This is a genomic window from Novosphingobium sp. fls2-241-R2A-195, from assembly GCF_030209485.1.
GTDB classification, from domain to species: Bacteria; Pseudomonadota; Alphaproteobacteria; order Sphingomonadales; family Sphingomonadaceae; genus Novosphingobium; species Novosphingobium resinovorum.
Map to the genome: position 1 here is coordinate 288,358 of NZ_JARVRY010000004.1, position 109,612 is coordinate 397,969.

General features: G+C 65.6%; 88 protein-coding genes, 5 pseudogenes and 2 riboswitches (1 of these 95 cut by a window edge). Of the genes and pseudogenes, 34 read left to right on the forward strand and 59 right to left on the reverse strand.

The window, feature by feature from the left end:
- The 3 genes in view from QRN25_RS04300 to speD are tightly spaced (at most 1 nt apart) and all read left to right on the forward strand, a layout consistent with a single transcriptional unit that may run on beyond the window.
- A protein-coding gene (locus QRN25_RS04300) for a polyamine aminopropyltransferase (RefSeq protein WP_285017638.1) crosses the window boundary here: on the forward strand, window positions 1-806 show its 3' portion. It extends 745 nt beyond the left edge of the window; 806 of the gene's 1,551 nt are visible here — the last part of the coding sequence; its start codon lies off the left edge, out of view; it ends in the stop codon at window positions 804-806.
- On the forward strand, window positions 796-2,412 hold the full coding sequence (locus tag QRN25_RS04305) for an NAD(P)-binding protein (RefSeq protein ID WP_271182773.1): 1,617 nt from the start codon (window positions 796-798) through the stop codon (window positions 2,410-2,412). Before QRN25_RS04300 ends, QRN25_RS04305 begins: the two co-directional genes overlap by 11 nt.
- 1 nt (window position 2,413) lies before the next feature.
- Window positions 2,414-2,788 carry an adenosylmethionine decarboxylase gene (gene speD / locus QRN25_RS04310; RefSeq protein WP_502910417.1) on the forward strand — a complete coding sequence of 125 codons (375 nt, stop codon included), beginning with the start codon at window positions 2,414-2,416 and terminating at the stop codon, window positions 2,786-2,788.
- Here the strand turns inward: speD and QRN25_RS04315 are convergent.
- Window positions 2,775-4,091: an NAD(P)/FAD-dependent oxidoreductase gene (locus QRN25_RS04315; RefSeq protein WP_285017641.1), complete on the reverse strand. Its 1,317-nt coding sequence runs from the start codon at window positions 4,089-4,091 to the stop codon at window positions 2,775-2,777. The two genes, speD and QRN25_RS04315, sit on opposite strands and share 14 nt — an antisense overlap.
- Window positions 4,092-4,265: 174 nt before the next feature.
- Here QRN25_RS04315 and QRN25_RS04320 point away from each other — a divergent pair, with 174 nt between their 5' ends.
- The 3 genes from QRN25_RS04320 (at window position 4,266) to QRN25_RS04330 (ending at window position 8,876) form a co-directional block, all read left to right on the forward strand.
- On the forward strand, window positions 4,266-6,695 hold the full coding sequence (locus QRN25_RS04320; protein WP_285017643.1) for a glucose/quinate/shikimate family membrane-bound PQQ-dependent dehydrogenase: 2,430 nt from the start codon (window positions 4,266-4,268) through the stop codon (window positions 6,693-6,695).
- Between the two features lie 105 nt (window positions 6,696-6,800).
- On the forward strand, window positions 6,801-8,198 hold the full coding sequence (locus QRN25_RS04325; protein WP_285017645.1) for a carbohydrate porin: 1,398 nt from the start codon (window positions 6,801-6,803) through the stop codon (window positions 8,196-8,198).
- A gap of 60 nt (window positions 8,199-8,258) precedes the next feature.
- Entirely contained in the window at window positions 8,259-8,876 is a 618-nt protein-coding gene (locus QRN25_RS04330; RefSeq protein WP_036525054.1) for a TetR/AcrR family transcriptional regulator, read from the forward strand.
- 61 nt (window positions 8,877-8,937) lie between these two features.
- Here QRN25_RS04330 and QRN25_RS04335 read toward each other — a convergent pair whose 3' ends face one another.
- The 15 genes from QRN25_RS04335 to QRN25_RS04405 form a co-directional block, all read right to left on the reverse strand.
- Entirely contained in the window at window positions 8,938-9,957 is a 1,020-nt protein-coding gene (locus QRN25_RS04335; protein WP_036525317.1) for a class 1 fructose-bisphosphatase, read from the reverse strand.
- A 330-nt stretch (window positions 9,958-10,287) separates the two neighbouring features.
- Window positions 10,288-10,626 carry a UrcA family protein gene (locus QRN25_RS04340; protein ID WP_285017648.1) on the reverse strand — a complete coding sequence of 113 codons (339 nt, stop codon included), beginning with the start codon at window positions 10,624-10,626 and terminating at the stop codon, window positions 10,288-10,290.
- 99 nt (window positions 10,627-10,725) lie between these two features.
- On the reverse strand, window positions 10,726-11,127 hold the full coding sequence (locus QRN25_RS04345; protein WP_285017649.1) for a hypothetical protein: 402 nt from the start codon (window positions 11,125-11,127) through the stop codon (window positions 10,726-10,728).
- On the reverse strand, window positions 11,127-11,279 hold the full coding sequence (locus QRN25_RS04350) for a hypothetical protein (protein WP_285017650.1): 153 nt from the start codon (window positions 11,277-11,279) through the stop codon (window positions 11,127-11,129). Before QRN25_RS04350 ends, QRN25_RS04345 begins: the two co-directional genes overlap by 1 nt.
- A 94-nt stretch (window positions 11,280-11,373) precedes the next feature.
- The gene (locus QRN25_RS04355; protein ID WP_285017651.1) at window positions 11,374-12,312 is read right to left on the reverse strand and encodes a LysR family transcriptional regulator; all 939 of its coding nucleotides are present in this window, start codon (window positions 12,310-12,312) and stop codon (window positions 11,374-11,376) included.
- A 109-nt stretch (window positions 12,313-12,421) separates the two neighbouring features.
- A complete protein-coding gene (locus tag QRN25_RS04360) occupies window positions 12,422-13,354 on the reverse strand; it encodes a Vgb family protein (protein WP_285017652.1) in 933 nt (310 codons plus the stop codon).
- 197 nt (window positions 13,355-13,551) lie between these two features.
- Window positions 13,552-15,312: an allophanate hydrolase gene (atzF, locus tag QRN25_RS04365; protein WP_285017654.1), complete on the reverse strand. Its 1,761-nt coding sequence runs from the start codon at window positions 15,310-15,312 to the stop codon at window positions 13,552-13,554.
- Window positions 15,309-18,917 carry an urea carboxylase gene (gene uca, locus QRN25_RS04370; protein ID WP_285017655.1) on the reverse strand — a complete coding sequence of 1,203 codons (3,609 nt, stop codon included), beginning with the start codon at window positions 18,915-18,917 and terminating at the stop codon, window positions 15,309-15,311. The genes atzF and uca overlap by 4 nt, the downstream gene beginning before the upstream one ends.
- Window positions 18,914-19,549 carry an urea amidolyase associated protein UAAP2 gene (locus QRN25_RS04375; RefSeq protein ID WP_285017656.1) on the reverse strand — a complete coding sequence of 212 codons (636 nt, stop codon included), beginning with the start codon at window positions 19,547-19,549 and terminating at the stop codon, window positions 18,914-18,916. The genes uca and QRN25_RS04375 overlap by 4 nt, the downstream gene beginning before the upstream one ends.
- Window positions 19,550-19,566: 17 nt before the next feature.
- Entirely contained in the window at window positions 19,567-20,391 is an 825-nt protein-coding gene (locus QRN25_RS04380; RefSeq protein WP_285017657.1) for an urea amidolyase associated protein UAAP1, read from the reverse strand.
- Entirely contained in the window at window positions 20,388-20,867 is a 480-nt protein-coding gene (locus QRN25_RS04385; protein WP_197524482.1) for a CopG family ribbon-helix-helix protein, read from the reverse strand. The genes QRN25_RS04380 and QRN25_RS04385 overlap by 4 nt, the downstream gene beginning before the upstream one ends.
- 177 nt (window positions 20,868-21,044) lie before the next feature.
- A complete protein-coding gene (locus QRN25_RS04390; RefSeq protein WP_008831944.1) occupies window positions 21,045-21,800 on the reverse strand; it encodes an ATP-binding cassette domain-containing protein in 756 nt (251 codons plus the stop codon).
- Window positions 21,797-22,612 (reverse strand): ABC transporter permease, encoded by an 816-nt coding sequence (locus QRN25_RS04395; RefSeq protein WP_285017658.1) that lies wholly within the window; start codon window positions 22,610-22,612, stop codon window positions 21,797-21,799. The genes QRN25_RS04390 and QRN25_RS04395 overlap by 4 nt, the downstream gene beginning before the upstream one ends.
- Before the next feature lie 117 nt (window positions 22,613-22,729).
- Window positions 22,730-23,818 (reverse strand): putative urea ABC transporter substrate-binding protein, encoded by a 1,089-nt coding sequence (locus QRN25_RS04400; RefSeq protein ID WP_285017659.1) that lies wholly within the window; start codon window positions 23,816-23,818, stop codon window positions 22,730-22,732.
- Window positions 23,819-24,052: 234 nt separating this feature from the next.
- Window positions 24,053-24,526, reverse strand: a complete 474-nt coding sequence (locus QRN25_RS04405) for a CopG family ribbon-helix-helix protein (protein ID WP_375154541.1) — start codon at window positions 24,524-24,526, stop codon at window positions 24,053-24,055.
- Window positions 24,527-24,763: 237 nt separating this feature from the next.
- Between QRN25_RS04405 and QRN25_RS04410 the strand changes: the two genes are divergently transcribed.
- The 4 genes from QRN25_RS04410 to QRN25_RS04425 all read left to right on the forward strand — a co-directional run bounded on the left by QRN25_RS04410 (window position 24,764) and on the right by QRN25_RS04425 (window position 30,908).
- Window positions 24,764-25,849 carry an MBL fold metallo-hydrolase gene (locus tag QRN25_RS04410; RefSeq protein WP_285017660.1) on the forward strand — a complete coding sequence of 362 codons (1,086 nt, stop codon included), beginning with the start codon at window positions 24,764-24,766 and terminating at the stop codon, window positions 25,847-25,849.
- A 29-nt stretch (window positions 25,850-25,878) separates the two neighbouring features.
- The gene (locus QRN25_RS04415) at window positions 25,879-26,889 is read left to right on the forward strand and encodes an MBL fold metallo-hydrolase (protein ID WP_285017661.1); all 1,011 of its coding nucleotides are present in this window, start codon (window positions 25,879-25,881) and stop codon (window positions 26,887-26,889) included.
- Between the two features lie 385 nt (window positions 26,890-27,274).
- Window positions 27,275-28,240: a sterol desaturase family protein gene (locus tag QRN25_RS04420; protein WP_285017663.1), complete on the forward strand. Its 966-nt coding sequence runs from the start codon at window positions 27,275-27,277 to the stop codon at window positions 28,238-28,240.
- 256 nt (window positions 28,241-28,496) lie between these two features.
- Window positions 28,497-30,908: a TonB-dependent receptor gene (locus tag QRN25_RS04425; RefSeq protein ID WP_285017664.1), complete on the forward strand. Its 2,412-nt coding sequence runs from the start codon at window positions 28,497-28,499 to the stop codon at window positions 30,906-30,908.
- Window positions 30,909-30,995: 87 nt separating this feature from the next.
- Here QRN25_RS04425 and QRN25_RS04430 read toward each other — a convergent pair whose 3' ends face one another.
- The 3 genes from QRN25_RS04430 to QRN25_RS04440 form a co-directional block, all read right to left on the reverse strand.
- Window positions 30,996-32,555: a tetratricopeptide repeat-containing sulfotransferase family protein gene (locus QRN25_RS04430; RefSeq protein ID WP_285017666.1), complete on the reverse strand. Its 1,560-nt coding sequence runs from the start codon at window positions 32,553-32,555 to the stop codon at window positions 30,996-30,998.
- 101 nt (window positions 32,556-32,656) lie between these two features.
- Complete coding sequence (locus tag QRN25_RS04435) at window positions 32,657-34,048, reverse strand: ATP-binding protein (RefSeq protein ID WP_285017667.1); 1,392 nt, start codon at window positions 34,046-34,048, stop codon at window positions 32,657-32,659.
- Window positions 34,045-34,773, reverse strand: a complete 729-nt coding sequence (locus QRN25_RS04440) for a response regulator transcription factor (RefSeq protein WP_271182750.1) — start codon at window positions 34,771-34,773, stop codon at window positions 34,045-34,047. Before QRN25_RS04440 ends, QRN25_RS04435 begins: the two co-directional genes overlap by 4 nt.
- 163 nt (window positions 34,774-34,936) lie before the next feature.
- Between QRN25_RS04440 and QRN25_RS04445 the strand changes: the two genes are divergently transcribed.
- Genes QRN25_RS04445 through QRN25_RS04455 form a run of 3 tightly spaced genes read left to right on the forward strand, consistent with a single transcriptional unit; the run spans window position 34,937 to window position 40,687 of the window.
- On the forward strand, window positions 34,937-36,070 hold the full coding sequence (locus QRN25_RS04445) for an efflux RND transporter periplasmic adaptor subunit (RefSeq protein ID WP_285017669.1): 1,134 nt from the start codon (window positions 34,937-34,939) through the stop codon (window positions 36,068-36,070).
- A gap of 4 nt (window positions 36,071-36,074) precedes the next feature.
- Entirely contained in the window at window positions 36,075-39,290 is a 3,216-nt protein-coding gene (locus tag QRN25_RS04450) for an efflux RND transporter permease subunit (protein WP_285017670.1), read from the forward strand.
- Entirely contained in the window at window positions 39,290-40,687 is a 1,398-nt protein-coding gene (locus QRN25_RS04455) for an efflux transporter outer membrane subunit (RefSeq protein ID WP_285017732.1), read from the forward strand. Before QRN25_RS04450 ends, QRN25_RS04455 begins: the two co-directional genes overlap by 1 nt.
- A gap of 42 nt (window positions 40,688-40,729) precedes the next feature.
- Here QRN25_RS04455 and QRN25_RS04460 read toward each other — a convergent pair whose 3' ends face one another.
- From QRN25_RS04460 to QRN25_RS04500, 9 genes are read right to left on the reverse strand one after another with little or no spacing between them, the layout of a single operon-like run.
- Window positions 40,730-41,956, reverse strand: a complete 1,227-nt coding sequence (locus QRN25_RS04460) for an NAD(P)/FAD-dependent oxidoreductase (protein ID WP_285017672.1) — start codon at window positions 41,954-41,956, stop codon at window positions 40,730-40,732.
- Window positions 41,957-41,960: 4 nt separating this feature from the next.
- A complete protein-coding gene (locus QRN25_RS04465; protein ID WP_285017674.1) occupies window positions 41,961-42,731 on the reverse strand; it encodes an alpha/beta fold hydrolase in 771 nt (256 codons plus the stop codon).
- Window positions 42,732-42,734: 3 nt separating this feature from the next.
- Window positions 42,735-42,878, reverse strand: coding sequence for a hypothetical protein (locus tag QRN25_RS04470; protein WP_271182160.1), 144 nt, complete (start codon window positions 42,876-42,878; stop codon window positions 42,735-42,737).
- Window positions 42,879-42,903: 25 nt separating this feature from the next.
- Complete coding sequence (gene benD / locus QRN25_RS04475; protein WP_271182161.1) at window positions 42,904-43,689, reverse strand: benzoate diol dehydrogenase BenD; 786 nt, start codon at window positions 43,687-43,689, stop codon at window positions 42,904-42,906.
- A gap of 10 nt (window positions 43,690-43,699) precedes the next feature.
- The gene (gene benB, locus QRN25_RS04480) at window positions 43,700-44,215 is read right to left on the reverse strand and encodes a benzoate 1,2-dioxygenase small subunit (RefSeq protein ID WP_271182162.1); all 516 of its coding nucleotides are present in this window, start codon (window positions 44,213-44,215) and stop codon (window positions 43,700-43,702) included.
- Window positions 44,212-45,561, reverse strand: a complete 1,350-nt coding sequence (locus QRN25_RS04485) for an SRPBCC family protein (protein WP_285017677.1) — start codon at window positions 45,559-45,561, stop codon at window positions 44,212-44,214. The genes benB and QRN25_RS04485 overlap by 4 nt, the downstream gene beginning before the upstream one ends.
- Window positions 45,562-45,586: 25 nt before the next feature.
- Entirely contained in the window at window positions 45,587-46,507 is a 921-nt protein-coding gene (locus QRN25_RS04490) for a dioxygenase family protein (RefSeq protein ID WP_285017679.1), read from the reverse strand.
- A 48-nt stretch (window positions 46,508-46,555) separates the two neighbouring features.
- Window positions 46,556-46,846: a muconolactone Delta-isomerase gene (catC, locus tag QRN25_RS04495; RefSeq protein WP_285017681.1), complete on the reverse strand. Its 291-nt coding sequence runs from the start codon at window positions 46,844-46,846 to the stop codon at window positions 46,556-46,558.
- A gap of 5 nt (window positions 46,847-46,851) precedes the next feature.
- A complete protein-coding gene (locus QRN25_RS04500; protein WP_285017683.1) occupies window positions 46,852-48,009 on the reverse strand; it encodes a muconate/chloromuconate family cycloisomerase in 1,158 nt (385 codons plus the stop codon).
- Between the two features lie 145 nt (window positions 48,010-48,154).
- Here QRN25_RS04500 and QRN25_RS04505 point away from each other — a divergent pair, with 145 nt between their 5' ends.
- Both QRN25_RS04505 and QRN25_RS04510 read left to right on the forward strand, forming a co-directional pair.
- Window positions 48,155-49,078 (forward strand): LysR family transcriptional regulator, encoded by a 924-nt coding sequence (locus tag QRN25_RS04505; protein ID WP_271182228.1) that lies wholly within the window; start codon window positions 48,155-48,157, stop codon window positions 49,076-49,078.
- A gap of 110 nt (window positions 49,079-49,188) precedes the next feature.
- Window positions 49,189-51,435: an FdhF/YdeP family oxidoreductase gene (locus tag QRN25_RS04510; RefSeq protein WP_285017685.1), complete on the forward strand. Its 2,247-nt coding sequence runs from the start codon at window positions 49,189-49,191 to the stop codon at window positions 51,433-51,435.
- Between the two features lie 132 nt (window positions 51,436-51,567).
- On the opposite strand, the gene QRN25_RS04515 is transcribed toward QRN25_RS04510, so the two are convergent.
- Both QRN25_RS04515 and QRN25_RS04520 read right to left on the reverse strand, forming a co-directional pair.
- The gene (locus QRN25_RS04515; protein WP_285017686.1) at window positions 51,568-52,347 is read right to left on the reverse strand and encodes a hypothetical protein; all 780 of its coding nucleotides are present in this window, start codon (window positions 52,345-52,347) and stop codon (window positions 51,568-51,570) included.
- A 111-nt stretch (window positions 52,348-52,458) separates the two neighbouring features.
- Entirely contained in the window at window positions 52,459-53,703 is a 1,245-nt protein-coding gene (locus QRN25_RS04520) for a S8 family serine peptidase (RefSeq protein ID WP_285017687.1), read from the reverse strand.
- Between the two features lie 86 nt (window positions 53,704-53,789).
- Between QRN25_RS04520 and QRN25_RS04525 the strand changes: the two genes are divergently transcribed.
- Both QRN25_RS04525 and QRN25_RS04530 read left to right on the forward strand, forming a co-directional pair.
- Complete coding sequence (locus QRN25_RS04525) at window positions 53,790-54,299, forward strand: sigma-70 family RNA polymerase sigma factor (RefSeq protein ID WP_285017689.1); 510 nt, start codon at window positions 53,790-53,792, stop codon at window positions 54,297-54,299.
- Window positions 54,296-55,084, forward strand: coding sequence for an anti-sigma factor family protein (locus QRN25_RS04530; RefSeq protein WP_271182171.1), 789 nt, complete (start codon window positions 54,296-54,298; stop codon window positions 55,082-55,084). Before QRN25_RS04525 ends, QRN25_RS04530 begins: the two co-directional genes overlap by 4 nt.
- 77 nt (window positions 55,085-55,161) lie before the next feature.
- Here the strand turns inward: QRN25_RS04530 and QRN25_RS04535 are convergent, their stop codons facing one another.
- Window positions 55,162-56,658: a PepSY-associated transmembrane domain-containing protein gene (locus QRN25_RS04535; RefSeq protein WP_271182172.1), complete on the reverse strand. Its 1,497-nt coding sequence runs from the start codon at window positions 56,656-56,658 to the stop codon at window positions 55,162-55,164.
- Between the two features lie 5 nt (window positions 56,659-56,663).
- A complete protein-coding gene (locus QRN25_RS04540; RefSeq protein ID WP_285017691.1) occupies window positions 56,664-58,790 on the reverse strand; it encodes a TonB-dependent receptor in 2,127 nt (708 codons plus the stop codon).
- Between the two features lie 178 nt (window positions 58,791-58,968).
- A riboswitch (cobalamin riboswitch) is annotated at window positions 58,969-59,211 on the reverse strand.
- A gap of 163 nt (window positions 59,212-59,374) precedes the next feature.
- On the opposite strand from QRN25_RS04540, the gene QRN25_RS04545 reads away from it, so the two are divergent.
- The gene (locus QRN25_RS04545; protein ID WP_285017692.1) at window positions 59,375-60,529 is read left to right on the forward strand and encodes an AraC family transcriptional regulator; all 1,155 of its coding nucleotides are present in this window, start codon (window positions 59,375-59,377) and stop codon (window positions 60,527-60,529) included.
- A 180-nt stretch (window positions 60,530-60,709) separates the two neighbouring features.
- Here the strand turns inward: QRN25_RS04545 and QRN25_RS04550 are convergent, their stop codons facing one another.
- The 8 genes from QRN25_RS04550 to QRN25_RS04585 all read right to left on the reverse strand — a co-directional run bounded on the left by QRN25_RS04550 (window position 60,710) and on the right by QRN25_RS04585 (window position 70,025).
- Window positions 60,710-62,770, reverse strand: coding sequence for a TonB-dependent receptor domain-containing protein (locus QRN25_RS04550; protein ID WP_285017693.1), 2,061 nt, complete (start codon window positions 62,768-62,770; stop codon window positions 60,710-60,712).
- The gene (locus tag QRN25_RS04555; RefSeq protein WP_285017695.1) at window positions 62,767-63,147 is read right to left on the reverse strand and encodes a hypothetical protein; all 381 of its coding nucleotides are present in this window, start codon (window positions 63,145-63,147) and stop codon (window positions 62,767-62,769) included. The genes QRN25_RS04550 and QRN25_RS04555 overlap by 4 nt, the downstream gene beginning before the upstream one ends.
- 11 nt (window positions 63,148-63,158) lie before the next feature.
- On the reverse strand, window positions 63,159-63,446 hold the full coding sequence (locus tag QRN25_RS04560; RefSeq protein ID WP_271182177.1) for a DUF3325 domain-containing protein: 288 nt from the start codon (window positions 63,444-63,446) through the stop codon (window positions 63,159-63,161).
- A complete protein-coding gene (locus QRN25_RS04565; RefSeq protein WP_285017696.1) occupies window positions 63,443-65,017 on the reverse strand; it encodes a PepSY-associated TM helix domain-containing protein in 1,575 nt (524 codons plus the stop codon). Before QRN25_RS04565 ends, QRN25_RS04560 begins: the two co-directional genes overlap by 4 nt.
- 24 nt (window positions 65,018-65,041) lie before the next feature.
- Entirely contained in the window at window positions 65,042-67,540 is a 2,499-nt protein-coding gene (locus QRN25_RS04570; RefSeq protein WP_285017697.1) for a TonB-dependent siderophore receptor, read from the reverse strand.
- A 109-nt stretch (window positions 67,541-67,649) separates the two neighbouring features.
- Window positions 67,650-68,660 carry a FecR family protein gene (locus QRN25_RS04575; RefSeq protein WP_285017698.1) on the reverse strand — a complete coding sequence of 337 codons (1,011 nt, stop codon included), beginning with the start codon at window positions 68,658-68,660 and terminating at the stop codon, window positions 67,650-67,652.
- A 133-nt stretch (window positions 68,661-68,793) separates the two neighbouring features.
- Window positions 68,794-69,303, reverse strand: coding sequence for an RNA polymerase sigma factor (locus QRN25_RS04580; protein WP_271182181.1), 510 nt, complete (start codon window positions 69,301-69,303; stop codon window positions 68,794-68,796).
- Window positions 69,300-70,025 carry an energy transducer TonB family protein gene (locus QRN25_RS04585; RefSeq protein ID WP_285017699.1) on the reverse strand — a complete coding sequence of 242 codons (726 nt, stop codon included), beginning with the start codon at window positions 70,023-70,025 and terminating at the stop codon, window positions 69,300-69,302. The genes QRN25_RS04580 and QRN25_RS04585 overlap by 4 nt, the downstream gene beginning before the upstream one ends.
- A gap of 177 nt (window positions 70,026-70,202) precedes the next feature.
- On the opposite strand from QRN25_RS04585, the gene QRN25_RS04590 reads away from it, so the two are divergent.
- Window positions 70,203-72,359, forward strand: coding sequence for a TonB-dependent siderophore receptor (locus tag QRN25_RS04590; protein ID WP_285017700.1), 2,157 nt, complete (start codon window positions 70,203-70,205; stop codon window positions 72,357-72,359).
- Window positions 72,360-72,452: 93 nt separating this feature from the next.
- Here the strand turns inward: QRN25_RS04590 and QRN25_RS04595 are convergent, their stop codons facing one another.
- Window positions 72,453-75,344, reverse strand: a complete 2,892-nt coding sequence (locus QRN25_RS04595; protein WP_285017701.1) for a TonB-dependent siderophore receptor — start codon at window positions 75,342-75,344, stop codon at window positions 72,453-72,455.
- Between the two features lie 415 nt (window positions 75,345-75,759).
- On the opposite strand from QRN25_RS04595, the gene QRN25_RS04600 reads away from it, so the two are divergent.
- Both QRN25_RS04600 and QRN25_RS04605 read left to right on the forward strand, forming a co-directional pair.
- On the forward strand, window positions 75,760-77,097 hold the full coding sequence (locus QRN25_RS04600; RefSeq protein WP_285017702.1) for an LLM class flavin-dependent oxidoreductase: 1,338 nt from the start codon (window positions 75,760-75,762) through the stop codon (window positions 77,095-77,097).
- 43 nt (window positions 77,098-77,140) lie between these two features.
- The gene (locus tag QRN25_RS04605; RefSeq protein WP_285017704.1) at window positions 77,141-77,470 is read left to right on the forward strand and encodes a LysR family transcriptional regulator; all 330 of its coding nucleotides are present in this window, start codon (window positions 77,141-77,143) and stop codon (window positions 77,468-77,470) included.
- Here the strand turns inward: QRN25_RS04605 and QRN25_RS04610 are convergent.
- Both QRN25_RS04610 and QRN25_RS04615 read right to left on the reverse strand, forming a co-directional pair.
- Window positions 77,421-79,562, reverse strand: a complete 2,142-nt coding sequence (locus QRN25_RS04610) for a TonB-dependent receptor domain-containing protein (protein ID WP_285017706.1) — start codon at window positions 79,560-79,562, stop codon at window positions 77,421-77,423. The genes QRN25_RS04605 and QRN25_RS04610 overlap by 50 nt on opposite strands.
- 219 nt (window positions 79,563-79,781) lie before the next feature.
- Complete coding sequence (locus QRN25_RS04615) at window positions 79,782-80,957, reverse strand: acyl-CoA dehydrogenase family protein (protein ID WP_285017707.1); 1,176 nt, start codon at window positions 80,955-80,957, stop codon at window positions 79,782-79,784.
- A gap of 278 nt (window positions 80,958-81,235) precedes the next feature.
- Here QRN25_RS04615 and QRN25_RS04620 point away from each other — a divergent pair, with 278 nt between their 5' ends.
- Genes QRN25_RS04620 through QRN25_RS04630 form a run of 3 tightly spaced genes read left to right on the forward strand, consistent with a single transcriptional unit; the run spans window position 81,236 to window position 84,115 of the window.
- Window positions 81,236-82,303 carry an ABC transporter substrate-binding protein gene (locus tag QRN25_RS04620; RefSeq protein WP_285017708.1) on the forward strand — a complete coding sequence of 356 codons (1,068 nt, stop codon included), beginning with the start codon at window positions 81,236-81,238 and terminating at the stop codon, window positions 82,301-82,303.
- A gap of 10 nt (window positions 82,304-82,313) precedes the next feature.
- A complete protein-coding gene (locus tag QRN25_RS04625) occupies window positions 82,314-83,333 on the forward strand; it encodes an ABC transporter permease (RefSeq protein WP_285017710.1) in 1,020 nt (339 codons plus the stop codon).
- Window positions 83,327-84,115, forward strand: a complete 789-nt coding sequence (locus QRN25_RS04630) for an ABC transporter ATP-binding protein (RefSeq protein WP_285017711.1) — start codon at window positions 83,327-83,329, stop codon at window positions 84,113-84,115. Before QRN25_RS04625 ends, QRN25_RS04630 begins: the two co-directional genes overlap by 7 nt.
- Window positions 84,116-84,136: 21 nt before the next feature.
- On the opposite strand, the gene QRN25_RS04635 is transcribed toward QRN25_RS04630, so the two are convergent.
- Complete coding sequence (locus tag QRN25_RS04635) at window positions 84,137-85,039, reverse strand: LysR family transcriptional regulator (protein ID WP_271182192.1); 903 nt, start codon at window positions 85,037-85,039, stop codon at window positions 84,137-84,139.
- 111 nt (window positions 85,040-85,150) lie between these two features.
- Here QRN25_RS04635 and QRN25_RS04640 point away from each other — a divergent pair, with 111 nt between their 5' ends.
- Window positions 85,151-85,915, forward strand: a complete 765-nt coding sequence (locus QRN25_RS04640; protein ID WP_285017712.1) for a class I SAM-dependent methyltransferase — start codon at window positions 85,151-85,153, stop codon at window positions 85,913-85,915.
- 18 nt (window positions 85,916-85,933) lie between these two features.
- Here QRN25_RS04640 and QRN25_RS04645 read toward each other — a convergent pair whose 3' ends face one another.
- Together QRN25_RS04645 and QRN25_RS04650 are read right to left on the reverse strand one after the other, a co-directional pair.
- Window positions 85,934-86,683 (reverse strand): sulfite exporter TauE/SafE family protein, encoded by a 750-nt coding sequence (locus QRN25_RS04645; RefSeq protein ID WP_285017713.1) that lies wholly within the window; start codon window positions 86,681-86,683, stop codon window positions 85,934-85,936.
- A gap of 94 nt (window positions 86,684-86,777) precedes the next feature.
- Window positions 86,778-88,643, reverse strand: coding sequence for a diguanylate cyclase (locus tag QRN25_RS04650; protein ID WP_285017714.1), 1,866 nt, complete (start codon window positions 88,641-88,643; stop codon window positions 86,778-86,780).
- A 135-nt stretch (window positions 88,644-88,778) separates the two neighbouring features.
- Between QRN25_RS04650 and QRN25_RS04655 the strand changes: the two genes are divergently transcribed.
- Complete coding sequence (locus QRN25_RS04655) at window positions 88,779-90,182, forward strand: aldehyde dehydrogenase family protein (protein WP_285017715.1); 1,404 nt, start codon at window positions 88,779-88,781, stop codon at window positions 90,180-90,182.
- Here QRN25_RS04655 and cobF read toward each other — a convergent pair.
- Genes cobF through cbiE form a run of 4 tightly spaced genes read right to left on the reverse strand, consistent with a single transcriptional unit; the run spans window position 90,163 to window position 93,309 of the window.
- Window positions 90,163-90,957 carry a precorrin-6A synthase (deacetylating) gene (gene cobF, locus QRN25_RS04660; RefSeq protein WP_285017716.1) on the reverse strand — a complete coding sequence of 265 codons (795 nt, stop codon included), beginning with the start codon at window positions 90,955-90,957 and terminating at the stop codon, window positions 90,163-90,165. The genes QRN25_RS04655 and cobF overlap by 20 nt on opposite strands.
- Window positions 90,954-91,739 carry a precorrin-4 C(11)-methyltransferase gene (cobM, locus tag QRN25_RS04665; protein WP_285017717.1) on the reverse strand — a complete coding sequence of 262 codons (786 nt, stop codon included), beginning with the start codon at window positions 91,737-91,739 and terminating at the stop codon, window positions 90,954-90,956. Before cobM ends, cobF begins: the two co-directional genes overlap by 4 nt.
- A complete protein-coding gene (locus QRN25_RS04670; protein WP_285017719.1) occupies window positions 91,736-92,104 on the reverse strand; it encodes a cobalamin biosynthesis protein in 369 nt (122 codons plus the stop codon). The genes cobM and QRN25_RS04670 overlap by 4 nt, the downstream gene beginning before the upstream one ends.
- On the reverse strand, window positions 92,101-93,309 hold the full coding sequence (gene cbiE, locus QRN25_RS04675; protein ID WP_285017720.1) for a precorrin-6y C5,15-methyltransferase (decarboxylating) subunit CbiE: 1,209 nt from the start codon (window positions 93,307-93,309) through the stop codon (window positions 92,101-92,103). The genes QRN25_RS04670 and cbiE overlap by 4 nt, the downstream gene beginning before the upstream one ends.
- Between cbiE and QRN25_RS04680 the strand changes: the two genes are divergently transcribed.
- Window positions 93,308-94,069 (forward strand): cobalt-precorrin-6A reductase, encoded by a 762-nt coding sequence (locus QRN25_RS04680; RefSeq protein ID WP_285017733.1) that lies wholly within the window; start codon window positions 93,308-93,310, stop codon window positions 94,067-94,069. The genes cbiE and QRN25_RS04680 overlap by 2 nt on opposite strands.
- On the opposite strand, the gene cobJ is transcribed toward QRN25_RS04680, so the two are convergent.
- The 4 genes from cobJ to QRN25_RS04700 are packed head-to-tail and all read right to left on the reverse strand — an operon-like array spanning window position 94,033 to window position 97,299.
- Window positions 94,033-94,797, reverse strand: a complete 765-nt coding sequence (gene cobJ, locus QRN25_RS04685; RefSeq protein ID WP_285017721.1) for a precorrin-3B C(17)-methyltransferase — start codon at window positions 94,795-94,797, stop codon at window positions 94,033-94,035. The two genes, QRN25_RS04680 and cobJ, sit on opposite strands and share 37 nt — an antisense overlap.
- Window positions 94,794-95,528 carry a precorrin-2 C(20)-methyltransferase gene (gene cobI / locus QRN25_RS04690; RefSeq protein WP_285017722.1) on the reverse strand — a complete coding sequence of 245 codons (735 nt, stop codon included), beginning with the start codon at window positions 95,526-95,528 and terminating at the stop codon, window positions 94,794-94,796. The genes cobJ and cobI overlap by 4 nt, the downstream gene beginning before the upstream one ends.
- A complete protein-coding gene (locus QRN25_RS04695) occupies window positions 95,525-96,154 on the reverse strand; it encodes a precorrin-8X methylmutase (RefSeq protein ID WP_271182203.1) in 630 nt (209 codons plus the stop codon). The genes cobI and QRN25_RS04695 overlap by 4 nt, the downstream gene beginning before the upstream one ends.
- Complete coding sequence (locus QRN25_RS04700; RefSeq protein WP_285017723.1) at window positions 96,154-97,299, reverse strand: ferredoxin-like domain-containing protein; 1,146 nt, start codon at window positions 97,297-97,299, stop codon at window positions 96,154-96,156. Before QRN25_RS04700 ends, QRN25_RS04695 begins: the two co-directional genes overlap by 1 nt.
- A gap of 180 nt (window positions 97,300-97,479) precedes the next feature.
- Window positions 97,480-97,695: riboswitch (cobalamin riboswitch) on the reverse strand.
- A gap of 214 nt (window positions 97,696-97,909) precedes the next feature.
- Between QRN25_RS04700 and QRN25_RS04705 the strand changes: the two genes are divergently transcribed.
- The 6 genes and pseudogenes from QRN25_RS04705 (at window position 97,910) to rpoD (ending at window position 106,475) form a co-directional block, all read left to right on the forward strand.
- Window positions 97,910-99,514: an ABC-F family ATP-binding cassette domain-containing protein gene (locus QRN25_RS04705; protein ID WP_285017724.1), complete on the forward strand. Its 1,605-nt coding sequence runs from the start codon at window positions 97,910-97,912 to the stop codon at window positions 99,512-99,514.
- Between the two features lie 261 nt (window positions 99,515-99,775).
- On the forward strand, window positions 99,776-101,833 hold the full coding sequence (locus QRN25_RS04710; protein ID WP_285017725.1) for an AsmA family protein: 2,058 nt from the start codon (window positions 99,776-99,778) through the stop codon (window positions 101,831-101,833).
- A 4-nt stretch (window positions 101,834-101,837) separates the two neighbouring features.
- A pseudogene (locus QRN25_RS04715) lies at window positions 101,838-102,011 on the forward strand (cation diffusion facilitator family transporter); the annotation flags it as partial.
- A 153-nt stretch (window positions 102,012-102,164) separates the two neighbouring features.
- The gene (locus QRN25_RS04720) at window positions 102,165-102,452 is read left to right on the forward strand and encodes a hypothetical protein (RefSeq protein ID WP_502910415.1); all 288 of its coding nucleotides are present in this window, start codon (window positions 102,165-102,167) and stop codon (window positions 102,450-102,452) included.
- Between the two features lie 934 nt (window positions 102,453-103,386).
- A complete protein-coding gene (locus QRN25_RS04725; RefSeq protein ID WP_271182207.1) occupies window positions 103,387-104,088 on the forward strand; it encodes a cold-shock protein in 702 nt (233 codons plus the stop codon).
- A gap of 353 nt (window positions 104,089-104,441) precedes the next feature.
- A complete protein-coding gene (gene rpoD, locus QRN25_RS04730; RefSeq protein WP_271182208.1) occupies window positions 104,442-106,475 on the forward strand; it encodes an RNA polymerase sigma factor RpoD in 2,034 nt (677 codons plus the stop codon).
- A gap of 152 nt (window positions 106,476-106,627) precedes the next feature.
- On the opposite strand, the gene QRN25_RS04735 is transcribed toward rpoD, so the two are convergent.
- Window positions 106,628-106,897 (reverse strand): transposase, encoded by a 270-nt coding sequence (locus QRN25_RS04735; protein WP_285017727.1) that lies wholly within the window; start codon window positions 106,895-106,897, stop codon window positions 106,628-106,630.
- 485 nt (window positions 106,898-107,382) lie between these two features.
- Between QRN25_RS04735 and QRN25_RS04740 the strand changes: the two are divergent.
- Window positions 107,383-107,576: pseudogene (locus QRN25_RS04740) on the forward strand (IS630 family transposase); the annotation flags it as partial.
- 12 nt (window positions 107,577-107,588) lie between these two features.
- Here QRN25_RS04740 and QRN25_RS04745 read toward each other — a convergent pair.
- The 4 genes and pseudogenes from QRN25_RS04745 to QRN25_RS04760 form a co-directional block, all read right to left on the reverse strand.
- Window positions 107,589-107,801: pseudogene (locus QRN25_RS04745) on the reverse strand (GNAT family N-acetyltransferase); the annotation flags it as partial.
- 27 nt (window positions 107,802-107,828) lie between these two features.
- A pseudogene (locus tag QRN25_RS04750) lies at window positions 107,829-108,443 on the reverse strand (aldo/keto reductase); the annotation flags it as partial.
- 116 nt (window positions 108,444-108,559) lie between these two features.
- Entirely contained in the window at window positions 108,560-109,336 is a 777-nt protein-coding gene (gene istB / locus QRN25_RS04755; RefSeq protein WP_285017728.1) for an IS21-like element helper ATPase IstB, read from the reverse strand.
- 15 nt (window positions 109,337-109,351) lie between these two features.
- Window positions 109,352-109,612, reverse strand: a pseudogene (locus QRN25_RS04760) (IS21 family transposase); the annotation flags it as partial.

Consider the following 109,612-nt stretch of genomic DNA (forward strand, 5'->3'; position numbering starts at 1 on the left):
CCCCTTATCAGCGTATGGTCCTGACCCGCCGGGGAGAAGACCTGCGCCTCTATCTCAACGGCAACCTGCAGTTCTCAACCCGTGATGAGTACCGCTATCATGAGGCGCTGGTCTGGCCGGTACTGGGCCGCGTCGCCCGCCCCGATACGGTGCTGATCCTTGGTGGTGGCGACGGCCTTGCCGCGCGCGAAGTCCTGCGCGACCCGCGCGTGCGTCAGGTCACTCTCGTCGATCTCGACCCCGAGATGACACGCCTGTTCCGCGACACGCCGCAACTGGCCGCCCTCAACGCCGACTCCTTGTCCTCCCCCCGAATGCGCATCCACAATACCGACGCATTCCGCTGGGTGCGCGAGGCGCGCGGCAGCTACGACGCGGTCATCGTCGACTTTCCCGACCCGACCGAGTTTTCACTGGGCAAGCTCTATACGGAGAGCTTCTACCGCGAAGTCGCCCGCCTTCTCGCGCCCGAGGGGGTGATGACAGTGCAGAGCACCTCGCCTCTGGTCGCGCCAGAATCCTACTGGACCGTCGCGACCACCCTGGAGTCCGCCGGATTGCATGCCAGGGGCTACCACGCCTACGTTCCCAGCTTCGGCGAGTGGGGTTTCACCCTTGCTGCGCATCGCCCCTTCGCCAAGGCGACAAGATTGCCGCAGAACTTACGATTCCTGACCCCCTCGAGCGAACGGGCAATGTTCGACTTTCCCCCCGACATGGCGCGCCGCCCAACTCCGGTGAACCGGCTCGATAACCAAGCGCTGGTACGCAGTTTCACGCGCGAGTGGGGCAATTATGAAGGCTGAGACGAGCCGACGCACGATCCTCGCGGGCGGGTCGGCTGCGGCTGGCGCCTCGCTGTTGGGGGGCTGCGTTCAACCTACGATGGCCGGGATGCTCGATGGTGCCGACTGGCGACGCGGCCACCGGCTGCGCGACGGTTCTTTTCCCGCGCCCGACGGCCCCGTGCAGGACATCGACGTAGTGATCGCAGGCGGCGGCGTCGCGGGGCTGGCCACCGGCTGGCGACTTGCTGACGCCGGATTTGCGAACTTCACGCTGTTCGAACTGGAGGACCGCACAGGCGGGAATGCCCGCTCAGGCCGCAATGCAGTCAGTGCCTACCCACTGGGCGCGCATTACCTTCCCGTGCCCAACCGCGATGCCGCAGCATTGCGTTACATGTTGCGCAGCTTCGGGATGATCGTCGGCGATGCGCCCGATGGTCCGGTCTACGATCCTTACCAACTCTGTGCCGACCTTGAGGAGCGACTTCTGTGGCGGGGTGAGTGGCAGGAGGGTCTGTTCCCGCAGTCCGGGCTGCCCTCCGGCCAGCAGGCGCAGCGCCAACGCTTCGACCAAAGCATGGATTATTTTCGCCGAGCGGTCGGCCTGGATGGACGTCCCGCCTTCACTATCCCTTCCGTCCTGTCGAGTGTAGATCCGCGCTTCACTGCACTCGACCGCCTCAATTTCGCCGACTGGCTCGATTCCGAAGGATTCACGGCTCCCGCTCTTCGCGCATACTTGCGGTATTGTTGCCGCGACGATTACGGCGCAGAGCCCGAAGACGTATCGGCATGGGCGGGCATACACTATTTCGCCGCACGGCGTGGATGGGCTGCCAACGGCGATGGCGATCGCGAGCTCACCTGGCCAGAAGGCAATGATCGTCTCGCCAGCCTCATGGCAGCGCGCATCCATTCCAACCTGCGCCCGGCACACACCGTGTTCCGCTTGGCGGTGACGGCTGAAGGACGTGCCGAACTGGACGTCTTCGATCATACGGCAGGCCGCAGTCGCCGCCTGCGCGCGAAAGTCGCGATCCTGGCCATGCCGCATTTCGTCGCGGCTCGCGTTGCGCCAAGTGTATGCTCGCCCGGAGGTTTGTCCTACGCTCCGTGGGTCGTCGCCAACGTCACCGTTTCCCGCCCGCCCGAGGGCAAGGGCGTGCCGCTGGCTTGGGACAACGTGTCCACCGCCAGCGATGCGCTCGGTTATGTGGTCGCCACGCACCAGACCACCAGCGCGGCGCTCGGGCCAACAGTTCTGACATGGTACATGCCCCTATCGCGTGAGACGCCGCAGGTCGCCCGCAAGATCATGCTGACCCGTTCGCTGGAACGCTGGCAGGAGATCGTGCGCGCCGATATGCTTGCCATGAATCCCGACCTCGACGGAGCGATCGAACGGATAGATGTCTGGCGCTGGGGTCATGCCATGATCCGGCCGACGCCGGGTTTCCTCACCGATCCGGCCCGGCTTGCCGCCCGCTCCGCGCATCCGCCGGTACTGTTCGCCCACTCGGACCTATCCGGCCTTTCACTGTTCGAGGAAGCCCACCACCACGGTGTCGCCGCCGCCGAGATGGCGCTGACACACCTCGGTCATGCGTTCGAAAGCATCGCCTGACATGGTCCACCGTGCCGGAACGAGCATCCATCTCATCGCCGATCTTGCCGCCGGTGAGGGCCTTGACGACCTTGCGCGGGTCGAAGCCGCTCTGCGCGACGCCGCAGTTGCAGCCCGATTGACCGTGCTGGACGTGAGGCTCCATCACTTCGGCGCCGGGATGGGCGTCACCGGAGTGGCGCTGCTCGCCGAATCCCATATCTCGATCCATACCTGGCCCGAGGATGGGCTGGCCGCCGTCGACCTCTTCGTGTGTGGGGAAGAGGCCGATCCCGAAGCCGCATTGCGCGTCATCTGCGCTTGCTTCCGGGCCGTGGTGCGGGAACGCCAACTCATTTCCCGCCTCCGCCCGAATACCACGCTCAGTGAAGCTTGAGGCGGGGCCTTACTACGCGGTTGACGTGCCCTACGGCGATAAGCGCTGAACCCTTGATCCATCCGTGGATCGCGAGGAGATGCATGCGGTACAATGACAGGTAGATCATTCGGGCAAGGCGGCCTTCCACCGCCATTCGGCCGCCCACGAGATTGCCCATCAACGTACCCACGGTCGAAAATCGGCTCAATGACACCAGCGAGCCACGATCCTTGTAATCGAAATCCTTGAGGGGTCGGCCGTCCATCGACCGCCTGAGATTCTCGAACGCGGTCGCCGCCATCTGGTGCGCCGCCTGCGCGCGCGGCGGAATCGGGCGATCGCGACCCGGCAGCATGCAAAAGGCACAGTCGCCCAGCGCGAATATCTTCGGGTCGGTTACACTCTGAAGCGTGGGCGTCACCACGATCTGGCCGGAACGGGACATTTCGACGCCGTCGAGCCCTCCCGATATCGGCTTGGCCTTGACGCCCGCCGCCCATACCTGAAGATCGGCTTCGATCAGTTCGCCCTCGCCGGTGATCATCCCGCTGTCCGTGCTTTCTACGATGGGAGTGGCGGTGCGCACGCGTACGCCGAGGTTCTGCAATTCGTCCCGCGCCGATTCGGCGAGCCGCTCAGGCAATGCGGGCAGGATTCGCGGTCCGGCCTCGATCAACGTGACCTTCAGGCGGCCCCGGTCGAATACCTCCAGCCCGTAGTGACTCAGCGCGTCTGCCGCATTGAAGAGTTCCGCCGCCAGTTCAACACCAGTCGCACCGCCGCCGACAATCGATACCTTCACGCGCGCATCACTGGTTTCGTCCGCAGACATGGCACGCGAAACCCTGAGGCACTGGTCGAGCAAACGATCGCGAAAGCGGTCGGCATCGGCGCGGCGGTCGAGGAACATGCAGTTCTCGCGCACTCCGGGCGTTCCGAAATCATTGGTCACCGAGCCATAGGCCAGCACCAGATAATCGTAGCGAAGTTCCTGCTCACCAACGACTTCCTGCCCCCGATCATCGAGTATCGGGGCGAGATGAATGCGCTGCGCGGTACGGTCGATGCCTGCCAGCGTGCCCTTGAAGTAACGATAACCCCACTTGTGGCAATGGCCGCGATAGCCGACTTCGTCGAGGTTCGCATCGAGCGAACCGGCGGCCACCTCATGCAGCAACGGCTTCCAGATGTGCGTGCGGTTCTCATCCACGAGAATGATATCGTGGTCCCGCCGACCATATCGCGCTCCCAGTCGAGTGGCGAGTTCCAGCCCGGCGGCACCGCCACCGACGATCACGATCTGGGTCTTCTGAGATTGCACGTCTGGTCCTTGATCCGGGGCATCTTGCCGCGCGAGAGGTTATGTACTAATTGGTACACACGTTGGACGGCCGTGTCACCGCCCGATTTCCCGTTCGCTTCAGGGTAACCCGGCGTCAGTCGCGATTGCAGTGGGCAAACGGTCCTATCGATAAGAATTTCAAGGAGAAGCCGCATGTCCGGCTCAGACAAAAGGGGCGTCTTGGCCAGCCGGATCTGGCTGGCGGTGCTCGGTATAGTGATCTTGGCCGCCGGCCTTTTCTTCGTGGTTGGCGGCGCGCGACTCGTGAGCCTGGGGGGTAGCTTCTACTTCCTGTTCGCAGGACTTGCGCTCGTGGTGTCCGGCTTCCTCATAGCCCGTCGGCGTCCGACCGGCGGCCTGCTGTTCGGCGCGATCTTCCTGGCCACGATCCTGTGGTCGCTGTGGGAAGTCGGCTTTGCGTTCTGGCCGCTCATCTCGCGCCTTCTGGCGCTAGGCGTAGGCATGACGGTCGTGGCGCTCTCGCTGCCGTTGATGCGCCGCGCGCAGGGCATGACGCCGGCATGGCGCCCGGCACTGGGCATTGCCGCCGTCGTCGGCATCGCCTCTGCAACCGGTTTCGCCGCGATGTTCTCGCCGCATCCGACCGTGCCCTTCGCGGGCGTCGAAGCGGCGCTCACCCCGGTCGATGCTGCCGGTGAGCAGAAGAACTGGGAAGCCTACGGCAACACTGCCGACGGCAGCCGCTTCGTCGCGCTGGACCAGATCACCCGCGACAACGTGAAGAACCTGCAGGTCGCCTGGACCTACCGCACCGGCGACGTCGCCGAGAGTGACGGCAACGGCGCCGAGGACCAGGACACTCCGCTGCAGGTGGGCGACACCGTCTACATCTGCACCCCGCACAACAACGTCATCGCGCTCGATGCCGACACCGGCAAGCAGAAGTGGAAGGCCGAAGTCAATGCCCATGCCTCGGTGTGGATGCGCTGCCGTGGCCTCGCCTACTTCGATGCGAAGACCCCGCTGCAACAGCCGAGCCTGCCCGGCTCCACCCCGGTGACGGCGGCGACGCTGCCCGCAGGCGCGCCGTGCGAACGCCGCATCCTGATGAACACCATCGACGGCAAGCTGATGGCCTTCGACGCCGATACCGGCAAGGTCTGCACCGGCTTCGGCACCAATGGCCGCGTCGATCTGCTCGCGGGCCTCGGCAATGCGCCCGATCCGCAATACCAGCTGACCGCCGCGCCGACGCTGGCGGGCACCACCATCGTCATCGGCGGCCGCGTTGCGGACAACGTCCAGACCGACATGCCCGGCGGCGTCATCCGCGGCTTCGACGTCATCACCGGCAAGCTGCGCTGGGCTTTCGACCCGGGCAATCCCGCCATCACCGGCATGCCCGCAAAGGGCCAGACCTATACCCGTTCGACCCCGAACGTGTGGTCGGCGATGTCGTATGATGCGGCGTCCAACACCGTGTTCATGCCGGTAGGCAGCTCGTCGGTCGACCTGTTCGGCGTGCCGCGCACCCCGCTCGACCACAAGTACGGCGCCTCGGTGCTCGCCCTCGACGCGACCACCGGCAAGGAGAAGTGGCACTACCAGACGGTCCACAACGACTTGTGGGACTTCGACCTGCCGATGCAGCCCAGCCTGATCGACTTCCCGGTGAAGGGTCGCGGCAAGGTTCCCGCCGTCGTCATCGGCACCAAGGCGGGCCAGCTCTACGTGCTAGACCGCCAGACCGGCCAGCCGCTCACCAAGGTCGTCGAGACCCCGGTGAAGGCCGCCAACATTCCCGGCGAGCCCTATTCGCCGACCCAGCCCAGGTCGGTCGGGATGCCGCAGATCGGCGCGCAGACGCTGACCGAGGCTGACATGTGGGGCGCCACCCCGTTCGACCAGCTGATGTGCCGCATCGCCTTCAAGGGCATGCGCTACGAAGGGCTCTACACCGCGCCGGGCACGGACAAGTCGCTGGCCTTCCCCGGCTCGCTGGGCGGCATGAACTGGGGCAGCCTGTCGATCGACCCCACCACCAATACCGTCTTCGCCAACGACATGCGCCTCGGCCTGTGGGTGCAGATGTTCCCGCAGACCAAGGCCCAGCAGGGCAAGGCCGGCGCCGCGGGCGAGGCCGTCAACACCGGCATGGGCTCGGTTCCGCTCAAGGGCACGCCCTACTCGGTGACCAAGGACCGCTTCCTCTCGGCACTGGGCATTCCGTGTCAGGCTCCGCCGTTCGGCACCCTGACCGCCATCGACATGACCACCCGCAAGGTGAAGTGGCAGGTCCCGGTCGGCACCGTGGAAGACACCGGTCCGATGGGCATCCGCATGGGCCTGCCGATCCCGATCGGCATGCCGACGCTGGGCGGCACGCTCGCCACGCAGGGCGGCCTCGTCTTCATCGCCGGCACCCAGGACTTCTACCTGCGCGCCTTCGATTCGGGCAGCGGCAAGGAGCTGTGGAAGGGTCGCCTGCCCGTCGGCAGCCAGGGCGGACCGATGAGCTACAAGTCGCCGAAGACCGGCAAGCAGTACATCGTCATCACCGCCGGTGGTGCCCGACAGTCCAAGCAGCGCGGCGACTACGTGGTCGCTTACAAGCTGCCCTGACCTGATGGGGGGCGGGCCGGTGGCCTGCCCCCCAATTCCAACGACCAGACAGAGCTGCCCCGCCGCCGGACCTTGCCGCGCGCGGGAGCAGCAGCAGGAGGGGCCATGGGCCGTCGCATCCATTCTCTCGCAGCGCTCGCCGCAGGCTGCGCCTTCACTTTCCCGATTACCGCACTGGCAGAAGACGCCGAGGCGGAGGCCGCAACCAATGTCGTCGTGACCGGCGCCGCCGCGACTGCGGGCTCCGCGCAGGACCATCGGCCGACTTCCACGCAGGCCGCCTCCACCGCCAGGCCGCTGCACGCGCCGCATCCGCGCGAGACGCTGACCGGCGACTGGGGCGGCGTGCGCACCGACCTGAAGGACGCAGGGGTCACCGTGCGCGCCGACTACGTCTCGGAAACCTTCTCCAACGTCGACGGCGGCCAGCACCGGGGCACCGCCTATGTCCAGCAGATCCGCGCGGGCGTCGATCTCGACATGGACAAGATCGCCGGGATCGACGGCGGCGCCATTCACGTGACCATCAACGACCGGCGCGGCATCGGCATCTCGTCCGACTTCGTGGGCAACCGCCTGCCGATACAGGAAGCGGCGGGCGGCTACTATGCGCGCCTGAGCGAACTGACCTGGGAACAGAATTTCGACGGCGGCCGCCTGAACCTGCGCGCGGGCTTCTTCGCGATGGGCAATGACCTCGGCGGCCTGTCGATCGGCTGCAACCTCGTCAACGCGGCGTTTTGCGCGCATCCGCTGTCCGAAAGCGGCAGCACCGGCTGGTACAACTATCCCAACGCCCGCTGGGGGCTGGCGGTGCGCTACAAGCTGCGCCCCGACCTGATCCTGCGCACCGGCGTCTACCAGACCAACCCCGACCTCGGGCTGGAGAAGAACGCCTTCAAACCGTTCGCAGGCAAGACCACCGGCGTCGTCCTGCCGCTGGAACTGGAGTACGATCCCGGCGCCACGCCGGGCAGTCACGTGATGCCCGGCCACTACAAGGTGGGCTTCTACTACGACACCGCCAATGCCGACCGGCAGGGCACCCCGGGCCGCGTGACCGGTCGCTTCGGCGGCTATGTGCTGGGCGACCAGATGATCCTGCGCGACAAGGGCGGCAACGGCAAGCGCGGCCTCTCGATCTTCGGCCACTTCACCGCCAACCCGGAGCAGTCGGCGCAGATCACCCGCTGGTACGCGGCCGGTTTCCTCAAGCTGGGCACCTTCAAGGGCCGCGACGCCGACACCCTCGCGCTGGGCGTGATCCACGCGCAGGTCAACGAGCGCCTGCGCGCGCTTCACGCCGAATTGCTCGGCTTCGCGGACGGCTACACCGCCCTACCCGAAGGCGAGACGGCGATCGAGATGAGCTACGGCCTGCAGCTGACGCCCTGGCTCAATATCCGTCCCGACGTGCAGTACATCGTCGATCCGGGCGCCTTCTCCTACCGAACCACGCACGATGCGCTGGCACTCGGCGTGCAGGTCAAGATGCAGATCTGATTGTTAAAAAGGAGCTGAGGGCATTGCGCCCCCGGCCCTCGAAAGGCCATAGGGCGCGCCATGCAGGATGACGGCTTCACCGAACGCAACCGGCGAGAGATCATCGCGATCGCCACAGCCCATTTCGCGGACAAGGGCTTCGCAGGCGCCCGCGTGGACGAGATCGCCGCCGCGACCGCCACGTCGAAGCGGATGATCTACTATCACTTCGGCAGCAAGGAAGCGCTCTATCGCGCGGTCCTCACTGAAGCCTATCGCGGCATACGCTCGGCCGAACTCGCCGCCGGGCTGGACGACATGCCCGCGATCGATGCCCTGGCGCGGCTGACGGAACTGACGTTCGACTACCACTACGAGCACCCGGAACTCGTGCGACTGGTGATGGACGAGAACATGCGACACGCCCCGCATGTCGGCGAAGTGGTCGAGACGTACAACGAAACGGTACTGCCCGGCACCCGCGCCCTTATCGAACGCGGCGTCGCCGAGGGCACGTTCCGCCCGGGGCTGGACCCGGTCGACCTGCATATGACGATCAGCGCGCTGTCGTTCTACTTCGTGTCCAACCGCTATACGTTTGCGACCATCTTCAAGGTCGATACCACCAGCCCGGCGGCTGCGGCGAAGCGTCGCGAGCAGGTAGTCGCCAACGTCATCGCCTACTGCCGGGCCAGCTAACGCCTGCCTCGCCGGAAGAACGGGCGGAAGACAAAGCCTCCGCCCGTCGATCAGACCGCGATCACGCGCTCGCCATCTGCCCGGCTTCCTCGAGCAGGGCAGCGACTTCCTCCGGGTCGCCGAGGACGACGCCGATGCGCTGGTGGAGGCCGGTCGGCTTGGCATCCATGATGCGCGCCTCGCCGTCGATGGCGGTGCCGCCGGCCTGCTCGATGAGGAAGCTCATCGGATTGGCTTCGTAAAGCAGGCGCAGGCGGGCCTTGCCGGGCTTGCGGTGGTCGGAAGGGTAGAGGAACACGCCGCCGCGCTTGAGAATGCGGTGGATGTCCGCCACCATCGAGCCCGTCCAGCGCATGTTGTACTCACCCGCCAGCGGGCCTTCCTCGCAGCCGACGCGGGCATCGACGTAGCGCCGGATGGCCGGTGACCACTGCGCGCGGCGGGCCATGTTGATGGCGACTTCCTTGTTGCCGGACGCGATCTTCAGCGGGCCGTCGGTCATGCGCCAGGCGCCCATTTCACGGTCGAGCGTGAATTCGTAGACGCCCGCCCCCAGCGTCAGCACCAACAGCGTCTGCGGGCCGTAGATCGCGTAGCCCGAGGCCACCTGCTCGCTGCCCGGCTGGAGGAAGTCCTCCTCCGTCACCTCGCGCCCGGCCGAATTCTCCGGCGCGCGCAGGACCGAGAAGATGGTGCCGACCGACAGATCGACATCGACGTTGCTCGACCCGTCGATCGGGTCGAACAGCAGCAGGTATTCGCCCTTGGGATAGCGGTTCGGGATGCGATGGATAGTCTCCATCTCCTCCGACGCCATGGCCGCGAGGTGGCCGCCCCACTCGTTCGCGTCGAGGAGGATTTCGTTGGCGATGACGTCGAGCTTCTTCTGCACTTCGCCCTGCACGTTCTCCGAGCCGAGCGTGCCCAGCACGTCGCCGAGCGCGCCCTTGGAGATCGCGAAAGTCACCGACTTGCAGGCCCGGGCGACCGTCTCGATGAGGAGGCGCAGTTCGGAAGGGCAGGCGCTGTCCTCGCGCCGCTGCTGTTCGATGAGGAAGCGGGTCAGTGTGATCGGTTGCATCTTGGCCTTTCGCGATGGCGCTGCGCCGGGACGGCGTATCTGAAGGTGCATGAAGACCGGCAGGGATGCGCCGTCACGCCTCCCCCGTTTCTTCGCGACCGGGCGACCATGCGCGAAACTTGCGCAAAACGCTACTTCAACCGCACCCGGTCACGATCTCACGGACGTAATTCGCCGCAGCGACAACGTTGTCCCAGCCGGTTTTCCGGCGTTCGCCGATGCGCAAAAGAAAAGCGCGGCGGATCACCGCCGCGCGAAGATGTCTTCATCGCAGGCCCGTTCCGGCGCGCCCCCGCGAATCGGAGCGCATCACCGGCCGGGCAACTTCGCTCAGCGGGCGCTGGCGAGTTGCACGCGCGAGGGGGTGGAGGCCGTTGCCATGCGCGCTTCGATGCGGGTGCGGATGTCCGCCTTCACCGCCGCGCGGCAGTCCTGCGCCTTGCGTTCGGCCATGAGGTGGACGCGGGCCATACCCTCGCCGCAGACCGAGCGGGCAGCCTGGTCCATGCGGATCGCGAGGCGCTGCTGGCCATCGGTTGTGGCAAGGTCGAGACCCTTGAGATCAAGCATGACCTGATCGCGGGCAAAGGGGTTTTCGTCGGTCGCTGCCGAAGCCGAACCGGAAACGGTAAGGGCACAGGCGGCGAGCGCCATCAGGCCAATCTTCATCATCATCTCCTGCACACTTGTCGAGGACCACTCTAACGGCGGCCGCATACGTCATAGCGCTCTGCAGGGGAACTGACAATCTATCGATATTGGCTGAATTCAGCGGCTGCTTACCACCAGTGCGAGTTCGGTGACGTGGCCGAGCAGACCGATCGGCAACTCGGCCTGCTGGGTGCCGGAAGCACCTTCCTGCACCACCGTTACGGCGATGGTCCGCGCCATGGGGGCTGACCAGATACGCACCGTCTGCAAGGGCAATACGGCCTTCCACGCCTTCCCGCCCTCAACCGTCACCGGGTGGCCGTTGATCTGCACCACCGAAGCGGGGTCGGAACGACGGCCGGAAACCTGCAGGCAGTTGTTCTCGCCGCAGGAAACGAGCTTCGCTGCGGGACGGGGAGCAGCATCGGCATCCCCGGCGCAGATCGTGAACAGCGCGATGCCCAACGCCGCGAGGCCCACCCTGAGACGGTTTTCTGCGCAGAACACCTCCCTGCGCATCAGGAGTGCTGTTCCGGGCGCGATGCAGGGACCGCCCCCACTGCCTGCGCGCGCGCGGCGATGCCGTCCCGAAGCAGCCTGAGAACTGCCGTCCCCATGCTCGAAGGACGGATTTCCTTGGCCAGCAGCTGGAATTTCGTGGCTTTGCGCATTCTGGGCGGTCACCTTTTCCCCGGGGAAACAAAAGTGACGCGCCGCCGATCGTCACGGCAGACACAAATTTGCAATGAAGGGCATAGATTTCATCTATGCGCGCGGAATCGCGCGAATCCGACGGAAAACCTCGTCGATGAACAGCTGCGTGGCGGTATCCCGCTCCGGCTCCGCGCGGGCGAGAAGGAAGATTTCGTAGGACGGCTCGAAGTCGGCGTGAAGCAGCGGCCAGAGCAGCCCCCGCTCGATCTCCGAGCGCACCGCCGGAACTGGCAGGAAGCCGATGCCCACACCGCAGACGATCAGCCGCCGCGCCTCGTTGATGTCCTGCGCCAGACCCGTCACGCGCGCGCCAAGGCCATAGCGGCGGCGCAAGTGCGTGACGATCTCGATCTCGTCCTCGCCGCCGAGGACGAACGCCTCGTCCTTCAACTCGCGCGGCTGGCTGATGCGATAGCCGAACATCGGGTGGCTGCGGCCACAGTACAGCTGCTGGCGCTCGACGAACAGCGGCTCGTAGACCAGCCCGCCGCGCACACTGTTATCATAGCCGATTCCGACCTCCACCTCGCCGCGTTCCAGCGCATCGAGCACCTGCCGCCAGGACGAGACGCGGATTTCGATGCGGATGCCGGGATGGCGGCGGTGGAAGCTGGCGATCGCCTCGTCGAATTCCGCCGAGACGATGGCCGAAACGATCTGGATACGCACGATCCCCTCGACCCGCCGGATGGCCTGCGCGATCTGGTGCGGCACGAGGCGCGCGGATTCCAGCATGTCCTCGCACAGCGCCATCATCGCCTTGCCCGCCGCCGTCATCTCGACGCCATTGGCCGAGCGGACCAGCAAGGTGGTGCCGACGTGGTCCTCGAGCCGCTTGAGCGCGGCCGATATGCTCGGCTGCTGCTTGTTGAGTTCGCGCGCAGCCGCGCCGATGCCCCCGGCGCGCACGATGTCGACGAATGTGCGCATGAGGTTCCAGTCCACCCGGCTGGCGAATTTGCGGTCGGTCAGCGGGGTGTCGTCGCTCATGGAAGCAGGGGTAGCCGGTCCAAACGCCGGGTCATAGATGCAATTTATGAAGCGCCCCTGATTGGATGGCACTCAACGGCACACAGCGGCACTCAAGAGCACCACAGCACTACTTCGCATGCAGCACCGCGTTCGACCACCACGTCAGCGTGTGCTCGTCATGCGCCGAAGTCCAGACGCCTTTGGGGGTCCAGCGCAGCGCCCCGCTGCCCGCCGCCTTGCCCTTGCGCGCGGCGACCGTCATCGCCTTCGGGTCGATCACCGCAAATACCTGGTCGTCGGTGGTGCGCAGCCAGACTTTGCCCGCGCCGGTATCGACGTCGCCCCACTTGAGGTTGTCGCCAACCTTGATGCGGCCTGCCAGCGCATTGGTCGCGGGGTCGATCCGTGCGAGGGTGCCGTCGCCCTGCTCCTGCACCCAGACACCGCCCTCGCCCGCGGCGAGGAAGCCCGGCTCCTTGCCGAGCGGGATTTTCGCGGTGACGGTGTTGGTGGCGGTGTCGATGCGCTGGAGCGCCTGCTTCGCGGCGCTCACCGCCCAGACCGCGCCGAAGCCGTAAGTCAGATACCACGTGCCCGGATCGACCGGGACCGAGGCGATCACCGCGTTGGTCGCCGGATCGATGCGGGCGACGAGGCCCCCACGGTCGTCGGCGCCGTTGTCGCTGGCCACCCAGACCGAGCCTTCGCCCGCGACCACGTTGAGTTCGCCGCTCGAGGCGATGCCGGTGGGGATGGTGGCGACGATCTTCGCGGTCTTCACGTCGATGCGCTTGACCGCCTTTTCCTCGCAATCGGCGACCCACAGCGAGCCCGCCGCGATCGCCATCGCGCCGCAGGGGTGCGCCATCGCGACTTCGGCGAGCTTGCCTTTTCGCGACCACTGCTCGACGCGGCCCTTGTTGGTCGCCCAGACGGTCTTGCCGTCCACCGCGAGGAAATCCGCGAAGCCCGGAACCTGGATGACCTCGGGTTCTTTTGCGTGCGCAAAGGCGGGAAATGCCGCCGTGGCAGCCAGAAGCATCAGACCGAACTTGCGCATGGATTTTGCCCCTCTCAGTAAGAAAAAGTGGTGTCGGCCCCGATCAACGCCATCGTGCTTACGGCGGAAACATCAACCTCATCCCGTCATTGCGAGCGCAGCGAAGCAATCCAGGGCAGTCTCAAACCGCCCTGGATTGCTTCGCTGCGCTCGCAATGACGAAGTATGCGAGGCGTCACTTTGGCCTGCCCTCTCGCTCAGCCCTTGCTCGCGATGAAGGCGCGCCAGCCGCCCAGATGCGTGATGTCCTCCGCCCCCGTCAGCGCGCGCGGTTCGGAGACGAAGCCCTTGACGGTGGTGCCGTCCGCCAGCGTCACGTTGCCGATGGCGAGCGGCGCAGGCACGTCGACGGTGAAGCTGCCGAACTCGGCGACGCCCAGTTCATAGACCTCGACCTTGATCGCGGCGCCCGCTTCGTCATGCACCAGCGCGGGTTTGGGCGGCACGCTGTCGGCGATGGCATAGAGCTTGTAGGTGGGCGCGGTCTCGAAGGCGCCGACGAATTCGGCGTCGCGGCTGGTCAGCTGCCAGTGCAGCGGCATGTCCTTCAGGTGGGCGCCGACTACGGCGAGCTTCACGGTCTGCATCTTTCCCTCCAGGTCGAGTGGCGGCGGCGCGGGCAAGTCCGCGACCGCGAGGTAGGCGTCGGCCGCGTCCAGCAGGGCGCGGTCGGTGTCGGCCGGGCCGATCAGGGTGACCCCGAAGCCGGTGGCATTGGCGCGGATACCGGCGGGAACGGCCAGCGCGGCCATGTCCAGCAGGTTCACGAAATTGGTGTAGAGCCCCAGGTTGCTGTTCAGCGCGATCGGCGCGGCCAACATCTCGGAAACGCGGTAGGTGGTGCCGGTGGTGGGGAAGGCCATCATGTCGATGTCGGCCCACAGCAGATCGGCGTGGCGCTTGAGGTCGGCCATGCGGTAGATGCCGTTGAACAGCTCGACCGCGCTCATGGCCTTGCCGGGCTCGACCACCGCGCGCACGGTGGGATCGACCGCGAGCGGGTTGGCTGCGAGGATGCCCTCCATCGCGGCGGTCCGCTCGGCCACCCAAGGGCCGCCGTAGAGCAGTTGCGCGGCCTCCAGCAGCGGGACAAGGTCGATCTCGACGAGTTCGCCCAAGGTCGCCAGCTTGGCGAGCGCCTTGTCGTAGAGGTATTCGGACTCGCCGTCGCCGAAGAACACGCGCTGTTCGCGGCGCGGGACACCGATGCGCCTCACGGCGAGAGGCTGGTCCGCGAGCGGCTTGGAGTAGGGATCGGCCACATCGAAGGCGGCGACCACGCCGTCCACCAGCCGGGCATCGGCGGTGTCGTCGGTGAAGACGGTGATGCAGTCGATGGTGCGGCAGGCCGGGACGAGGCCGCGCGTGGACCAGCGGCCCTTGGTGGGCTTCATGCCGATCAGGTGGTTGAACGCGGCAGGCACGCGGCCCGATCCGGCGGTGTCGGTGCCGAGTGAGAAGGCCACCAGCCCCGCCGCCACCGCGACCGAGGAGCCGGAACTGGACCCGCCGCTGACATAGTTCAGGTTCGAGGCATTGCGCGGAATCCCGTAAGGGCTGCGCGATCCGTTGAGGCCGGTGGCGAACTGGTCGAGGTTGGTCTTGCCCACGCAGACCGCGCCCGCCGCCAGCAATCGCTCGATCACGCCCGCATCGTCCTCCGGCTCGTAGGCGAAGGCGGGACAGGCCGCCGTCGTCTCGAACCCGGCAACGTCGATGTTGTCCTTCACCGCGAAGGGCACGCCTGCCAGCGGCAGGTCCTCGCCCGCCGCGACGCGCGCGTCCACGGCGGCGGCGGCGTCGAACAGTTCGCTGCGGGTGGCGCGGCTGATCCAGATCTGCGGCTGGACGGCATTGTAGGCCTCGACGCGGGCGAAAGTGTCCTCGGCCACGGCGACGGCGGTTGTCTGACCGGCCCTGACGGCGGCGGCGATTTTCGTAGCGCTCAAACGGGTCATGCGTGTTTCCTCAGGGCGAGCATCGGGGCGCCGGGCTGCAGCGACTGGCCTTCGCGCATGTAGAGCGCCGAAACCGTGCCGCTGCCCGGGCTTTCCACCGCGCATTCCATCTTCATCGCTTCAAGGACCGCGATCTTGTCCCCCGCCGCGACGGTATCGCCCGGCTGCACCAGCAGGCGGGTGACGCTGCCGCCATAAGGCGCCTCGACCAGATCGGAGCCCTCGGGCAGTTCGATCGCCTCCTCGGCGGGCAGGTCCGCATCGGCGAGATCGGCGGCGTGGTCGAATTCGCCGAGGCGTTCCCACTCGGCGCGTTCCTCGTCGAAGGCGGCCTTTCGGCGCTGTTCGAACTCGGCGATCCCGGCGGCGTTCTCGGCCAGGTAAGCGCGGTAGTCGGCGAGGCGGAATTCGCTCGGCTCGATCCTGAGCGCGCGGCGACCGGCGGGGAATTCGCGGCGCCAGTCGGCCAGTTCCTTCGCGCTGACGGGATAGAATCGGATCTGGTCGAAGAAGCGCAGAAGCCAGGGCTTGCCTTCGGTGAAGGCTTCGGTCTGGCGGTAGGTGTTCCACACCTGCACGGTGCGCCCGAACAGCTGGTAGCCGCCCGGCCCCTCCATGCCGTAGATGCACATGTAGGCGCCGCCGATGCCCACGACGTTGGGCGGCGTCCAGGTGCGCGCGGGGTTGTACTTGGTGGTGACGAGGCGGTGGCGCGGGTCCACCGGCGTCGCGACCGGCGCGCCGAGATAGACGTCGCCCAGCCCCATGACGAGGTAGTTCGCCTCGAAGATCAGGTTCTCGACTGCGGCCTGATCGGGCAGACCGTTGATGCGGCGGATGAACTCGATGTTGTCGGGGCACCAGGGCGCATCGTCGCGCACGGTCGCCATGTACTTCTCGATCGTCTCGACGATCGCGGGATCGCGCCAGCTGAGCGGCAGGTGGACCACGCGCGAGGGGATCGTGAAGTCCTCGAGGTCGCCAAGCCGCTCCTCGGCGGCGATCAGCATGGCGAGCGCCGCCTTCTGATCCATCGCCACACCGTCGAAGTGCAGCTGGAGCGAGCGGATGCCGGGCACGATGTCGATGATGCCGGACGCGGCGAGGCGTTCCAGCTCGGTCATCAGCGCGTGGACGCGGATGCGCAGCTCGATGTCGAGCACGATCGGGCCGTATTCGACGAGGATGTTGCGATCGCCCTGCTGGCGATAGACCGTGCGCGGACGGCCCGGGCCCCCAGAATTCTCGGCCGGAATTTCCGCGAGGATCGGCGTCAGCGTCTCTACGCCGCGCGCCGGGGTGGCTGCGGGCACCGCGCCGGTCGCCACGAAATTGCGCTGGGCGGCGTCGGCGGCTGCGGCGTCCTCGATGGTCACCGGGGCGAAGCGCAGCTTGTCGCCGGGAGCGAGCTGGCCGATCTTCCAGCGGTCCGCCGCGATCACCACGAAAGGGCACACGAACCCGCCGAGCGACGGGCCGTCCAGCCCGAGGATGATCGGCATGTCGCCGGTGAAGTCCACCGCGCCGATGGCGTAGGGGTTGTCGTGGATGTTGGAGGGGTGCAGGCCCGCCTCGCCGCCGTCGGTGCGCGCCCAGCGGGGCTTGGGGCCGATCAGGCGTACGCCGGTGCGGTTGGAGTTGTAGTGGATCTTCCACTCGGCATTGATGACCATTTCCACGTCCTCGGGCGTGAAGAAGTCCGGCGCGCCGTGCGGGCCGTAGAGGACGCGCAGGGTCCATTCGTTGCCGATTGCGGGCAACGTGACGGCGGGCAAGGCCGCCTCGGCCGGGTCGGAGCCGAGGTGGATCGTGTCGCCCGCCAGCAGACGGCGCGCGGCGTGGCCGCCGAACTGGCCAAGCTCGAAAGTGGCGCGGCTGTCGAGGTAGGGCGCGATATCGAGCCCGCCAGCGAACAGAATGTAGCCCCGGAAACCGCCCGAGGAGGCGCGGCCCATCGCCAGCGTCTGGCCCGCCGCAATGTCGATGGGAACGCCGCGCTCCACCGGCACGCCGTCCAGCGTCGCGCCGAAATCCGCGCCCATCAGGCAGATGCGCGCATCGGAGACGAAGGCCAGCGTCGGGCCGGTGACGGTGGCTTCGAGCCCCACCGTGCCCTCGGGATTGCCGAGCAGCCGGTTGCCGAGGCGGAACGACTGGTCGTCCATCGGTCCGGAAGGCGGCACGCCCACGGCCCACAAGTGCTGGCGGCCGGGCCAGTCCTGCACGGTCGTCGCGGTGCCGCCGCTGACGACGCGGAAGGCGCGCGGGGTGAAGACCACGCCGTCGAGCACCCTGGTCGAGACTTCGCCGCTGGTGAAGGCCGGGGTGCGCACCACGTCGCGCAGCCAGCGCACGTTCGTCTCGATGCCGTCCACGCGGGTGGCGTCGATCGCGCGCCGGGCCGCTTCCACCGCTTCCTCGCGGGTGGGCGCGTGGACGATGAGCTTGGCCAGCATCGGATCGTACCACGCACTGACGGTGCTGCCCGCCGAGCACCACGTCTCGACGCGGATGTCCTCGGGGAATTCCAGCGCGGTCAGCGTGCCCGAAGTCGGGCGATAATCGAGCGAAGGGTCTTCGGCGTAGAGACGCATCTGCACCGAATGGCCCGTCATCGTCGGCGCGGGCGCATCGAGGAAGGCGAAATCGCCCGCCGCGCCGCGCACCATCCATTCGACGAGGTCGATGCCCATCACCATCTCGGTGACGCCGTGCTCCACCTGCAGGCGGGTGTTCATTTCGAGGAAGAAGAACTCGGCGCGGTCGGCGTCGTAGAGGAACTCCACGGTGCCCGCCGAGCGGTACTTGGCGGCCTCACCCAGACGCACGGCGGCGGCGTAGAGCGCGGTGCGCACCGCATCCGGCAGCAGCGGCGCGGGGGCTTCCTCGACCACCTTCTGGTTGCGGCGCTGGAGCGAGCAGTCGCGCTCGCCCAGAGCCATGACGCGGCCCTCGCCGTCGCCGAACAACTGCACCTCGATGTGGCGGGCGCGGCCGATGTAGCGTTCGAGGAAGACCCCGGCGTCGCCGAAGTTGCTCTGCCCCTGACGCTTTACGGTGGCGAAACCGTCGCGCAGCTGCGCCTCGTCGGTGCAGACGCGCATGCCGATGCCGCCGCCTCCTGCGGTGGCCTTGAGCATGACCGGGTAGCCGATCGACGCGGCGGCGCTGACCGCCGCTTCCTCGTCGGTGAGCAGGTCGGTGCCCGGCGCCAGCGGCACGTCGTGCGCGGCGGCCAGCGCGCGGGCGCTATGCTTCAGGCCGAAGGTGCGGATGTTGTCGGTGGTCGGGCCGACGAAGACGATGCCCTCCGCCGCGCAGGCCTCGGCGAACTCGACGTTCTCGGCGAGGAAGCCGTAGCCAGGGTGGATCGCCCCTGCCCCGGTCTTCTTCGCCGCGGCGATGATGGCGGGAATGTTGAGGTAGCTTTCCGAAGCCTTCGCCCCGCCGATGAACACGGCCTCGTCGGCTTCGGATACGTGGTTGGAGTTCTCGTCCGCCTCGGAATAGACCGCGACGGATTTCAGGCCCATGCCGCGCAGCGTGCGGATGATGCGGGTGGCGATCGCGCCCCGGTTCGCGATCAGGACGGTGTCGAAGCTCATGCGGTGACGATCATCCGGACTGGAGTGGGGTTGAAGCCGTTGCAGGGGTTGTTGACCTGCGGGCAATTGGAGACGACGACGATCACGTCCATCTCCGCCCGCAGGTCCACGGTCAGGCCCGGCGCGGATATTCCGTCGACGATGCCCAGCGACCCGTCCGGCTCGACAGGAACATTCATGAAGAAGTTGATGTTGGAGACGATGTCCCGCTTGCCGCGCCCTTCGAGGAGGTTGGCCTCCAGGAAGTTCTCGACGCAGGCGTGCTCAGACTTCGTGTGATGACCGTAACGCAAGGTGTTGGATTCACACGAGCACGCGCCGCCGATGGTGTCGTGATAATCGACCGAGGTGGCGGCGATGGTCATCAGCGCATTGCCCTCGTTCGAAAGCAGCTTCGTGCCTTCACGCAGGAACAGGTTGCCCTGCGCCGCGACGGTATCCTGCGCAGAGTAGCGCTCGGCATCGTCGGCGGCGGAATAGAGCAGGAAGTCGACGGCCTGGTTGCCTTCGAGGTCGATGATGCGCAGCGTCTGCCCGGCCTTGACGTGATGCAGCCAGGGCGCTCGGGCGGGGACGACGATGTCGTGGAGAACGGTGCCGGTAAGGCCGGACATGTGAGGATCGGTGCTCATGATCGCGTGTCCCTTGTTCAGCGGCGGAAGTAGTCTTCGACGTTCTCGAAGGCGCGCAGGCCCTCGGGGCTGGCGGTGCGGATGGGATCATCCTCGCCCGTCACCGGGCCGCGCCATGCCGAGGCGCGCAGCGGCGTCACGGTGTATTCGGGGCGCGGATCGAGGACGTGGGGGACGTTGGCGATCACCACGATCACGTCCATCTCGGCGCGCAGGATCACGGTGCGGCCGGGCTCGAAGGGGCCGACCTCAGGCGTGATCGCGCCGTCCGCCTCGATCCGCGCGCCCTTGAACAGGGTGACGCAGGGATGGACATCACGGCGGCCGAGGCCGTGCTTAGCGGCGCCGAGAAGGAAGCGGTCGCGGCCACTAGGGAAGGCACCGGAGTTGCGACCCTCGCCGTACTTGGCGAGGTTGATCGCGGGGTTGGAGGTGCCGCAGAAGGTATCGTGCGTGCCCGCGCTGTCCTCGACGATGCTCATCATCACCCGGCCCATGTCGGAGAGGAGCAGCTTGCCTTCGCCGAGATAGGCGTTCCACTGGACCTTAACCGTGTCCGCCACATTGAGGCGTTCGGTCGGCATCTCGGCGTTGAACAGCAGGATCGAGGCGCAGGCGTCGCCCTTCCCGTCGATCAGCCGCAACCGGGAGCCGCGTGTCAGGCGCCGCGTGGCGTAGCCGCCCGCCGCGATGGTTTCCTCCCACACGAGGTCGGCGGCATCGACGCCCTCGGGCAGATCGCCCGCCACGGGAGGCAGCACCGGCATGCTCTCGACCACGGTGCCGCCCTGGGCACGGGCATGGTCTCGGGCTGCGAGCGGATCGGCCAATGTTTCGGTCATGAATGCGCTCCGATATTCTTGAAGTCGTCCCCGCTCTGGTCGTAGAGCGGCGGCAGGAGGGCGGTGGTGGTGACCAGCTCAAGCTGCTGCACCCCGCGCACCCGGCGGATGGCGTCGCACAGTTCCTTCAGCCGCACGGCCGGACCCTGCACGAGAAGAACTTCGAGGGACTGGTCGTCCTCCAGCACGACATGCTGCGAGGAGATCACTTCCTTCAGGTAACTGGCTTGCGTCTGGGAGAGCTGGTGCCGCACGCGGCCCCGCTCGCTGCGGTAGACGAGGGTGATGGTGCCCGCGAGCATCTCCTCGGGCCGCATCAGCGAACCGTGCTCGGCCAGAGCATGGCGGATCAGTTCGGCGATGAGCTGGGAGCGGGAAGGCAGGCCGCGTTCCGCCACCATCATGTCGAGCTGTCTGAAGAGGTCTGCCGGAAGGCTCATGCTGAGCCGAGCCAGGCTTGCGGAGTCTGTGCCCATGCCCATTCTCTTTTCAGGTATTACGATTTACGTCAATCGTAATATTTAAACTAATTGCATTCTTTCTTTTCCGTCATCCCCGCGAAGGCGGGGACCCATCTGATGACTGTGCAACAGGCACCTTCAGGAGATGGATTCCCGCCTTCGCGGGAATGACGGAAAAGGGGGTAGACGCGATCACCCGGCAGTCTCCTCTTCCGTCTCTTCCGCCCGCTCGCGCATGGGCAGGTCGTAGACGACCGTGGCTCCAAAGCGGTGCGGCGCGTGCGGATCGTGCCGGCGCTTGTCGAGCGCAAGGACGCGCGTGCCCAGCGAGAATGCCTCGCGAATGTCGTGCGTCACCATCACGATCGTCAGCGAATACTTGCGCCACAGATTGCGGATGAGCGCGTGCATGTCGGCACGAATACCGGGGTCGAGCGCGCCGAACGGCTCATCGAGCAACAGGATGCGCGGCCGCTTGACCAGCGCCTGCGCGATGGCAAGGCGCTGCTGCATGCCGCCCGACATCTGCGCGGGGTAGAGGTCGAGACTGTGGCCGAGGCCCACCGCCGTCAGCATCTCGGTCGCCTCCTCGACGGCGGCGCGGCGCGCGCTGCCGAACAGGCGGCCGAGCACCGGGGCCTTCTCGCATTCCAGCCCGAGGATCGTGTTGCGCAGCGCGGTCAGGTGCGGGAACACCGAATAACGCTGGAACACGACGCCGCGATCCGGCCCACATTCGGGTTTGAGCGGCGTGTCGTCGAGAGTGATGACGCCTCGGCTCGGCCCTTCCTGCCCCAATATCAAGCGCAGGAAACTGCTCTTGCCCGCGCCCGAAGGGCCGACGATGGAAACGAAGGCGCCTTCCTCGATATCGAGGTTCAGCTTTTCGATGATGATCCGGTCGCCGTATTCGACCCAGACGTCGCGGAAGCTCAGGAGCGTGCTCAATGGCTTTCTCCATATGCCCAGGGAAACAACCGATGGCTGAGGAAAGTGAGCGCCATGTCCATCGCGATGGCCAGCAGCGCGATCCACGCGACGTAAGGCAGGATCACGTCCATCGAAAGGTAGCGGCGCACGAGGAAGATGCGGTAGCCGAGCCCGACGTCGGACGCGATCGCCTCGGCCGAGATCAGGAACACCCAGGCCGGGCCGAGTGCGAGGCGGATGGCGTGAAGCAGGCGCGGCATGGCTTGCGGCAGGGCGACGCGGATCATCACCTGCCAACTGTTGGCACCCAGCGTCAGCGCCTTGATCACCTGCTCCCGAGGAAGCGCGGAGACGTGGGCGGCGATGTCGCGGATCATGACCGGCGCGATGCCGATGACGATCAGCGCGACCTTGGAGGTTTCGCCCAGCCCCAGCGCGATGAACAGGATCGGCAAGAGCGCGATCGGCGGGATCACCGCGATGCCGGTGACCAGCGGGCCGAACGTCGCGCGCACCGGCGGCAAGACGCCGAGCGCAAGGCCCACCACCAGCGCCATCAGCGTCGAGATACCAAGGCCGATGCCAAGGCGCTGCAGGCTCGCCATGGTATCCGCCCAGAACACCAGCTGGCCGGTGAGCTGGTCGGGCACAAAGAGCAGCGCCGACATGCTCTCGGCCATGGAGCCTGGCAGCGGCAGGATCTTGTCGGCCGGGTTCACCGCATGGCGGCTCGCGGCCATGACGATGTAGACCAGCAGGAGCAGCAGGATCGGCACCGCGCCGAGAAGCACCCGCCCCCCTCGCCCGACCTGACGATTCACCCAGCGCATTGTCGTGATCCCGTTCTGTTATCGCCTGTCGTCATTGCGAGCGAAGCGCGGCAATCCACTGTTGGGGCAACCGCCCTGGGTTGCTTCGCTGCGCTCGCAATGACGAACGGTATTTAGCTAGAGCTTGCCGTCGGCGGCCATCTTCATGAAGCTGTCGTCGAAGCGCAAGGTAACGTGCTGTGCATCGCCCAGCGTCTTGCCGCCGGGGAACGACATGCCCACCGCGTCGGCCGAACTCGCGCCCTTGAACAGTCCCTTGGAGAAGCTGAAGTCGCGCACGCGGGTCATCGTGGTGACGAGCGCGGGGGCGTCGGTCGCGGCGACGGCGGCCTTGGCGTCGGAGTAGAGGAACGTCGTGCTCAGCTGGCCGTCGAACGCCTCGGGCGTCGCGCCCGCCAGCTTGGCCATCGCCGCGCGGGCGGCCTTGCCCTCGGCGTCCTGGCGCATCATCAACGCAGTCGTCTCGTACCAGATGCCCGCCAGCGCCTTGCCGAGATTGGGGTTGGCCTTGAGCGTAGCGGTATCTACGCAGAGCAAGTCGAGGATCTCGCCCGGAATATCTGCCGAGCTGAACACCAGCTTCGCGCCCGGCTGCGCCTTCATCGCATTGAGCTGCGGATTCCACGCCACCGCGACCTTGACGTCGGGGCTGGCGAAGGCGCCGACGATGTCGGCATCGCCGGTGTTGACCGTCTTCACGTCCCGCAGCTGCATGCCGACCGAGTTCAGCCCGCGCGCCAGCAGGTAGTGCGACACCGAAAGCTCGACCAAGTTGACCGACTGGCCCTTGATCGCCTTGAGGTCGCCGCCCTTCATCAGGATGCCGTCGTTGCCGTTGGAATAGTCACCGACGATGATCGCGCTGGTGTCCTTGCCGCCCGCCGCCGGGATCGTCAGCGCGTCCATGTTGGCGACGGTGACGCCGTCCAGTTTGCCTGCGGTGTACTGGTTGACCGACTCGACGTAGTCGTTGACCTGGACGATGTTGATCTTGAGCCCGTATTTGTCGGCCCACTTCTTCACGATGCCGGCCTGCTGGGCATAGGGCCAAGGCATCCAGCCCGCGTAGATCGACCATCCGATGTTGAATTCGGTACGCTTGGGCGCTTCGCTCGGCGCCTGCGAGCAGGCGGCGGTGAGAAGTACTGCCGGCATCGCGGTGGCCATCAACGCGGCCTTGGCAATGCTGCGGATCGATACGATCATGACTCGGTCCCCTTTCGCAGTGCAACATTGCTGCGATTCGGGTCCTTGTCCATCGAAAATTATTACGGTGTGCGATTTTTGTAATACTTGCGCGCAGAGTACGCTGCCCGCCGACGAGCCACCCTCCACCTTCGTCATTGCGAGCTTAGCGAAGCAATCCAGGGCGGTTTCATGCTGCCCTGGATTGCTTCGCTAAGCTCGCAATGACGAAGAAGGGCTACCGATACGAAGTCTTCAGGCCGCCACTTCGTCCTTCGGCTGCGGCTTGCGCGAGGTTTCCGCAACCTTTGCGGCGACTTCATCTTGCTCGTGAAGCGGCGGCAGAAGCGCGGTGGTGGTGACCAGCTGCAGCTGGTGAACCCCGCGAATGGCACGCAGCGCGTCGCACAGTTCCTTCAGCCGCTCGGCCGGGCCCTGCACCAGCAGGACTTCCATCGACTGGTCGTCCTCGAGGAAGACGTGCTGCGACGAGATCACTTCCTTCAGGTACTCCGCCTGGCTCTGCGCCAGCTGGTGGCGCACCCGCCCCTTGTCGCCCCGGTAGACCAGCGTGATCGTGCCCGCGAGCATCTCTTCCGGCCGGGTCAGAGCTTCATGCTCGGCAAGGGCGTGGCGGATCAGTTCGGCGATCAGCTGCGAGCGCGAGGGCAGCCCGCGCTCCTCCACCATGGCATCCAGCTGGCGGAACAGGTCTGCGGGAAGGCTCATGGAAAGCCGGGCAAGACTGGCGGGATCGGTGCTCAAGCGGCGCCCTTTCTGGAACAACAACAGCCCTCCCCTATACCAACCTTGCCGCCGATGACAGCAGCAGTTGGACGCGCAGTCGGGGGTCGAGTGATACTCCCATCGCACGAAAATAATACCGTTGTCACGTTTCGTAATATCGATAAGTTGACCCGTATCGAGGCGGTTCCGACCCGCCCGCAGCCAGTGTGGGGGCATTTCTTGGCACAGAGTCCTACCCGTAGCACGGGGTTTTCCGGCAGTTCGCAGGCCGCCACCGGGCGCGCCTATCCCAACGGCAACCCGGCGCTGGGGTACAATCCGCCCGGCGTGCGTAATACCGACAGCGCCGTGCCGCTCCACCGCAGCAAGCCGGTCATGCACGACTATGCCTGCGACGGCCCGGCGGCAGGCAGCCTCTCGTTCCGCTGGACTTACGGCTCCAACGTCGCGGCAAAGAACCGCGATCCGCGCGTGCAGGTGGTGCAATACAACGAGGATACTTTCGTGCTGCGCCAGAATGTGTGCGTCCACTGGGAGGCGCCGTTCACCTACCTGCTGTTCGGCAACAAGGGCGCGCTGCTGATCGACACCGGCGCCACCGCCAACGCCGCGCATTACCCCCTGCGTGAGACGGTGGATGCGATAATCGCGCGCTGGGTAAAGGCGCGCGGGCGCAGCAAAGTGCCGCTGACCGTCGCGCTCACCTCGGCCGAGGACATCGCGCAGAACCAGGGCCTCGTGCAGTTCGCTGACCGGCCGGACACCACGATCGTCCCCAAGCCGCTGGCGCTGATGCAGAAGGCCTACGGCATCGCGAACTGGCCCTCTGGCACCGGCAGGATCGACCTCGGCGACCGCGTGATCACGGTGATCCCGACGCCCGGCACGCACAAGGACGGGGTCAGCTTCTACGATCCCTACTGCGACCTGCTGTTCACCGGCGACCTGCTGTTCCCCGGCAAGATCAACATCGGCAACGACACCGATTTCGTCGCCTCGCTGGAAAGGCTCAAGGCTTTCGCCGCCGCCAATTCGGTGAAGTGGCTGCTGGGCGGACATATCGAGATGATGTTCGTGCCGGGCAAGTATTACCCGCGCTTCGCCACCTTCAAGCCCTACGAGCGAGTGCTCGAAATGACGCCGAACCTGATCGACGAAGCGCTTGAGGCCGCCCGCGCGGTGCAGGGCAAGGACATGATGCTGATCCGCCCCGACTTCGTGCTGTTCAACGGCGTCAGTCCAGACCAGCGCACCCCGATCTGGCCCGAGGGCGTGCCCAACATCCGCGCCCCGCACCCGTTCTAACGCCACTTTCCCATACAAGGAGCCCTGTCGTGGATCGACGCGCCTTCCTGACCTATAACGCCGCCATCGCCGCCGTGCCGCTGACCGGCGCCGCGCTGACCGGGCTGTCCGACGCTGCCTCCGCCGCGACACGCCCGCCGCCGATCGACTTCAAGGCCAACCTGCCCGCGACCGGCACTTTCCCGGACAAGTGGATCTGCGGCTCGTCGTCCTGCATGGACAACACCGACCCGCCGGTGCAGGTCCACTGGTACAATCCGCACACCGCGATCCTGCGCCAGAACAAGGCCTACAGTTACGAGGCTCCGTTCGCACCGCTCTATTTCGGCAACGACCGCGTGCTGCTGCTGGATGAAGGCTACGTGCAACTGCGCAACGACTACGATCTGCGCGCCGTGGTCGACCAGTGCATCGAGGACTGGTGCCGCCGCAACGGGCGCGATCCGGCCAGCCTCGAACTGCTGGTGGCGTTCAGCCATCTCCACGACGACCACTACGCCGCGACCAACCAGTTCGCCGACCGCCCCAACACCCGCTACATGGGCCTCACGCACGAGGAGATGGTCGGCTTCTGGGGCATGACCAATTTCCCCGAGGAGCGCGTGGCCCTCGACCTCGGCGGGCGCGAGGTCCTGATCTGGGGCTCGCCGGGGCACGTCGTTTCCGAGTTCGCGTACTACGACAGCTACACGCAGATCCTCTATACCGGGGACATGTTCTATCGAGGCCGCTGCTACATCAGCTTCTGGGAACCGTGGTTCGACAGCATGAAGCGCCTGATCCAGTTCTGCGACACGCACCCCGTCACGCACGTCATGGGCTGCCACGTCGAGATCAGCAAGGACGGCGAGGACTACGCGTACGGCATGACCTATCAGCCCGACGAGGCGCCGGTGCAGATGACCGTGCAGCAGCTGCGCGAGGCCTGGGCCTATGCGCAGAAGATCACCGAGCCCGGCATCTACTTCACCGGCACCGTCTTCCTGTGCAACCAGACGCGCGGGACGACAACGATCGACAAGAATCCCTACCGCTACTGACGGGCGCACAATGCCGCCTTCCCGATCGTCATTGCGAGCGTAGCGAAGCAATCCAGGGCGGCTCGAGACTGCCCTGGATTGCTTCGCTACGCTCGCAATGACGAAATGTAGTGGTTCGGCTCCTGCGCGGCGAATCACCGGAACGTGCTCGCTCGGTGTGATGACTCCGCCGACCTCGCATCATCGTGTTACGTAGGTGCACAAAAACCACGCTCCAGCGTGAATTTCCGGCCCTCGTCGCCAAAACGCACGGCGCTAAATTAATACGCTTGACGAGAAACGTAATATCCATAGCTTGTATCAAATCGCCGGTCAGAGCGAAGAAACGGGGAGAGAGAATCTTGTAACAGCAGGCCGGTCCACCGGTCTGGATGGGGGGTTTTCGATGGAACAACTGCCAGTCCGCAACACGGTTCTCTCGAACGATGCGGCTGCCTTCACGACTGACGCCTTCGTGACTGATGGGGGCGTGAAGCAGAAGATCTTCAACCTCGTGCCCCCGGCCTTCGTCGCCGTGATCGTCGCGTTCTGGGCCTTCGCGCCCAAGGCGCTGACCGATAACGGCTGGACGATCATCGTCACTTCCGCGCTGATCACTGTCGTCGTGCTGGGCCTCGAGTTCGGGCACGAGCGGCACGCCGGATGGCGCATGAACTGGCGCGAGTTCTTCACCGACCTGTTCTACGTCGTGCTGAGCGCCACCGTCATCTCCTGGACCGCGACCGCGCTGGCCGAGGAGCCGCTGCAGGCGATCAAGACATCGCTCGGCATCACCACGCAGTGGGCGATGCACATGCCCTGGCTGCTGCAGGTGGCGCTGGTGGTCTTCATCATGGAGTTCGGCCAGTACTGGATGCATCGCCTGATGCACAATTCGACGCCGTTCTGGCTGACCCACGCACCGCACCACCACATCACCCAGCTCAACGCCGCCAAGGGCGCGGTCGGCAATCCGATCGAGCTGTTCCTGATCAGCCTGAGCGTGCTGGCGCTGTTCGACCTCTCGCCGACCGCGCTGTTCTGCGGCTTCAACATCCTGAACGTGGTATCGACGTTCGCGCATGCCAACGTGCGCTCCGATCCGCCGCTGTTCTATTCCTTCTTCTTCACCACGATCCGACATCACAGCCTGCATCACTCGACCGATTACGAGAGCACCCGCTGCAACTACGGCAATTCGCTGATCCTGCTCGATCGCATCTTCGGCACCTACAAGGAAGGTGAAGCCAGCGTCGTCGGGCAGGACGATCTCAGGCGCCTGTCCATCCGGGAGCAGTTTCTGTTCCCGTTGCAGCCCCTGATCGAACGGATCAGGGCAGCGCGCGGCGAAACCGCACAGCCTGCCAACTGAAAACGGCCAATCGAGCCGCAGTAATAATTCAACGCATCACGGGAGCGAACACCTCGGCGGCATTCAAGGCCGAGGGCAGTGCAAGCGCGTCGGCACGACATCCGCAAAGCGATGGCCGGCGTACGAATGAGGGTCCTCACATACACACCCACCGGGCGCGACCAAGGAGCGTGCCGGGACCGGGGCACGTCAACCGAAACTGGGGAAGCACATGACTTATCGCGCGAAACTGAGAGCAGGGCTTCTGTCCGCAACCATGATTACGAGCAGCGTGATCGCGATGCCCGCCGTGGCGCAGGAAGCGGCCGCTGCTTCCGATGAGGGCGATGCCATCATCGTCACCGGCACCCGCCGCGCCACAACGATCATGGACACGCCGATCAACATCTCGGCGATCGGCGCCGACGAGATCGCGCGCCAGCGCATCGACGACGTGCGCGACCTCGCCGACTTCACGCCGGGCCTGACCATCTCCGACACCGGCCCGGGCGGCACCGGCTCTATCGTCCTGCGCGGCCTGAACGCCTCGGATACGGCCTCGAGCGGCGCCAACTACGACGACTCGCTGGGCGTCTATCTGGGCGAAGTTCCGCTCTATTATGACTTCAAGCTGCTCGACATCGAACGCGTCGAGACGCTGCTCGGCCCGCAGGGAACGCTTTACGGCCTCGGCACGCTGGCGGGCGCTATCCGCTACATCCCCAACCGCCCCAATACCGACGCCTTCGAGAGCGAGGCCCACGGCCGCCTCTTCACCAAGAGCCACGCGACCGACCTCGGTTACCAGCTCGACGGGATGATCAACATCCCGATCGTCAAGGACCACATCGCCTTCCGCAGCGCGACCGGGTACTACTACGATCCGGGCTTCATCGATTACCCGTTCCTGATCAACGAGCCCGGCGTCTCCGACCCGCAACCTAACGGCACCAGCCGTCCGACCGGCGACGCCTACAACGCCAACCTGCACAAGCGTGAAGACCTCAACTTCGAGAAGACCTTCACCACGCGCAACCAGTTGCTGCTGCAGACCAGCGAAGACCTCAAGGTCATCTTCACTTACGCCTTCCAGCGCACCAAGACCGACGGCGCCCAGTCGAACAGCGCGGGCGTGCTGGGCTCTGGCAAGTACGAGAACGCGAGCCGCTACGCCGAACCGGTGAACCGCCGCGCGCACCTCGCCAGCATGGAGATCAACGCCAACCTCGCGGACATCGCCGACCTCGTCTCGACGACCGCCTACACCAACGTCCACACCCGCTCGCAGAGCGATAACACCGACCTGCTGCTTGACCTCGACTACGACTACGAGGCGTTCCCGGCATTCTCCAGCTGGAACGAGAGCTATGGCCGCCGCAAGCAGATCAACCAGGAAATTCGCCTCGTCTCGCGTCACGGCGGGCCGTTCAACTGGGTTCTGGGCGGCTTTTACAACCAGCAGAAGTACCACAACGACTATGCCGAGCATACGCCGGGGCTGACGGCGTTCTACGGCGACGCGGATTGGTACGGGAACCCGCTCGTCAATCCCGACGATCTCGAATACGTCAGTTACACCAAGTCCAAGGTCACCGAGAAGGCGATCTTCGGCGAAGGCACGTTCCGCGTGACACCGGCATGGCAGGTCACGGCAGGTGCTCGCTACTTCAAGTATTCCTCGCAGGTCCAGGGCGCCCTGACGCTGCCGCTCGGCGGCGACGATCCCGATACGCCCGAATACGACAACCCGCTGAGCCCCTACGACCTCGATCCGTCGGGCGGCAAGGCGTCGCAGGACGGCTGGGTGTGGAAGTTCAACACCTCGTACAACTTTACGCCGGACCTGATGATCTACGGCACCTACAGCAAGGGCTATCGCATCGGCGGACCGAACCGCGTCGCTCCCTGCCCCGATCCGGTTCCTGCCAATCAGCAGAATGCCTGCGCGCTGCCGAACGAAGTCCAGTACGGCCCGGACAAGACCAAGAACGCCGAAATCGGCGTCCGGATGCAGCTGTTCGACCGCAAGCTGACCTTCAACTTCGACGTTTATGACATCAAGTGGCAGGGCATCCAGGTCGATTCCGCCACGTATTACGGCGTCACCGGCATCACCGTGAACGGCGGCTCGGCGAAGTCTCGTGGTTTCGAAACCTCGTTCCAGTTCAAGCCGGTGCCCGCCCTGACGATCCAGGGCATGTACTCGTACACGGATGCCAAGCTGACCGAGGACGTCGACGGCATCATCACCGTGCGCACAGTCGTCAACGACTACGACGTTCGGCCCAAGTTCACGCAACTCGACGCGCTGAAGGGTGATCGACTGCCCGGCTCGGCGAAGAACCAGGGCAGCCTGGGTGCGACATACACGGTGCCGATGGGCGAAGGCGTGTTCAGCGCCAACTGGACGGCGACCTACCGCGGCAACGTGGTATCGCGCCTCGGCTGGGATCGTGGCTACGGCACGAAGATCCCCGGCTACGTGCTGCACCGCGCAACGCTTTCGTACGAGACCGACAAGTACACCGTCAGCCTCTTCGCGAACAACATCTTCGACAAGTACGCTGTGGTCTCGGTCGGTCAGGACCGCTCGCGCATCGGTGTGAACGATGGTGTCGCGGTGCGCTACTATCGCCAGACCGTGCTCAATCCGCGCACCGTCGGCGTGGAAGCGCGCATCAAGTACTGAGTATCACCGGAGGCGCTTTCCCGAAACGGGCGAGCGCCTCCGGCACTGCCACGAACTCGTGATTGCTTCGCCAGGTCCGCAATAACGTCACGCGTCGATCCCCTGCCCTTCCAGCCACGTCCGCACCGGCGCCAATTCGGTCTCGTGCGCGCGCCAACGCTCAACGGCATCGGCATTGATCGGCCGACGGACTTGCGCCGCGCTTGGTGTGGCGACGGCGGCGCGGTTCTCGTGGAACGACAGGCAGGCCTCGTCCCACTCAAGACCGCAATGGGACAGCAAACGCCGCGTCTCGCCTTCCTGATCTGCGACAAGCGCTTCATAGGACAGCTGCAACACCCGATCCGGCCATAGCTTTTGCCATAGCGCCATCAACCGGTCGAACCGTGCATAGTAGCGCGCCGTATCCATGAGATCGTACGAATAGGCGTAATAGGCGGACTGGCTGGCAAACAGGTTCTTGTAGTTGCTCCAGATCGTATCCATCGGATTGCGGCGCAGGCACACGATCCGGGCATCGGGCAAAGCCCGCGCGATATGGTCAATATAGAGGAAGTTCGCGGGCAGCTTGTCAGTGAAACGTGGCTTGGCCCGCGCGATATGATGGGCCGCGCGCTCGAGATAGGTCGCGCCCAGTTTATCCGGGTCAATTCCCGCACTGGCTGCAACGGTCTCGGCATCGATGACCCGGCGCGACGGCGTGCCCGCCAGTTGCTTGACCGCCAGCGGCATCGCCTGCAGTTCCCCCGCCGCCTCCACATCCCGGTGCGAGGACAGGATGCGATCGACGAGCGTGGTCCCGGTGCGCGGCATGCCCACCACGAAGATCGGCGCGGCTCCGCCATGTCCCGCGCCGCCCGCCGGAGCACCGGAAGCGAATACCGCATCGATCGCGTCGAAGATTTCAGCGTCCTGCGTGAAGTCGTAGCCGACGCTGCGCTTGTGCGCACAGTTGGCAGCCGAGAGGTGACGAAACGCATCGGTGGCATTGCCGAGGTCCTCGTGCTCCTTGGCCAGCGCATAGCGGATGCGCAGCGCATCGCCCGGCTCGCGCGCTGCAACCAGCGCCGCTTCCAGCCGAGCTACGTGATTGGCCTCAGGCGTCTGCCGCGACAGGATGGCGAGCGCATAGTGCGCCCGCGCATTGCCCGAATCGGTCTCAAGGATCGTCTCGTAATGCGAGCGCGCCTGCTCGATCCGTGCGGTAAAGCCGCTCGCCGCCGCAAGGTTGTATCGGTATTCGAGATCGTCCGGATCGCCCGCTACCGCTGCAGTGAACGGGGCAAGCGAGGCCTCATGATCGCCCAGCCGCGCCAGCACGCAACCGATCGTGTCGAAAGTGCGAGGATCGTCGGGGCCCAGCGCCATGGCCTGCCGGGCGGCCTCGGCAGCCTCCCCGTCGCGCCGCAACAGAATCAGCAGCCTGGCAAGCTGCGCAACATGCTCCGCCCGCGGCCCCCGTGCGACCGCCGCTTCGAGCAGCGGGACCGCGCGCGCGATCTGGCCCGCCTCCGCAGTTGCCACACCGAGCAGAAAGAAACCTGTTGGCTCGTCCGGACGAGCCTTCGCCAGAGCGGCAGCGGCTGTTCCCGCGCCTTGCAGGTCCCCCTGCCGCAACGCCTCCCTGGCCTGCGATTCAAGCGTCATGCGGAAGGACAGCCGGGGAAAAGAATATACACGAAAGCGCCTTTGATGCGGGGCATTGAGACCAGCCTAACGGGCTCGCACGGTCGTGACAATCAGCCGGTTCAGCGCGCCTTTGCAGCGGGCATCCGGATCTCCGCGACCAGCCCGCCTTCGGGCGCGTTGCGTAGCGTTACGGCACCGCCGAACGTCGCCACTTGCGCCCGCGCGATGGTCAGGCCGATGCCGGTGCCGGTCCCGGTGCTGGTCGACAGTCGCCGGAAGGGCTGAAAAGCGCGCTCGATCTCGGCCTCGGGCAGTCCGGGGCCGCGGTCGATAACGTGAATGACGAGGTCGCCCTTCTCCATCATGCAGCGCAGCTCAGCCGTGCCGCCGTACTTGAGCGCATTGTCGACGAGGTTGGCAAGCGCGCGGCCGAGAGCATTCGGCTTGACCCTTGCCTCCACCCGGATCTGTTCGATGAAAGTGACGTCGCGGCCGACTTCAGCGTAATCCTCCGCCAGCGCCGAGAGCACGGAATCGACGTCGATCACCGCCCAAGGCTCACGCACTTCGCTGCTGCGCGCAAGGTCGAGGCCATCGCGCACCATCTGCTGCGTCACCGCAAGGTCGGCGACGAGCCGCCCGCGCAGCACTTCGTCCCCGACCTGCTCAAGCCTCAGGCGCAATCGGGTAAGCGGGGTCTGGAGGTCGTGCGTGACCGAGGCAAGTATCTGCGTACGCTCGCGCAGGCCGTCACGCACTCGCGACTGGGCGAGGTTGAACGTCTCCAGCGCCGCCCGCACTTCGCTCGGCCCCTTGACCGGGATGGGCTCCAGGTCGCCCGCCAGCGAAAACTGCCGCGCCGCCTTCTCCATCCGCCGCAGCGGTGCCGTCGCGATACGCGCGGTGAGCAGCCCGAGCAGTGCGCCCGCGATGACGATGAGTTCGAGATAAGGCGGGCCCACCGGCGGCTGCCCACGGTCGGGATTGAGCAACAGGTCGATGACGAGCCGTCGTTCGCGCCCGGCGGCATCGGTATATCGCACCAGCCAGCAGTCGGGCAGCGGATCGGTGTTCATTCCCGCCGCCGGAGGATGATGCACGAACCGTGTGAAACATTGCTGCCGCGGCAGCACCCGCGCCTGTGCCGGACGCCCCAGCCGTTCACTGACGCTGCGCGACAGGCCGACATCCCAACCCAGCATCGCCAATCCGGGATCGGGCCTGTGCGCCCCGAAAATGAAGCCGGAAGACACCAGATAGTCGGTTCGCTCCGCATCCACTTCGTAGCGGTGCGCGATGTCGGCGGTGCTGAGGAGGGCCGCTTGCCTCTGCAGTTCGGTGAAGGCGTGCTGCTTCCATACTTGCGAGATATGCAGCGCGAACAACGCCGAAGCGGGCATGCCGATCATCAGTATCAACGCCAGCCGCCCCGCCAGCGAGCCCGGATAAGCGCGCAGTCTCCGGGCCAGATTGCGCCACCAGCCCGATGAGGACGCCGCGCCTGCCGTCACTCGAAGGCGACCGGGCCGGGCAGGACGTAGCCTTCGCTGCGCACGGTAAGGATCAGATCGGTCCCGCCTTGCGTCCCGGCGAGCTTCTGGCGCAAGCGGCTGATCTGGATATCGATGGTCCGGTCGAACGCCACCGTGGCGCTGCGCTCGGGCAGCAGTTCCTCGCGCGAGAGGACGCGGTTGGGGGCTTCCACGAACTGCCGCAGCAGGCGGTACTCGGCCGAGGAAAGCATCACCAGTCGCTCGTCGTCAGTCACCAGGCGGCGCTGGTGCAGATCGAGCCGCCACGGCCCGAAGCGCGCATAACGGGCGGCACGCGGGCGCGTCTGATCGACTACCCGGGCGCGGCGCAGGAGATTGCGCACCCGCGCCAGCAGTTCGCGCGGCTCGAAGGGCTTCGTCAGGTAATCGTCGGCGCCGAGTTCGAGCCCCAGCACGCGGTCGATGGCATCGTCACGCGCAGTCACCATCATGATCGCGCCCTGATGGCCCGACGCGCTCAGTTCGCGGCAGAGGTCCAGCCCGTCCCCATCGGGCAGGTTGAGGTCGAGGATCAGCAGGTCCACGTGCCGCTGCTTCAGGATCGCGCGCAGTTCGGCCACGGTACCCACGGCCTCCACTTCCTGCGGCTCGCGCGAGAGCTGGCCGATGATGAGTTCGCGAATGTCGGGGTCGTCTTCGAGGATGACGATGCGCCCATTGGCTACGGGGGCTGTTGCGGTCATGGGCTGACCTCTAATCCGCTTCGGTTTTCTTGTCTGCCCCAAGTTACATCACGCGACATTTGGTTGCACGACGCAACATGCCGAAACGCGCCGAGGCTTGCCCGCACAGCCCTTGCGGCAGGATACGGCCGCCAAACATGTTCCGTGTAAAGGAGCCTTCGGGTTGCAACCTTCCATTCGGCATCTTGCCCTCGCCTCCGCCCTCGCGCTCGCCACCGTGACCACCGCCGGGTGCGGCGGGCCGTCGGCGCAGCAGCAGCAGGCCGTCGAGGTCGGGGTGGTCACGCTGAAAGCGCAGCCGGTCACCGTATCGACCTCGCTCTCGGGCCGCACCGCCGCGACCGCCGTCGCCGAAGTGCGTCCGCAGGTCGACGGGATCATCCAGACCCGCCTTTTCACCGAGGGTTCGGTGGTGAAGGCCGGGCAGCCACTCTACCAGATCGACGCGAGGCTCTACAAAGCCACGCTCGATACCTCGCGCGCGCAGCTCGAGAACGCGCAGGCGACGCTCTACAGCGCGCAGGCCAAGGCGCGCCGCTACGGCACGCTGGGCGAAACGGACGCGGTGAGCGCGCAGGACCGCGACGAGACCATCGCCTCCGCTCGCGCTGCCACCGCCTCGGTGCACCAGTACCAGGCGGCGATCCGCACGGCGCAGGTCAACCTCGGCTTCACAAAGGTTTATGCGCCGATCACCGGACGCATCGGCCGCTCCGCCTTCACGCAGGGCGCGCTGGTCACCTCCGGGCAGTCTGATGCGCTGGCGACGATCCAGCAACTCGACCCGATCTTCGTCGACATCACCCAGTCTTCCTCCGACCTGCTGAAACTGCGCAAGAGCCTGGCCAAAGGCACCATCATGCCCGGCAGCACCGCAGTCACGCTGACGCTGGAGGACGGGACGCAGTATCCGCAGCAGGGCACCGTAGAATTCAACGAGGTCAACGTCGATCCCGAGGCGGGCACCGTCACCCTGCGCGCGAAGTTCCCCAACCCTGACGGGCTCCTGATGCCGGGCATGTTCGTCAAGGTCGATACGCCGCAAGGCGTGGTGCGCAGCGCCATCCTCGCGCCGCAGCAGGGCATCACCCGCGATGCCAAGGGCAACGGCGTCGCCCTCGTCGTGAATGCGCAGGGCAAGGTGGAGCAGCGCTCGGTCGTGGTCGGACAGGCGATCGGCGACAAGTGGCTGATCTCCAGCGGCCTCAAGGCAGGCGACCGCCTGATCGTCGAAGGCACCGACAAGACGCGCGCCGGCGCGACGGTCAAGGCCGTGACCGCGAAGCTGGACCAGTAATCCCATGAGCATGAGCCGCTACTTCATCGACCGGCCGATCTTCGCCTGGGTCATCGCCATCGTCGTGATGATGGCCGGGATCGGCGGGATCATGAGCCTGCCCGTGTCCCAGTACCCGGACGTCGCCCCGCCTTCGGTCTCGATCAGCGCCACCTACCCCGGTGCATCCGCGCAGACGCTGGAGAACTCAGTCACGCAGGTGATCGAACAGCAGCTGACCGGCATCGACAACCTGCTCTACTTCTCGTCGAGTTCCGACAGTTCGGGCTCCGCCTCGGTCACTGCGACCTTCGAGAAGGGCACCGACCCCGACGTCGCGCAAGTGCAGGTGCAGAACAAGGTGCAGCAGGCCAACTCGCGTCTGCCCACGCAGGTTCAGCAGCAGGGCCTGACCGTCACCAAGTCCGGTTCGGACATGCTGATGGTCGTCGCACTCTATGACGAAAGCGACAGGACTTCGTCGAGCGACGTCGCCGACTATCTCGTTTCGAATTTCCAGGACGACCTTGCCCGCGTCAACGGCGTGGGCGGCGTGCGCGTGCTCGGCTCGCAATATGCCATGCGCATCTGGCTCGACCCCGCGAAGATGCAGGGACGCCAGCTGATCCCTTCCGACGTCGAGAGCGCCCTCACCGCACAGAACGTCGACCTTTCGGCGGGCCAGCTCGGCGCGCAGCCGCTGGCGAAGGGTCAGCAACTCAACGCCGTCGTCAAGGCGAAGTCACGCCTGCAGACGCCCGATCAATTCCGCGCCATCGTCGTCAAGACGCTGACCGACGGTTCGGTGGTGCGCCTGTCGGACGTCGCCACGGTCGAGATGGGCCAGGAAAGCTACACCGTGAACGGCCGCATGAATGGCCATCCGGGCGCCGGTATCGGCATCGAACTGGCTTCCGGGGCTGACGCGCTCAAGACGGTCGCCGCCGTCAAGGAGCGGGTCGCCGAACTGTCGCAAAGCCTGCCCGACGGCTACAAGATCGCTTTCCCGCGCGACACCAGCGACTTCGTCAAGCTGTCGATCAAGGAAGTGATCGAAACGCTGCTGATCGCTGTCGTCCTCGTCGTGTTGGTGATGTACGCCTTCCTGCAAAGCTGGCGCGCGACGCTGGTGCCGGCCATCGCGGTGCCGGTCGTGCTGCTCGGCACTTTCGGCATCCTCGCGGTGCTCGGCTACTCGATCAACACGTTGACGCTGTTCGCGATGGTGCTCGCCATCGGACTGCTGGTCGACGACGCCATCGTCGTCGTCGAGAACGTCGAGCGCCTTATGCACGAACAGAAGCTGAGCCCCTATTACGCCACCGTGCAGTCGATGGAGGAGATCGGCTCCGCCCTCGTCGGCATCGCGCTGGTGCTCTCGGCGGTGCTGTTGCCGATGGCGTTCTTCGGCGGCTCCACCGGCGTGATCTACCGCCAGTTCTCCATCACCATCGTCTCGGCCATGGGACTCTCGGTGCTCACCGCGCTGATCCTGTCTCCGGCGCTCTGCTCGATGATGCTCAAGCCCAAGGCCGAGGAAGAGCATGAGACCCGCGAGCCCGCGCCGGGCCTGCGAGGCCTGCCGCTGCGGACGAAGCGCGCGCTCGACCGTATGTTCGGCCGCTTCAACGACTGGTTCGAGCGCATGACCGGCCGCTACGTCGCGGTGACCGAGCGTGCGATCGCGCGGCGACGCTGGTGGCTCGTCGGCTATGGCGCGGTGATCCTTGCGATCATCGTACTGTTCGTGCGGCTGCCCTCCGGCTTCCTGCCGACCGAGGACCAGGGGCAAGTCATGGTCGCCTATCAGTTGCCTGCAGGCGCCACCGCCGAACGCACCGACAAGGTGCGCAAGGAGATCGAGCAGGCCTTCGCTTCCGAAGGCCATAACATCCGCGTGCTGTTCGCCATCGCCGGTTTCAGCTTCTCGGGCTCGGGCCAGAATGCAGGCATGGGCTTCGCCAGCCTTGCGCCGTTCGATGAACGCACGGCATCCAGCCAGAACGCATCCGCGATCAGCGGGCGCCTGATGGGCAAGCTGTCGAAGATCCGCGACGCGCAGGTCTTCGTCATGACCCCGCCGTCGATCCAGGGTCTCGGCCAGTCGAACGGCTTCACGTTCCAGCTGCTGAACTCCTCGAACATGGACCACGACAAGTTCGTCACCCTGCGCGACAAGCTGATCGCGGCCGCGAACCATGACCCAAAGCTCTCGCAAGTCCGCGCCTCCAGTCTTCCCGACACGCCGCAGTTCGACATCACTTTCGACGACGCCAAGCTGTCGGTCCTCGGCCTCAGCGTGGACAACGCGACGGATACACTGAGCACCGCATGGGGCGGCACTTACGTCAACGACTTCATCGACCGGGGCCGCGTCAAGAAGGTCTACCTGCAGGGTCAGGCGGATTCCCGCATGCTGCCGAGCGACCTCGACAAGTGGTTCGTCCGCTCGACGTCCGCGACCAATGCCGACGGCACCAGCAAGATGGTCCCCTTCTCCGCCTTCACGACGATGAAGTGGGAGACCGGCCCGAACGGCCTGTCGCGCTTCAATGGCCGCTCCTCGTACCAGATCGAGGGCAGTGCCGGATCGGGCTACAGTTCGGGCGACGCGATGAAGGAAATGGTGGCGCTGCAACAGAAGCTAGCGCCGGGCACCAGCTATGCCTGGAGCGGCCTGTCGTATCAGCAGAATCAGTCGAGCGGGCAGGCTCTTTATCTTTACATCCTGTCGGTCGCGGTCGTGTTCCTGTGCCTCGCCGCGCTCTACGAAAGCTGGTCGGTCCCGCTGGCGGTGCTGCTGGTGATCCCGCTCGGCGTTATCGGCGCGGTGATCTGCGTGGCGGCGCGTGGTCTTGAGAACGACATCTACTTCCAGGTCGGCCTGCTCACCACGATCGGCCTCGCGGCGAAGAATGCGATCCTGATCGTCGAGTTCGCCGAGACCGCGCGGCGCGAGGGACGCGACATGCTCCACGCCGCACTGGAAGCGGCACGGGTCCGCCTGCGACCGATCATGATGACCTCGATCGCGTTCATGGCGGGCGTCGTGCCGCTCGCCATCGCCACCGGAGCGGGCGCGCAAGGGCGCATCGCCATCGGCACGGCCGTGTTCGGCGGCATGTTGACCGCGACCGCACTCGCCATCTTCTACGTGCCGATGTTCTTCATCATCGTCGCCCGGGTGTTCCACCGCAAGGACGCGACCACGACGCCCGCCCATACCATGGACCACGCATGATGCGCCCCTTCCTGATCTCCACGATGGCGCTGGCCGTGGCCCTGTCCGGCTGCAACATGGCGCCCAAGTACGTCAGCCCCGAAGCCGCCGCGCCCGCGCAGTGGCCGCAGGGCGCAGCCTATGAGCCGCTACAGTCGGGCGAGGCCGGGATGCCATGGCGCACGCTCTTCGCCGATCCGCGCCTGCAGGCCGTGATCGAGCGTGCACTCGCCAACAACCAGGACTTGCAGGCGAGCCTCGCCAACGTCGCCTCGGCCAGGGCGCAATACCGTGTCGAGCGTTCGTACCAGTTGCCGACAGTGGCTGCGGGCACTGACGCCAGCGCGACGCACGGGATGAACTCGACGCAGTTCACCAACCAGAGCTACAGCGCCGACGTCGGTTTCAGCGCGTTCGAACTGGACTTGTTCGGCCGCCTGAAGAACCAGAGCCGGGAGGCGATGGAGACTTACCTCGGCACCGAATCCGGCTATCGCTCGGCGCGGCTGACGCTGGTGGCCAACGTGGCGGCCGCCTACGTCACCCTCGCCTCCGACCGCGACCTTCTGGCGCTCGCTGAGCGGACCCGCGACAGCGGACAGCGCTCGGTCGATCTCACTCGCGCACTGTTCAGGTCCGGGCTGACGAGCGCCAGCGATCTCGCCTCGGCCGAAACGACGCTGGAGCAGGCCAATTCCGACATCGCCGCGCAGACCACGCAAGTCGCGCAGGACCGCAATGCGCTGGAACTGCTGGTCGGCGGGTCGGTGCAGGACGCCGAACTGCCCGCATCGCTGGCGCAGCTCGATACGCGGATCGGCAAGGTGCCTGCGGGCCTTTCGTCCGAAATCCTGCTGCGCCGCCCCGACGTGGTCGAGGCCGAACACAACCTCAAGGGTGCCTACGCCCAGATAGGCGCGGCGCGGGCCGCATTCTTCCCGACGATTTCGCTGACCTCCACCATCGGTCTTGCCAGCACGGCGCTCAGCAGCCTGTTTACCGGCGATGCCTTCAACGTCAGTGGTTCGGGCAGCGCGAGCCTTCCGCTGCTGGGCGGCACCAACAAGGGCAACCTCGAATACGCCAGGGCGCAGCGCGAATACTACCTCGCGACCTATCGCTCCACGGTGCAGTCGGCATTCAAGGACGTCGCCGATGCGCTCGCCCGGCGCGGGACGATCACGACGCAGCGCACCGCGCAGGACCGCCTCGTCGCCGCCGGGCAGAAGAGTTATGATCTCGCCGATGCACAGTACCGGGCGGGGACCGACACCTTCCTCAACGCGCTGGTCGCCCAGCGTTCGCTTTATGCTTACCAGCAGACGCGCATTTCCACGGTGCTGGCCGATCTGACCAACCGCATCACGATGTACAGCGCGATCGGCGCGGATGAGAGCCTCGCCGCGCCGACTTCGTAAGGTATTGTCCTCCCTGTCGCACAGCGATGGGGAGGATTCAGTTCACACCAGTTCCTTGAGCGGTACACCTGCGTCGGCGAGGCGCTCCACGTCAGGCGTGGCGCCCGCCTCAACCAGCTTGCGGCCCTGCACGTAGTCCTTGACCATGTTCACACAGTCCAGCGCCACGACCTTGCCCTGCTTGAGATAGACCACCGAGAAGCTGCGCCCCTCGACGTCGCCGCGCGTCACCGTCTGGTCGAAGCCCATGTTGATCCCGGCCGTCTGCAGCTTGAGATCATACTGGTTCGACCAGAACCACGGAAACGCCTTGTACGGCTTCTCGTCCCCGCAGATCGCCTTGGCCACGCACGTCGCCATGTCGTTGGCGTTCTGCACCGATTCCACCCGCATCACCGTGCCGCCTGCATAATCGCAGGCAAACGCCGCGCAGTCGCCGATCGCGTAGACGTCCGGCAGCGAGGTGCGGCAGAACTCGTCCACGTCCACGCCGTTCGCGCCCGAGGCGCCCGCCAGGATCAGCGGGCCGACGGCGGGCACGATGCCGATGCCGACGATCACCGCCTCGGCGGGGATGACCTCGCCATCGACCAGCTTCACGCCGGTGACACGATGCCCGTCGCCCTCGAGACATTCGACCGCAACGCCGGTGCGCAGGTCCACCCCGTGATCGCGGTGTTCCTTCTGGTAGAATTCGGACAGTTCCTCACCCGCGACGCGCGCCAGCACGCGCGGCAGGGCTTCGAGCAGGACCACGTTCAGCCCCATCTTCGACAGCACCGCCGCTGCCTCCAGCCCGATGTAACCGCCGCCGATGACGACGATGTTCTTCGTGCCCGCATCGACCTCGGCCATCAGCGTGTCGCAGTCCTCGCGGGTGCGCACCGCGTGGACGCCCGCAAGCTCGGCGCCGCCGCACGAGAGGCGGCGCGGATCGCCGCCTGTCGCCCAGACCAGCTTGCCGTAGCCGAATGTCGTGCCGTTCGAGAGCGTCAGTTCCTTCGCCTCGGCGTCCACCTTGGTGACTTCGGTGGAGAGCCTGAAGGTCACCTCCTTGTCGGCCCAGAACGTCGGCGGGCGGATATAGAGGCGGTCGAAGGTCTTCTCCCGCGCAAAGTATTCCTTCGAGAGCGGCGGCCGCTCGTAAGGATGCTCCGGCTCGCGGCCGATGACGGTGATGGTTCCCGCGAACCCGTTCTGGCGCAGGGCAAGCGCGCACTGCGCTCCCCCATGTCCCGCTCCCACGATGACGACGTCTGGTTTTTCCATGGGCTCAGTCCTGGAGGAAGGCGATCATGCCTGAGGCCAGTTCGGCGGGAGCCTCCAGCGGTGCAAGGTGTGCAGCCTCGAGCGACAGATGCGCAGCGCCGGGGATGCGGGCAAGCAAATATTCGCCATGCCCCTCGAACGGCGTCGAGGTATCGCGCGTGCCGGTTACCACCAGAGTGGGCGCGGCGATGCCGGAGATACGCTCGGCCAGATCCATGTCGCGGATCGCCGCCCCGCAGCCCGCGTAGCCTTGCGCGCTCATGCCGACCAACTGGCGGCGCACGGCCTCATAGATCGCGGGTTCGGCCGTGTCCGACAGAAAACGCCCCATCGCAAGGTCGGCGATGGCGGCCATCCCCTCACCGCGCACTTTCGCGATACGGTCGTTCCACGAAGCGCTGTCCATCGTGGCGGACGTGCAGATGGGGATGAGCTTCTCGACGCGCTCGGGTGCGGCGAGGGCCAGTTCCATCGCGATCATCCCGCCCAGCGACACGCCCGCGACGCTGAAGCGCGCAAAACCTGCGGCCTCCGCTACTGCAAGCACATCGGCGGCCAGCACCGCCATCGAAAAATCACCCGGATCAGCAATTGACGCACCATGGCCGCGGGCGTCGATCCGCAGCAGCGCGAAGCGGTCGCGCAGGAACGGCAGCACCGCGTCCCACAAATCCATATCGGTGCCGATGGAGTTGAGCAGCACCAGCGCAGGCGCGTCGTCACGCCCGTCGCGCTTCCAGTAGAGGCTGGCGCCTGCAGCTTGAGTGAAAGGCATAGATCAGTCCTCAGGTGCGATGGTGACACGCAGGCCGTCGAGCGCCGGGGTCATGGCGATCAGGCAGGACAAGCGCGAGAAGTTGGTGCGATAGGCACCGATGGCGGTTTCGTCGCCCGAGCGGGTGACGGCGATCAGTCTGGGCACCTATCCATGTCCTGTGAAGCTGGCATCAGCCGATATCGCCACCAGCCACCGGCAGGACCGATCCGGTCACGTAGCTGGCCTCGTCCGAGGCGAGGAAGAGGATCGGCGCGATCTGTTCCTCCAGCGTGCCGTAGCGTTTCATGAACGCCGACGACGTGACTTGCTCCACCGCCTCGGCCATCCAGGCCTGCTCCTGCGCGTTGTCGCCCTCGGCATTGCGGGCGACGCGGCGCGCGGGCGCGCTGGTGCCGCCGGGCGCGGTCGCGACGACGCGGATGCCGGCTTCGGCATATTCCATGGCGAGCGCCTGCGTCATGCCGTTGATCCCGCCCTTCGCCGCCGAATAGGGCACCCGGCGAATACCACGCGTGGCGTTGGACGAGAGGTTGACGATCGTACCCGCGCCCTGCCCCAGCATGATGGGCAGCACCGCGTGGCAACAGTAGAGCGTCGGCATCAGCGAGCGGCGGATTTCCGCATCGATCTGCGCGGGCTCGAACTCGGCATAAGGACGCATGCGGATCGCGCCGCCGACGTTGTTGACGAGAATGTCGATGCGCCCGAACGCCGCTACGGCCGCCGCCATCGCCTCGGCTGCGCCCTCGTAGGTTTCAAGGTCGCATTGCACCGAGACGGCCTTGCCGCCGTCCGCGACGATGGCCTGCTCCACTTCGGTGACGAAGTCGGCCCGGTCGACGAGGACGACGCTTGCGCCCTCCGCCGCCGCGCGGGTGGCCACACCCGCCCCGATACCCTGTGCGGCACCTGTCACGACCATGACCTTGCCTGCGAACCGTCCTGCGAAGATCACTGCAACCTCCTCAGACGTGGTAGACGTCGATGACCTGATGAATATAGTCGTCCTTGAGGACGATCTTCTTCTTCAGGATCTTCGGGGCGTCTCCAGCCGCATCCAGCGTCAGGAAGGTGGTTCCGAAAAACTGCTGCGTCTGCTGGTAGCGGTGGCTGAGCGTGTGCCAGTTATAGCGCAGGTCGATCGCACCTTCGCGCGTCTCCAGCACCTCGACATTGGCGATGAAGTGCGAGGTGCGCGCTTCAGGCGTGCTGGCCGACGAACGCTCGGTGTTCAGGCGGTAGACCCGGTCCTCGAGCCCCTTGCGGTTGCCGTAGTAGATCAGCGAGATCTCGGTCTGCGGGTTCGTGGTCAGCGCATCGTCGTCGGTCCACGCGGGCATCCAGTACTCGGCGTCCTGCGAATAGCATTCCAGCCATTCGTCGAACTCGCGGTCGTCGAGCAGACGCGCCTCGCGGTAGAGGAACGCGCAGATCTCGGCATAGGACAGCGCGGCGGCAGTGTTTTCCAGAACGAGGGTCATTCCGCAGCCTCCAGCATCGGTTCGGCGTCCTTCGCCATGCCGTCGAGCATGATCTGCGCCCAGAACTCGTGCTGGCGCACGAAGAGGCCCTCGTCCTCGCTGCGCTCGCTGGAGAGCAGCGGGTTCATGCCCATGGCCTTCGCATTGGCATCGGGACCATGGACCCAGCGCGTAGCGCCGCGGCTGAGGTCGTTCCACAGTTCGCCCGCGCCTTCATAGGCGGACTGGCAGCTGCGGAATTCCTCGAGGTCGTCGGGCGTGCCCATGCCGGTGACGTTGAAGAAATCCTCGTACTGGCGGATGCGGTGGGCACGATCTTCGGCACTCTCGCCCTTGGGCGCATAGCAGTAGATCGTGACCTCGGTGGTATGGACGTCGATCGGACGCACCACACGGATTTGGGTGGAGAACTGGTCCATCAGGAACACGTTGGGATAGAGCGCCAGATTGCGCGTCTGTTCGAGGATGAACTTCGCCTTGTCCTCGCCGAGCCTTGCGTCCAGCACCGCCTTGTGGCTCCAGATCGGGCGCACTTCAGGGTTCAGCACCTGCGTCCAGAGCAGGATATGGCCATGCTCGAAGCCGTAGACGCCGCTTGCCGGCGCCTTCGACCAGCCATTGGCGTCGACCGCCTTGGTTCCGCCCTCCGCGCGGCGGCCCATTGTGGACTGGTAGTTTTCGTGAACGGAGCTGACGTGGTAACCGTCGCAGCCGTTCTCCATCTGCATCTTCCAGTTGCCGTCGAAGGTGTAGGTGGAATTGCCGGTCAGCAGTTCCAGACCCTCGGGCGCCTGATCGACCATCTGGTCGATGATTACCCTGGCCTCGCCGAGATGCTCCGTAAGCGGCAGCACGTCATGGTTCAGCGAGGCAAAGATGAAGCCTCGATAGCTTTCGACGCGGGCGCGCGTCAGGTCGTGCGACCCTTCATGGTTGAAGCTGTCCGGATAGGCGCCGGTGCTGGCATCCTTGGCACGCATCAGCGAGCCGTCGGTCTTGAAGCTCCAGCCGTGGAAGGGGCACACGAAGAGCGGCTGGTTGCCCCGCTTGCGGCGGCACAGCTTGGCGCCGCGATGGGCGCAGGCGTTGACGACGCAGTTGAGGCCGCCATCCTTGGCACGGGTCAGGATCACCGGGGTCCGCCCGATCCAGGTCGTGAAGTAGTCGTTCTTCTTCTCGACCTGGCTCTCATGAGCGACGTAGACCCAGTTGCTCTCGAAGATGTACTTCATCTCGAGTTCGAACAGCGCCGGATCGGTGAAGACGTCGCGGCGGCAGCGGAACAGGCCGGTCTCGGGGTCGTCGACCACGGCGGTCGCAACGCGGCTCATCAGATGTTCGTGCATGATCCTGTCTCCCGTGTTCTGGTCGTCAGACGGTTTCGGCTTCCGGAAGCGCCGTCGCTTCGGCGCGGGTGCGCGCGGAGAAGCACTCGTCGCCCGCGTCGTGGGCGCGCTGCATCTGGAAATCGAACTGGATGTAGGCGCTGTCGCCCTGGCGGCTGGGCACCGGTAGCAGGCCCTCGCGGGTGCCGAAGGCGAAGTCGTCCGCCGCGAAGGGATCGTCGCCGAAGTTGATCTGCGTCGTCAGCGTGCGGTAGCCCGGCGCCTCGATGAAGAAGTGGACGTGTGCCGGACGGTTGCCGTGGCGGCCGAGCGCCTGCATCAGCTTGTCCGTCGCGCCTCCGGGCGGCACCGAGTAACCGCTCGGCTGGTTCGAATGGAACGCATAGCGTCCGTCGTCGGCCAGCCTGATGCGGCGGCGGTTGTTGAACGGGGTCTGTTCACCAGTCGGGTCGAAGTGCGAATACCAGCCCTTCGAGTTCGCATGCCACACGTGGACGATGGCGTCTTTGACCGCCTCGCCCTCGGGTCCGGTCACGGTGCCGGTCATGTGCAGCACGGTGGTGCCCTCGTCGGGGTCGACGCTGAGGTTCACGTTGCCTTCCACCAGCGGTGCACCGGCTACATAGAGGGGACCTTCGATGGTGCGCGGAGTGCCGCCGGTCAGGCCGGCCTCGGCGTCCTTGGCGTCCATGTAGAGATCGAGGAAGTGCTCAAGGCCGGTGCCGGGGACGATCAGGCCGATCTCGGCTGCGCTGTCCGACAGGTACTTCATCGCCAGCCAGAACTCGCTCTCCGAGACGTCATGCCTGACGATGAGTTCCATCACGCTTTCGGTAAGGTCGCGCACGATCGCCTTTAGGCGCGGGCTGCCGCCGCTCTCGTTCACGCCGGCGGCGCGGTCGAGCAACTGCTGGATCTCGGGGGTCTTTACGAAGCTGGTGTCCATTTCATTCTCTCCCGTTGTTCTTAGCCCACGATTCTGGGGCGGAGGCGATCAGCGATCGTCGTCATGGATGGAGGAAGGGTGCCGCGCGAGCGGCGTGATTTTCATTGTCATGAAGGGGTACAGCGGCAGCGCCATCAGCGTTTCGTGCAGCGCCGCGTTGCTCTCGACATCGAAGATCGAGACGTTCGAGTACAAGCCGACCTTGCGCCAGATGTGGCGCCATATTCCTGCGGTCTGGAGCTTCTGGAAGTACGCCTTTTCCTCGGCCTTGATCCGCGCCGCTTCGGCGAGATCGAAGTCCAGGGGAATATTGACGTCCATTTCGACCATGAACAGCATCGGTGTCAGGCTCCTGCAGTGACGGCGTGGAGGGTGGGCGCGGTCCGGTCGCGCCGGAAGAAGGCGAGCTTGTCCTCGTCGAGGTTCACTCCAAGGCCCGGGCCGGGAGGGACCGCCAGCGAAAAGTCAGCGTAACGCAGCGGTTCGGAAAGGATTTCCTCGGTCTGGAGCAACGGACCGAACAGCTCTGTACCCCAGGCGAGTTCGGGAATTGTGGCGAATACGTGTGCCGACGCGGCGGTGCCGATCCCGCCTTCGAGCATGGTGCCGCCATAGAGGCCGATACCCGCAGCCGTACCGATCGCAGCGACTTCGGCCGTGGCGAACAGGCCGCCCGACTGCGCGATCTTGAGCGCGAAGACGCCCGCCGCCCCGGCCGACGCGATCCGCAGCGCGGACCGTGGGCCGTGCAGCGCCTCGTCCGCCATCAGCGGCACCGCCTGGGTCTGCGACAGGCGCGCCATCGCCGTCACGTCGTCGCCGGCGATCGGCTGCTCGACGAGGTCGCAGCCGACCTCCCGCAGCATCGCCATGCCCAGCTTGGCCTGCGCCTCGCTCCAGTTCTGGTTGACGTCAACACGCACGCTGGCGCGATCGCCGAGCGCCTTGCAGATGGCGCCAACGTGAGCGACGTCGTCACGAACGTCGCGCTTGCCGATCTTCAGCTTGAAGATGCGGTGGCGACGCGCCTCCAGCATGGCTTCGCCCTCGGCGATGTCGCGCGCAGTGTCGCCGCTAGCCAGGGTCCAGGCAACCGGCAGACTGTCACGCACCCGGCCACCACCGATCAGTTCCGAAGCAGGAATGCCGAGCCGCTTGCCCGCCATGTCGAGCAGCGCCGTTTCCACCGCGCACTTGGCGAAATGGTTGCCGCGCACGCACTTGGCAATCTTCGCCATGGTCGCGCCGACATGGGCAAGGTCGCAAGTCTCGAGCACCGGTACGATGTAGGTGTCGATCGCGGACTTGATGCTCTCCGGGCTCTCCTCGCCGTAGCTAAGGCCGCCAATCGTGGTGCCCTCGCCGATGCCCTCGACGCCGTCTGCGTCGGTCAGGCGAACGATCACCATCGACTGGGCGTGCATGGTAGCCATGGCCAGTACGTGCGGCCGGATCGTCGGCACATCGACGATGAAGGTATCAGCTCGGCTTAACATAGCCATTGCAGCGAGTCTCCCGAATGCTTAGCTTTCGAGGGATAAATATGCCTGCCTCGCCGGGCATTCAAAGATCAATGCGGTCAAGAATTCATACCTGATAGGTATAGTATGCTCGGTGCAGCGTTTTGAGGAGGTTTCAGCTCTCATGATGGACATGCGCCTTCTGCGCTACTTCGTGGCTGTGGCGGAAGAAGGCAACTTCAACCGGGCTGCCGAACGGCTGCACATCGCACAGCCACCGTTGTCACGTGCGATCCAGCAACTGGAAGCCCACGTCGGCGCCCCGCTGCTCGACCGGTCGAGCCGCCCGCTGCGCCTGACTGCCGTGGGCCGCCTGCTGCATGCGCAGGCGCTGCAAATGCTGGCACGGATGGAAGACGTAGAAACCATGGTAAAGGCGGCCGCGACCAGTCGCCGTCGTCGCCTGATAATAGGCTTCGTTGCCTCCACCATCTATGCCCGTCTGCCGGAACTGATCCGCGAATTCCGCAAGGTCGCCCAGAATGTGGAACTGGTCATGGTCGAAGCGACGACGCTCGACCAGATCGCCGCATTAAAGGACGGACGCATCGACGTCGGTTTCGGCCGCATCCGCTTCGAGGATCCGGCCGTCCGTCGCATCATCCTGCGCAACGAGAAGCTCATCGCCGCTTTCCCGATGGATCATCCGCTGGCGACCAGCGATGAGCCGATCTCACTGCGCGAACTCGCCGATGAACCCCAGATTCTCTATCCGCGCGCACCGCGCCCCAGCTATGCCGACCAGGTGATCTCGCTCTTCCGCGACCATTCCATCGAACCGCGCGTGGTCCACGAGGCGCGCGAACTGCAGATCGCTATCGGCCTCGTCGCAGCCGAGGAAGGCATCGCGATCGTCCCGGAATCGGTCCGCCGCGCCCGCAGCCACGACGTCGCCTTCCGCGAACTCGTGGAGCCTGCGACCTCGCCCATCATCATGAGCCACCGCCCTGGCGACCACTCACCCGAACTGGCGCTCATGACGGCCGTGGTCGCCCGCAAGTATGCGGAGTGGGGCTATGACGTTCCCACAGCTTTGACCGAAGAACTCTGACGGCCCGCGAGCATGCAACCAAGTTGGCTCACAATGCATACATATGTGATGTCGGATTTTGCGGCGCGGGGTGCTAACCCACCCGCGCCCCCTGCTGCGAGACGAGAGCCATGAGCGAGACACGCGAACCCGAAAGCCGCCCCGAAGGCATCAGCGACTACACGGGCCCGGCAGGCGGCTGGGGCGCGCTGCGGGCAGTGGCGCGCACGGTGCGCGAGCAGATGAAGGCCAGCCCGGACACCCGCGCGCTCCTGCAGATGAACCAGCCCGACGGCTTCGACTGCCCCGGCTGCGCCTGGCCCGATCCGCGCCATACGTCATCGTTCGAATTCTGCGAGAACGGCGCCAAGGCCGTCACCTGGGAAGCCACGGTGAAGCGCGTCGATCCCGACTTCTTCGCCCGCCACACCGCCACCGAACTGTGGTCTTGGAGCGATCACCAGTTGGAGGATGCGGGCCGCATCACCGAACCGCTGCGCTACGATGCCGAGACCGACCGCTATGTGCCCATCACATGGGACGAAGCCTTCGCCCGCGCGGGTGCATCGATGCAGGCCCTCGCCCACGCCGACCAGGCCGAGTTCTACTGCTCCGGCCGCGCCTCCAACGAGGCCGCGTTCCTCTACCAGCTCTTCGCGCGCGATTTCGGGACCAACAACTTCCCCGACTGCTCGAACATGTGCCACGAGGCGACCAGCACCGGCCTGCCCAAGTCGATCGGCATCGGCAAGGGCACGGTGACGCTGGAGGACTTCGACCTTGCCGACGCGATCTTCTGCATCGGCCACAACCCCGGCACCAACCACCCGCGCATGCTCGGCACGCTGGCCGCCGCATCGAAGCGCGGCGTGCCCATCGTCGTCGCCAACCCGATGCGCGAGCGCGGACTCGAACGCTTCAAGTCGCCGCAGCATCCCACCGAAATGCTCTCGCCCCATTCCACCCCGCTCGCCTCTGCCTACCATCAGGTCCGCATCGGCGGCGACATGGCGATGCTCAAGGGCATGATGAAACTGGTGGTTGAGGCCGACGCCCTCGACCACGCCTTCATCGCCGAGCACACCGAAGGGCTGGACGCGCTCAAGGCCGATCTCGATGCCACCAGCTGGAACTGGATCGAGGTCGCCTCCGGCCTGACGCGCGACGCCATCGAGAGCATGGCGCAAGTCTACATGAAGGCGGGGCGGGTGATCGTCTGCTACGGCATGGGGATCACCCAGCACAAGCACGGCACCCAGAACGTGCAGGCGATCGCCAACCTGCTGCTACTGCGTGGGCAGTTCGGCAAGCCGGGCGCCGGCATCTGCCCCCTGCGCGGCCACAGCAACGTACAGGGCGACCGCACCGTCGGCATCACCGAACTGCCGACCGAGGACATGCTGCAGCGTCTCGACGACGCTTTCGGCATCGCCGCGCCCCGCCATCACGGCCACAATGCAGTCGAAGCCCTTGCGGCCATGCGCTCCGGACACTCGAAGGCGCTGATCTCGCTCGGCGGCAACCTCGCCGTCGCCATGCCTGATCCCGAGGCCTGCTTCGCCGCGGTGCGGGGGCTGGACCTTTCGGTCAACATCCTCACCAAGTTCAACCGCACCTGCCTGCTGACGGCGAAGGAGACTCTGGTGCTCCCCTGCCTCGGCCGTACCGAGCTGGACGTACAGCAGGCCGGACCGCAATGGGTGACGGTGGAGGACAGCATGTCGATGGTCCACGCCTCACGCGGGAAGCTCAAGGCGCCCGGCCCCGACGTCCGCTCCGAACCTGCGATCGTTGCCGGGCTGGCGCAGGCGGCGATGCCGCACACCCGCATCGACTGGGCCGCGCTCGTCGCCGACTACGACCGCATCCGCGACGGCATCGAGGCCGTTTATCCCGACTTTCGCGACTTCAACATTCGCGTGCGCGAGCCGGGTGGATTCCGCCTCACCATCGGCCCTGCGACCCGCACGTGGAAGACACCGACCGGTAAGGCGCAGTTCATCGCGCACCCCCACGCCGAGGAACAGGTCGAGCGCTCGCTGCTGCTCACCACGATCCGCAGCCATGACCAGTACAACACCACCATCTACAGCCTTGACGATCGCTATCGCGGCGTCACCGGCCGCCGCGACGTGATCTTCGCCAACGAAGTGGACCTTGCCATGCTGGGTCTGGCTGAGGGCGACAAGGTGGACGTCACCACCCCGGCCGGGCGCACCTTGAAGGGCTTCACGCTGGTCCGCCATGCCATCGCGCGCGGCTCGCTGGCGGCTTACTATCCGGAGGCCAACTGCCTTGTGCCGCTGGACGACTATGACCCCGCGAGCGGCACCCCGGCCTACAAGTCGATCCCGGTCACCATCCGCGCTGCCGCCTGATCGCACGCATGAGAACGCCCCCGAGAGTGAGTGGTCTCTCCCGGGGGCGCAGGCCGCCGCGTCATCGGTGGGGGATGGAAGCGACGCAGCGGTGTTAGGCACGCCTTTCTGACGAAGGCTTATCTGCGGAACTTACTGGTCGCGGCTGGTGCTGGCACCGAGGCCGACCGAACCGTTCGCACCGCTCTTCGAAGCCGAACCGCTGCCCGAGCCGGTCACGTTGGCGCTGCGCTTGCCCGCCTGCGCGTTGGCAGAACCATTACCCGAACCCGAGGCTGAGCTGTTCGCCGCGCTGGACGCCGCATCGTGGGCCTGGCTGCCGACCGCCTGCGCCTTCTCTGCCGCGGCCGAGCGGGCTGCCTGAGCCGTCCCGGTCGCGGTGCCCGCAACCTGCGAAGTCACGCCCGAGGTATCAGGCAGGCTGCCCGAGCCGGCGAGGTTGCCCGCGCCCGAAGCCGAGCCGTTCGCGCCCGATCCCGTCAGTGAACCGGCGAGCGAACCCGTGGCCGAGCCCGTGCCGGTTGCCGAACCGCTACCCGCCGTCGAGCGGGCGGAGTCGACGAGGCCGCCGGCCTGCGAGCGGGCGCTATCGGCTGCACCGGTCACCGCCGAGGTATCCGGCGCCGAAACCGAGGGCTTGGTCACGGACTTCCTGGCGTGGCCGCTGGCATTGCCCGAGGCCCGCGACGAAACGCTGCGGCTGGCGCGCGAGGCGCTGATGTCGCCCGCACCGCCCATGGTCCCGTCGATCGAGCTGCCGACACCGCCGATGGTGCCGCCCAGCGAGCCGCCGAGGCCACCGCCGAGCGATCCGCCAAGGCCGCCACCGCCCAGCAGTTGGGCATCGGCCACGCTTGGCGCGGCGATCAGGGCAAGAGTTGCGATGGCGGTCGTGAGTGAGAGCTTGTTCATGGGATTTGCTCCTTCCTTGTTGTCGTTGGCCCCGTCCGGGGTGTCTGATGGAAGGAACGGATGGCCATTTCGCTTTCATCCATGGCCGATGAAATTATTTCAGATTTTTTTCTAAAGGCCCGATCGGCAGATGTTGCACAACACGCCGCGTCCAGTTCGGCGCTGCCCCTTGATGGCTTCGGAATCCACGGCTTTCATCGCCTCTGCGGCACTTGTGACGAGTGCCCGCCGCGCCGCGATACGCGACGCCACCAGCGGCGCAGCATAGGACGTTCCGCGCAGCGACTGACGCCCCTTGCCCGGGACAAGCGCCGACATGTCAGCTCCCGGCGCAGCATAATCGAGGTGTAAGGCACGCCCCGCCTCGATCAGCACACGTCCCGATCCGTCCACGCCGGTCACCGCGATCACGCCGGGATAGGACGCCGGAAAGGCAGGCGGAGCCGCCGCGCCGTCATTGCCGACCGCCGCCACCACCGTCATCCCCTTGCTCTGCGCCGAAGCCACCGCCCGCGCCAGCAGCGGGTTGGACGGACCGACCAGACTGATCGACACCACCGGCACGCCCTGCACCTGCATCCACCCCAGCGCCCTTGCGATCGCCAGCGCATTGCCGCCCGCCGGGTCCGCGGCATAGACATCGGCGCCATAGATACGCGCAGTCCCCGCCCCCGTCAGAAGCGAGGCGATCGCGCTGGCATGGTCGCTTGTTTTCGGCGCTCCCGCCGCGAAGCCACGCTGCGAGGCAAGCCGCGTCGAACCACCGATGCCGCCGTCGATGACCCCGACAGTGCCGCCGCGTGGAAGCGCGCCGGATACCGCCTTGCCGTCCTTCGTGGGGGTGCCACCCGAAGGAAAATGCAACTGATCCGCGCTGATCTCCCGGCCAGGAAGGGTCTTTCGCAAGTCCTCCACCGATTTGGCCAGAGAGGCGCCTGACGGCACCTCGAGGCGCGCAAAGCGTACATCGAGCCCTTCCAGCGCGCCTTGCTCGATCACATTGTACCCCTGCCGCCGGGCCGTATCGAGCGCCGCCTCGTCGGGGTCGAGCATCAGCACTTCGCCCCGCACGGCAGGCTGGTGCTGCTCGTCCCACTCGACCCGGTCGCCGTGATCGGCGACCAGCCGGGTGAGCCGCCGCACCCGCTCGTTCGCCAGCGCGCGCACGTCGCTCACGATCCGCCCGACGGGCTCTATCACCGGCCCGGCAATGTCGCCGAGCGTATCGCGCACCCGGCCCACGGTCCCGGGCAGGTCCATCGGCAGCCCACCACCGAGCTGCGCTTCGACCGGCACCGACGGCGAGACGAGAAAGATGGCGGCAATCCCGGCCGAAAGAAGGGTGCGATTTCTCATCGATCCATCCGATAGCAAAAATTTCGTGGCATTCAGGGATGAAACGCGGCAGTCGGTCCGTTTCATCCTGCGGACAAGACATTTCGATGAACGCATCGACGAGCCAAGACCGTTTCTGCGAAGAACTCACCGCCCTGCTGCCGCGCCTGCGGCGCTTCGCGCGGGGGCTCGCCCGTGATCCGGCCGACGCCGACGACTTGTGCCAGCAGACGGTCGAGCGCGCGCTCAAGTCCCGCCAGTCGTGGCAGGACGGCACACGCCTCGACGCTTGGGTTTACAGGATCATGCGCAACCAGTGGATCGACGAAGTACGGGCAAGGACGCGGCGCTCGCAGACTTTCACCCATGAAGAAGAAGGGGCCGACATCGGCGCCCCCGGCGATCTCGCGGCCGAGAACCTGGTCGAGTTGGGGAACGTCGGCAGGGCCTTGGCACGCCTCCCGGAAGAGCAGCGCGAGGCCGTCATACTCGTACTTGTCGAGGGCTTCGCCTACAAGGAAGCGGCGGAAATCATCGGCGTGCCCCAGGGTACGCTCACCTCGCGCCTCGGCCGAGGGCGTGAAGCACTGTTGCGCGAACTGGGAGAAATCGCATGACCGTGAGCGATGATGAATTCACTGCCTATGTCGATGGCGAACTCACCGGCGCAGAGGCGCAACGGGTGGCCGCCGCGATTGCCGGCGACCCCGCACTGGCGTCGCGGCTGGAGGCGCAGCAGCGCCTTCGCGCACTGTTGCGCGGCCACCTCGATCCCGTCGCGGTTGAGCCGGTGCCGGAAAGCCTGACACAGATGATCGCAGCCGCTGCGGCGGAGGATGCCGAGCGCGACATGACCGACACGAAGCAGCATGAACCGGCGCGCGTCCTCGATTTCGCCGCCGCACGCGCGCGTCGTGACGATCAGGTCCGCGCCGCCCGGCCTCCTCGCCTGACCCTGCCCCGCTGGTGGGGTACGGGAGCGGCTATCGCCGCCTCGCTCGTGCTCGGCCTGTTTTTCGGGATGCGCGTTGCCGACGACGGCGCCAGTGTCACCTCGGGCGGTGCTCTCGTCGCCTCGGGCATGCTGGCAAAGGGCCTCGACGAAAAGCTGGCCTCCGCCAACGAACCCGGCAAGCTACGCATCCTGACCAGCTTCCGCCGCGAGGACGGCAACTATTGCCGCGTCTACGATGCCGGGGCCAGTTCAGGTATCGCCTGCAAGGACGCCCAGGGCTGGATCCTGCAGCGCACCGTTGCGAACGGAGCGCCCGAACGCGGTGCGTACCGTCAGGCCGGATCCGCCGCAGGCGAACTCATGGCTGCGGCGCAAACCATGGCCATTGGCGAGCCGCTTGATGCCGCGCAGGAACGAGCAGCGCGCAGGGAAAAGTGGAACAAGTAACCCTCTCAAGCACACCGCCTGCCCCCCGGCTCTGGACGCAGGCCTGCTTCTTCTCCGAGAGACCACGACGGTCAGGATCACGCTATCGCCTGTCGCGCTGCTTTTCGGCGACGGCGCCTCACAAGATGGTTCCAACCGATAACGATCCCCGACAGCGACATGATGATCCCAAGTGCCGAGAGCAACCACATCAATGGCTCGCGCAGGAAACGGTTGGCGAGCAGGAATGGTAGATCGAAATCATGCAGCGCGTTGAAAAACCATCGGTAACTGCGTCCACTCGCGTTCTGCTGGCTCAACAGTGACCCTCCACGCGGGTCAATGGTCGTCCATGTCCGCTCCGCATCGCCGAAGATGACGCGAACAACCGGCAGGGTGCGTTCGTGCCGGTGGGAGTACCAGTAAAGGTCCGGCTTCTGCAGGACGACAACATTCCTGACCGGCGTACCCGGCATCAGGCGCCGGGCATTGGCGACCAGTTCGGCTTGCGTGAAACGCAATGCCCGGCCATCCGGGGTGGCGATCATCGAGTGCCCGGTCTTCACCGTCAGCGTGACCACCGGGCGGCCGCCGACCCAGGCCAGCCGCGCTTCCCGGGCCTGAGGTGCGCGGGCGGCAAGCCTGCCGCCATCCAGCACAGGAAAGTCCGCACTCGCGTGCGCCGCATAGAGGGCGGCACCCCCCGACGGCCCATTGCGCGCGAACCAGTCGAAAGGGCTGACCGAAAGCCATCCACTGAACATCCAGGTAATGGCGAAGATCCCTCCGGCCAGTCCGGTCAGATGGTGCCATTTCATCCAGCCTCGATAGAGTGTTATCGCCCCATTCCTGTAGCGCCGGCGCAGCCTGAGACGCAGGATACCGACCCACATGCCGGTAATACCGAGGACCACGGCCGGACCGGACGTCCACAGCACCACCTGTCGCCACAAAGATCCGTCGCGGCGGATGGCGGTGAGGTATAGCCAGTGCGGCACCGCGCCCACCCAGTTCCATGCCCTTTCACGGGCGTCCGTGTTCTGAACCGGCTCTCCGCTGGTGGAGGAGACGTAGATCTGGGTACCCCGAGCATCTCCCAGCGAGACCTTCCACAACGGTCTCGCCCACTTGAACCCTTGTGCGACGGTCCATTGATCGTCGTGAATACGCTCCACACGGGTGATCGGCGCGGCGCCCGCGAAGCGCCGCGCCGCCGCTATCGCAGAGGCAGCATCCGGTGCGGAAAGGCGCCGCCCGTCCAAAGCCGACAAGGCGATCCGCCGCTGCTTGTCCCGGATACGCCAAGCGGGCTCTCCCGCCGCCATATCGAGGCGAAGTTCCGCGGGAAACCCCTGCTGTCCGGCGCGGCGAAGCGCCTCGGTCGGACTGATCCTCACCCGGCTCCAGTCGATCGGAGCCAGCCCTGCAAGCCGCTCCTCCTCGGTCAGCGACGGGTAGGGCACGTACATCATGACCACGCCCGAAACGAACCACAGGAGAAACATCAGGCAGACCGCGATGCCCAGCCAGCGGTGAAGCCAGTACAGCCACCGCAGGCTGGCCTTGAGGCCCCTCTTTACCAAGGCGTGCGCCATCGCCCTTACAGGCTCATATCCAAGCGGACATCGAAGCGCCGGGGCGCGCCGAGCAGCCATTGCGAAGAATTGCTGCCGATCGGGTAGATCTTGTCGAAGACATTGCTGATCCGCCCGTCGATCGCCAGCTTTTCGCTGATCGTCCAGCGCAAGCCGAGATCGACCACCTCGTAGCCCGGCACGCGCAAGGTGTTGGCGTTATCTGTCCATCGCGGCGCGACGAAGCGGGCGGAGACACGGGCCTGCAACGGCTCCAGGAAGCGCCAGTTCGCCGAGATATTGGCAGTCTTAGTCGGTATCCCGGGCGGCGTGTTCCCGGCGCGGTCGATCACGACGCCGTTCACCACCTCGCCGAATTCCTTGAAACGGGCCTTGAGGATGGTGCCATTGGCCTCGATCCCGAAGGCGTCGGTCAATTGCACTGCCAGCGTCGCCTCGACACCGCGTGAAGTCCGCTTGCCAACCTGCTGGGTAATAAGACGGTTCTCCGGGTCCGGGGTAAGAAGACGCCGCTTCTCGATGTCGAACAGCGCAATGGAGGCGGAGCCGCGCCCTTCAAGGAAGCGCTGCTTGACGCCGACTTCGAACTGGCGTGCGGGCGAAAGGCCAAAGTCCTTCTGCGCGTTCGAAGTCGTGATAAGCGCGCTGATCGGGTCGGTGCCGACTGTGAACGAGCCGTAAAGCGCAGTATCGACCGCAGGGTTCAGGACCAGCCCAAAGCGGCCCGAAGTACTGTGATACTTCCGCTTGAAGCCGTTCGCCGGCGTACGCGCGTCGATGCGCTCCAGATCGTACCAGTCCTGCCGGAAACCTCCGACCAGCGAGGCCCAGTCACGCAGTTGGAGTTGGTCTTCCATGAACACCGAATACTGCGTGGTCAGGGTGCGGAAACCGAGCGTGGTGGGCACCGGCGTGATGAAGCCGCCGGGTTCAAAGTCGAACGGATCGACCACGGAACTGCCGCCATAAGGCGAGTTGTTGATGTGGCGGAACTTGACCCGGTTGACGTCGAAGCCGACGAGCAGGCTGTTCTCCACACCCCCACCCAGCGGAGTACGCAAGGTGAGGTCGCCGCGATCGCCGATCTGGTCCTGACGGTGGACGATGTTCAGGTAGTCACTGCGCGTCACCAGCCCGGTCGTTGCGGAATAGCGATAACTTTCGGCGTTGAGCCAGTCGCGATCCGAACTAAGGTAATAGGCCACGTTGCGCAGCGAAATCGCATCCGATGCCTGCCACTCGGTCGTCAGACGTGTCCAGTTGTCCCGGAAATGATCCTCGCTGCCGGTGATGTTGAAGTTGATGAAACGGAAGCGCCTGTCGAACTTGCCGTTGTTCAGCGGACTGCCGAAATAGGGCAACATCTCGACGTCGCCGTAGTCGGAAGCCAGCGTGAAGCTCAACGTCGGGCTGGCGTCCCAGCGCAGCGCGCCGGAGATGGCGAGGTTGCGGTTGTCGCTGTTGCGGTCGAGCCAGCCATCCGAGCGTGTGAAGCTGGCTGCGACACGATAGGACAGACCTCCTCCCACGGGCCCGCCAGCATCACCCGCGATCTGCATCGCGTTGTCCGAGCCGTAGGCCACGCGGGCCTGCATGATGCTGCGGTCGGTCGACGGCTTCTTCATGATGACATTGACCGCGCCGCCGATCGCGCCCTCGCCTGATATGACCGAACTCGGCCCGCGTAACACGTCGATCCGCTCCACCGTCCAGGGATCGACCGGGAAGGTCAGCGTGCCCGAGGCCACGAACAGGCGCGTGCCGTCCACCAGCAACTGCACCGACCCCTGCCCCGAGAAACCGCGCGCGGCCATCGCCGTATTCCCGTTGCCCGGAGAACCCTGGAAGGTCAGACCGGTCGCGCGGCTGACCGCTTCCTGGATGGAAAGGTCACCACGCGCCCGGATCGCATCACCGTCCAGCACCTCGATACTTGCCGGAGTTTCAAAAACCGTGAGGCCGAGGCGGCTGCCGCTGCTCTTCGTATCGAGGCTGGTTTCGGCACGCAGGCCCGTTACCAGGATGGTCTCTGTCGGATCGGCCTCGTCTGCGCGCGCGGCCGAGGAAAACACGGATGAGGAAAGCGCTGCGAAAGCGGTCGCGGCGCACAGCGCATATTGGGAAATCGTCATGTGAGAAACAAACCCTGTCCGGCGTCATCGACGTCTGACGAGGGCGTCCGCGCGAACGGTCGGCCCACGCGACGACACGACGCCCCCGGCGCCGTCGCTTGGGTCGATGCGGCCCCCGCCGCACATGCGTCGCTCAGACGGATTTCACCGTGCCTCGGCCATCCCCTGGACCAAGGGCAAGAGCGACCGGACGCTGGCAGGTCTCCTGGCTTGCGGGTCATCGCACGATGCACGGCCTTCCCAGGCCTCGCAGGAGTTAGCGTCCGGCCCAGTGGCTGCGACAGGGCACTTTGGCCTGCCGCGATATGCATCGCGCTCACCGCTCACAGTTGCAGGGACAGCCTCGGATTCAGGGGCGCGAGCCCCCTCACCGCGTTCCCTTTTAAGCCCCCTTACGGGAGCACCAACGCGATCATGGCCTCCCGAACCTCGAGAGACGGGAGCCGCCCTACGCGAAGGAAGTGGCGCTGGCAAGCATCGCCGTACGACGCGTGCTTCCGCCCTTCCTTGTCCTTGCAAGGTCGCGCTACGCTCGTGCGATCTTTGGCACTCTTGCCGCAAGATCTCGTACACCGACTTGACCGATGCGGACAGGCGATGCAGCCATTGTCCAGGAGATGGACGGCGCGGCCGTAAGCTCCGATAACCGCGCCTTCCCTTGCGATGCCAAGGACCTGCCGATGCCATTGCCTGCCGATGTGGAATTTGCACGGCTCAACATCCCGCTTCTCCGGCATTTTCCGGAACTGGTCAGCTCGCTTGGCGGAAATCCCGGCGAACTGTTGCGGTTCGCCGGGATTTCCGCCCAGGATTTTCGCGACGACGCCGTTGCGCTCACATATCCCGAGGCGATCCGGCTCCTGACCGTTGCGGCGCACCGGCTGGACTGCCGGGATTTCGGAATGCGGCTGGCTCTGCGGCAACGCGGCGGAGCGATCTTCGGGCCGCTGGGCAATACGATGCGCAGTTCGAGGACGTTCGGCGATGCCCTGCGCTTTGCAAGCGAGCACATCAGCGCACACAGCCGCGCAGCGCGCGTATGGCTGCGGCCGCATGCTGCCGAGGGCACCATATTCGCCGGCCATGAACTGCTGTTCGAAAACAGTGCCGAGCGTATCCAGGCCATCGAGCAGATCCTTTTGATCGGTCATGTCGAGGCGATGGAGATGACCGGCGGCTATGCCCGCGCTCGCTGCGTACATTTCCGACACGAGCCGCTCTCTCCGCTCGCCGACTATCGTCGCTATTTCGGCTGCGAGGTGCTTTTCGGGGAGCCGTCCGACGGGATCACGTTCTCGGACAGGGATCTCGCCAGTCCGATCCTCAGCCAGAACACCCAAGTCCATAGTGACTTGGCCGCCTACATTGAGAAGCACTTTCCCAAACGAAGTCTACCTTTTGACGCGGAAGTGCGCGGCCTTATCATTCGCAGGCTGGCGCAGGGGGACTGTGCCAGCGTTGAAGTCGCGCGTGCACTGAACATCCACCATCGTACCTTGCGCCGCCGGCTGAAGGAGGAGGGCACCAGCTTTCAGGACGTCAAGGACGGGGTGCGCCGCGATCTGACGCTCTACTACCTGCAACAGACCGACCTCGATTTCCGGGGGATCTCCGAAAAGCTCGGCTTCGCCGAACAAGCGGTGTTCTCCCGCCGCTGCCAACGATGGTTCGGCCAGTCTCCCACAAGTATGCGCAGCACACGCCGCCTCCAGGAAAAAGGCAGTATCTTGTCCTCATAGGCAAAAGCGATCCCACAGCGAACCAGCGGGCGCGGGGCGCACCCTGACCTTGGGCACCCGTCACGAGACGCTTGGCAAACTCGCGGTCGTATGCGTCCTTCCGGATTTCACTTGAGAAACTCCCGTCAAGACATTGCCAGTGCTTCGAAACTCGTCTTCAGCGGTTTCTCGAACAGACACTCAGAAAGCCCGAACCACAGCCATCGACACGATCACCCCTTGCTTTTGGTTCCTTTCCTCGCTTCCGGTGTAGGCACCCGCACGGCTCGGTGAATAGAAGCGGCGCCACCGGGAACTATCCTGCCCGTTGATCGCCTTGGCCGTGAGCGTCGTCTTGAACCCGGCCAGCGCCGTGGTCTCGATATAGCCACCCCAGCGCGCATGGCTCCGCGCGCGCAGGACTTCGCCGGTGTAGAAGACGTCGGCTTCTTCGGGCGCGGTCCAGTTGACACCCCATGACGACTTGAGGGCCGGCACGTCATGGCGGAACTCGGCAGTCACGCTCTGCCCGGCAATGTCGTCCATCGCCCGGTGCTTGCCGGTTATCGGATCGCTCAGCCGCGAACCACGCCAGGTGCCGTCAAGGGTCAGCCGCGCACCGCGCAGCACCGCGTCGAGAGGCAATGTCCCCTGCACGCTCACACCCCATTGCCGCGCATCGCCGATGGTGCCGAGCGCCTGGTCCCCGCTATCGAGAACAAGATAGCCGAGCAATCCGGTGTGCCACTGGTGGTAGGCCTCCACCGCGATCGCCCCGCCCTTGCCCCAGCGGTGGTCGAGGCGGGCCAGGGCGCGCGTCACACGGGCGGGCCGCAGCCCCGAATTGCCGCCCAGCGGCCGCCCGTCGGCCTGGTTGACCGAAGCCGCGAAGTCGGCGAAATCGAGCTGGTCGACGGTCCTGCGCACCCCGAGCCGCAGCTGCGTGCTCCCCGACGGCGACCACACCAGTGCCGCCGAAGGCTTGAGGTAAGACAGGCTCTGCTCCTGCGCCGCCTCGCCCGAAACGCGGATGCGCGAGAATTCCACCGCCATGCCCGCCTCCAGCGCAAGCCTGGGGGCGAACTTCACGGTGATGTTGGCGAACGCCTCGCCACGCAGTTCCGAAACCCGGGTATCGGCATTGGCGAGCGCCACGGGCATAAGGCCGGAGCCGGTATCCTCGGCGTAGTCGAGCAGGCTCGACAGACGATTGTAGGCCACCTCGCCGCCGAACTCCGGCCGCACCGAATGGTCGCCTTCGCGCGTCACCGTCGCGCGGGCGACGAACTCGCTCGGCGTCTCCCGCTGGGAGGAAAGGCCGCGATAATCGGCCTCGACATAGTCTTCGTCAGTGACGTAGCGCTCTACCCGGCCGAGACCGACCAACTTCGCGGTCCAGCCAGATCCCAGCCGCCGCGTCCAGTCGAGACCAAGCTCACCGCTGCGCCCGTTCTCGTCATAGGCGATGTCGCGGCGGCCATCCGGCGAGCCGTTCGCAGCACCCTTGAAGATGTCGATGCCCCGGGCAGACGAATAGCCGTCCTTGTTGAGCCGCAGGTTCACAGTCAACGTTCCGCCCGCGACCGCCCCCGAAGTGCTGAGCGCCAGACCGTACTCGGGGGCCTTGGCGCGGATGTGTTCACGCCGGGTGGAGGTCAGCGTCCCGGTCGCGTCGCGGTCGAGATACACGCCGTCGGTGGGATAGCGAGTGACCTCGCCTGACAATTCGATGCTGGTCTGCCAACCCGCGACGCGCCGCGCGAAGCTGACCCGGCCGGCGGGCGAGACAATACCATCAGCGGTGTGGGTCATCGTCAGCGCGGCGTTGCCCGATCCGCCCGCGTCGGTACGCAGGATCACGTTGGCGACCAACGTCTGGCCCTGCGCCTCGGCAGCGTCGGACCCACGCAGCAGTACCACCCGCTCGACACGCGATGCGGCGATGCGACGCAGAACTTCGGTGATGCCGCCTCCCTTCACGGTCGGCCTCTGGCCGTCGATGAGCACATTGCCTGCCGCATTGCCGAACCCGCGCACCGAAGTGCCCTCGCTCAGCAGGAAGCCGGGAGTGCGCTCCAGCATGTCGAGCGCGGTCTGTGGCTGGAACGGCTTGTAGAAGTCGGCCGGGTAGACCGGGTCGGGTCCGGCGGGGACGATGGCGGGCGGCTTTTCCTGTCCCTGCCGCCCGGTCGGGACCGATTCCTCGGTCGGAGAACTGGCGGCCGCGACTCCGGCAAGCATGAGCGAAAAGGCGTTCATCATGCCGGTGCCATCACCCATCCCAGAAGCGCGAGCGGCACGGACGCTCCGGCCAGCCACAAGCACGCGCGCAGCACGCTGTGGGCATGGAACACGGCCATGGAGATGACCGCGAAGACCGCGAAGCTCGCAAGCGTCGCCGCAGTCACTGCCTCCACCCGCGTCATGCCGAGGCGAGTCAGCAACAATGACGCGGCCACGGTGATTTGCGCCGTGAGGCCATAGGCGCCCAGGGTGCCGGCCAGAGTACGGACAGGTGTGCGAAAAGGCAGGCGCGCAAGCGCGCGCGTCGCCGCGGCAAGCCGCTGGCGACGCGCGACGCCGGTCGCGACGGGCGACGGGGGGACGGACTGACCCGCCGCGACGGTGTTCCTGGGCATTGGTGTTCCTTTCAGGCGAACAGGCGCAGAATGCGCTCGCGATTGGTCTGCGCGGCAAGCACCAGCATGGCGGCGAAGCTCAGCCAGCCGCACCAGGCGACGGTGCCATATGCCCAGCCGTGGCCCAGCCCCGCCGCCCCGAAAGCGAGCGCCAGCGCAGCGAACCCGCTCCAGCGCAGCACCCGGGACGTGCGCGGCGCCAGCTTGCGCTTCAGCCAGTCCTGCTGGTGGCGCGCCATCGCCAGGAGCAGTAGTGCGAAGCCCGCAAGCGCAGGCATGGCAATCACGAGATGGGTCATGCGGTCGCTTCCTTCTGCATGCGCTGGCGGCGCGCCGGAGCCGCCTTGGGCCGGTGACGCAGGACTTTCCACGAGGTCCAGCCAAAGCCTGCCGCGAGCGCCGACATGGCCAGGTCGAACCCGACGAAAGCCCAGTCGCCCCGCCACAAGCTGCCACCCAGCCCGCGTGTGGTCGTCAGTGCATTGACCAAGGGAACCAGCGCGAAGACGACGGCACATGCGCCGAGCGCCTCGACCCAGGCGCGCTTGGCGGGCCGCGCCAGCGTCCAGACGAAGATCGCGCCCCAGGCGATGAACAGGCCGTTCACCTCCCACTCGGCACGCCCCGCAAGTGCAACCGGAAGCAGGCGATTGGCCAGAAAGTAGACGGCGATGCCGGCCGGTGCGCCTGCTATGAAGCCGATGTTCAGCCGCTCGACCAACCGGAACCCGAAATGCGGGCGCGCCGGGTCGGGCAGTTTGCCACGCCGTTTGACGCACCAGAGCGCAAGGCCCGTCCCCACCATCACGGTCCCACCAACGCCGGAGAGAAAGTAGAGCCAGCGCAGACCATATCCGGCGAACCAAGCGGTGTGGAGGTCGACCATGACCTCCTGCGTCTTTCGCGCACCGCCCGCAGGCCGCGCCGCGACCGGCAGTTCACCGCCCTGCGTCGCGCCGAGATGAACCGGATCGCGTCGTCCCTCGCTCCAGTCCGTGCGCTGGGGATAGACCTGCGCGGTCGCAGCGGCATCACCGGGATGGGCGATACTGATGTAGCTCGGCTGTCCGCCCTGCCACTTCGCCTGCGCGCGCTCGACCAGCCGTGCGAGCGGGACGGTCGGCGCAGGTTTGCCGCTCGCCTCGCTTTCCTCGGCGCGGGGAAAGGCTTCCGCATAGAAAGCCTCGCGGCTCGGATAGCTGACCGTGATCGCCCAGGGCATCAGCGTGAACAGAAGCGTGACGAGGCCGGTATAGGTGATCATCACATGGAACGGCAGGGCCAGCACGGCGGTAGCGTTGTGTGCGTCGAGCCAACTGCGCTGACCCTTGCCGAAACGCATCTGAAAGAAGTCGGTGAAGATCTTCTTGTGCGTGACGACACCGGAAAGGATCGCCACCAGCATCGCCAGCGCCGCCACGCTGACCAGCATTCGCGCCCACATCACCGGCAGGTAGTGCAAGTCGAAGTGGAAACGGTAGAGGAAGAACCCGCCACGCGTATCACGCAAGGCGAGTTCGCGCCCGCTCGCAGGATCGAGGGTGACTTCCTCGCCCCCGCGACGGCCTCGCCGCGCCTCTCCGGGCATCTGCCACGAGACCGTCAGCCCGCTGCCGCCACGGGCGGCCGGCAGCGATACGCTCCAGTTGTCCGCCCCGGCCCCGCGCTTGCGCAGGACGCGGTCGGCGGCCTCAAGGGCGCCCGCGGTGACGCGGCTCTGCGCGGGCAGCTCCGGGCGCATCCAGGCGTCGATCTCATGCTGGAAGAATGCGGCCGTCCCGAACACAAAGATGACATAGAGTACCCAGCCGGGCAGTAGCCCGACCCAGGTGTGCAGCCAGGCCATCGACTGGCGGAAACCCTGCTTCACGATGCTGCTCCCCCGACGACCGGCTTAAAAGCCGTACTTCACGGCGAAGGCCACGCTGCGCGGAATGCCTAGGGAATAGGACGTCGCCCAGTAATTCTCGGCTGTGATGTTCGCCGCGTTCAGGTCGAAGCGCACCGGGTGGCCATCCACCTCCGCCTTGTAATGCAGGCCGAGGTCGAAGATCGTATAGCCGTTCATCTTCTGCAGGTTAGCGCTGTCCTTGTACATCTTGCCGGCGTGGTAGACGCCGCCGCTGACAGAGAAGCCGGGCAGCGCGGGCACGCTATATTCGAGGTACATCTTGGCGAGAGTGCTGCTCACGCCGGTGGGCCATTTCCCCAGCAGCGATGCGGTGCTGGTCTTCGTCACCTTCAGGTCCATCAGCGTGCCGCCGACCATGACGTTGAGGTTGTGCGTCACGTGTCCGGTGGCGCTCAGTTCGATACCCTGGTGCACCTCGACGCCGTCCTGGGTGCGGGTGATCTTGCCGCCCACCTGCTCGTCGAAGGAATTGGCCTTCTCGATACGATAGAGCGCGCCGGTGATCAGCAGGGCATCGATCGGCGCGTACTTGGCGCCGATCTCATACTGCTTGGAGACGTAGGGCTTCATGATCTCGCCCGGGTTGTTGTAGAGCGTGGAATCGTCGGGGACCGTCGAGCCCTGCTCCAATCCTTCCATATAGGTGGCGTAAGTCGTCACCCGCGCGGACGGCTTGAAGATCAGCGACACCGTGGGTGTCCATGCGCTTTCGTCGTAACTGGAAGTCGTTGCGCCGGTGGCTCCGTATGCCTTGGCCTCCACGGTGCTGCGATTGGCCCCGACCATGGCGCCCAGATGATCGGTGAACTGGATATCGTCGCCGACGACGATGTTGGTATTGCGCGCCCAGCTCGACTTGTAGAGAGCGCCCCACGAATACGTGTCCAGCGCCGAGGGCATGGCCCAGTTGTTGAGACCATCAGGGTCGCTGAAGACGGGCGAGTCACCGCCGCTGACGGTGTTGGTGACGTGGCGCTTGACGCTCAGGATATCGCCCGAGGCGCCGACGGTCAGGCGATGCCTGATCCCGAACGTCGCGAACTCGCTGTCCAGGTAGGCATAAGCGCCCTGCGCGTAGTTATACGAAGGCGCACTGCGCGAGGTCCAGCCCAGTTGCCAGCCTGCCTCCCCGTTTCCGCCGTCCTCGACGTAGAGCGGATAGATGTTGATCGAATCCTGCTCGTCACGCTTGTAGAGATAGGCTGCGCGCAGGCTGAAGGTATCGTCGATCTTCCACTTGACGTTGGCGCCCAGACGATCGGTCTTGGTCTGCAGATAAGTCCAGGACGGGGTCCAGGTCTTGTCGTTGGCCAGCGGCTCGATCCAGTGGTCGAGCGAGGCGCGACTGGTATCGCCATAAGCGTAAAAGCGGGAATCGATGCCGTCGATGCGGTAGTAGGTGTGTGCGGCCTCGGCCTGCACCAGCAAATTCGGCGCGACGTTCCAGTCGAGCGCGCCGCTGACCATCGTGCGCGCGACGTTCTGGTTCTTCTTCGCCGTCTCGCCGTCCTGGATGGACATGTTGAGACGATAGGCAAAGGTGCCGCCGGCATCGATCTTGCCGCCCATGTCGACATGCGCGAACCACTGGGTGTTGCCATAATTTCCGACGCGCACGTCAAGCAGAGGCGCGTAAGTCGGCCGCTTGAGCACGTAGTTGGTCACGCCGCCCGGATTTCCCACGCCGTACAGGAAGCCCGACAGGCCGTTCATGATCTCGACATTGGCCAGTTCCTCCGTCGATATGCCGGTAAGGGTCGATGAGATGCGCAGACCATCGACGACGCCCTTCTGGGTCGAGAAGCCACGGATATTCACGTAGGGCGTTCCGTAGACGGTCGAGGGTGCCGAATTCTGGACCACCGGATTCATCTTGAAGATCTGGTCCATATCGCCCGCGATGACGCTCTCGATAAGGTCCTGCGACACCACGCTGATCGCGTAAGGCGTGTCGATCACCAGCTTGTTGCCCCAGGGGCCGGAGCCGGAAATCGCATCGATCTTTTCGTTGTGGCCGGTGACGAGGATTGTGTCGTCGCGACGTCCGGCCTCGCTCTCCTCTTCGGCGGCCACGCTGCCGACTCCATAGGCGGCGGGCGTCAACTCCAGCCTCAGCGGATCAAGGGTCATCGCCCCTCGTGTCGCGCGCGCGATAGTTAGCGCGCCTTCGCTTGACGAACGTGCGGCAAGGCCCGTGCCCGAAAGCAGGCGCGAAATGGCATCCCGGGGCGCGAAGCTTCCGCGCAGACCACCGGTTCGCAACCCCTGGGTCAGTGATGCTTCGTAAGTCAGTTGCACGCCGCTCTGTTCGGCAAAGCTGTTAAGCGCGTCGGACAGCGCACCGGCGGGGATATCGTAGGCGCGCAAAGTGCCCTCATCCTGCGCCATCGCCAGTCCGGGCAGCGCGGCGCAACCGCCGATCACCGTCCCTGCCATCAAAGCACAAGCCATGACCCGGCCGCGCTCGAACTTTATCGTCATCGAAACTTTCCCCACCTGGAATTCCATGCGTCCAGCATTGATGCTGCGACGCAATCGCAAAACCAAGACGCAGTCCGATCCCGAAACACGACCTTGCGGTGAGAATTTTTTATCGGCGCAGGATGATGAAGCGATCGGACAGCCGCACGGAGCGCAGCCCGTGGCTTTTCTCGATGCTGTCGATCGCAGCAAGTGGATGATCGAGATCGTAGACTCCGCTCACCCGCATGGCGGCCGCCGCACCGGCGACGGTGACGAAGCCGTGCCGATAGCGCCCGATCTCGGCCACCACTTCCCCGAGCGGGCGATCGACCACCATCAGTCGCCCACGCGTCCAGGCTATCGCCTCGCCCCGCGCGGGAAACGGCCCGGTCAATGTCGAATGCGTAAAGTCGGCGCCCTGACCTTCACCGACGACGGCGGCACGTCCCCCGCCCTCGACCCGGACGCTGTGTTTCGTCACGGTCACCGTGGCCCGCCCACCCTCGTCGCGCACGGCAAAGGCGGTGCCGAGAGCAGTGACGCTGCCGCCCTCCGCCTCGACGACAAAGGGGCGCGCGGGATCGGGCGCGACCTCGAACAAAGCCGCCCCCGCCAGCAGGCGCACACCCCGACGGCCTTTCGCGAAGTCGAGCGCGATCGCCGAGCCGCTGTCGAGTTGCACCACCGATCCGTCGGAAAGGGCGACATTGCGCCGCTCACCGATGCCGGTGATCTGGTCCGCGCGCAGCCGTGTCGGCCAGTCCTGCACACCGCCCAGAACGACGATCGCCAATGCGGCAGCGATCCCACCCATTGCCCCGCGCATGCCCCAGCCCCGGCGGAGCAGCCCGAGACGGCGGTTCGGATGACAGTTCGAACGGCTGCGAGTGGTGGTAGAGACCGGCCGCGTCCGGGGTAATTCCGGAATGGCCTGCAGGCCAGCCACCGCGTCTTCCTGCTCGTCCATCAGGCCCCAGATCTTCTCCAGCCGGGCCAGCGCTGCGCGGTGATCGGGGTCCGACTGCCAGAGCGCGAAGTCACGCTCTTCCTCGGGGCTCATCGCCTTCCCGTCACGCCGGACAATCCATGCGGCGGCCGCTTCGGCTATTTCGGGTAGAATGGGCTGTCTCATCGTCATGGCCACTGCTCCATCCCCACCGGGATCGCCCGCGAACCGCGCGAGGCGGCTGCCGTCAAAGGCCAAGACGCAAAGGGGCACCAAAACACGACCTCGTACCTGGAATTTTCTGCCTGGTTTGTCATCGGGCCCATCATTCGACGTCGTCGATCTCGCCGAGCCGGGCCGCGAGGGCCAGGAGGGCGAGTCGCAAATGCTTCTCGACCGCGCCGCGCGTGATGCCGAGTCTTTCGGCGATCTCGGCCTGGTGCAAGCCCTCTATCTTGCGCAGCGCGAAGACCTCGCGGCATCGGGGTGGCAGGCTCTCCACCAGTTCGAGCAGCAATCGCAACCGGTCACACCCCAGCACCGTGCGTTCGGCCGAAGGAGCGTCATCGGCGATGAGGTCGCCAAGATCCTCCTCGACCGTCCAGGCGGCCCACTTGCCTCTTTCCCGCGCTCCATCGATCACCAGATTGCGCGCGATCCGGTAGAGGAAAGCGCGCACGTTGCTCACTTTGCCCTCGCGCAACGCGGGGATCGCCCGCGCCCAGGTTTCCTGGACGATATCAGCGGCCAGAGGGTTGGAACCGACCAGCGAGCGCACGTAGGCGCTTAGCGGATCGTGATGATGCGCCACCAACGCCGCGTCGCGGGCGCTCATCGCGATGCCATCCGTGCCGACACCAGGAACTCGACCGGGAGGGTGATTTCCAACTCGTCCGGCAATCCTTCCGGAATCGCGGGAAACGGAGCGGCGCGGCGAACGACGTCCAGCGCGGCGCGATCGAGGGTGCGCGAGCCGGCGGAGCGTGCCACCGATGCATCGAGCAGGCGCCCACTGCGTTCGATCCGGAACAGCACCACACCGGCACCCGAAGCACCGTCCCGTCCACGGGCGCGCTGCGCCTCGAGCCGCGCCATCACGGCGCGCCGGTAACCCTGCGTGGTCAACGCCAGCGCGTCGATGCGCCCGCCCTCCGCCGGTGCTGGCATTTCGGCGACGGTTTCGATCGCGATCGGAGTCGGCGGCGCCAGCATGATCGCGGGAGCCGGGCTACTCTTCACCGGAACCGGTTCCGGCCGCGGCTTGGATGCCCGCGTACCGGGATCGGGACGGCGGCGCGGCTCGTCTACGGGACGGGGAAGAATGGTCACACTGATCAAGCGCGTCCCGCCAGTCCGGTCCGGCGCCCCCGGCCAGCCCAGCATCACCACCGCGCCAACCGCCAGATGCACCAGCAAGGTTGCTCCGACACCGAGCATGCGCAGCGGCCGGCCGCCGCCCAAACGATAGCCGCCCGGCAGCCGCTGCTGCACCGGCGCTTCGCTCGATGTCACCAGCGACACCGATGCGTGCGCCATCGGGACGGACGAGGCGGACATGGCCTCGCCACTACACTAATGCGAGTGAGTTGCAATATGCGCCACTCGTCAGCGAGGCTCTCGCATCGGACATAAAATGTTTCGATTATATTGCGCTTGCGACGCAATCGCATTAGAGGCCCGCCGCGCATCGGGAGTCGGGGGGCTCATCATCCGGTGCCGATCAGGGGAATAATAATGTCCTTCAAAAATCCGATCCCGGCCCGTCAGCGCGTGGCTTCGCTGCTCGTCATCGGCATGCTGACTACGACCACCGCCCATGCCGAGGAATCGGCCGAAAACCCCGACCCCGACGCTATCGTCGTGACCGGACAGACCGAGACCACCGGCCTCAGCCTTTCATCGCGCGAGACACCGCAGTCGGTCACCGTGCTCGACAGCGTCCGGATGGAGGAACAGGGTCTTTACGACATTTCCGAGGTGATGGAGCAGGTCGTCGGCATCCAGTCGAACCGCTCCAGCGCGCTCGGCACCGACGGCACCAACTACACCGCGCGCGGCTTCGCTGTGGAGAACTACCTCGTCGACGGCGTCGCGCGGCCGACGGGGCTCTATGGCTTCAGCGAAGATACCGCCGACATGATCGCCTATGACCGGATCGAGGTGCTCCGTGGCTCGGCAGGCATGATGACCGGCACCGGTGAGCCCTCGGCCGCGATCAACATGATCCGCAAGCGCCCGCGCACGGAAATTCGCGCAACGGCGGCAGCCACGGTCGGCTCCTGGGACATGTATCGCCTCGAAGCGGACCTCAGCACGCCGCTCACCTCGGACGGCAGAGTGCGTGCCCGCGTCGCGGGAGCCTGGCAGGACAACGATACCTTCATCGACCGCGAGCACGTCAAGCGCCAGGCGCTCTACGGCGTGGTCGAAGCAGACCTGACGCCGGGTACGCTGCTCACCGCCGGGGTCGAGTATCAGAACTTCACCAACTCCGGAGCCTCGCGCGGGGGGATTCCGCTCTACTTCACCGACGGCACCGAGACCGATTTCGCGCGATCGACCAACGGCGGCGCCAAGTGGTCGCACTTCCGGCGCAAGAGCGTCAACATCTTCGCATCGCTCAAGCAGGATCTCGGCGAGCACTGGGAACTGCAGATCGACGGCGAGCATAAGTCCGGCTCCTACGATGAGACGATCGGCTATTTCTTCGGCAGCGCGATCAACAAGGACACCGGCCTGGGCGGCACGCTCTATTCCACCCGCTGGGCTTCGGACCTCACGCTCAACGCGGTCTACGCGAACCTGCGCGGCAGCTTCGAGGCGCTGGGGCAGGAGCAGCATATCGCCCTCACCCTCAACCACACCCAGTTCGACGACGACCAGACGCCCTACCCCGGCTGGTGGGACGGTCCCGAGTATATGAATACGTCCGTCAACGCCTTCGATCTGTTCGCTACCGGCGACGTGCCCAAGCCGGACCTCAGCCCCAGCGGCACCTTGTCCGGCAACCGCGTGCGAACCAGCGCGGCGGCAGGCGTGGCGCGGCTCAAGCCGATTGCGCCTCTCTCGATCGTCGTCGGCGGACGCTTCACCTGGTGGAAGCAGGAAAGCTATGCCGAGGACACTGCGGGCGCACGCACCTGGACCGCGGGCACGAATGAGAAGGGTGTGTTCACCCCTTACGCCGGCGCGGTGCTGGACATCACCAGGACCATTTCCGCCTATGTCAGCTACGCCAGCGTGTTCAAGCCGCAGACCTACCGTACCGTGGACGGGAACCTGCTCGGCCCGCTGGAGGGCAATACTTATGAAGCGGGCTTGAAGGCCGATTTCCTGGACGGCAAGCTGAGCGCCACCGCAGCGGTGTTCAAGATGCAGCAGGACAACTATGCCCTTGCCGATGGTTCCGGCATCTTCGCGCCGGACGGCAGCACTGCCTATCACGCCGTGTCGGGCCTGAGGTCCTCCGGCTTCGAAGTGGAAGTGAACGGTGAAATCCTGCCGGGCTGGCGCGTCGCGGGCGGCTTCGCCAATGCCCGCGCAGAGGATCGCGACGGCGCACGCCAGATGCCGCAGATCGCCAAGAACAGCTTCAAGATGTTCACCGCCTACAACCTGAGCGGAAAACTGGAAGGCCTGACGCTGGGCGGTAACCTCCGCTGGCAGGGCAAGGCCCGGACGGAATACGCCGGGCCTACGGGCGAATACTATACCCAAGGCAGTCTGGCGATCGTCGACCTCATGGCGAACTACCGCTTCTCGCCCAGACTTTCGCTGGCCGTCCATGTCGATAACGTCCTCGACAAGACCTACTACTCAGGCCTCTATGTCGGCAGTGCGCGCTACGGATCGCCCCGAGCCTTCAGCGTGACGCTGCGGGGCACACTGTAACTCCCCCTCGGAGTCCTGATCGATTGCGAAACGGCTGCTTCCTCAGGGAAGCAGCCGTAACCCGGTTCGCGCCGACAGACGGCCCTGACGGGATCACAGGGAATAGTTCAATCCGACAAGCAGACTGTGCGTGCGAAAAGACCCTTCGATCGCATTGGCGGTGGTCGTCTGCAGGAACACATCCGACACGTTGAGATAGCGATAGCGCAGCGTCGCATCGAGCCGGTCCGACAAGGCATAGCGCGCGCCGACCACGGCCTGCCAGGCGAAGCGCACCTTGTTCTCGTAGGCGAAGGTACTGCTCTCATCCGCCTCCAGCTTCCAGCGGTACTGGTTGACCCGCGCCACGCCGATGCCGCCGCCTGCCTCCAGCGACCAGCGCGAGCCGGTGGCGATGTCGGCCAGACCGTTGAGCAGGATCGACTGAATGCGGGTGGTGCCGGAAGGATCGTCGTAAATCCCGGCAGTGCGGGAAACCGGATCGACCGCGATGCGCGTCGAATTCAGCGCAACCCGGTCGAGATCGAACTGCTGGCGCGCCAGTTCGAGTTCGGTGCGCAGGAAGCCGAAATCGTAGCCCAGCCTCCCGGCGAGTTCCCATCCGGTCTTGTACGAGGTCTTCAGGCCACCACGATCCACACCCAGCGTGGGGTTCACGCGGGCGCGGATGTCGAAGCTGCCATCGTTGATCTTCGTGCCGCCCGCCGCCGCGCCGATGTAGAAGCCTCCCGTTCCGGAGCCTTCACTCCACCCGGTATCGTCCCGCTCGATCGGGCCGGTGGAGACAGTCAGGTTCAGGCTGAACGTGCGCGGTGCACCCGCCGACAGCGAGACGCCGCCCGAACCCGGCACCCAATACTGCTCGTTGGTGATGTTCTGGACGTTGCCCGAAACCGTGATCGAACGTCCCTCGATCGGCAGGTTATAGGAAATACCCGCATCGCCGACGGTCACCGGCTTGTAGATGAAGGTATTCGTCACCTGCCCGTAAGCCTTGCCCGAATAGCGCACGCCGCCGAACGCCGAGAAGCCGGGCAGGAACGCGGGCGAATACTCGACAAAGCCCGAGGTCTGGAACGCGGTAGCGCCCGGCACCTTCTTGCCGACCAGCGCCGCGCTCGAAGCCTTGGTCTGCACTGCATCGAGATAGGCGGCGCCGAACTTCAGCAGCACTTCGGGCGTCGCCTGCCAGTGCGCATCGAACTCGATGCCCTGGAACCGCCGCTCGCCGTCGCGCACCCAGTAGCTTTCGATGTTGAGGAACTCGGACGGCACCTTGGTGCGGAACGCCGCGAGCGTCGCGCCCCAGGTGCCGCGATCGACCTTGATGCCCGCCTCGTACTGCGTGCTCTTGATCGGGCCGAAGCTCTCGCCATAGTTCAGCGCGTTGGCCGGGGCCTGCGTCCCGCGCTGCAGCGCCTGCACGTAGGAAACATAAGCCCGGACGCCATGTGCTACGTCGTAGCTGAGCGCGGCGACGGGAGTGAAGCTGTTCTCGCGGTAGTTCGTATCTGCCAGCACCGGCTCGTAATTGCGCTCGGTATAGAAGGTGTAGCGGCCGCCCAGCATCAGTTCGGCATTGCCCAGCTTCAGCGTATCGCTGAGAAACAGGCCGCGCTGGCGGATTTCCTGATAGCGGAACCAGTCGGGCGGGCGCTGGAACTGGCGGCCCGTCACCACCTGCCCGTCGGCGCGGGTATAGGACACGAAGGCCCAGTCAGGCACGTTGTTCGCGTAGATGTTGCCGGTCAGGTTGAAGTCGTACGACACCGTTGGCACCCGCGTGGCCGTGTACGGATTGTAGTCGTAATCGTAATCGACATCCAAGTAATCGAACCCGGCGACCACGGCATGCTCGATCGCGCCGGTATGGAAAGTGCCGTCGATCGACAACTGCCCGACATGATACGTGAACTTGCGGTTCATCCCCAGCACGCCGACGCGATAATCGCCCGCATTGTTGGTGATCTGCGCGGTATTGCCGGTGAACCGCTCGTCCAGCGCCGAATAGCGCAGCGCAGCGGAAATCTTCCAGTCAGGCGCGATCTGGTAGTTCAGGCGGCCGGTCACCTGATTGATGTCGTTGAACTTGTGCGTCGACTTCGAGGCGAGGTTGAAGTCCGCCCCGCTCATCGTCGCCAGCGAGGTGACGCCGGTGGTGAAGCTGACAGTGTTGGACTGCCCCGCCTGCCATGTGCGTTGATAGTACCCGTCGACACTCCACGTCAGGTCGGGGGTGATCTCGCCCTCCAGCCACAACTGCGCGAACGTATTCTTGTTGTAGGCGCCGTTGTAGAGCGTGCCCTGCTCCTCCACCGCGTTGAGGCGGAAGGCAGTGGAACCGGTCTCGGTCAGCGGCCCGCCGATATCGACGTGCGCGCGCCAGATGCTGGAACTGCGCAAGGAGAACCCGGCGGTGGCGACCAGTTCGTCGGTCGGCTTCTTCGAGATGAAGTTCACCACGCCCGAAGGCGAGGCATAGCCGTAGACGAAACCGCCCGCGCCCTTCAGCACCTGGATCTGATCGACCGCCTCGATCGGGTGGTCCTGGAACCAGTAGGGGAAGGCCAGACCATCGTACTTGTAGCCGTTGGTCAGATCGACTGCCTGCCCGCGAATGCTGAAGGTATTGCCCGAAGCCAGCCCCGAATTGTTGGAGCGCACCGAAGGATCGTAATTGAACGCGGCGTCGATCGTCGTCGCGGCGATGCGGTTGATCTGGTCGGTATCGGCAGCGGAGACCGAAAACGGCGTCTCCAGAATGGTACGCGTGCCGAGCGGCCCGGCCTCCACCACTTCGCGCGAGCGCGTCCCTTCGACGAGGATTTCCGCCGCCGCATCGCTGCTGTCCGCGCCTTCCGCTTCGTCTGCCGCGAAGGCCGGCGTCGCCGTCCCCCCTACCGCCAGTGCGAGCATGAAGCCCAGAGCCTGCCTGCTGCTGCCCGATCCCAAGGCATGGCCCTTATGGCGTGCCGATTTGCGCATTGTTCACCCCTGTATATGCGTCGGGCGCACCGCTCCGGCCCCCGGAACGGAAGCTGCGGGAGCGGCGAAATCCGGCCCGGCCTGTCGTTTTTCGAAAAAGGATATCCCCGAGGTCAGGGTGCATCCGGCGCGCACGCTGTCGCAGCGTGCAGGGCCTTTTCAGCGTGTCTCACCAGCATGGCATTCATATCGGCGTTTTGATGTCAAATAGCCGCCGAGGCCTGACCTGATGAGCGATGGGTATGGGCGGCCCGTCCATCAGACAAATTGGAAGTCGCAAGGCTCGCTTGAGAATTGGTCATACTGATCGCGTCCGTTTAGCGCCGCGAATAACGCTATGGGAAACCCTCGTTATTCGCGAGTGACCGCGTCGATTACGCTCCGCCCATCATCATCGACGAACGGGTACAATCTCATGAGCGAACGGCAGCTTCATCTTGGCGCGATACTTACGGGCGTGGGCAATGACCAGTACAACTGGCGCCATCCCGACGTGCCGGGCGATGCCAGCGTCGACATCGACTGGTACATCACCAATGCGAAACTCGCCGAGGACGCCAAGTTCGACCTGGTGTTCATCGTCGATTCCCCGTTCATCACGCCGGACACCTCGCCGCACTTCCTCAACCGGCTGGAGCCGCTGACGCTGCTTTCCGCCGTCGCCGGGCACACCTCGCGCATCGGCCTCGTCGGCACGCTGACGACGAGCTACTGGGAGCCCTACAACGTGGCGCGCCAGTTCGGCTCGCTCGACCACATCAGCCGGGGCCGTGCGGGCTGGAACGTGGTGACCACCGGCCTCGAAGGCGCCGCGCGCAACTACGGCCGCGAGGAGCACTTCGACCACGCCGTGCGCTACGAACGCGCGCAGGAATTCGTCGAGGTCGTGCAGGGCCTATGGGACAGCTACGAAGATGACGCCTTCCCGCGCGACAAGCAATCGGGCCTGTTCCTGCACAAGGACAAGCAGCACCGCCTCGACCACAAGGGCCGCCATTTCGCGGTGGCGGGGCCGCTGGCGCTCACCCGCTCGCGGCAGGGCCAGCCGGTGATCTTCCAGGCGGGCGACAGCGACGAAGGCCGCAACCTGGGCGCGCACATCGCCGAAGCCACGTTCGCCGCCTCCCCCGATTTCGCGTCGGGCCAGCAGTACTACGCCGACCTCAAGGCGCGCGCCGCCGCGCTCGGCCGCGATGCGGACGCGATCAAGGTGCTCCCCGGCCTGTTCCCGCTGATCGCCGAGACGGATGAGGAAGCCCACCGCATCGAGCGCGAGCGCGCGGAGAACCTCGATATCGACAAGCTGCTCGTCCAGCTCGGCCGCGCGTTCAACTACCACGATTTCAGCCAGTACGATCTGGACGCGCCGTTCCCCGATCTCACCGGCGTCACGCTCAACAGCTACAAGGGCGCGGCCGAGCGGATCATCCGCACCGCGCGCGAGGAGAAGCTGACCTTGCGGCAGGCAGCCCAGCGCGGCCAGAACCCGGGCGGCAAGGGCTTCGTCGGCTCGCCCGAGACGATCGCCGACGAGATCGAGCGCTGGTTCACCGGCCGCGCGGCGGACGGCTTCAACGTCGTCGTCGGCACCCCGGACGAGTTCGCGCTGTTCCGTGAGCGGGTCGTGCCGATCCTGCAGAGCCGGGGCCTGTTCCGCACCGAATACGCGCACGACACCCTGCGCGGCCACCTCGGCCTGCCGGTCCCGGAGCACCGCCACGCCGCGCCGTCGCTGGCCGTCGCCGCAGAGTGACGGCACGTACCTGACAAGCGCATCCATGCCGGGTCCTCATCCCGTGAACGCACCCCTCAATGCCTTGCGCGCATTCGAGGCGGTCGCGCGCCATCGCAGCTTCCTGCTGGCCGCGCGCGAACTCGGGGTGACGCCCTCCGCGGTCGGCCAGTTGGTCGCGCGGCTCGAAAGGGACCTCGGGCTGGACCTTTTCGCGAGGCCGCGCACCGGCCCCGGCGGGCTGTCTCTCACCCCGCCGGCAGCCGGTGCGCTGCCGCATCTTCAGGCCGCATTCGCCAGCCTGTCGCTGGCGGTGCGGCACATGGAAGGCGGCAGCGGGCCGATCAGAAGTCGACCGTCGCCGAAAGCCAGAGACGGCGGCCTTCCTGATTGATCGAGTAGGCGGGCGTGTAGACCGTCGCCACGCCGCTCTGGTACGGCACGTAGACCGCATAGTCGGTGTCGAGCACGTTGTAGACGGTCGCGGCAAGGCGGAAGGCCGGGGCGATCTGGTACGAGCCGCCAAGGTGGAACACCTCGTAGCTGCGGAAGTCGCCCACCGCCACCTGCTGCGCATTGGCGCCGCGATAGCGGCTGGAGCGCACCTCGGCCCGCGCCCAGAGGCTGGCGACGTCGCTGACCTTCCAGCGCAAGTTGCCGTTCAGCATGTGCTTGGGCATGCCGACCAGCGGGAGGCCCTTTTCCGACCCGCTGAGCTGCTCGGTCTCGGTATAAGTGTAGTTCAGCGCCAGAGTGAGCGCGGGTGTGAAGGCGAAGCGCGTCGCCACTTCGGCCCCGCGCGTGCGCGCCTTGTCGATGTTGATCGACTGGCCGAACAGGTCCACCGCCGGGAAGTTGCCGACGTCGAGGCAGCCCGGACGGTTGGGATTGCCCGCGAAGGAACAGTTCGGGATGCCCGGGCCGCTGGCGATCTTGTCGTCGAAGTCGTTGTTGAACAGCGTGACGTTGCCGCTGAAGAAGCCCTTGTCATCGAAGTAGATGCCCGCCTCGTAGGTGGTGCTCGTCTCCGGCGTCAGGCCCGGCGTGCCGATCAGCGGCACGCGGCCCTGGCTGCCGAAGCCGATGATGCCGCTGGCGATCTGTTCGACGCGCGGGGTCTTGAAGCCGCGGCTGACACCGCCCTTGAGGGTCAGCGCATCGGTCACGTTCCACACCGCATAGGCGCGCGGCGACCACTTGTTGCCGAACGTCGAGTGATCGTCGTAGCGCATGCCGCCGGTGACGTTGAAGCCGTCGACCACGGTCAGCGTGGCCTCGGCAAAACCGGCCCATTGGGTGAACTTGAACGGCTCGGGCGCGACGCCGTCGATCATGCGCGCTTTCCAGTACTGGCCGCCGACAGTGAAGGCGAGCGGTCCTGCCTTTCCGGCGAAGCGGCTGTCGATGATGTCGTTGCGCGCCTCCAGCGAACGGGCGCTGCCGGGCACCGCACCGGGGGTGCCGTTGGGGATCAGGCGGCCGATGGTCTCGGTGTCGTTGCGGGTCAGGGTGGTGTCGAGCTGGCCGAAATCACCCATCCGCCAGCTATGCGCGACGACGTAGTTGGTGCGGTTGAACTTCTGCTCGGGCGAGTAGCCGCCCGAACCCAGCGTGCCGAGCTGCCCCTCGGTGTTGTCGTAAGTCTGTTCGTTCCGGTCGAATTCCACCCACAGGTCATGATCGGCATGCGGCGTGATGCTGAGCCGCCCGCCATAGGTGTAGACATCCGAGCGGACCGGGTTGCGCCCCAGCGTCAGCGCCGGATCGCCGGGAATTGCGATGCTCGATCCTTCGCGGTGGAACACGCTGCCGCGCAGCGTCAGCCCGACGAGGTCCTTCACCACCGGCCCCTGTGCGAAGCCGTTGATCGACTGGATGTTGCCGAAGCGCTCATCCCCCTGGATCGTGGTTTCCGCCGTTGCGGTGCCGACCCAGCGGTTGCCGACCTTGCGCGTGATGATGTTGACGACGCCGCCCATCGCGTCCGACCCGTAAAGCGTGGACATCGGCCCGCGCACCACCTCGATCCGGTCGATGGCGGAATAAGGCGGCATGAAGCTGGTCGAAGTCTCGCCGAAGCCGTTGGGCGTGACGCCGCCCGGCGCGTTCTGGCGGCGGCCGTCGATCAGCACCAGCGTGTAGTCGCTGGGCATGCCGCGAATGGAGATGTTGAGGCCGCCGGTCTTGCCCGCCTCGCCGCCAACGTCGATGCCGGGGACGTCCTGCAGCGCCTCGGCCAGACTGCCGAAGCGCTTGTCCTGCAGATCGGCGCGGTCGATCACCGTGATGCTGGCGGGCGCCTCGATGATGTCCTGCGCATAGCCCGCCGCCGTGACCACGATCGGCGATCCGGTTTCGGCATCCGCCGCGTCGTCCGCACGGGCGGTCTGCGACCCGAGACACGCAAGCAGGACAAGGCTGCTCCCGGCAAGCTGACGATAACGATTACTGGCACGATTATTGGCACTGCGGGAAACGATGGACACGACTGAACCCCCTGCTGGTAATGCGACGTACTCGCATTAGCAGGGCCGGTTGATAAATTTGGCCGGGGTGTCAATCGCACGGCAGTCACGGCGCCGGTCGGGAAATGAAATATGACCTGCGAGCAACACCTTGTGAAATTAGATGCATATTCGTTGCGTCAATATTGCCGTTGAATTGCAGGACAGCGCCGCGAATAGTGTCGCAGAGCCATCTTCACCTCATTGTGCGAACAGCGCGCTGCGCCCTGCTGCTACCAACACGGTATCGGCCTGGGGCGAGTGAATCCGGCTGCACAATACGTCACGGTAATGCCTCTCGAGCGGGTTGTTACGGCTGATGCCCGGGTTGCCGGTCAGTTCCAGCCCCAGCGCCACCGCCTGGATCGCGTTCGCATTGGCGACATGCTTGATCAGGTTGGCCTCGGTGGCGGAGGGCAGCGCGCCTTCGTCGGCCGCCCGCGCCGCGCCTGCGATCAGGGCGCGGTTGGTGTAGAGCAGCGCCTCGATCTCGCCCAGCTTCTCCTGCACGCGCGGCAGGCTCGCCAGCGCAGCCCCGAGGTTCGCGGGCACGCGCGCGTTGAGATAGCCGACCAGCCAGTCCCGTGCGGCGCGGGCGACGCCGTCGTAGATCGTGGCGATCGCCAGCGCGTTCCACAGCGATTGGGCCGCAGCCTGGCCCGCCGACGCTTCCCACTCGGCCGGAAGCCGGACGTCGACTGCATGCTCGGCCGGGATCACCACGTCTTCGAACACGACCTTGTGGCTTACCGTGGCACGCATGCCGAGGTGGTCCCACTCGGGCACGATGGTGATGCCGGGCGTCGCCGGGTCCACGAGAAAGCTGCCGACGCGCGGGGCTGCCTCGTCGGTGCGTGCCCAGACGACGAACCAGTCGAGCCCGGTCGAGCCGGTGGAATAGATCTTCTCGCCGCTGATGCGCCAGCCTTGCGGGGTGCGGGTGGCGGTGGTCTTGGGCAGGCCGCCGCGTACCGGGGTGCCGAGTTCCGGCTCGACGCGGAACGTGCCGATCAGTCCGCGCCCCGCCACCGCCTCGCGCGCCAGTCGTTCGTAGAGAGGACGCGGCCAGCGGGCGGCCTTCTCGGCGGCGTGGAAGGCATAGGTCATGAACAGGATGAGCGCGGTGGACGGCTCCCCCTGCGCCACCGCGCCCAGCACCCGCAGCGTGTCGGCATAGCCCGCGCCCGCGCCGCCCAGCTTTGGATCGACCGTCAGTCCGATGAGGCCCGCCTCAGCCAGAATGTCGAAGTTGGCGCGCGGGAACGTGGCGGCGCGGTCGTGGTCCTGCGCGCTGGCTGCCAGCTTGCGGGTGATTTCCTGCAAGGCGGCGTCATCGGGAAGGCGCAGCGAAGCGGGTTCAAGTATACGGGTCGCCATCGTCGAAGCTCCGAAAGCACAAGTTGTCTTGTGAAACCTGTGTTCACTGCCGCCGCGTTCGACAAACGAGTTCGGCGCGATCTGGCTTGAGAGTTTGTGGACTGCGCCTGACGCCCGGGCATCTATTGAGATAGCTCAATAGTCACATTGCCATTGCCGGATAGTCTTGCACGATCGCGGCGCTAGGCTTGGTGAGCAGGATCGATCCTTGCCGGGGCACTTCGCGTGAAAGCCCCCGGCGTACGGGTCTCCATTCCCTTCCAAGCAAGCGAGCCCGCATGACTTTCACGCCGCCTGACGACGATATCGCAGAACCCGAAGCCCCGCCGCCGCGTCCGCTCATCAACCGGCGCAGCGTGCTGGCGGTCGGCGTGGTCGCGGCGGCGGGGGCGGCCGGGCTCTATGCCGCCGCGCGGCCCACGCCGCTGCCGCGCAATGCGAAAGGGCAGCGCAAGATCACGCTGGCGTGGAATGCCAACGCCATCTGCCTCGCCCCCGCGCTGCTGGCCAAGGAACAGGGCATCTACGAGCGCTTCGGCCTCGACGTGGAACTGATGAACTTCGCCGGGTCCACCGACCAGCTGCTGGAGGCGATCTCCACCGGCAAGGCCGACGCCGGGGTCGGCATGATCCTGCGCTGGATCAAGCCGCTGGAGCAGGGCTTCGACGTGCGGCTGATCGCGGGCACCCACGGCGGCTGCATCCGCGTGCTCGGCTCGCGCCGGGCGGGGATCACCGATGCGGTGGAGAGCCTGCGCGGCAAGGCGATCGGCCTTTCGGAAATCACCGGCGCCGGGCGCAATGCGCTGGCGGTGCTGCTGAAGGCCAATGGCCTCGATCCCAATCGCGACGTCGAATGGAAGGCATTTCCCGCGCCGCTCCTCGCCGCCGCGGTCGAGAAGGGCGAGATCCAGGCTTTCGTCGATTCCGACCCGATCGCCTACGTCCTGCAGAAGAACTCGGGCGGCGATCTGGTGGAGGTGCTCTCCAACCTCTCGGCCCCCTGGCAGGACCGCGTGTGCTGCGTGCTCGGCGCCAGCGGCGACCTGCTGCGCCGCGACCGCGCCAGCGGCGTCGCGCTGGCGCAGGCGCTGACGACGGCAGCCTCGATCTGCTCGCAGCAGCCCGAGGCGGTGGCGCGCGCCTTCGCGCCTTATGCCAAGGCCAGCGTCGAGGATCTGGTCGCGGTGCTGAAGATGCAGACCCACGATCACCACCCGGTCGGCCGCGACCTCCACCGCGAAGTCGCGCTCTATGCCGGAGAGCTGCGCGACGTCGGCGTGATGAAGCCGACCACCGATCCGCAAAGTTTCGCCAGCCGCACCGTCGAACAGCTTTTCGCATGAAGGACACGCCATGAGCAGCAGCGCCCTCGCCCTTTCGTCGAACGACCTCCCGGCGCGCATTGAAGAGGCCGCCACGCCGGCATCCCCCCGCGCGCCGGTGTGGCGTGGCGGCATTGTCGCGGCTCTGGCATGGGCTGGCGCCGCCGGGGTCACCTGGACGTGGCCGGATATCACGCCATGGTCCCGTTCGGGGCTTCTGGGTGCCGTTGAGTGCACGTTGGGTGCCGCTCTGTGCCTCCTCGCATTCGCCGGAAATCGCGGCCGACTGGCGGCACTCCGGCCTTGGGATCGCTGGCTCGGCGCGGGCGCGGTACTGCTTACACTGTGGCAGATTCTGACCGCAAAGACTGCAATTCTGCCGCTTCCGTTCTTCCCGCCGCCCCAGTCGATCCTCGAAGTCTACACCGACGACAGCGCCCGATTGCTCGAAAGCGCGGCCCGTTCGCTGCTCCTGCTGCTGCCGGGCTATGCGATCGGCGGGGCGGTCGGTTTCGCCAACGGCGTCGCCATCGGCTGGTGGAAACAGGCGAGCTACTGGGGCCACCCGATCCTGCGTTTCGTCGGCCCGCTGCCCGCCACCGCATGGCTGCCGTTGGCGTTCTTCGTGTTCCCCGGATCGCAGAGCGCGAGCACCTTCCTGATCGCGCTGGCGACCGCCTTTCCGGTCGCGGTGCTGACGTCCTCAGGCGTCAAGGGCGTCAATGCGGCGTACTATGACATCGCCCGGACCCTGGGCGCGAGCGAGCGGTTCCTGATCCTCAAAGTGGCGATCCCGACCGCGCTCCCGGACGTTTTCGTCGGCCTTTTCATGGGCCTCGGCGCATCGTTCGCAGTGCTGATCGTGGCCGAGATGATAGGCGTCAAGGCCGGGCTCGGCTGGTATCTGCAGTGGGCGCAAGGGTGGGCGGCCTATGCCAACCTCTACGGCGCGCTGATCGTGATGGCGCTGTTGTTCTCCAGCCTCATCGCCCTCCTCTTCACCGTTCGCGACCGCGTGCTCGCCTGGCAGAAGGCAATTGTTCGATGGTAACTCTGGTCCATTCCCCCGCGACTACCGGCCTATCCGTACAGGCCCGCGGCGTCCACCACGCTTTCGATACGCCCGGCAGCCCGCTGCCGGTGCTGGACGACGTCACCCTCGACATAGAGCCGGGCGAATTCGTCGCCCTGCTCGGCCCCAGCGGCTGCGGAAAATCAACGCTTCTGCGCCTGCTGGCGGGGCTGGAGGCACCCTCCGAGGGCAAGCTAGGCGCCGACAAGGTCCGCATCGTCGGCCCGGATCCGTCGCGACTGCTCGTATTCCAGGACCCGACGCTATATCCATGGCGCAGCGTGCGCGGCAACGTCGCGCTGGGCCTTGAGGCGCAGGGCGTGGACCCGCAGGAAGCCGCCGCGCGAACCGACCGGACCTTGCGCCTTGTTGGCCTCGAAGGCTTCGAGCAGGCCCTGCCGAGCGAGCTTTCCGGCGGCATGGCGCAGCGTGCTGCGCTCGCCCGCGTGCTGGTGAACGACCCGCGCCTGCTGCTGCTAGACGAGCCTTTCGGCAAGCTGGATTCGCTGACCCGCATGACCCTGCAGACCGAAATCCTGCGCCTGTGGCGCGATGCCGGGTTCACCGTGCTGCTAGTCACCCACGATGTCGAGGAAGCCCTGCTGCTGGCCCAGCGGATCGTCGTGTTCAGCCCCCGCCCCGCCCGGATCGTGCGCGAGGTGGCGGTCGAGGAGCCCTATCCCCGTCGCCGCGACAATCCAGCCCTGCAATCCTTGCGCCGGGACATTCTCGCCTCGCTCGGACACGCCCACGAGCTTTGAGAAGCCCCGGAGCCAAATGCTTCATGGGTGCTGCGACACGGCTTCGCCCTGCCTGACGATTTCATCGACAAGCGCGGCCGCGTGGCGGCTGAGCGCGGTAAAGTCGGCCGCACAAAGCACCAGATGGCGGCGTGCCCAACGATCCGCCAGCGGCACGATCGTCAACCCGCCGGAACGAACACGTTCGGCCGCCGCGAGCGGTAGAATGCCTATTCCGACGCCGGCTTCCACAAGCCGGGCCACGCTCTCGAAGCTGCGCAAGCGCACCCGGTAGCCAATCCTGCGGCCAAGTTTCGCGGCCTGATCCGCCAGATGCGAATGCAACGCTCCGGCGCTCAGGCCAACGAAAGGCTGGTCTAGCAGTTCGGCAAAACGCATCGACGAACTGCTCGCAAGGGGATGCTGGGATGGAAAAAGGACGACCAGCCTGTCCTCTGCGACCGTCACAGTCTCCAACCCCGCAGTATCGGCCGAGTTCGCGATGAGCCCGAATTCGGCCCTCCCTTCCGCGACGGCAGCAACGATATCTGCACTCGTACGCTCCTCGATGTCGACATCCACGTCGGGATGCGCAATCAGGAACACCCGCACGGCGGCGGGAAGCAGTTCGACAAGCGCAGCCGTATTCGAAAGCATGCGGATGTGCCCCTTGAGGCCCGATGCGAAAACGCCGAGATCACCCCGCATGCGCTCGATCTGCGCCGTCACGATGCGGGCATGCGCCAACAAAGTGCGTCCCGCAGGTGTGGGCACCACACCACGCCGGCCGCGCTCCAACAGCGAGGTTCCGAGCACGGCCTCCATGCCGCTGATCCGCGCGCTCGCCGAAGCCAGCGCCATGTGCGCAAGATTGGCGCCACCGGAGATGCTGCCTGCCTCCACTACGGCGATGAAGAGGCGAAGGTCGGTAAGGTCGAAACGCATGTGCCTTCGTTAACAGCGAAGGCTGGCATCGCATATCCCGCATTGTCGCATGCTGCGGGACGGACCACAGGTCGGGCAGCAACGTCACACAGGACAGGAAAGAGAACCACCATGCAACGCGAGCACAACGCGATCGTCGACCGGCAGTTCGGCGGACAGGCGCAGGCCTACGTCTCCAGCACCGCACACTCCAGCGGCCCTGACCTTGAGCGACTGGCGCATGTCTCGCAAGCCTGGTCGGCCGCAAGGGTCCTTGATCTCGGCTGCGGGGGCGGTCACGTCTCCTATACGATCGCACCAAACGTCGGCGAGGTCATCGCCTGCGACCTTACCCCGTCGATGCTCGATGCTGTGACGGGCGAAGCGCGGCGGCGCGGTATCGTCAACATTAGGACCCGGCAGGCCGCAGCGGAAGCGCTGCCTTTCGGCGACGGGGAATTCGACGCCGTGGTTTGCCGGATGAGCGCACATCACTGGCAGGACCTCGACGCCGGCCTGCGCGAGGGGCGGCGCGTTCTGAAAGCGGGGTCGCCCGCGATCTTCATCGACGTGATATCGCCCGGCCATCCGATGCTCGACACGCATCTGCAGGCGGTGGAACTGCTGCGCGACCGCAGCCATGTTCGCGATTACCGGATCGAGGAATGGTCGGCCGCGCTGAGCCGCGCCGGGTTCGATACCCTCCGCGTTTCCACGCATTCCCTGCCGATGGAGTTCGCCGCATGGGTCGAGCGGATGAAGACCCCGGCGCCCCTCGTCACCGCGATCCGGGCGCTGCAGACCGAAGCATCGGAAGCGGTGCGCGATGCCTTCGCCATCCGGGAGGACGGCAGCTTCACCATTCGGATCGCGACCTTCGAACTGACGGCGGCATAGCGCCCAGCCTCCGTGGTTCTAGCCGTAGGCTTTCACGAAAAACGCGGCAGTCACGCAGACCGCCAGGATCAGCGTCAAGGCCCGCACGACGCCGGAAGGCAGACGAACCCCCAGCAACGCGCCCAGATAGCCGCCTGCCGCCGCGGCTGGGGCGAGGATCAGAACCTCGCGCCAGCCAACCGCGCCCGTGGCTGCGAACAGCAGGACGGCAGATGTGTTCGCCGCCGTGACCAGCACGGTGCGCGGCCCTTGCAGGCGCTTGAGGTCATCGGGCGTCACAAAGCTCCAGAACGCCATCATCATGATGCCCACGGCGCCGCCGAAATAGCCGCCGTAGATGCCGAGGATGAACTGCCCGGTCAGGATCAGGCCGCGACCCGCGCCGCTCCAGCCGTGGATCGCGGACATGATGCGCCGCCCGAAGGCCAGCGCCATGGTCGCGGCGAGCAAAAGCCATTGCAGTGCCTGGAGAAACAGCGCCTGCGTCGTCGCCAGCAGCAGCACCCCTCCCGCCAGCCCGCCAACGACCGATACCGCCGCCATCCAGCGCAGCGAGACGCCCGCGATCGGCCCCAGCCCGTCCCGATAGACCCAGGCGCTGACCGCCCCGCCCGGATAGAGCGCCAGGCTGCTGGAGGCATTCGCCGTCACGGGCGGCACGCCCGCCGCCATCAACGCCGGCAGGGAAACGAACGAACCGCCGCCCGCCAGCGCGTTCATCGCCCCCGCCAGCAGGCCCGATCCGATGAGGAGAAAATCTGCGGTCATGGCACGGCTATGAGGATGCCGGGCGCCCCGCACAATCCGGATGATGCGAAGCCGTGCCTTCGTCCTGAACGAAGGCTAATGCGAAAAAGGGGCTTCAGATTGCGACAGCAGGCGAGATACCGCCGCCACGGTTGCGCTGGGTGGCGACGACGACGCGGTCGCGGCCGCCTTCCTTCGCACGAAGAAGCGCTGCGTCGGCAGTGGTGATCAATGCTTGGATCGGTCCATGGTGGGGATAGACGGCCAGCCCCAGCGAGACGGTGACCTGTCCGAGAGGTTGCCCCTCCTGCGTGAGATCAAGGCCCGCCACCCGCTCGCGGATACGCTCGGCCCGCTCCAGCGCCAGTGCCTCGTCAGCCCCCGGCATCAGCATGAGGAATTCCTCGCCGCCATAGCGAAGCGCCAGATCGTCATCTCGCGCACCACCGGCGAAGACAGCCGCGACGGTGCGGATGACGAAGTCCCCGGCATCGTGACCGAAGCGGTCGTTGAGGCCCTTGAAGTGATCGATGTCCATCATCAGGCAGGCGATCGGTGTACCTGCCGCATCGGCGGTGGCGACCAGCCGGCGTAGGGTGTCGTCCAGTTCATGCCGGTTGCGCAAACCTGTCAGCGGGTCGAACAGCGCCTTTTGGTGGAGCACGTCGCGAAGGTTCAGGTTGGCAAGCGCGAGCCCCACGGTCTCGGACATCAGTTCGATATAGATGCCGGTGGAATCGTCCGGCCCATGGTCGGCCGCCAGATTCTCCAGCACCAGCAGGCCGATCGTTTCGCCCTGCGCGGTCAGCGGCACGCAGATGGTCGCCCGCGCCGCCGAAGGAACAACGTGGCGGCAAGGGACGTCGAGCATCTCGCCGCCGGGCGCATGGATTTGACCGCGCCGCAGCGCCCAGCAATCGTCCGGGCCGAACGCCGCGTCGGTGCCCTGCGGCCCGCGCTCCCCCACCCCTTGATCTTTGACTCCTTGATCTTTGGCCCCGCGCCACTCGGCGGCACAGACCATCAGCTTCATGCGGTTGTCCAGCGTATAGAGCCGTCCCGCCAGCGTCGGCGCGATCTTGGGGGCGAACAGGCGCACCACGGCGAAGAGGTCGGAAACGCTCTCGCACCCCTGCAAGCGCTGTGTCATGCGCGCCAGCAGGTCCCGCACGGCCCAGTCGGCATCGCGCTCGCGCTCCAGCCGCTGGCGCTCCAGCCCGTTCTCCCGGAAGATGCGGATCGCCTGCGCCATGTCGCCGATCTCGTCGACTTGCGAGAACGCCGGGGTTTCCACGGTGTAGTCCTGGTCGGCAAGGCGGTTGACCACGTCGCTCAGCGTCATGACCGGACGCAGGATGCGTCGCTTCAGGATGAAGCCCAAAACCAGCAGGAACAGAGCGGCCGTGATCGCGACCATGGCCTCGGACACCGAGCGCAGCCGCTGCGAGGCCTGGCTCGCCTGTTCGATCGCATTGTCCGATCGCTGGTCGAGCATGTAGCGGAAGCGGCCGATCAGGAAGCGCACACGCTCCAGTTCGCGCTCGTACTCCGGTCCGAAGACGATCGCCCGCGCAGTGGCGCTCTCGCCGCGACGGCTGGCCGCGATCGCGGCCTGCTGCTCATCCTCCAGCGTCGTAGCCCAGCGGAGACCCTCCGCCAACGAGCGCAGTTCCTGTTCGCTGGCGCCGCCGTCCTTCAGCCTCGCGAGGCGCTGTTCAACCGAGCCGAGCGAGGCCCGCGTGCGCTCGTAGGCGATGGCATGGCTGGGGTCGTCGGTCACCGTCGCGAGGCGAGCCTGATCGGTCAGTTCGGCAAGGTCGTTCTCGACCTCGAAGGTCAACTGGTCGAACAGGTCGCGCTGACGCACCGCCGCGCGCTCGACCTTGTCGGCGCTGGAAGCCAGAACCATCGTGATGCCCGCCACGATGGTAAGGCAGACGGTCGCGCCATAGGCCCAGTTGGTGATCGTCGCAATGCGCATGAACGGAAGCTAGACCATTGTGGTTACTTTTTGGTGCATCCCCCAACAAGGCGACTCTAGCCAAATCCCGAATAGCGGGTAATCAGCGATCCGGTCTGAGCCATGTCTCGCATCACCGAAGGAAAGCGCGCAACCATGCCTTACGAACTATTGATCGATGGCGCGCTGATCGACGGTGCATCCAGCATCGAGGTCGTGAACCCGGCAAGCGGCCGCGCCTTCGCGTCCGCCCCCCGCGCGGACGAGGGACAGGCGTTGCAGGCGATCGCCGCCGCGAAGCGCGCGTTTCCGGGATGGGCCGCACTGGGGTTCGCCGAAAGAAGCCGCCGCCTCCACGAACTTGCCGAGGCGATCAGGCTGCGGGTCGACGACTTCGCGCGGCTGCTCACCCAGGAACAGGGAAAGCCGCTGAAGGAGGCAAGGCAGGAGGTTCTCGGCGCCGTCGCCGCGCTGACGTACTACGCGCCGCTCACCCTCCAGCCGCGTGTCCTGCGCGAGACGCCGACGGAACGCATCATCGAGCAGCGTTATCCGCTGGGCGTGGTGGCCGCGATCACGCCGTGGAACTACCCCTTGCTGCTGCTGATGGTGAAGCTCGCCCCGGCCCTCATCACCGGCAATACCGTTATCGCCAAGCCGGCGCCGACCACGCCGCTCACGACCTTGCTGCTGGGCGAGGTCGCCTCCGGCATTCTTCCGCCCGGTGTCTTCCAGACGCTGGTCGACCAGAACGACCTTGGCGCCCTGCTGAGCCGGCATCCCGACGTCGCGCATGTCAGCTTCACCGGGTCCACGCCCACCGGCAGGAAAGTGCTGGGTAGCGCGGCTGATACGCTCAAGCGGTTCACACTGGAACTGGGCGGCAATGACGCGGCGATCATTCTCGACGATGCGGACATCGCCAAGGTCGCGCCTCGGATATTCGGCGGCGCGACCACCAATGCGGGGCAGATCTGCCTTGCCGTGAAGCGGGTCTACGTCCCCAATTCGATGATCGATGCGCTATGCGCCGAGCTTGTCAGGCTCGCCGGAGAGGCCGTCGTCGGCGATGGGCTCGAACAGGGCACAACGATCGGGCCGATCCAGAACCGTGCCCAGTTCGAGAAGGTGCTGGGCTTCATCGAGGACGCACGAGCGCAGGGCACCATCGTCGCCGGTGGGAAAGCGCTTGCAGGCGACGGCTACTTCATCGCGCCGACCATCGTGCGCGACCTGCCCGACGATGCCCGCCTCGTGCGCGAGGAGCAGTTCGGCCCGGTGCTCCCGGTGCTGGGTTATGACGACCTGGAAGATGCGATCGGGCGGGCTAACGACAGCGAGTACGGCCTCGGCGGGACGGTGTGGACCTCTAACATCGATCGCGGCATCGCGGTCGCTTCACGCATCGAAAGCGGAACGGTGTGGGTCAACAAGCACCTGGAACTGCCCTTCGACGTGCCCTTCGGCGGCGCAAAACAGTCCGGGATCGGTCGTCAGCAGGGCATCGAGGGCATGGAGGACTTCACCCAGCCCAGGATCGTCAACGTCGCACTTGGCTGAGCCCTGATCGATCGTCGGCGGTCCCGTGCGACTTGCGCATGAGGTAGACGTCCATGATCCAGCCATGCTCCCGTCGCAGCGCCGAACGCAGATCGATGATCGTCTCCGCCACTTCGGCAAGGCGCCCGGCGACGAGTGCTTCGCCGGGCATGCCGAGGTAGGCGCCCCACCAGATGTCGATGCCTTGCGCATCCAGCGCCTCGAAGGCGCCGCCCTCGTCCAGCATGACCACCACCGTTCCCGCGCCGGGCGGCCAGCCATGCGTGCGCAGCAGCCGTCCGGTCGTGATCGTCACTGCGTCCGCCAGCTGGTTGAGCGGGATGGCATGGGCCGCGGTCAGCGCATGGAGGCTGGAGATGCCGGGCACCACGCGAATGTCGATGGCCATGCCCCCGCCGATGAGCAGTCCGGCGATCCGCAAGGTACTGTCGTAGAGCGAGGGATCGCCCCACACCAGCAGGGCAAGCCTGCCTCCTTCGGGCAGGTGCGTGGCGATCTGCGCGGCCCATGCGGCGGCGATGGCGCCGTGCCAGGACTGCACGCCGTCGATGTAGTCGCCCCCGGCATCGCGGGTCGGGAGGTCGAACTCGACCACGCGCACCGGCTGCGTCAGCACAGCGTCGCAGATGGTCCGGCGCACGTCGAGCAGCCCCGACTTGGCGCTGCCCTTGCGCGGCAGCAGGATCAGGTCGGCCTCGTTCATCGCGCGCATCGCCTGGACGGTCAGGTGATCGGGATTGCCCGTGCCGATGCCGATGAGGTCGAGATGGATCACTCGGCAGATCCGGCGTAGCGGGAGTCTGCGGTCTGCGGCCGGAAGCGGCGGTCGTAGCCGCGGGCGTAGAGGCTGCTTTCCCCGAAGTCCTCGGCAGCGAGCACCCGGCCGACGAGGATCAGCGCGGTGCGCTCCATGCTCCCGGCAACGGCGCCCTCGATCGTTTCCAGCGTGGCGCGCACGATGCGCTGGTCGGGCCAGCTCGCCCGCCATACGACCGCGACCGGGCAATCGGCGCCGTATACCGGGGCAAGGTCGGCCACGACCCGTTCGAGGTTGTGGATCGAAAGGTGGATCGCCAGCGTCGCCCCCGTCGCGGCAAAGTTGGTCAGGCTTTCGGCGGGCGGCATCGTGCTCGCGCGGCCGGGCGTGCGGGTCAACACCAGCGACTGCGCCAGCGCGGGCAGAGTGAGTTCGGCCTCCAGCGCGGCGGCAGCGGCCGCGAAGGCCGGAACGCCCGGGGTGACGGTGAAGGGAATGTCCAGCGCGCGCAGGCGGCGCAGTTGCTCGCCCATCGCCGACCAGACCGACACGTCGCCCGAATGGAGCCGCGCGACGTCCTGCCCGGCGGCATGGGCCTCGGCGATCTCGGCGATGATGGCGTCGAGGTCCATCGGCGCGGTGTTGACGATGCGCGCGCCGGGCGGGCAGTGGTCCAGCACCTCTGCGGGCACCAGCGACCCTGCGTAGAGGCACACCGGGCTTGCCGCGATCAGGTCGCGGCCGCGCAGGGTGAGCAGGTCGGGCGCACCAGGGCCGGCGCCGATAAAGTGGACGGTCATGCGGAAACTCCCAATGCTATGGCGCAAGTCGCCATGCGGTCGCGTGAAATGTGGCGGGGGCCTGCGAGCGTGGCGGCATCGTCGTCGAAAGCGGCAAGTGCACTGGCCTCGGCGACGCTGCCGACGCCTCTTGCAGCTTGCGCGGCGGTGGAGGCGGTGAGCGTAGACACTTGCGCCAGCTGGCCGGGCGGTACGGCGATCAGGGGCAGGTCCAGCAGGTTCCCCAGTTCGGCGAGCAGCGCCGCCTTGTCGGCCGGGGTGGCCAGATGCGTGACGGGCGGTGCACCCTCGCGCGCCTGTTGATACGCGGAAATCAGCGAGAACACGCTGGCTCCTGCGCGAAAACCGAAGCCAGCCACGATCACAGCACCACGCTCCACTGCACCACCGGATAGCGCGAACGCCAGCCGCGCCGGGTGCCGAGCGGTGCCGCATCCGCAAGTTCGATGCGCATCAGCGTGCCGCCTTGCTCGCCCTGCCAGCGGGCGAGCAAGGCTTCGGACTCCAGCGTCACAGCATTGGCTACCAGCCGGGTGCCTGTGGGAAGCCGCTGCCACAAGGCGTCGAGCAATCCGTCAGATAGTCCTCCACCGATGAACACGGCATCCGGCGGGCGGCCGTCAGGCAAGACCTGCGGCGCGCGGCCGAGGACGAGTTCCAGCCGGTCCACGCCCAGCGCCAGCGCGTTCGCCCTCGCCCGGCCGGCGCGGCTCGGATCGGCCTCGACGGCGCAGGCGGTGTTGGCCGGATGCGCCAGCAACCATTCGATCGAGACCGAGCCCGAGCCGCCCCCGATGTCCCACAAGCGCTCGCCGGGACGCGGCGCGAGGGCGCTGAGCGTCAGCGCACGTAGCGGGCTCTTGGTGATCTGGCCGTCGTGATCGAACAGATCGTCAGGCAAGCCGCTGGTCGCGGGCAAGGCGTCACCCACGCCGGCGACCTCGATCCCCACCGCTACCGGATGCCGGATATCGTCGAAGCCCAGCGCCTGTGCCTCGACGCTGCGCACCCGTTCGCGCGGCCCGCCCAATGCTTCCAGCACATGCAGCGTAGAAGCGCCGAAACCACGCTCGACCAGATACGCGGCCAGCCCAGCCACCGCTTCGCCATCACGCACGAGCACCAGTATGTGCCGCCCTTTGGCAAGGTGAGGCCGCAGGCGCTGCACCGGCGCGGCGTGAAGACCAAGGCAGGTGCAGCCCTGCAGCGCCCAGCCCAGCCGCGCGGCCGCCAGTCCGAACGTGGAAGGCGCCGGGTGCGCGATCCATTCGCCCGGAGCAAGATCGCGAGTCACACTGCTCCCCGCCCCGAACCAGAACGGATCGCCGGAGACCAGCACCACCACCTTGCGCCCGCGCTCCGCCAGCAGCAGCGGGATGCCGTCGGCGAAGGGAACTGGCCATTCGCGGCTCGGCGCACTAAGCCCCGGCAGCAACGCGAGGTGGCGGGCGGCGCCCATCACTAGTTGCGCCTGTTCCAGTGCCGCGCGGCTTGCCGCGCTCAGTCCGTCCGCCGCATCCTCGCCGATGCCCACGATCGTCAACCAGGGGGAAGCGATGCTGTCAGCCATGCCGAACATCCTGCTGCTGGGCGGAACCACCGAAGCGAGCGCGCTTGCCCGCCTGCTGGCGGCGTCCGGCATGACCGCAATGCTCAGCTATGCCGGACGCACCGAAAACCCGCGCCCGCAGCCGATCCCCACGCGCATCGGCGGCTTCGGCGGCGTGTCCGGGCTCGCCGCCTACTTGCGCGCAAACTGCGTTACTCATCTGGTGGACGCCACCCATCCCTTCGCCGCAACGATGAGCGCGAATGCGGTGGAAGCGGCGCGCATCGCAGGCGTACCGCACGCCGTGCTCACCCGCCCGGCATGGGAGCCGGTAGCAGGAGACGACTGGACCTATGCACCCGATATCGCCGGTGCCGTCGATGCCCTTGCCGGACCGCCGCGCCGCGTCATGCTCGCGCTGGGCCGCATGCACGTGGAGGCTTTCGCCGCCCGTCCGCAGCATCACTACCTGCTGCGCTTCGTCGATGCGCCGGACCTGCCGCCCGCGCTGCCCCGTCACACACTGGTGGTCGATCGCGGCCCGTTCAGCGTCGCGGACGACACGCGGCTCCTGCGCGACCATGCCATCGACCTCGTGGTCTGCAAGAACGCGGGCGGCAGCGGTGCCGCAGCGAAACTCGCCGCCGCGCGCGATCTCGGCCTGCCGGTGCTGATGATCGAGCGCCCGGTTCTTTCCACCCGCACCGAGTTCCACCAGCCCGGGGAGGTGCTCGACTGGATCGCTCATGCCGCATCCTTCGGAACCGAGCGCGGAGTGTAGAGAATCGACCCGCCCGGCCGCTCGATCACCCGCGTCCGGCTCGACCCGACGATCACCACGGTGCGCATGTCGGCCATCTCCGCGCTTGCCTGCCCGAGCGGGACGATCCGCAGCATTTCCTCCGGGGTCGACACCGCGCAGGCGAACAGGACCAACCGCTCGTCGCCGCAGGCATCGCGCAGGACTTCCAGCACTCTGGCGAACCCTTCGGGCCGCGCCCTGGATCGCGGGTTGTAGAACGCCATGGCGAAGTCCGCCTCCGCCGCCAGCTGCAGGCGCTTCTCGATGACGTTCCACGGCTTGAGGTTGTCGGACAGGTTGATCGCGCAGAAATCATGCCCGAGCGGCGCGCCTGCCCGTGCCGCGGCGGCGAGCATGGCGGTAATCCCCGGCAGCACGCGTATGTCGAGATCGCGCCATGAAACCGGCCCTGCCTCCAGCGTCTCGAACAGCGCGGAGGCCATTGCGAAGACTCCGGGATCGCCCGATGACACGACGACCACCCTGCGCCCCTGCGCCGCAAGGTCGAGCGCGAAGGCCGCCCGGTCCAGTTCCACGCGGTTGTCGGAAGGATGCAGCGTCAGCCCCGGCCGAGGCGCCACGCGCGCAACATAGGGAATGTAGCCGACCACGTCGGTCGCCTCGGCCAGCGCAGCGGTGACTTCGGGCGTGACGAGCGCCTCGCTGCCCGGCCCCAGCCCAGCGACGGCAACCCAACCGGCACTCACGGTCGGCGCCCCTGTCCGTGGATGAGCAGGATCGAGAAGTAGGGCGCGACCTGCTCGGCATCGACCAGCCGGGTCACCTTCTGGCCCGGCATGGCGGCGTGCTCGACCAACCATGCGGCATCCTCGCGCCCGGCTGCGGCCACGGCGCGGCGCAGCTTGGGCAGGTTGCGGCCGATCTTCATGACCACCAGCGCGTCGGTATCGCGGATGCGCCGCGCCAGCTCCGCTTCGGGCAGAGTGGCCATCGCCACCGTCAGCACGTCATCCCCCCACGTGATCGGCAGGCCGGTGGCGTTCCATGCACCCGCCATGCCGGTGATGCCGGGCACGACCTCCACAGGCGCTTGGCCCGCAAGGCGGCTGTGGAGGTGCATGAACGACCCGTAGAAGAACGGATCACCCTCGCACAGCACCACCACATCCTCGCCGGTGCGGGTGGCGTCCAGCAGCCGCTCGGTGCATCCGGCGTAGAACTCGGAGAGGCAGGCGTTGTAGCCCGGATCGGACAGCGGGATTTCGGTGGTCACCGGATATTCCATCGCGATCTCGACCGCATCGGCGCGCAGCAGGTCCTGCGCGATGCGCCGGGCGTGGCCGGAGCGACCCTTCTTGCGGAAATAGGCGATCTGCCGCGTGCCGCGCACCAGCCGGTCCGCACGCACGCTCATGAGGTCGGCCGCGCCGGGGCCAAGGCCGACGCCGTGGATCGTGCCATGATCCGGCGCGCTCATTCGGCACGGCTCGCAAGGGCGTTGATGGCCGCCACCGTGATGGCACTGCCGCCGAGGCGCCCCTCGACGATGCAGCAGGGGACCGGCGCCGCCTCCCACAGCGCGTCCTTGGACTCGGCCGCTCCCACAAAGCCCACCGGACAGCCGATGATCGCCGCCGGGCGCGGGCAGGCCGGGTCCTGCAGCATGTCGAGGAGGTGGAACAGCGCCGTGGGGGCGTTGCCGATCGCCACCACCGCACCTGCCAGATGCGGCCGCCACAGCTCCAGCGCGGCGGCGGAGCGGGTATTGCCCATGGTACGGGCGAGGTCCGGTACCTGGCTGTCGTTGAGGGTGCAGATCACCCGGTTGTCTGCGGGCAGGCGCGCGCGGGTCACGCCCTCGGACACCATGCGCGCATCGCACAGGATCGGCGCACCGGCGACCAGCGCATCGCGCGCTGCCGCCGCGAAACCGTGCGAGAAGCGGATATGCGCTTCGAGGCCCACCATGCCCGCCGCATGGATCATGCGCACCGCGACCGGCTCCTCCTCGGCCCCGAAGCGCACGAGATCGGCCTCGGCGCGGATGATAGCGAAGGACTGGCGATAGATCGCGGCGCCGTCCTTCTCGTAGGCATGCGGCATCAGGAAGCTCCAAGGCGGGCGAGAATGTCGGCGCTGTCCAGCCCTCGGCACAGCGGCTGCGCATCGGCGCGGGCGCCGAAGACAAGGTCGTAGCGTCCGCCGCGGCCGGTCACGGTCACGTCGGCGGGCAGCGAAGAGGCGCAGCCCTTGGCGCACCCGGACACATGCAGACGGCCCGGCACGAGGGGGGCAAGCCGCCGGGCCAGATCGCGGGTTTCCACGCTGGCCTGCGGGCAAGCGGGGGCACCGGGGCAGGCATCCACCCGCAGCAGCGGATCGGCGGGATCGGTCACGAGACCGGGAACATCGGTCGAGCAGCCCCCTTCGACGAGCAGCACGCGCCAGGGCGTCAGGCGCACTCCGGTGACGCCGGGGCTTCGCATCAGGTCCAGCAATGTCTTCGCCTCGATGCCCCCGAACGGCAAACCACAGGCGATCCCGTCCCGCCGCCGGCCGGGCGCGATGGGCGGTTGAGGCGGGGCGGGCCGGGCACCATCGCAGGCCAAGGCGGGCAGCGGAGCGTGGTGCCGGGCCATCCGCCGCGCCTTCGCGCCGCCGCTTTCGACGAACCACCGCGCGAGCGCCAGCAGGGCATCGACCTCGCCGCCGACCGTCAGCTTCACGCCCTCGGCTCGCCCGTCGGCGCGCAGCATCAGCGGGCCGTCGAGGGTGCGTTCGATCCGAAAGTCGCCCGGCTCGCGCGCCAGCACCGGCGCCTCGCCCGCATCGATGACGAAGCCGACCTTGCCCGGCAGCTGCGGAAATCCCGCCAGCCGGTCGCGCAGTTCGTCGGCGATGCGCGCGGTGTCGTCGCCCGCACGCCAGTCCGGTGCAGCGAGGATGTTGCGGTGGCTCTCCCGCTCGCCGTCACCATCGACGAGACCGAGCGCGCACAGATGCTCCAGCAGGACCGGCCAGTGCACCTCGCTTACCCCGCGAATCTGGAAGTTGGCGCGCCGCGTCAAGTCGATCAGGCCATTGCCATAGGCCAGCGCGGCCTCGCCCAAGGCAACCGCCTGGGCGGCGCTCATCCGGCCGAGGTGCGGCTTGACCCGCACCAGCAGTCCATCTCCGGCCATCATCGGACGCCAGGCGTTGGGGCACCAGCCCCGTATCACGCCCTCTTCCTGCAGGCTCACAGCCATCCCACCCCGCGCGCCGGGCCGAACCTGAGGATGGGGCTTACCGGCCACAGCCGACCGACGCGGGCCGACGGGCGGGCGCAACAGGCGCCCGGCGACACGCGCGCGTGCAGCCCCAGCCGCACCGCTTCGTCGCCCAGACGGAAGAACAACCGTGCCGTGACCATCCCCTGGACCAAGGCAAGAGCGACCAGTGCGCCGGCAGGTCTCCTGGCTCGCGGGTCACAGCTTGATGCACGCCTTCCCGGACCTTTAAGGCCCAGTGGCTGCCCCTCGAAAGGGCGAGTGCATCGCGCTACCCGCTTACAGTTGCAGGGACAGCCGCGGATTTGGGAGCAAGCCCCCGCACCGCATTCCCGATTAAGCCCCGTCAGGGGCACCGGCGCGATCATGTTCGAAGAACGGAGTTTCCCCACCCTTCGAGCGCTGCGCCTTACAGCGACTTTGCAGGAGGGTAAACTCCTGTTCGCCAGGATTGATCGTCATCGAATCAGTCGATTGCGATCGGTGCCCGCAGCGACTATATCCACTGCACCCCTGACGGAGTGTGTAATCATGAACTTGTCCCTGACCGCATCGCCTACCCGCCTTGCCGCCAAGGAAACCTGTGTTCATGCCTGCCTCCATTTCCATTTCCAAACTCACCTGGCCCGCGCCTGACGGCCGCCGCGTTCTTGATGACCTGACCCTCGATTTCAGCAAGGAACGCGCCGGCCTTGTCGGACGCAACGGCATTGGCAAATCGACGCTGCTGAGCCTCATCTGCGGCGACCTGTCGCCGTCCAGAGGAACCGTTCGCGTTCAGGGCACAGTGGGATTGCTACGGCAGGCTGTACAGGCATCGGCCGACGGCACCGTGGCGCATCTGCTCGGAATCGCCGATGCACTCGCGGTTCTTCGCGGCGCCGAAGCCGGCACCGCGACGTTGGACGAACTGGTCGAGGCCGACTGGACCGTGGAAACCCGCGCAGCCGACGCACTGGCCTGCCTAGGGCTGCCGATACCGCTCGATACGCCGCTCGGCTGCCTGTCGGGCGGACAGAGGACACGCGCGGCGCTGGCGGGATTGCATTTCACCCAGCCGGATTTTCTGCTGCTTGATGAGCCGACGAACAACCTTGACGCAGAGGGCAGAGCGGCCGTCATCGATATGCTGGCGCACTGGCGTGCAGGCGCCATCGTCGTGAGCCATGACCGCGAATTGCTCGACGCCATGGACTCGATCATCGAACTTACCTCGCTGGGGGCCGCGCGTTATGGTGGCAACTGGAGTGATTACTGCGCACGCAAGGCCGTTGAACTCGCTGCCGCCGAGCATGATCTCGCATCGGCCGAGCACCATCGGGCGCAAGTGACCCGCAAGACGCAAATAACCGCAGAGCGTCAGCAGCGGCGCGATGCAGCGGGAAATCGCCAGGCCGGTCGTGGCGGCATGCCGCGTATCCTGCTCGGGGCCCGCCGCGAGCAGGCGGAAAACAGCGGCGGAGAAAACAGACGCCTCGCCGAACGGCAGCGCAGCGAGGCGGAACTCGCTGTGAAACGGGCAAGGGCGCGGATCGAAATATTCCAGCCCATCTCGGTTCAGATCGCGACGACAGGCCTTAACCCGTCTCGCGATGTTCTTACGCTCGAGCATGTCTCCGCAGGATACGAGGATGGGGCATCGATATTACGCGACATGTCACTGCGCATCGTCGGACCCGAACGGGTTGCGATAACCGGAGCGAATGGCAGCGGCAAATCGACTTTGCTGCGGGTCATCATCGGCGAACTTACCCCGTCGTCAGGGCGAGCGGAATGCCACGTTCCCCGTAGGCTACTCGATCAGCAGGCCACCATCCTGCACAAGGAACAGACCATCGCTGAGAACTTCTCGCGACTAAACGAGGGGGTGGACAATAATGCATGTCGCGCGGCGCTGGCTCGTTTCGGCTTCAGGGCAGCAGCAGCCGACAAGGCCGTCCACGCCCTGAGCGGAGGTCAGATCCTGCGCGCCGGCCTTGCCTGCATCTTGGGCAACCCTGCTCCGCCGCCGCTCCTTATCCTCGACGAGCCGACGAACCATCTCGACCTCGAATCGATCGCTGCGATCGAAGCCGGATTGATGGCCTACGATGGCGCGTTAATCGTGGTCAGTCACGATCGACGATTTTTGGATCGAATTCGCATTACGCAGACGGTCGAACTGGAAACTGGCGGCTGGATCCGCTCGACATGAGCATTGACCGAGAGGCCGCAGACTGAACCGAGCAATGCCGTGCGCCCGATCTTGGTCGCCAAAACAAGGCCTAGCCCCGGAACATTACGCAGCTATCGCTATTCACCATGCGCGGTCGGCGGCTGGGTCATTGCGCCGGGCGGGCATCACTTCATGGAAACGCCGATCGGAGACCAGGTAATCGCCTAAGCCCTGCCGTGAAGCCGTCCCGGCGACGGTAACACCTGAAACCAAAACCCACGCTCAAGCGATGTGGACCTTATGGAACCGCCAGCCGCATCTCAACCGCCTGCGACGATATCTTTCGCCAGACGACGGCGGCGCTGGCGCATCGCGCGGAATGTCCTGCTTGCCATTCTCACCGCGATCTTCGCTGTCTGGTTGCTTCTGTTCATAACCAAGGGACGGTTCCTCAGACACCCCTTCGAAAGCATCGCCAGTTCGCTAAGCGATCGCACGGTCAAGGTCGGCGGCAACTTCCAGCTCTATTTCGCCCCGCTGCGGATCAAGTTCGTGGCCGAGGAGTTGGCCGTATCCAACCCGCAATGGGCAAAGGAAAACACCCTTTTCGCCGCCCGGCGCATCGAAGCCAGGATCGCCCCGCTTTCGCTGCTTTTGGGGCATCGCCATGTCTATGCACTCGATCTCGATCGGGGCGTCATCAATCTGGAATGGGATGCCGGCCACAGGCGCAATACCTGGACTTTCGCAACGAGCGGGGAAGGCAAGCCTTTCGAAATGCCACGCATCGACAGGGCCAACATTACCGGCACGCAGATCCATTACATCGACCCGCAGATGCCGCTCCTCGCCAACCTCACCATTGATCCGATCGCGGCTACGGATACGCGGATCGGCAAGGCAGTGGGGCTGAAAGGCAGCGGCACTTTTCGCACTACGCCATTTCGCCTGACGGCTGAACTGCTGTCCCCCGATGCCAGTCTTTCCGGAGCAGAGAACCGACTACAGGCGCGCGCATGGGCGGCCAATAGCGTCATCGACGTTTCCGGCACCCTGCCCGCCCTCACAGAGTTCGAGGACGTTCCCTTGAAAGTCGCGGCCAAAGGGCGGGACTTGTCCGACCTAATGGCGGTGATTGATGTCGTCATTCCGCAGACACGCCGCTATGCGCTCGAGGCGCAGCTTGTGAAGGACGCGCAGACCTATCGTTTCACAGGGATGACGGGAACTTTTGGCCAATCCGACCTGTCGGGCCGCTTCACCGTGACCAATGCGCAGCGACTGAGGCTGGACGCCGCGCTGGAAACCCGGCGCCTCGACATTGTCGATGCGGCCCCATTTATCGGTTACAACCCCGATGTCGTAGCTTCGCAGGGCGCGATGGCTGCCGCTGCACAGACAGGAGCAGGAGCCCGCCGCATCCTTCCCGACGCAGAACTGCCGGTTGCGATGATGCAACGCTTCGATGCCGGTCTCGACTGGAAAATCGGCGTGGTCCGATCGAAGAACGTGCCCGTCTCGAACATCGCGCTGAAACTGTCGCTGGACAGGGGGCGACTGGCGCTGTCGCCGCTGACATTCTCCATGGCGCGCGGCGACGTGGCCTCGGACTTCGTGATCGACACCCGCCAGCGGCCCTCCGCGATCCGTTACGATATCCGTCTGGCCTCGACGCCGATGGGCCGCCTGCTGGCGGGTTATGGTCTCGCCGATTCCGGTACTACCGGCACTATTCGCGGCAGGATCGAACTGGACGGAAGAGGTGACACGATCCACGATTCGCTGGCGACGTCATCGGGCCGGATCGCCTTTGTCATGCCGCAGGGCACGCTGTGGACGCAGAATGCGCAACTCGCCGAACTGGACCTCGGAACCTTCGTCTCCAAGATGTTTCAGGGCAAACTGAAGAAACCGATCGAGGTCAATTGCGGCCTGCTGGCCTTCACCGTCCGAGGTGGAACCGCCGCGGCCGACCCGATCCTGATCGACACCAGCAAGAACGTGGTGATCGGCCGCGGGGGCTTCAGTTTCGCGACCGAGGCGGTGGACATGGCTTTCCGTGCCGACGGCAAGAAGTTCAGCCTGTTCTCCGGCCAGTCTCCCGTTGGCCTGGGTGGTCATTTCTCGGAACCGAAACTGCAGGTGATCAGCCCGCAACTTGTCGGCCGTGCCGGGGCCGGACTTGGCCTTGCCGTGCTTACCACCCCAGTTGCCGGATTGCTGGCATTCGTCGACCCCGGTGATGCGAAGTCAACCGCTTGCGGCCCTGTTCTTGCGGGAGCAAATGCAAGCGCCCAGCGCACTTCCAACGGCAAGCCGCGTGACGATGTCAGCAATGGTTCAACCAAAAAGAATTAGCGCCATGGCCAAGACATCCGGTGTCTTTCGAGACAAAATCGTGATTTACGGTGCGCTGGCAGCAAGCCTTCGAATCGCGATCGCAAAGTTCGTCGCAGCCGGGATCCGCGGCTCATCGGCGATGGCCACCGAAAGCGTTCATTCGCTAATGGACAGCGGGAACCAGCTTCTGCTTCTCTAAGATCAGCGCCGCTGACATTCCGATGTATGAAAGCATCGCCCATATTCGCGAGCCTCACCCGATCTAGCTTGAATCGCCATTCATCACCAGAAAGCAATGGCCGCAAGGTAGAGCGATTACGAACGCCTCGAACTCGACGTGCCCGGTCGATTGATCCTCGACGATAGTGGGTTGATGCTCGATGCCGCGCTCGCCGGGATGGGGTTGGGCTATCTGGCTGAGCAGACCATTACGCCGCTCATCAAGGACGGGCAACTGATCCAGATGCTGGTGGACTGGATGCCGCAGGAGGCGCCGCTTTGCCTATACTATTCCGGCCGTCGCCATGTTCCCGCCAAATTTGCGTGCGTTCATCGACCTCGTTCGGCTCCACGCCCGGAAGCCGTCAATGGCGTGAGGCACTCGTTTGGTAAGTTGCTTCCTGGACGAGCAGCGTGAACCGTGCACGGATGCGATGGGCCGGCACGTTGCTGCCGTTTCTGTGGTCGCCCCGTCACCGCCGTTCGGTAGCCAATATTCCATTCTCAGGCGCAGACGGTCTGCTCCTGACAAGAAACCGAACCTGGCTCGGTTGTGGTGCTAAGATGCCTCCGAACCCATTCATGCCCGCCCTTCGTTGAACGACACGACGGGCTTGGCGAAGTAGGAATGCTCGAACGATCCCAGCGGAATCGCCAGCAGCGACGGTTCTACGTCGAATCTGATACGCAATGTTCGATCCGCGCTCCTGACAGAATCGATAAGCCACATGGCGTCTGCTATCGGGAGGTCTTACCCACTCTCGCGACGGGCCGTCGATCCTAACATCGCTGCATTTAATAGGACCCGCGTCGAAAAAACGCTTCCCGATTGTTGCCGGCAGGCCAAGCGATGACAAACCAGCGTTTTGAATCGGCGGTTTGAGGCAGCTCGCCAGCCATATTCACACAACTAAAACATGCGCGTCCGGCATGGAATTCATCATTTTAGCTCTCTCCTAGAATATTATCACATAAATTTTCTACTGCCTTTCTCGACCCATCACGATTAATCGCCCGCAAATTTCTGTTGCCAATTTACAAACCATCTACTTTTACCCCCCTATTCATAAAATGTCTGATTGCGGACTGGCAGGTTAGAGATCCGAACGAGGCGCAACGGCAAGCAGGAAAGATCGGACTTGGCGCCGACACCGTCGTGAATCAAGTCGTGAACGAAGCGATGGAATGCGGCGACTCGGGGATCTGGCCTTATGCAGAACTCTGGTCGCCAAGAAGCTACGGCGCTGCTATAGCCTTATATCCCTGCATCCTGAGAAGGATTCTGCGGCCTTGCGTGCTACGTTGACTCGCGAGGATAGGTTTCGTCAGACGTAGCTTAAGGTACTTAAAAGATGACATTCGACAAGGGAAATCGCGGCTATGGTCGTGATCGGTTCGGCGGTGGTGATGATCGTTGGGGTGGTGGCAACGATCGGTTCGGCGGCGGCGGCGGTGATCGCTTCGGCGGTGGCGGTGATCGGTTCGGCGGCGGCCAGCGTGGTGGCTTCGGCGGATCGCGCGGTGGTGGTTTTGGCGGCGGCGGTGGTTCGCGTGGCGGGCCGGGCCAGGTCGTCGGGCAGGGTCGTGGAACGGTCAAGTTTTTCAACCCCGACAAGGGTTTCGGCTTCATCCAGCTTGAAGGTGGCGGCGACGACGCATTCGTGCACATCAGCGCCGTGCAGTCTGCCGGCCTCGAGACGCTGGCCGAAGGCCAGCAGCTGGAATTCCAGCTGGTCGAGCGCAATGGCAAGGTTTCCGCATCCGAACTGACGATTGTCGGTGAGGTCATCGTTGCTGAACGTCGCGAACGTGCCGCCGCTCCCGCTCCGCGCCAGTCGACTGGTGAAAAGGCCACCGGCACGGTCAAGTTCTTCAACGGCTCCAAGGGCTTCGGCTTCATCGTGCGCGATGACGGCCAGCCTGACGCTTTCGTGCATATCAGCGCCGTCGAGCGTTCCGGTTTGCATGGTCTTTCGGAAGGCGATCAGCTCGAATTCGAGATCGAGATCGATCGTCGCGGCAAGGCATCTGCCGTGAATCTGGTCCAGCGCTGACGGACTTGGCCATGGCTGCCACAGGTGGCCATGGCCTCTGCTCCGGCTTTCCTCTGTCGCATTGCGATCGGTAACGGAAAGACACGCGCTTTATGCCGAAGGCGCTGATCCAGCCCGCCTTCGGCCAGATACCTGCAAGGGTACGAATGAGTACCCTTCAGGCGTACGCACAACACGTCCTGCTGCGGGGGATCAGCTTTCTTCTGGAACTGATGACCGGACACATTACTTGAGCCCCGGACCAGCGGTAGTTCAATTCTTGCTTGAAAGGCTGCCCCTTAGCAGCCTCAAACCTGACCTTGTCCTGGCGGCACGACCGTCACGCAAAGGCCAATAAAACGACAACGGATTACATGACGAACGACGATCGCAGCGGTGACAACGACTCCCCTCTTCTCGACCTGGACAAAGGTTCGGTCCAGCGGTTCATCGCGCGCGCCAAGAGCCAGGGCGTCATCACGGTCAAGGAGTTGAATGCCGCGCTGCCGCAAGACCAGATGACCACCGACCAGATCGAGGACATCATGGCCGCGATCTCGGAAATGGGCGTCAAGATCGTCGAGAACGATGATGATGACGATGAAGAGGGTGAGCAGGAAGAGGGCGTGGAGGCCGTCGATGGCCGCGATGACGATTCGGGTTCGGATTCCGAGTTCGACGAAGGCAATTCCCGGCGCCGCCCCGGCGAAACCCGCAAGGCGGACACGCTCGGGCGTTCCGATGACCCGGTACGGATGTACCTGCAGGAAATGGGCGCCGCCGAGATGCTCAGCCGCGAGGGCGAGGCCGCCATCGCCAAGCGCATCGAAGCTGGCCGCGACATGATGATCATGGGGCTTTGCGAAAGCCCCATGACCTTCCATGCGATCATCGGTTGGTCCGAAGCGCTCAACAATGGCGACATGCAACTTCGCGAGATTCTCGATCTCGACGCCATGCTCTCCAAGGAGCCGCAGCCGGAAAACCTGGGTGAGGACGGTGAAGCCGACGGCGAGATTTCCGCTGCCACGGCCGGTCCTTCTTTCAAGGACGATGACGATTCCGGCGAGGACAACTCGGAGGAAGTCGACGAGGACGGCAACCCGATCCCCAAGCGCAAGGTCGAGGACGATGAAGAGGACAACACCCTCTCCCTCGGCCAGATGGAAGCGGCCCTCACACCGGAAGCGCTGGAGAAATTCGCGCTCATCACCGAACTGTTCCGCACCTTTGAACGTCTTCAAAGCGACCGGCTCGACGCGCTGGCGCTTGGCATTGATTTCCCGGGCGAGAAAGAAGACCAGTATCTGCAACTGCGGGAGGATCTCACCGCGCAGGTGGAGGCAGTGCAGTTCCACGCGAGCAAGATCGAGTATCTGGTCGACAACCTCTACTCCTTCAACCGTCGCCTGACGACGCTGGGTGGCCAGATGTTGCGTCTGGCCGAGCGTCACAAGGTGAAGCGCGCCGACTTCCTCGAAGCCTACACGGGCCGGGAATTGGACGACACATGGGTCGCCGAAGTGGCCAGGAAGGACAAGAAGTGGGCTGCCTTCGCGGAAAACGAGGCTGAGCCTGCCGAGCGCATCCGTCTGGAAGTCTCGGACATCGCCACCGCCACCGGCATGGCGCTGCCCGAGTTCCGCCGCATCGTGAACATGGTGCAGAAGGCGGAGCGTGAAGCGCGCATCGCCAAGAAGGAAATGGTCGAGGCGAACCTGCGTCTGGTGATCTCGATCGCCAAGAAGTACACGAACCGCGGCTTGCAGTTCCTGGATCTCATCCAGGAAGGCAACATCGGCCTGATGAAGGCGGTCGACAAGTTTCAGTACCGCCGCGGCTACAAGTTCTCGACTTATGCGACTTGGTGGATCAGACAAGCAATCACGCGTTCGATCGCGGATCAGGCTCGCACGATCCGTATCCCGGTCCACATGATCGAGACGATCAACAAGCTGGTACGCACCAGCCGTCAGTTCCTCCATGACCAGGGCCGCGAGCCCACGCCCGAGGAAATGGCCGAGAAACTGTCGATGCCGCTCGAAAAGGTGAAGCGGGTTCTCAAGATTGCCAAGGAGCCGATCTCCCTCGAAACGCCGATCGGCGACGAGGAAGACAGCAGCCTCGGCAACTTCATTCAGGACGAGAACGCCGTCATCCCGGTGGACGCAGCGATCCAGGCCAACCTGAAGGAAATGATCACTCGCACGCTGGCGTCGCTGACGCCTCGCGAGGAACGTGTGCTGCGCATGCGCTTCGGCATCGGCATGCCGACCGATCACACGCTGGAGGAGGTTGGACAGCAGTTCTCGGTGACCCGCGAGCGTATCCGCCAGATCGAAGCGAAAGCGCTACGCAAGCTCAAGCATCCAAGCCGTTCACGCATCATGCGCGCGTTCCTCGACTAGACGCAGGCGGGTCGCCGGTCTTGGCCGGTTACCGCTAGCGCGATACCATACGCGACGATTGGTTTTTACGCGCCCCTGCAAGCCGTACAGCATGCCAGATGCCGCCCCCAGACCTGCCGTTCAGTATTTATAGGTCGCGTTGACAAAATGCTTCAGCCGCCTTGCTGGAACAAGGTTGAGGAGCCGAGGTAGGAAAGCGGGGTTTTCTCGAAGCGGGTGGCGATGCGGCGCTGGTGTTCGAGAAAACCGAACATGCGCTCGATCCGGTTGCGATTGCAGTAGCGGCGATAGTCGGGATGCTCTGGCGCCTTGCGGTTCGAACGTCGCGGAATGGCGGGCAGGAGCAGGTCTTCACGGAAACGGTTGCCATCGTAACCGTTGTCAGCGAGCAGTGCTTTGGACTTCGGAACCGCGACGGCCATCAGGTCATCGACGCCGCCGTAATAAGATTACTCGCCGCTTATCAGGTGGAAGTCGAGAGGGAAGCTATGATTGTCGCAGCGGGCGTCTATGCCGCGTGATCGACCAAAAGCCTCCTTGCAAAGCCCCCTTTAGCGTCAGCAGCCGACAAGAGGCGAGGATGATAGTGCTGTCGACCATGTACCACCAGTCGTCGGTTGGGCCGAGATCGACCAACGATCGCAACAGGGCAGAAACCCGCAGGATTTCCATAATTCCTCTAAGATACATATGGTTATCTCCGGAAAGACAGGCATGCCTACCGCGCTTTTGCGGAAGCAGCGGTCCGGTCAAGGGGAGAATAAGTTCGATCCGTTGAGTGATCCCGCAGTTCTTGGTCCGTTATCTTCACCGCTCGTCTGCCAGCCAATGTCCGTCCAAAATAGGGGTCTGGGCGATACCAAAGACAGAGCAGTGCTGCGACATAGCGGTGAATAGTGGATAGTGTGGATCGAGTTGCCGTGCTGCGGCGGGCCGGTTGGTGTAGCACCATCAACGGCGGTCCGCTGGCGAGCACAGTAGCGCGAGACGGGTGACATTGCCCCAAAGCCCCGCGGCGGGGATACGCGCTCGCGGCGGATGGAAGAGCGGGAAGCGGACATTCCGGCCGTTTGGCAGGAGCGCAGGGACATCACTCATGAACGCCCCACTGGCGCGTTCGAACACCGCGAACATGCCGAACCCCAGCAGGCTCCAGTGTCCCGCATAGCGCAGAAGGCGATGCCACGCCTCCTCGCGCGATGTGGGCAGAGCACGAATGAACTGGAGCACCGCCGGATCGGTCGCGAGTTCGAACACGGCATCGAGATCGTCGATCGTATGGGCACGCAAGATCAGGCGATCGGTGGTAATCTTGGGTCGGTGCATAGCCAGACTCGCGACGGTTCTAAAATATCAGACGGCGATGCCGGCGACTTCGCGCGCCAGCGGTTCCAGCGCCTCGAGCACCGATGTGTCCAGCACCACCGATGCGGCGGCGACGTTCTCTTCCAGGCGCGCGCGGTTGCGGGTGCCGGGGATCGGCGCGATCGCCACGCCCAGTTCGCGCGCCTTGGCATAGAGCCAGGCAATCGCCACTTGCGCCGAGGTTACGCCCAGTCCGGCCGCGATACCGTCGATGGTTGCGACGAGCCGCATGTTCGCGTCCCGGTTTTCAGGCGAGAAGCGCGGGAAGTGATTGCGGGCATCCTCACTGCCGATGGCCGTGGCGAATGCCTGCCCGGTGAGCATGCCGCGCCCGAGCGGCGAATAGGGAACCACCGTCACGCCCAGTTCGGCGGCAACGGGCACGACCTCAGCTTCGATCGAGCGGGTGAAGATCGACCATTCCGACTGCAGCGCGGCGATCGGATGGATCGCATGCGCCTCCCGCAGTTCCTCCGCCGAGACCGCCGACAGCGCGATCGCCCGCACTTTTCCCGCCTCAACCAGCTGTGCCATCGCTCCGATGGATTCGGCCAGCGGCACGTCGGCGCTGCGGCGGTGCATGTAGTAGAGATCGATCACATCGACCCCGAGCTGCGTATTTCAGAAGTTCTGGACAGCCGTTTCACAAAATCGCGGACATGCGTTTCGCTAAGTCCCGGACAGTCGGCGCAGTTTGGTCATAGGTGCCTTGTTGTGGTTCAGGCGGTTATGATTTCGGCTTTCTCTATGTCGGTCAAGAGGGGCGCGGGTCGGGTTTTGCGCATGCTGTCGCCTTCGAGTGTTATGCGGTGGGCATTGTGTACCAGGCGGTCGAGGATGGCGTCAGCGATCGTGGGGGCACCGATCATTTCGTGCCACTGAGCGACCGGTAACTGAGCCGTAATCAAGGTGGATTTACGCTTGTAGCGCTCCTCGAAGATTTCAAGCAGATCGCCGCGCTGCTGCTCGGTCAGCCCATGGCTGCCCCAGTCGTCGAGCACGAGCAGTTGGATGCGGGTGAGCTTGTCGATCAGGCGCGGGAAGCGGCCGTCGAGCCGGGCCATTGCCAGATCTTCGAACAGTCGGGGCATGCGAACGTAGAGTACCGAGTAGTCGAGCCGGGCTGCCTGACGGGCGAACGCACACCCCAACCAGGTTTTCCCCGTACCGGTTGGCCCTGTAATGATTAGATGTTCATGCGCCTTGAGCCAGTCGCCCTGCGCAAGCGCCAGGACGCTGCGGCGATCCAGCTTGCGGTGCGCGGCGAAGTCGATGTTCTCGATACAGGCGTCGCTGAATCGTAGTCGCGCGGCCGTAAGCCGGTTGGCGAGCCGCTTGTCACAGCGCATCGCCATCTCCCGATCGAGCATCAGCCCGAGCCATTCGTCCCGGGCGAGCCCTTCGCTTCCCGCTTGTTCGGCAAGTTCACGGTAAGCACTCGCCATCCCGGCGAGCCCCAGCGTCTGCATCTGGTCCAACATGGGGTGTGTCAGCATGATCGTCGCTTCCTTTCACTGATAGTAGACCCCACCGCGGATGTTGCCGTGCGATGGAGCTGGCCGGATCGGTTCTTGGGCAGGACTGGCCTGATCCAGCCCGGATTTGAGGATCGAGAGGACCGAGGCATATGTGGTGGCCTCGATTGCCAGCGCGCGGTCACAGGCCGCATCGAGACGGACATGGCCATAGCCGCGCCCTAGCGAGAGGATGCCCATCGCCGAGCGATAACCCTGCTCGGGATGGCGCCGATCACGCATCATGCGCTCGACCAT

Excerpts from the sequence above, each read along its gene's own strand:
- QRN25_RS04305 (WP_271182773.1), top strand. The coding sequence starts at position 796 with ATGAAGGCTGAGACGAGCCGACGCACGATCCTCGCGGGCGGGTCGGCT.
- speD (WP_502910417.1), top strand. The coding sequence starts at position 2,414 with ATGGTCCACCGTGCCGGAACGAGCATCCATCTCATCGCCGATCTTGCC.
- QRN25_RS04320 (WP_285017643.1), top strand. The coding sequence starts at position 4,266 with ATGTCCGGCTCAGACAAAAGGGGCGTCTTGGCCAGCCGGATCTGGCTG.
- QRN25_RS04325 (WP_285017645.1), top strand. The coding sequence starts at position 6,801 with ATGGGCCGTCGCATCCATTCTCTCGCAGCGCTCGCCGCAGGCTGCGCC.
- QRN25_RS04330 (WP_036525054.1), top strand. The coding sequence starts at position 8,259 with ATGCAGGATGACGGCTTCACCGAACGCAACCGGCGAGAGATCATCGCG.
- QRN25_RS04335 (WP_036525317.1), bottom strand. The coding sequence starts at position 9,957 with ATGCAACCGATCACACTGACCCGCTTCCTCATCGAACAGCAGCGGCGC.
- QRN25_RS04340 (WP_285017648.1), bottom strand. The coding sequence starts at position 10,626 with ATGAAGATTGGCCTGATGGCGCTCGCCGCCTGTGCCCTTACCGTTTCC.
- QRN25_RS04345 (WP_285017649.1), bottom strand. The coding sequence starts at position 11,127 with ATGCGCAGGGAGGTGTTCTGCGCAGAAAACCGTCTCAGGGTGGGCCTC.
- QRN25_RS04350 (WP_285017650.1), bottom strand. The coding sequence starts at position 11,279 with ATGCGCAAAGCCACGAAATTCCAGCTGCTGGCCAAGGAAATCCGTCCT.
- QRN25_RS04355 (WP_285017651.1), bottom strand. The coding sequence starts at position 12,312 with ATGAGCGACGACACCCCGCTGACCGACCGCAAATTCGCCAGCCGGGTG.
- QRN25_RS04360 (WP_285017652.1), bottom strand. The coding sequence starts at position 13,354 with ATGCGCAAGTTCGGTCTGATGCTTCTGGCTGCCACGGCGGCATTTCCC.
- atzF (WP_285017654.1), bottom strand. The coding sequence starts at position 15,312 with ATGACCCGTTTGAGCGCTACGAAAATCGCCGCCGCCGTCAGGGCCGGT.
- uca (WP_285017655.1), bottom strand. The coding sequence starts at position 18,917 with ATGAGCTTCGACACCGTCCTGATCGCGAACCGGGGCGCGATCGCCACC.
- QRN25_RS04375 (WP_285017656.1), bottom strand. The coding sequence starts at position 19,549 with ATGAGCACCGATCCTCACATGTCCGGCCTTACCGGCACCGTTCTCCAC.
- QRN25_RS04380 (WP_285017657.1), bottom strand. The coding sequence starts at position 20,391 with ATGACCGAAACATTGGCCGATCCGCTCGCAGCCCGAGACCATGCCCGT.
- QRN25_RS04385 (WP_197524482.1), bottom strand. The coding sequence starts at position 20,867 with ATGGGCACAGACTCCGCAAGCCTGGCTCGGCTCAGCATGAGCCTTCCG.
- QRN25_RS04395 (WP_285017658.1), bottom strand. The coding sequence starts at position 22,612 with ATGCGCTGGGTGAATCGTCAGGTCGGGCGAGGGGGGCGGGTGCTTCTC.
- QRN25_RS04400 (WP_285017659.1), bottom strand. The coding sequence starts at position 23,818 with ATGATCGTATCGATCCGCAGCATTGCCAAGGCCGCGTTGATGGCCACC.
- QRN25_RS04405 (WP_375154541.1), bottom strand. The coding sequence starts at position 24,526 with ATGAGCCTTCCCGCAGACCTGTTCCGCCAGCTGGATGCCATGGTGGAG.
- QRN25_RS04420 (WP_285017663.1), top strand. The coding sequence starts at position 27,275 with ATGGAACAACTGCCAGTCCGCAACACGGTTCTCTCGAACGATGCGGCT.
- QRN25_RS04425 (WP_285017664.1), top strand. The coding sequence starts at position 28,497 with ATGATTACGAGCAGCGTGATCGCGATGCCCGCCGTGGCGCAGGAAGCG.
- QRN25_RS04430 (WP_285017666.1), bottom strand. The coding sequence starts at position 32,555 with ATGACGCTTGAATCGCAGGCCAGGGAGGCGTTGCGGCAGGGGGACCTG.
- QRN25_RS04440 (WP_271182750.1), bottom strand. The coding sequence starts at position 34,773 with ATGACCGCAACAGCCCCCGTAGCCAATGGGCGCATCGTCATCCTCGAA.
- QRN25_RS04450 (WP_285017670.1), top strand. The coding sequence starts at position 36,075 with ATGAGCATGAGCCGCTACTTCATCGACCGGCCGATCTTCGCCTGGGTC.
- QRN25_RS04455 (WP_285017732.1), top strand. The coding sequence starts at position 39,290 with ATGCGCCCCTTCCTGATCTCCACGATGGCGCTGGCCGTGGCCCTGTCC.
- QRN25_RS04460 (WP_285017672.1), bottom strand. The coding sequence starts at position 41,956 with ATGGAAAAACCAGACGTCGTCATCGTGGGAGCGGGACATGGGGGAGCG.
- QRN25_RS04465 (WP_285017674.1), bottom strand. The coding sequence starts at position 42,731 with ATGCCTTTCACTCAAGCTGCAGGCGCCAGCCTCTACTGGAAGCGCGAC.
- benB (WP_271182162.1), bottom strand. The coding sequence starts at position 44,215 with ATGACCCTCGTTCTGGAAAACACTGCCGCCGCGCTGTCCTATGCCGAG.
- QRN25_RS04485 (WP_285017677.1), bottom strand. The coding sequence starts at position 45,561 with ATGCACGAACATCTGATGAGCCGCGTTGCGACCGCCGTGGTCGACGAC.
- QRN25_RS04490 (WP_285017679.1), bottom strand. The coding sequence starts at position 46,507 with ATGGACACCAGCTTCGTAAAGACCCCCGAGATCCAGCAGTTGCTCGAC.
- catC (WP_285017681.1), bottom strand. The coding sequence starts at position 46,846 with ATGCTGTTCATGGTCGAAATGGACGTCAATATTCCCCTGGACTTCGAT.
- QRN25_RS04500 (WP_285017683.1), bottom strand. The coding sequence starts at position 48,009 with ATGGCTATGTTAAGCCGAGCTGATACCTTCATCGTCGATGTGCCGACG.
- QRN25_RS04505 (WP_271182228.1), top strand. The coding sequence starts at position 48,155 with ATGGACATGCGCCTTCTGCGCTACTTCGTGGCTGTGGCGGAAGAAGGC.
- QRN25_RS04510 (WP_285017685.1), top strand. The coding sequence starts at position 49,189 with ATGAGCGAGACACGCGAACCCGAAAGCCGCCCCGAAGGCATCAGCGAC.
- QRN25_RS04515 (WP_285017686.1), bottom strand. The coding sequence starts at position 52,347 with ATGAACAAGCTCTCACTCACGACCGCCATCGCAACTCTTGCCCTGATC.
- QRN25_RS04520 (WP_285017687.1), bottom strand. The coding sequence starts at position 53,703 with ATGAGAAATCGCACCCTTCTTTCGGCCGGGATTGCCGCCATCTTTCTC.
- QRN25_RS04525 (WP_285017689.1), top strand. The coding sequence starts at position 53,790 with ATGAACGCATCGACGAGCCAAGACCGTTTCTGCGAAGAACTCACCGCC.
- QRN25_RS04530 (WP_271182171.1), top strand. The coding sequence starts at position 54,296 with ATGACCGTGAGCGATGATGAATTCACTGCCTATGTCGATGGCGAACTC.
- QRN25_RS04535 (WP_271182172.1), bottom strand. The coding sequence starts at position 56,658 with ATGGCGCACGCCTTGGTAAAGAGGGGCCTCAAGGCCAGCCTGCGGTGG.
- QRN25_RS04540 (WP_285017691.1), bottom strand. The coding sequence starts at position 58,790 with ATGACGATTTCCCAATATGCGCTGTGCGCCGCGACCGCTTTCGCAGCG.
- QRN25_RS04545 (WP_285017692.1), top strand. The coding sequence starts at position 59,375 with ATGCGGACAGGCGATGCAGCCATTGTCCAGGAGATGGACGGCGCGGCC.
- QRN25_RS04550 (WP_285017693.1), bottom strand. The coding sequence starts at position 62,770 with ATGATGAACGCCTTTTCGCTCATGCTTGCCGGAGTCGCGGCCGCCAGT.
- QRN25_RS04555 (WP_285017695.1), bottom strand. The coding sequence starts at position 63,147 with ATGCCCAGGAACACCGTCGCGGCGGGTCAGTCCGTCCCCCCGTCGCCC.
- QRN25_RS04560 (WP_271182177.1), bottom strand. The coding sequence starts at position 63,446 with ATGACCCATCTCGTGATTGCCATGCCTGCGCTTGCGGGCTTCGCACTA.
- QRN25_RS04570 (WP_285017697.1), bottom strand. The coding sequence starts at position 67,540 with ATGACGATAAAGTTCGAGCGCGGCCGGGTCATGGCTTGTGCTTTGATG.
- QRN25_RS04575 (WP_285017698.1), bottom strand. The coding sequence starts at position 68,660 with ATGACGATGAGACAGCCCATTCTACCCGAAATAGCCGAAGCGGCCGCC.
- QRN25_RS04580 (WP_271182181.1), bottom strand. The coding sequence starts at position 69,303 with ATGAGCGCCCGCGACGCGGCGTTGGTGGCGCATCATCACGATCCGCTA.
- QRN25_RS04585 (WP_285017699.1), bottom strand. The coding sequence starts at position 70,025 with ATGTCCGCCTCGTCCGTCCCGATGGCGCACGCATCGGTGTCGCTGGTG.
- QRN25_RS04590 (WP_285017700.1), top strand. The coding sequence starts at position 70,203 with ATGTCCTTCAAAAATCCGATCCCGGCCCGTCAGCGCGTGGCTTCGCTG.
- QRN25_RS04595 (WP_285017701.1), bottom strand. The coding sequence starts at position 75,344 with ATGCGCAAATCGGCACGCCATAAGGGCCATGCCTTGGGATCGGGCAGC.
- QRN25_RS04600 (WP_285017702.1), top strand. The coding sequence starts at position 75,760 with ATGAGCGAACGGCAGCTTCATCTTGGCGCGATACTTACGGGCGTGGGC.
- QRN25_RS04615 (WP_285017707.1), bottom strand. The coding sequence starts at position 80,957 with ATGGCGACCCGTATACTTGAACCCGCTTCGCTGCGCCTTCCCGATGAC.
- QRN25_RS04620 (WP_285017708.1), top strand. The coding sequence starts at position 81,236 with ATGACTTTCACGCCGCCTGACGACGATATCGCAGAACCCGAAGCCCCG.
- QRN25_RS04625 (WP_285017710.1), top strand. The coding sequence starts at position 82,314 with ATGAGCAGCAGCGCCCTCGCCCTTTCGTCGAACGACCTCCCGGCGCGC.
- QRN25_RS04630 (WP_285017711.1), top strand. The coding sequence starts at position 83,327 with ATGGTAACTCTGGTCCATTCCCCCGCGACTACCGGCCTATCCGTACAG.
- QRN25_RS04635 (WP_271182192.1), bottom strand. The coding sequence starts at position 85,039 with ATGCGTTTCGACCTTACCGACCTTCGCCTCTTCATCGCCGTAGTGGAG.
- QRN25_RS04640 (WP_285017712.1), top strand. The coding sequence starts at position 85,151 with ATGCAACGCGAGCACAACGCGATCGTCGACCGGCAGTTCGGCGGACAG.
- QRN25_RS04645 (WP_285017713.1), bottom strand. The coding sequence starts at position 86,683 with ATGACCGCAGATTTTCTCCTCATCGGATCGGGCCTGCTGGCGGGGGCG.
- QRN25_RS04650 (WP_285017714.1), bottom strand. The coding sequence starts at position 88,643 with ATGCGCATTGCGACGATCACCAACTGGGCCTATGGCGCGACCGTCTGC.
- QRN25_RS04655 (WP_285017715.1), top strand. The coding sequence starts at position 88,779 with ATGCCTTACGAACTATTGATCGATGGCGCGCTGATCGACGGTGCATCC.
- cobM (WP_285017717.1), bottom strand. The coding sequence starts at position 91,739 with ATGACCGTCCACTTTATCGGCGCCGGCCCTGGTGCGCCCGACCTGCTC.
- QRN25_RS04680 (WP_285017733.1), top strand. The coding sequence starts at position 93,308 with ATGCCGAACATCCTGCTGCTGGGCGGAACCACCGAAGCGAGCGCGCTT.
- cbiE (WP_285017720.1), bottom strand. The coding sequence starts at position 93,309 with ATGGCTGACAGCATCGCTTCCCCCTGGTTGACGATCGTGGGCATCGGC.
- cobI (WP_285017722.1), bottom strand. The coding sequence starts at position 95,528 with ATGAGCGCGCCGGATCATGGCACGATCCACGGCGTCGGCCTTGGCCCC.
- QRN25_RS04695 (WP_271182203.1), bottom strand. The coding sequence starts at position 96,154 with ATGCCGCATGCCTACGAGAAGGACGGCGCCGCGATCTATCGCCAGTCC.
- QRN25_RS04700 (WP_285017723.1), bottom strand. The coding sequence starts at position 97,299 with ATGGCTGTGAGCCTGCAGGAAGAGGGCGTGATACGGGGCTGGTGCCCC.
- QRN25_RS04705 (WP_285017724.1), top strand. The coding sequence starts at position 97,910 with ATGCCTGCCTCCATTTCCATTTCCAAACTCACCTGGCCCGCGCCTGAC.
- QRN25_RS04710 (WP_285017725.1), top strand. The coding sequence starts at position 99,776 with ATGGAACCGCCAGCCGCATCTCAACCGCCTGCGACGATATCTTTCGCC.
- QRN25_RS04725 (WP_271182207.1), top strand. The coding sequence starts at position 103,387 with ATGACATTCGACAAGGGAAATCGCGGCTATGGTCGTGATCGGTTCGGC.
- rpoD (WP_271182208.1), top strand. The coding sequence starts at position 104,442 with ATGACGAACGACGATCGCAGCGGTGACAACGACTCCCCTCTTCTCGAC.
- QRN25_RS04735 (WP_285017727.1), bottom strand. The coding sequence starts at position 106,897 with ATGGCCGTCGCGGTTCCGAAGTCCAAAGCACTGCTCGCTGACAACGGT.
- istB (WP_285017728.1), bottom strand. The coding sequence starts at position 109,336 with ATGCTGACACACCCCATGTTGGACCAGATGCAGACGCTGGGGCTCGCC.